The sequence below is a fragment of the Pseudomonas fluorescens genome, assembly GCF_001307275.1.
In the GTDB taxonomy this organism is placed as follows: domain Bacteria; phylum Pseudomonadota; class Gammaproteobacteria; order Pseudomonadales; family Pseudomonadaceae; genus Aquipseudomonas; species Aquipseudomonas fluorescens_AA.
Window position 1 is genome coordinate 230,686 of sequence record NZ_CP012831.1, and the last position, 115,021, is coordinate 345,706.

The 115,021-nt window shown below is 62.6% G+C and carries 101 protein-coding genes and 2 pseudogenes (2 of these 103 running past the window's edge); 61 read left to right on the forward strand and 42 right to left on the reverse strand.

The annotated features are described in order from the left end of the window. From AO356_RS01025 to AO356_RS01055, 7 genes are all read right to left on the reverse strand, one after another. Positions 1-979, reverse strand: the 5' portion of a protein-coding gene (locus tag AO356_RS01025) for a DHA2 family efflux MFS transporter permease subunit (RefSeq protein ID WP_060738194.1). The gene continues 551 nt to the left of window position 1, outside the view; the window shows 979 of its 1,530 coding nt (coding positions 1-979); it begins with the start codon at positions 977-979; its stop codon lies off the left edge, out of view. 193 nt (positions 980-1,172) lie between these two features. Further along, positions 1,173-2,372, reverse strand: a complete 1,200-nt coding sequence (locus AO356_RS01030) for an efflux RND transporter periplasmic adaptor subunit (protein ID WP_060738195.1) — start codon at positions 2,370-2,372, stop codon at positions 1,173-1,175. A gap of 15 nt (positions 2,373-2,387) precedes the next feature. After that, positions 2,388-3,857 (reverse strand): efflux transporter outer membrane subunit, encoded by a 1,470-nt coding sequence (locus AO356_RS01035; RefSeq protein ID WP_060738196.1) that lies wholly within the window; start codon positions 3,855-3,857, stop codon positions 2,388-2,390. Continuing rightward, positions 3,854-4,327 carry a MarR family winged helix-turn-helix transcriptional regulator gene (locus tag AO356_RS01040; protein WP_053183538.1) on the reverse strand — a complete coding sequence of 158 codons (474 nt, stop codon included), beginning with the start codon at positions 4,325-4,327 and terminating at the stop codon, positions 3,854-3,856. Before AO356_RS01040 ends, AO356_RS01035 begins: the two co-directional genes overlap by 4 nt. Before the next feature lie 226 nt (positions 4,328-4,553). Then, positions 4,554-8,240, reverse strand: coding sequence for a translocation/assembly module TamB domain-containing protein (locus AO356_RS01045; protein ID WP_060738197.1), 3,687 nt, complete (start codon positions 8,238-8,240; stop codon positions 4,554-4,556). Then, positions 8,237-9,964 (reverse strand): autotransporter assembly complex protein TamA, encoded by a 1,728-nt coding sequence (locus AO356_RS01050; protein WP_060738198.1) that lies wholly within the window; start codon positions 9,962-9,964, stop codon positions 8,237-8,239. The genes AO356_RS01045 and AO356_RS01050 overlap by 4 nt, the downstream gene beginning before the upstream one ends. Positions 9,965-10,029: 65 nt before the next feature. Further along, entirely contained in the window at positions 10,030-10,677 is a 648-nt protein-coding gene (locus tag AO356_RS01055; RefSeq protein WP_060738199.1) for a GNAT family N-acetyltransferase, read from the reverse strand. A 237-nt stretch (positions 10,678-10,914) separates the two neighbouring features. Between AO356_RS01055 and xthA the strand changes: the two genes are divergently transcribed. From xthA to AO356_RS33290, 3 genes and pseudogenes are all read left to right on the forward strand, one after another. Then, a complete protein-coding gene (gene xthA, locus AO356_RS01060) occupies positions 10,915-11,727 on the forward strand; it encodes an exodeoxyribonuclease III (RefSeq protein WP_060738200.1) in 813 nt (270 codons plus the stop codon). 194 nt (positions 11,728-11,921) lie between these two features. Beyond that, positions 11,922-13,256 carry a substrate-binding domain-containing protein gene (locus AO356_RS01065; protein ID WP_109791029.1) on the forward strand — a complete coding sequence of 445 codons (1,335 nt, stop codon included), beginning with the start codon at positions 11,922-11,924 and terminating at the stop codon, positions 13,254-13,256. 173 nt (positions 13,257-13,429) lie between these two features. After that, positions 13,430-13,540: pseudogene (locus tag AO356_RS33290) on the forward strand (DUF6124 family protein); the annotation flags it as partial. A gap of 134 nt (positions 13,541-13,674) precedes the next feature. Here the strand turns inward: AO356_RS33290 and AO356_RS01075 are convergent. Both AO356_RS01075 and AO356_RS01080 read right to left on the reverse strand, forming a co-directional pair. Next, positions 13,675-14,913 carry a M20/M25/M40 family metallo-hydrolase gene (locus tag AO356_RS01075; protein ID WP_060738202.1) on the reverse strand — a complete coding sequence of 413 codons (1,239 nt, stop codon included), beginning with the start codon at positions 14,911-14,913 and terminating at the stop codon, positions 13,675-13,677. 85 nt (positions 14,914-14,998) lie between these two features. Then, the gene (locus AO356_RS01080; protein WP_060738203.1) at positions 14,999-16,084 is read right to left on the reverse strand and encodes a diguanylate cyclase; all 1,086 of its coding nucleotides are present in this window, start codon (positions 16,082-16,084) and stop codon (positions 14,999-15,001) included. A gap of 266 nt (positions 16,085-16,350) precedes the next feature. On the opposite strand from AO356_RS01080, the gene AO356_RS01085 reads away from it, so the two are divergent. The 6 genes from AO356_RS01085 (at position 16,351) to AO356_RS01110 (ending at position 23,494) form a co-directional block, all read left to right on the forward strand. Then, positions 16,351-17,280, forward strand: coding sequence for an alpha/beta fold hydrolase (locus tag AO356_RS01085; RefSeq protein ID WP_060738204.1), 930 nt, complete (start codon positions 16,351-16,353; stop codon positions 17,278-17,280). 150 nt (positions 17,281-17,430) lie between these two features. After that, positions 17,431-18,930 carry a glycolate oxidase subunit GlcD gene (gene glcD, locus AO356_RS01090; RefSeq protein ID WP_060738205.1) on the forward strand — a complete coding sequence of 500 codons (1,500 nt, stop codon included), beginning with the start codon at positions 17,431-17,433 and terminating at the stop codon, positions 18,928-18,930. Continuing rightward, positions 18,930-19,988, forward strand: a complete 1,059-nt coding sequence (glcE, locus tag AO356_RS01095; RefSeq protein ID WP_060738206.1) for a glycolate oxidase subunit GlcE — start codon at positions 18,930-18,932, stop codon at positions 19,986-19,988. The genes glcD and glcE overlap by 1 nt, the downstream gene beginning before the upstream one ends. Before the next feature lies 1 nt (position 19,989). Next, entirely contained in the window at positions 19,990-21,210 is a 1,221-nt protein-coding gene (gene glcF, locus AO356_RS01100) for a glycolate oxidase subunit GlcF (RefSeq protein WP_060738207.1), read from the forward strand. A gap of 88 nt (positions 21,211-21,298) precedes the next feature. Beyond that, positions 21,299-22,675 (forward strand): VOC family protein, encoded by a 1,377-nt coding sequence (locus AO356_RS01105; protein ID WP_060738208.1) that lies wholly within the window; start codon positions 21,299-21,301, stop codon positions 22,673-22,675. 300 nt (positions 22,676-22,975) lie between these two features. Continuing rightward, positions 22,976-23,494, forward strand: a complete 519-nt coding sequence (locus AO356_RS01110; protein ID WP_060738209.1) for an Hcp family type VI secretion system effector — start codon at positions 22,976-22,978, stop codon at positions 23,492-23,494. A 410-nt stretch (positions 23,495-23,904) separates the two neighbouring features. Here AO356_RS01110 and AO356_RS32770 read toward each other — a convergent pair whose 3' ends face one another. The 6 genes from AO356_RS32770 to AO356_RS01135 all read right to left on the reverse strand — a co-directional run bounded on the left by AO356_RS32770 (position 23,905) and on the right by AO356_RS01135 (position 30,599). Beyond that, positions 23,905-24,078, reverse strand: a complete 174-nt coding sequence (locus AO356_RS32770; protein ID WP_177431725.1) for a hypothetical protein — start codon at positions 24,076-24,078, stop codon at positions 23,905-23,907. 26 nt (positions 24,079-24,104) lie between these two features. After that, on the reverse strand, positions 24,105-24,347 hold the full coding sequence (locus AO356_RS01115) for a hypothetical protein (protein ID WP_060738210.1): 243 nt from the start codon (positions 24,345-24,347) through the stop codon (positions 24,105-24,107). Between the two features lie 65 nt (positions 24,348-24,412). After that, a complete protein-coding gene (locus AO356_RS01120) occupies positions 24,413-25,483 on the reverse strand; it encodes a lipocalin-like domain-containing protein (RefSeq protein WP_060738211.1) in 1,071 nt (356 codons plus the stop codon). Next, positions 25,473-27,941 carry an ABC transporter permease gene (locus AO356_RS01125; RefSeq protein ID WP_081015303.1) on the reverse strand — a complete coding sequence of 823 codons (2,469 nt, stop codon included), beginning with the start codon at positions 27,939-27,941 and terminating at the stop codon, positions 25,473-25,475. Before AO356_RS01125 ends, AO356_RS01120 begins: the two co-directional genes overlap by 11 nt. Next, positions 27,941-28,609, reverse strand: coding sequence for an ABC transporter ATP-binding protein (locus AO356_RS01130; protein WP_060738213.1), 669 nt, complete (start codon positions 28,607-28,609; stop codon positions 27,941-27,943). Before AO356_RS01130 ends, AO356_RS01125 begins: the two co-directional genes overlap by 1 nt. 292 nt (positions 28,610-28,901) lie before the next feature. Continuing rightward, positions 28,902-30,599, reverse strand: coding sequence for a sulfatase-like hydrolase/transferase (locus AO356_RS01135; protein WP_060738214.1), 1,698 nt, complete (start codon positions 30,597-30,599; stop codon positions 28,902-28,904). Positions 30,600-30,975: 376 nt separating this feature from the next. Between AO356_RS01135 and AO356_RS01140 the strand changes: the two genes are divergently transcribed. The 18 genes from AO356_RS01140 to AO356_RS01225 all read left to right on the forward strand — a co-directional run bounded on the left by AO356_RS01140 (position 30,976) and on the right by AO356_RS01225 (position 51,039). Next, the gene (locus AO356_RS01140; RefSeq protein WP_060738215.1) at positions 30,976-32,340 is read left to right on the forward strand and encodes a UDP-glucose dehydrogenase family protein; all 1,365 of its coding nucleotides are present in this window, start codon (positions 30,976-30,978) and stop codon (positions 32,338-32,340) included. Next, positions 32,337-33,392, forward strand: a complete 1,056-nt coding sequence (locus AO356_RS01145; RefSeq protein WP_060738216.1) for an NAD-dependent epimerase — start codon at positions 32,337-32,339, stop codon at positions 33,390-33,392. Before AO356_RS01140 ends, AO356_RS01145 begins: the two co-directional genes overlap by 4 nt. Further along, a complete protein-coding gene (locus AO356_RS01150; protein WP_060738217.1) occupies positions 33,389-34,135 on the forward strand; it encodes a sugar transferase in 747 nt (248 codons plus the stop codon). Before AO356_RS01145 ends, AO356_RS01150 begins: the two co-directional genes overlap by 4 nt. Then, positions 34,136-34,780 (forward strand): CpsD/CapB family tyrosine-protein kinase, encoded by a 645-nt coding sequence (locus AO356_RS01155; protein ID WP_060738218.1) that lies wholly within the window; start codon positions 34,136-34,138, stop codon positions 34,778-34,780. A gap of 20 nt (positions 34,781-34,800) precedes the next feature. Further along, entirely contained in the window at positions 34,801-35,859 is a 1,059-nt protein-coding gene (locus AO356_RS01160) for a polysaccharide biosynthesis/export family protein (RefSeq protein ID WP_060738219.1), read from the forward strand. A 2-nt stretch (positions 35,860-35,861) separates the two neighbouring features. Next, entirely contained in the window at positions 35,862-37,454 is a 1,593-nt protein-coding gene (locus AO356_RS01165; protein ID WP_060738220.1) for a GumC family protein, read from the forward strand. Beyond that, complete coding sequence (locus AO356_RS01170; RefSeq protein WP_060738221.1) at positions 37,451-38,554, forward strand: glycosyltransferase family 4 protein; 1,104 nt, start codon at positions 37,451-37,453, stop codon at positions 38,552-38,554. The genes AO356_RS01165 and AO356_RS01170 overlap by 4 nt, the downstream gene beginning before the upstream one ends. After that, the gene (locus AO356_RS01175; protein WP_060738222.1) at positions 38,551-39,921 is read left to right on the forward strand and encodes an O-antigen ligase family protein; all 1,371 of its coding nucleotides are present in this window, start codon (positions 38,551-38,553) and stop codon (positions 39,919-39,921) included. The genes AO356_RS01170 and AO356_RS01175 overlap by 4 nt, the downstream gene beginning before the upstream one ends. Then, positions 39,918-40,877 carry a glycosyltransferase gene (locus tag AO356_RS01180; protein WP_060738223.1) on the forward strand — a complete coding sequence of 320 codons (960 nt, stop codon included), beginning with the start codon at positions 39,918-39,920 and terminating at the stop codon, positions 40,875-40,877. The genes AO356_RS01175 and AO356_RS01180 overlap by 4 nt, the downstream gene beginning before the upstream one ends. Next, a complete protein-coding gene (locus tag AO356_RS01185; RefSeq protein WP_060738224.1) occupies positions 40,870-42,006 on the forward strand; it encodes a glycosyltransferase family 2 protein in 1,137 nt (378 codons plus the stop codon). Before AO356_RS01180 ends, AO356_RS01185 begins: the two co-directional genes overlap by 8 nt. 12 nt (positions 42,007-42,018) lie before the next feature. Further along, on the forward strand, positions 42,019-43,023 hold the full coding sequence (locus AO356_RS01190; protein ID WP_060738225.1) for a polysaccharide deacetylase family protein: 1,005 nt from the start codon (positions 42,019-42,021) through the stop codon (positions 43,021-43,023). Further along, on the forward strand, positions 43,020-44,324 hold the full coding sequence (locus AO356_RS01195; protein WP_060738226.1) for a lipopolysaccharide biosynthesis protein: 1,305 nt from the start codon (positions 43,020-43,022) through the stop codon (positions 44,322-44,324). Before AO356_RS01190 ends, AO356_RS01195 begins: the two co-directional genes overlap by 4 nt. Before the next feature lie 230 nt (positions 44,325-44,554). Continuing rightward, positions 44,555-46,504 (forward strand): hypothetical protein, encoded by a 1,950-nt coding sequence (locus AO356_RS01200; protein WP_060738227.1) that lies wholly within the window; start codon positions 44,555-44,557, stop codon positions 46,502-46,504. Then, positions 46,501-47,190 (forward strand): GNAT family N-acetyltransferase, encoded by a 690-nt coding sequence (locus AO356_RS01205; protein WP_060738228.1) that lies wholly within the window; start codon positions 46,501-46,503, stop codon positions 47,188-47,190. The genes AO356_RS01200 and AO356_RS01205 overlap by 4 nt, the downstream gene beginning before the upstream one ends. A gap of 81 nt (positions 47,191-47,271) precedes the next feature. After that, the gene (locus tag AO356_RS01210; RefSeq protein ID WP_060738229.1) at positions 47,272-47,961 is read left to right on the forward strand and encodes a hypothetical protein; all 690 of its coding nucleotides are present in this window, start codon (positions 47,272-47,274) and stop codon (positions 47,959-47,961) included. Positions 47,962-47,966: 5 nt separating this feature from the next. Next, entirely contained in the window at positions 47,967-49,145 is a 1,179-nt protein-coding gene (locus tag AO356_RS01215; protein WP_060738230.1) for a GNAT family N-acetyltransferase, read from the forward strand. Beyond that, entirely contained in the window at positions 49,117-49,908 is a 792-nt protein-coding gene (locus tag AO356_RS01220; protein WP_060738231.1) for a carbohydrate deacetylase, read from the forward strand. The genes AO356_RS01215 and AO356_RS01220 overlap by 29 nt, the downstream gene beginning before the upstream one ends. 192 nt (positions 49,909-50,100) lie before the next feature. Further along, complete coding sequence (locus AO356_RS01225; RefSeq protein ID WP_060738232.1) at positions 50,101-51,039, forward strand: alpha/beta hydrolase; 939 nt, start codon at positions 50,101-50,103, stop codon at positions 51,037-51,039. Between the two features lie 169 nt (positions 51,040-51,208). On the opposite strand, the gene AO356_RS01230 is transcribed toward AO356_RS01225, so the two are convergent. Continuing rightward, positions 51,209-51,922, reverse strand: a complete 714-nt coding sequence (locus tag AO356_RS01230; protein ID WP_060738233.1) for a FadR/GntR family transcriptional regulator — start codon at positions 51,920-51,922, stop codon at positions 51,209-51,211. Between the two features lie 336 nt (positions 51,923-52,258). On the opposite strand from AO356_RS01230, the gene AO356_RS01235 reads away from it, so the two are divergent. After that, a complete protein-coding gene (locus AO356_RS01235; RefSeq protein WP_060738234.1) occupies positions 52,259-53,608 on the forward strand; it encodes an MFS transporter in 1,350 nt (449 codons plus the stop codon). Between the two features lie 27 nt (positions 53,609-53,635). Further along, positions 53,636-54,979: a glucarate dehydratase gene (gene gudD / locus AO356_RS01240; protein ID WP_060738235.1), complete on the forward strand. Its 1,344-nt coding sequence runs from the start codon at positions 53,636-53,638 to the stop codon at positions 54,977-54,979. Positions 54,980-55,136: 157 nt separating this feature from the next. On the opposite strand, the gene glgB is transcribed toward gudD, so the two are convergent. The 3 genes from glgB to AO356_RS01255 all read right to left on the reverse strand — a co-directional run bounded on the left by glgB (position 55,137) and on the right by AO356_RS01255 (position 62,918). Then, complete coding sequence (glgB, locus tag AO356_RS01245; protein WP_060738236.1) at positions 55,137-57,371, reverse strand: 1,4-alpha-glucan branching protein GlgB; 2,235 nt, start codon at positions 57,369-57,371, stop codon at positions 55,137-55,139. Positions 57,372-57,382: 11 nt separating this feature from the next. Continuing rightward, positions 57,383-60,727 carry a maltose alpha-D-glucosyltransferase gene (gene treS / locus AO356_RS01250; protein ID WP_060738237.1) on the reverse strand — a complete coding sequence of 1,115 codons (3,345 nt, stop codon included), beginning with the start codon at positions 60,725-60,727 and terminating at the stop codon, positions 57,383-57,385. A gap of 193 nt (positions 60,728-60,920) precedes the next feature. Then, positions 60,921-62,918 carry an alpha-1,4-glucan--maltose-1-phosphate maltosyltransferase gene (locus tag AO356_RS01255; protein WP_060738238.1) on the reverse strand — a complete coding sequence of 666 codons (1,998 nt, stop codon included), beginning with the start codon at positions 62,916-62,918 and terminating at the stop codon, positions 60,921-60,923. 210 nt (positions 62,919-63,128) lie between these two features. Between AO356_RS01255 and AO356_RS32775 the strand changes: the two genes are divergently transcribed. Beyond that, positions 63,129-63,293 carry a hypothetical protein gene (locus AO356_RS32775; RefSeq protein WP_177431735.1) on the forward strand — a complete coding sequence of 55 codons (165 nt, stop codon included), beginning with the start codon at positions 63,129-63,131 and terminating at the stop codon, positions 63,291-63,293. 127 nt (positions 63,294-63,420) lie between these two features. On the opposite strand, the gene AO356_RS01260 is transcribed toward AO356_RS32775, so the two are convergent. Further along, positions 63,421-63,927: an MgtC/SapB family protein gene (locus AO356_RS01260; RefSeq protein WP_060738239.1), complete on the reverse strand. Its 507-nt coding sequence runs from the start codon at positions 63,925-63,927 to the stop codon at positions 63,421-63,423. Between the two features lie 135 nt (positions 63,928-64,062). On the opposite strand from AO356_RS01260, the gene AO356_RS01265 reads away from it, so the two are divergent. The 4 genes from AO356_RS01265 (at position 64,063) to AO356_RS01280 (ending at position 68,156) form a co-directional block, all read left to right on the forward strand. Next, entirely contained in the window at positions 64,063-64,299 is a 237-nt protein-coding gene (locus AO356_RS01265; RefSeq protein ID WP_060738240.1) for a DUF3203 family protein, read from the forward strand. A 299-nt stretch (positions 64,300-64,598) separates the two neighbouring features. Continuing rightward, positions 64,599-66,011 (forward strand): cytochrome c oxidase accessory protein CcoG, encoded by a 1,413-nt coding sequence (gene ccoG, locus AO356_RS01270; RefSeq protein WP_060738241.1) that lies wholly within the window; start codon positions 64,599-64,601, stop codon positions 66,009-66,011. A gap of 182 nt (positions 66,012-66,193) precedes the next feature. Continuing rightward, the gene (mapR, locus tag AO356_RS01275; protein ID WP_060738242.1) at positions 66,194-67,621 is read left to right on the forward strand and encodes a GntR family transcriptional regulator MpaR; all 1,428 of its coding nucleotides are present in this window, start codon (positions 66,194-66,196) and stop codon (positions 67,619-67,621) included. Positions 67,622-67,733: 112 nt separating this feature from the next. Further along, positions 67,734-68,156 carry a hypothetical protein gene (locus tag AO356_RS01280; RefSeq protein ID WP_060738243.1) on the forward strand — a complete coding sequence of 141 codons (423 nt, stop codon included), beginning with the start codon at positions 67,734-67,736 and terminating at the stop codon, positions 68,154-68,156. Between the two features lie 135 nt (positions 68,157-68,291). On the opposite strand, the gene AO356_RS01285 is transcribed toward AO356_RS01280, so the two are convergent. Both AO356_RS01285 and AO356_RS01290 read right to left on the reverse strand, forming a co-directional pair. Next, the gene (locus AO356_RS01285; RefSeq protein ID WP_060738244.1) at positions 68,292-69,038 is read right to left on the reverse strand and encodes an SDR family oxidoreductase; all 747 of its coding nucleotides are present in this window, start codon (positions 69,036-69,038) and stop codon (positions 68,292-68,294) included. Positions 69,039-69,116: 78 nt separating this feature from the next. After that, the gene (locus AO356_RS01290) at positions 69,117-69,995 is read right to left on the reverse strand and encodes a Dyp-type peroxidase (RefSeq protein WP_060738245.1); all 879 of its coding nucleotides are present in this window, start codon (positions 69,993-69,995) and stop codon (positions 69,117-69,119) included. A gap of 228 nt (positions 69,996-70,223) precedes the next feature. On the opposite strand from AO356_RS01290, the gene ampC reads away from it, so the two are divergent. Continuing rightward, complete coding sequence (gene ampC, locus AO356_RS01295) at positions 70,224-71,372, forward strand: class C beta-lactamase (protein ID WP_060738246.1); 1,149 nt, start codon at positions 70,224-70,226, stop codon at positions 71,370-71,372. Between the two features lie 187 nt (positions 71,373-71,559). Here the strand turns inward: ampC and AO356_RS01300 are convergent, their stop codons facing one another. The 3 genes from AO356_RS01300 to AO356_RS01310 form a co-directional block, all read right to left on the reverse strand. Further along, complete coding sequence (locus AO356_RS01300; RefSeq protein ID WP_060738247.1) at positions 71,560-72,108, reverse strand: DUF4174 domain-containing protein; 549 nt, start codon at positions 72,106-72,108, stop codon at positions 71,560-71,562. Between the two features lie 270 nt (positions 72,109-72,378). Further along, positions 72,379-73,164, reverse strand: coding sequence for a sulfite exporter TauE/SafE family protein (locus AO356_RS01305; protein WP_053183477.1), 786 nt, complete (start codon positions 73,162-73,164; stop codon positions 72,379-72,381). A 107-nt stretch (positions 73,165-73,271) separates the two neighbouring features. Next, positions 73,272-73,976, reverse strand: coding sequence for a hypothetical protein (locus AO356_RS01310; protein ID WP_060743048.1), 705 nt, complete (start codon positions 73,974-73,976; stop codon positions 73,272-73,274). Positions 73,977-74,317: 341 nt separating this feature from the next. On the opposite strand from AO356_RS01310, the gene AO356_RS01315 reads away from it, so the two are divergent. Together AO356_RS01315 and AO356_RS01320 are read left to right on the forward strand one after the other, a co-directional pair. After that, complete coding sequence (locus AO356_RS01315; RefSeq protein WP_060738248.1) at positions 74,318-75,469, forward strand: aldose epimerase family protein; 1,152 nt, start codon at positions 74,318-74,320, stop codon at positions 75,467-75,469. Positions 75,470-75,700: 231 nt separating this feature from the next. Beyond that, a complete protein-coding gene (locus AO356_RS01320; RefSeq protein WP_060738249.1) occupies positions 75,701-76,522 on the forward strand; it encodes an aldo/keto reductase in 822 nt (273 codons plus the stop codon). Positions 76,523-76,666: 144 nt separating this feature from the next. On the opposite strand, the gene AO356_RS01325 is transcribed toward AO356_RS01320, so the two are convergent. After that, complete coding sequence (locus tag AO356_RS01325; protein ID WP_060738250.1) at positions 76,667-79,030, reverse strand: DNA polymerase II; 2,364 nt, start codon at positions 79,028-79,030, stop codon at positions 76,667-76,669. Between the two features lie 318 nt (positions 79,031-79,348). On the opposite strand from AO356_RS01325, the gene AO356_RS01330 reads away from it, so the two are divergent. The 5 genes from AO356_RS01330 (at position 79,349) to AO356_RS01350 (ending at position 83,304) form a co-directional block, all read left to right on the forward strand. After that, positions 79,349-79,789 carry a CBS domain-containing protein gene (locus tag AO356_RS01330; RefSeq protein WP_060738251.1) on the forward strand — a complete coding sequence of 147 codons (441 nt, stop codon included), beginning with the start codon at positions 79,349-79,351 and terminating at the stop codon, positions 79,787-79,789. A gap of 69 nt (positions 79,790-79,858) precedes the next feature. Further along, a complete protein-coding gene (locus AO356_RS01335; protein ID WP_060738252.1) occupies positions 79,859-80,455 on the forward strand; it encodes a paraquat-inducible protein A in 597 nt (198 codons plus the stop codon). After that, positions 80,452-81,111 (forward strand): paraquat-inducible protein A, encoded by a 660-nt coding sequence (locus tag AO356_RS01340; protein WP_060738253.1) that lies wholly within the window; start codon positions 80,452-80,454, stop codon positions 81,109-81,111. The genes AO356_RS01335 and AO356_RS01340 overlap by 4 nt, the downstream gene beginning before the upstream one ends. Next, a complete protein-coding gene (locus AO356_RS01345) occupies positions 81,092-82,750 on the forward strand; it encodes an intermembrane transport protein PqiB (RefSeq protein WP_060738254.1) in 1,659 nt (552 codons plus the stop codon). The genes AO356_RS01340 and AO356_RS01345 overlap by 20 nt, the downstream gene beginning before the upstream one ends. A 17-nt stretch (positions 82,751-82,767) precedes the next feature. Continuing rightward, a complete protein-coding gene (locus tag AO356_RS01350) occupies positions 82,768-83,304 on the forward strand; it encodes a PqiC family protein (RefSeq protein WP_060738255.1) in 537 nt (178 codons plus the stop codon). Positions 83,305-83,415: 111 nt separating this feature from the next. Here the strand turns inward: AO356_RS01350 and AO356_RS01355 are convergent, their stop codons facing one another. After that, complete coding sequence (locus AO356_RS01355; protein ID WP_060738256.1) at positions 83,416-84,054, reverse strand: glutathione S-transferase family protein; 639 nt, start codon at positions 84,052-84,054, stop codon at positions 83,416-83,418. A gap of 221 nt (positions 84,055-84,275) precedes the next feature. Between AO356_RS01355 and AO356_RS01360 the strand changes: the two genes are divergently transcribed. Further along, a complete protein-coding gene (locus tag AO356_RS01360; protein ID WP_060743049.1) occupies positions 84,276-84,827 on the forward strand; it encodes a hypothetical protein in 552 nt (183 codons plus the stop codon). Between the two features lie 216 nt (positions 84,828-85,043). Here the strand turns inward: AO356_RS01360 and AO356_RS01365 are convergent, their stop codons facing one another. The 4 genes from AO356_RS01365 to AO356_RS01380 all read right to left on the reverse strand — a co-directional run bounded on the left by AO356_RS01365 (position 85,044) and on the right by AO356_RS01380 (position 89,055). Continuing rightward, on the reverse strand, positions 85,044-86,138 hold the full coding sequence (locus AO356_RS01365) for a DUF1615 domain-containing protein (protein WP_060738257.1): 1,095 nt from the start codon (positions 86,136-86,138) through the stop codon (positions 85,044-85,046). Positions 86,139-86,410: 272 nt separating this feature from the next. Beyond that, positions 86,411-87,385: a porphobilinogen synthase gene (hemB, locus tag AO356_RS01370; RefSeq protein WP_060738258.1), complete on the reverse strand. Its 975-nt coding sequence runs from the start codon at positions 87,383-87,385 to the stop codon at positions 86,411-86,413. Between the two features lie 117 nt (positions 87,386-87,502). Then, complete coding sequence (locus AO356_RS01375) at positions 87,503-88,360, reverse strand: PhzF family phenazine biosynthesis protein (protein ID WP_060738259.1); 858 nt, start codon at positions 88,358-88,360, stop codon at positions 87,503-87,505. Next, positions 88,357-89,055, reverse strand: coding sequence for a glutathione S-transferase family protein (locus AO356_RS01380; protein ID WP_060738260.1), 699 nt, complete (start codon positions 89,053-89,055; stop codon positions 88,357-88,359). Before AO356_RS01380 ends, AO356_RS01375 begins: the two co-directional genes overlap by 4 nt. A 306-nt stretch (positions 89,056-89,361) precedes the next feature. On the opposite strand from AO356_RS01380, the gene AO356_RS01385 reads away from it, so the two are divergent. Then, a complete protein-coding gene (locus AO356_RS01385; RefSeq protein ID WP_060738261.1) occupies positions 89,362-90,036 on the forward strand; it encodes a hypothetical protein in 675 nt (224 codons plus the stop codon). Between the two features lie 99 nt (positions 90,037-90,135). On the opposite strand, the gene mnmH is transcribed toward AO356_RS01385, so the two are convergent. Next, the gene (gene mnmH / locus AO356_RS01390; protein ID WP_060738262.1) at positions 90,136-91,239 is read right to left on the reverse strand and encodes a tRNA 2-selenouridine(34) synthase MnmH; all 1,104 of its coding nucleotides are present in this window, start codon (positions 91,237-91,239) and stop codon (positions 90,136-90,138) included. Continuing rightward, a complete protein-coding gene (selD, locus tag AO356_RS01395) occupies positions 91,239-92,273 on the reverse strand; it encodes a selenide, water dikinase SelD (RefSeq protein WP_060738263.1) in 1,035 nt (344 codons plus the stop codon). The genes mnmH and selD overlap by 1 nt, the downstream gene beginning before the upstream one ends. Positions 92,274-92,571: 298 nt before the next feature. Here selD and AO356_RS01400 point away from each other — a divergent pair, with 298 nt between their 5' ends. From AO356_RS01400 to AO356_RS01410, 3 genes are all read left to right on the forward strand, one after another. Continuing rightward, positions 92,572-93,522 carry a nucleoside-specific channel-forming protein Tsx gene (locus AO356_RS01400; protein ID WP_060738264.1) on the forward strand — a complete coding sequence of 317 codons (951 nt, stop codon included), beginning with the start codon at positions 92,572-92,574 and terminating at the stop codon, positions 93,520-93,522. Between the two features lie 46 nt (positions 93,523-93,568). Then, entirely contained in the window at positions 93,569-94,594 is a 1,026-nt protein-coding gene (locus tag AO356_RS01405) for a purine-nucleoside phosphorylase (protein WP_060738265.1), read from the forward strand. A gap of 212 nt (positions 94,595-94,806) precedes the next feature. Further along, the gene (locus AO356_RS01410) at positions 94,807-95,091 is read left to right on the forward strand and encodes a hypothetical protein (RefSeq protein WP_060738266.1); all 285 of its coding nucleotides are present in this window, start codon (positions 94,807-94,809) and stop codon (positions 95,089-95,091) included. A gap of 5 nt (positions 95,092-95,096) precedes the next feature. On the opposite strand, the gene AO356_RS01415 is transcribed toward AO356_RS01410, so the two are convergent. Both AO356_RS01415 and AO356_RS01420 read right to left on the reverse strand, forming a co-directional pair. Then, positions 95,097-95,549, reverse strand: coding sequence for a DMT family transporter (locus AO356_RS01415; RefSeq protein WP_060738267.1), 453 nt, complete (start codon positions 95,547-95,549; stop codon positions 95,097-95,099). A 2-nt stretch (positions 95,550-95,551) separates the two neighbouring features. Continuing rightward, positions 95,552-96,049, reverse strand: coding sequence for a DMT family transporter (locus AO356_RS01420; protein WP_060738268.1), 498 nt, complete (start codon positions 96,047-96,049; stop codon positions 95,552-95,554). Positions 96,050-96,162: 113 nt separating this feature from the next. Between AO356_RS01420 and AO356_RS01425 the strand changes: the two genes are divergently transcribed. After that, positions 96,163-97,095, forward strand: a complete 933-nt coding sequence (locus AO356_RS01425) for a LysR family transcriptional regulator (RefSeq protein WP_060738269.1) — start codon at positions 96,163-96,165, stop codon at positions 97,093-97,095. Positions 97,096-97,108: 13 nt separating this feature from the next. Here the strand turns inward: AO356_RS01425 and AO356_RS01430 are convergent, their stop codons facing one another. Further along, entirely contained in the window at positions 97,109-97,711 is a 603-nt protein-coding gene (locus AO356_RS01430) for an NADPH-dependent F420 reductase (protein ID WP_060743050.1), read from the reverse strand. Between the two features lie 142 nt (positions 97,712-97,853). Here AO356_RS01430 and AO356_RS01435 point away from each other — a divergent pair, with 142 nt between their 5' ends. The 5 genes from AO356_RS01435 (at position 97,854) to AO356_RS01455 (ending at position 101,743) form a co-directional block, all read left to right on the forward strand. After that, entirely contained in the window at positions 97,854-98,783 is a 930-nt protein-coding gene (locus tag AO356_RS01435) for a LysR family transcriptional regulator (RefSeq protein ID WP_060738270.1), read from the forward strand. 98 nt (positions 98,784-98,881) lie between these two features. Then, positions 98,882-99,646, forward strand: a complete 765-nt coding sequence (locus tag AO356_RS01440) for a hypothetical protein (RefSeq protein ID WP_060738271.1) — start codon at positions 98,882-98,884, stop codon at positions 99,644-99,646. 76 nt (positions 99,647-99,722) lie between these two features. Next, positions 99,723-100,310, forward strand: coding sequence for a hypothetical protein (locus AO356_RS01445; RefSeq protein WP_060738272.1), 588 nt, complete (start codon positions 99,723-99,725; stop codon positions 100,308-100,310). 294 nt (positions 100,311-100,604) lie between these two features. Continuing rightward, a complete protein-coding gene (locus AO356_RS32920) occupies positions 100,605-100,910 on the forward strand; it encodes an IS3 family transposase (protein WP_060738273.1) in 306 nt (101 codons plus the stop codon). After that, positions 100,907-101,743 carry an IS3 family transposase gene (locus tag AO356_RS01455; protein ID WP_060738274.1) on the forward strand — a complete coding sequence of 279 codons (837 nt, stop codon included), beginning with the start codon at positions 100,907-100,909 and terminating at the stop codon, positions 101,741-101,743. Before AO356_RS32920 ends, AO356_RS01455 begins: the two co-directional genes overlap by 4 nt. 202 nt (positions 101,744-101,945) lie before the next feature. On the opposite strand, the gene AO356_RS01460 is transcribed toward AO356_RS01455, so the two are convergent. The 3 genes from AO356_RS01460 to AO356_RS01470 all read right to left on the reverse strand — a co-directional run bounded on the left by AO356_RS01460 (position 101,946) and on the right by AO356_RS01470 (position 104,723). Continuing rightward, on the reverse strand, positions 101,946-102,662 hold the full coding sequence (locus AO356_RS01460) for an alpha/beta hydrolase (RefSeq protein WP_060738275.1): 717 nt from the start codon (positions 102,660-102,662) through the stop codon (positions 101,946-101,948). Positions 102,663-102,727: 65 nt separating this feature from the next. Further along, positions 102,728-103,840 carry a M14 family metallopeptidase gene (locus AO356_RS01465; protein ID WP_060738276.1) on the reverse strand — a complete coding sequence of 371 codons (1,113 nt, stop codon included), beginning with the start codon at positions 103,838-103,840 and terminating at the stop codon, positions 102,728-102,730. Between the two features lie 103 nt (positions 103,841-103,943). Further along, positions 103,944-104,723: an ABC transporter substrate-binding protein gene (locus AO356_RS01470; protein WP_060738277.1), complete on the reverse strand. Its 780-nt coding sequence runs from the start codon at positions 104,721-104,723 to the stop codon at positions 103,944-103,946. Positions 104,724-105,328: 605 nt separating this feature from the next. Here AO356_RS01470 and AO356_RS01475 point away from each other — a divergent pair. Then, positions 105,329-105,473, forward strand: a pseudogene (locus tag AO356_RS01475) (fructose-bisphosphate aldolase); the annotation flags it as partial. A gap of 233 nt (positions 105,474-105,706) precedes the next feature. Here the strand turns inward: AO356_RS01475 and AO356_RS01480 are convergent. Next, the gene (locus AO356_RS01480; RefSeq protein WP_060738278.1) at positions 105,707-106,141 is read right to left on the reverse strand and encodes a rhodanese-like domain-containing protein; all 435 of its coding nucleotides are present in this window, start codon (positions 106,139-106,141) and stop codon (positions 105,707-105,709) included. A 103-nt stretch (positions 106,142-106,244) separates the two neighbouring features. On the opposite strand from AO356_RS01480, the gene ftrA reads away from it, so the two are divergent. After that, on the forward strand, positions 106,245-107,204 hold the full coding sequence (gene ftrA / locus AO356_RS01485) for a transcriptional regulator FtrA (RefSeq protein ID WP_060738279.1): 960 nt from the start codon (positions 106,245-106,247) through the stop codon (positions 107,202-107,204). Between the two features lie 166 nt (positions 107,205-107,370). Here ftrA and cobF read toward each other — a convergent pair whose 3' ends face one another. After that, positions 107,371-108,129 carry a precorrin-6A synthase (deacetylating) gene (gene cobF, locus AO356_RS01490; protein WP_060738280.1) on the reverse strand — a complete coding sequence of 253 codons (759 nt, stop codon included), beginning with the start codon at positions 108,127-108,129 and terminating at the stop codon, positions 107,371-107,373. After that, entirely contained in the window at positions 108,126-108,704 is a 579-nt protein-coding gene (locus AO356_RS01495; RefSeq protein WP_060738281.1) for a histidine phosphatase family protein, read from the reverse strand. Before AO356_RS01495 ends, cobF begins: the two co-directional genes overlap by 4 nt. Before the next feature lie 300 nt (positions 108,705-109,004). Here AO356_RS01495 and AO356_RS01500 point away from each other — a divergent pair, with 300 nt between their 5' ends. The 6 genes from AO356_RS01500 to AO356_RS01525 all read left to right on the forward strand — a co-directional run. Beyond that, positions 109,005-109,859 carry a MurR/RpiR family transcriptional regulator gene (locus tag AO356_RS01500; protein ID WP_060738282.1) on the forward strand — a complete coding sequence of 285 codons (855 nt, stop codon included), beginning with the start codon at positions 109,005-109,007 and terminating at the stop codon, positions 109,857-109,859. 2 nt (positions 109,860-109,861) lie between these two features. Further along, the gene (locus AO356_RS01505; RefSeq protein WP_060738283.1) at positions 109,862-110,506 is read left to right on the forward strand and encodes an isochorismatase family cysteine hydrolase; all 645 of its coding nucleotides are present in this window, start codon (positions 109,862-109,864) and stop codon (positions 110,504-110,506) included. Next, positions 110,503-111,855, forward strand: a complete 1,353-nt coding sequence (locus AO356_RS01510) for a glutamine synthetase family protein (protein WP_060738284.1) — start codon at positions 110,503-110,505, stop codon at positions 111,853-111,855. Before AO356_RS01505 ends, AO356_RS01510 begins: the two co-directional genes overlap by 4 nt. Further along, positions 111,839-112,591 (forward strand): N-formylglutamate amidohydrolase, encoded by a 753-nt coding sequence (locus tag AO356_RS01515; RefSeq protein WP_060738285.1) that lies wholly within the window; start codon positions 111,839-111,841, stop codon positions 112,589-112,591. Before AO356_RS01510 ends, AO356_RS01515 begins: the two co-directional genes overlap by 17 nt. Before the next feature lie 70 nt (positions 112,592-112,661). Further along, positions 112,662-114,011 carry an APC family permease gene (locus AO356_RS01520; protein ID WP_060738286.1) on the forward strand — a complete coding sequence of 450 codons (1,350 nt, stop codon included), beginning with the start codon at positions 112,662-112,664 and terminating at the stop codon, positions 114,009-114,011. 111 nt (positions 114,012-114,122) lie between these two features. After that, positions 114,123-115,021, forward strand: the 5' portion of a protein-coding gene (locus AO356_RS01525; protein ID WP_060738287.1) for an arginine N-succinyltransferase. The gene runs 118 nt beyond the window's last position; only the first 899 of its 1,017 coding nucleotides appear in the window; the start codon lies at positions 114,123-114,125; the stop codon falls past the right edge of the window.

Here is a 115,021-nt window from a genome sequence, read left to right on the forward strand (position 1 = left end):
ACTTGCCGACGAAGGGCGACATCAACACCGGCAGGATACCGATGGGTGCCACGGCCAATCCGGCCCAGGTCGCGGTGTAGCCCATCTGGGTCTGCAACCACTGCGGCAGGATCAGGTTGATGCCGAAGAACCCGGCGTAACCGCCCACCAACACAATGGTGCCGATGCGGAAGTTGCGATAGGCGAACAGACGGAGGTTGACCACCGGATGGCGGTCGGTCATTTCCCAGATCACGAAGACCGCCAGGGCAATGACTGAAATCAGCGCACCAATGACGATGAAGTTCGATTCGAACCAGTCCAGGTCGTTGCCCTTGTCGAGAATCACCTGGAGCGCGCCAACACCGATGATCAGCGTGATCAACCCCACGTAGTCCATCGGCTGATGGCTGGTGACCACCGGCCGCGCCTTGAGCTGCTGGCGCACCACCATCGCCGCGAAGACGCCGATGGGCACATTGATGAAGAAGATCCACGGCCAGCTATAGCTGTCGGTGATCCAGCCGCCGAGGATCGGTCCGGCAATCGGCGCCACCACCGTGACCATCGCCAGCAACGCCAGGGCCATGCCCCGCCTGGCCGGCGGGTAGACGGCGATCAGCAAGGTCTGGGTCATCGGGTACAACGGCCCGGCCACCAGCCCCTGGAGTACCCGAAAGCCAATCAGCTCCGGCATCGAGGTGGAAATGCCACACAAGAATGAAGCGAGCACGAACAGCATCGTCGCCCACAAAAACAACTTCACCTCGCCAAACCGACGGCTGAGCCAGCCAGTGAGCGGCAGGGCGATGGCGTTGCTCACCGCGAACGAGGTGATCACCCAGGTGCCCTGCTCCGAGCTGACGCCCAGGTTGCCGGAAATGGTCGGCAAGGCGACGTTGGCGATGGTGGTGTCGAGCACCTGCATGAACGTCGCCAGCGACAGCCCGATGGTGCTGAGCAACAGGCTGGGCGGCGTGAAGGACGCGTTATTGCTCATTGCGAAATCCTATGAAGCGAAGAGAGTCAATCGCGGGCAAGCCTTGCTCCCACTGGATCCAGGGTTGCCTGAACTCAGTGGGTAGGACACAAAACCTGTGGGAGCCGAGCTTGCTCGCGATGAGGCCCTTGCAGTCAATATCTCTGTAGCCGGTCATACCGCTATCGCGAGCAAGCTCGGCTGCCACAACTGATCAGCGCTGCGCGGTTTTGCTCGCCACGGAACTGTTGTCGTGGATCAGGCGGGTGATCATCGCGTCGGCCTCGGCCAATTGCCGGTCATAGACCTGGGTACTGAACGAGGCTTTCTGCGGTGGCTGTTGGGCCAACACCGGGCCGCTCTGGTCGTGCAGATTGACGCTGACCTGGGTCGACAGGCCGACTCGCAGCGGATGCTTGGCCAGCTCTTCGGCGTTGACATGAATGCGCACCGGCACCCGCTGGACGATCTTGATCCAGTTACCGGTGGCGTTCTGCGCCGGCAGCAAGGCAAACGCACTGCCGGTCCCGGCGCCCAGGCTGTCGATGGTGCCGCTGAACTTCACATCGCTGCCGTACAGGTCGGCTTCGATGTCCACCGGCTGGCCGATGCGCATGTCGCGCAGTTGGGTTTCCTTGAAGTTGGCGTCAATCCACAATTGGTCCAGCGGGATCACTGCCATCAACGCCGTGCCCGGCTGCACCCGTTGGCCCAGTTGCACGGTGCGCTTGGCCACATAGCCGGTGACCGGTGCGATCAAGGTGCTGCGAGCGTTGGTCAGGAAGGCCTGGCGCAATTGCGCGGCGGCCGCTTGCACGTCGGGATGGGACGACACCACGGTATCGTCCACCAAGGCGCTGGTGGTCTTGAGCTGTTGCCGGGCATTGGCGAGGGCATTCTGCGCCGAGGTCAGGTCATCCCGGGCGTGGGACAGTTCCTCCTGGGAAATCGCTCCGCCGGCCGCCAGGTTCTTGCGTCGGCTGTAGTTTTCCTGGGCCTTCTGCACTTCGGCCTCTTGGGCATTGACCTGCGCCCGCATGCCATCGACGTTGCTGTACAAGCCACGCACCTGGCGCACGGTCCGGGCCAGGTTGGCCTGGGCACTTTGCAGCCCGACTTCGGCGTCGTTCGGGTCGAACTGCACCAGCACCTGGCCTTCACGCACCAGGTCGCCGTCATCGGCACCGATGCTCACCACGGTGCCGGTCACCAACGGCGTGATCTCCACCACGTTGCCGTTCACATAGGCATCGTCGGTGCTTTCGCTCCAGCGGCCATACAGTTCATGCCAGCCCCACACACCCAGGCCCGCGAGAATGACGATCAGCGCCAGTGCCAGCAGCATGACCTTGCGCTTGCGTGGGTTGCCGCTGTCTTGTGTGTTTTCGGATTGAGTCGTTTCGGCAGTCGCCATGACAAGTACCTCGAATCAGTGGGTCGGCGTGGCAGGGGTCGGCGTGGCCGCCGCCAGGGTCTGGGCTTCGAAACCACCGCCCAGGGCCTGCATCAGTTGGATCGACAAATCGATCTGCTCGGCATTCAGGTTCGCCAGTTGGCGCTGGGCCTGGAGCAATTGCTGCTCGATGCTCAGCACGTCCAGGTAATTACCGATGCCCGAGCCGTAGCGCTGGACCACGGTGTCGTAAGAGTTCTGCGCGATGTCGGTGGCATGTTGCTGGGCACCGATCTGGCGAGCGATGTCGCGCAACTGGTTGATGGTGTCACTGACATCGCCAAGGGCCGTGACCAGGCTCTTGTTGTACTGCGCCACCGCCAGGTCGTAATCGGCGTCCCGGGCATCCAGGTCCGCCCGCAGGCGGCCACCGTCGAAGATCGGCAACGACACGGTGGGCGCCACGTTGAAGAAGCGGCTGGCCGAACCGAACATCGCATCGCCGAGCAATGACTGCACCCCCGCCGCCGCGCTCAGGTTGAGGTTGGGGTAGAAGTTGGTCTTGCCGGCCTCGATGTTCTTGCTGGCCGCCTCGACCCGCCAGCGCGCCGCGACCAGGTCCGGACGGCGGCCCAGCAACTCGGCCGGCAGGTTCGACGGCAAGGCGACCGCGCTGGCTTGCAGCACGTTGGGCCGGGCGATTTCATTGCCGCGGTCCGGGCCCTTGCCCAGCAATACCGCCAGGGCGATCTTGGCGCTTTGCAGGCGTTTTTCTGCGTCGATCAAGGTCGCATCGGCGCTGGCTTCCAGGCTTTCGGTCTGCTGGAACTGGTACTCGCTGTCGATCCCGGCGCTGAGGCGGCGCTTGCCCAGGTCGAGCATCTGCCGGGTGCGCTTGAGGTCTTCGGCGGCCAGGTCATGAATGATGTGGGCCTGGCCCAGGTCGCTGTAGGCCCGGGCCACGTCGGCGGCCAGGGTCAGTTGCGCGGCCTGGCGATCGATCTCGGCGGCGCGGGCCTGGCCCAGGGCGGCTTCCCAGGCGGCACGCTGGCCACCCCAGAGGTCGAAATTGTAGTTGAAGTCCACACTCAGCGAACGCAGGGTGCTGTACGCCCCGCCCTGCCCTTGCGGATCCTGGTCACGGGCCAGACGCGAACGGCTGACGCTGCCACTGGCATCCAGGGTCGGCATGCGCGCCGCGTTGGCGGCATAGGCCGCGGCACTGGCCTGGTGGACCCGGGCGCTGGCGACCTGCATGTCCGGGCTGTCGCGCAGGGCTTCACGGATCAGACCGTCGAGCTGCGGATCACCGAGGCTTTTCCACCAGTCGTTTTTCGGCCACGCGGCCGGCGACAGCGTGACCCCGGTCAGGGACTGTCCAGCCTGGAGGCTCTTGGCCTCGAGGCTGACGCCTTCGGTCTTCAGGCCGCTGTAGCTGGCACAACCGGCGAGGCTCATGGCCAACAGCACCAGGCTCAAGCGGGTACGCAAGGTTTGACGTTTCATTTCTCCCCCAATCGCAACACGGTGATGGGATCACCGGCAGCGAGCAGTATTTTCTTGAGGATGTCTTCGAGGGTTTGCAGCTCCTCGCGGCTGATGGCGCTGGCCAACTGGTTCATGGCGTCGGCACCGATGAACGGCAGGCGATCAGCGAGGGCCTGGCCGGCTTCGGTCAGCACCAGTTGCACCTGGCGCCGGTCCTCTGCCGAGCGCTGGCGGACCAGGAAACCTTTCTGCTCCAGGCGATCGAGCATCCGCGTCATCGAGCCGCTGTCCAGGGACAGGTAGCGACACAGCTCGACCGGCGTGTCGATGCCGTGCTGGGCCATGATGATCAACACCTTGAACTGGGCGGCGGTAATGCCGACGGGCTCCATGTGGGTGTCGATGATCCGGTCCTTGAGCAGCGCGGCGCGGCCGAGCAGCATGCCGAGGTGGCAATTGTGAAATTCGTCTGGGGTGAAATGCTTCATCTGAGCACCGTTTGCTGCCTAGGCAGTGAATGTATGTCGAGATATTACTGCTTAGGCAGCAAATGTCAAACAAATAGTTAGCTTGCTATTCACCAACAGACAAAATGCAGACATCCCTGTGGGAGCGAGCTTGCTCGCGATAGCGGTATGACCTTCAACTTCTTCGTTGACTGACACGCCGCTATCGCGAGCAAGCTCGCTCCCACAAGGGTTTGGGGGAAGGGGTTTAGAAATCGCGCTTGTAGAAGATATCCAGCGAACTGGCGACGCCGCTGGCGGCTTCGAGGTACACCTTCTTGCTGAGCTTGTAGCGCAGGGCGATGGTGTTGGCCGGTTCGAACACGCCGACGCCGTAGCGCAGGCTGAGTTTTTCCGAGAGGTTGCCGCTGGCGACCACGCTGGTGGTGTTGCCGCTGCCTTGGGTGTCGAGCTGGAAGTCATCGATGCCCAGGTTATTGGCCAGGCTGCTGGTCACGCCCGAGCTGCCCATCAGCCCCAGGCCCAGCGCCGCCTGGGCGAGCATGTTGTTGTCCTCGCCCGTGGTGCTCAGCGGCCGGCCCAGTACCAGGTAGGACAACGCCTGCTCCTGGCTCATGGCCGGCTCCGAGAAGATTTGCGTGGTCGGTTGCTCGGCGCTGCCGCTCAAGCGGATGCCGGCGATCACGTCGTCGGTCTGGCGAATCGCTTCGATGTCCAGGTAGGGCTGGTCGATGGGCCCGGCGAACAGCAGCCGGGCCCGGCGCACCGTCAGTCGTTGCCCGTAGGCCCGATAGCGGCCGTCGTTGAGCCACAGTTCACCGCGGGTGTCCATGTTGTCGCCGATGTGCACCTGCCCCTGGACGTTGGCCGTCAGGCCGAACCCCGAGAACGCGAGTTTGTCCTGGCCGACGATCACGTCGATGTCCATCGCCATGGCTATCGGCGCCTTGCCCTCCTCGGTCTGGTGGCCGACGATCACCGTGTCATCCGACACCTTGACGGTGGACGGCGGCAGTTCGCGGACGGTGATCTCGCCTTTGGGCACCAGGACCTTGCCGGCAATGGAAAGCTGCTCGCCCTGCATCGTGATGTTCAGGTCCGGGGCGACATCGAGCACCGCGTACGGTTCGACGGTGACCGGCAGTTGCGAGCCCTTGAGAGCCAGGTTCAGGGTCAGGGCTTCGCCCCAGCCGATGTTCCCGGTCAGGCTGCCCTGCCCGCGCTTGCCGCTTTTCCAGGCACCGTCGAGCCGTACCGTTTCACCGGCAATCATCGCCCGCACCTGCAGGGCTTCGAGGCTGATCGGCAGTTCCGGGCCGGAGACTTCGCCGTCGCTGAGCACCAGGTTGCCGTTGACCTGGGGTGCGAGCAAACCACCCGACAACGTCCCGCTGCCGTTCAGGTGACCGGTGAGGGCTTCCACCATCGGCACGAACGGCCGGGCCACGGACAAGTCCAGGCCGGTCAGGCGAAACGAACCACTCAAGGGCTTGCTGGCCGGCAGCGGATTGATCTGCGCCTGGAGCACCAGCTCGCCGAGCTTGGCGCCGACGAAATTCAGGTCGGTGTCGATGCGCTTGGGGGTCAGGCGGCTATTGAGCGTCAAGGTCTGGTAGGGGAAGTCCAGCCATTGCGCCTTGTCCCCGGCCTTGTCACGGATGCGCAACGTACCGCCACTGGCGTCCACCAGGATCCGGCCATTCGGGCCGCTCGCCGGCAAGTCCAGTTGCAGGTCCGCATTGAGCCGGCCCTGCCAGGCAAAATCCTTGGGCATCCACTGGGCCAGGCTTTCGATGGGGAACTGTTTGAGGTGATAGCGCAGCTTCGGCTCCGGCATCAGCCGCTGGTCTTCACCGCACAGACTGGCCTCGCCGGAACGCCAGCAATGGGCGCCGACGTTAAGCGTGCCATCGGTCAGGCGCTCCAGTTTCGCCGGGGCTTGCAGGCGCCAGGCTTGCCCGCCGGCCTGCACCTCGCCGCTGGCCAGGCGTCCGCGCCAATTGCCTTGGTCGAGGGCGCCGTCGAGCGCCAGGGTCGTATCGAGTTGCGGCCCTTGCAAGTCCAGGTTGAGTGTTTGCCGTTTGATGTCGCCCTGTCCGCTGACGGTCAGCGCGCCCAGGGACGTTTCGCCGGCGCGGATGCCGCTGGCCTTGAGGTCGAGCTTGCCGCGCTGGGCTCTGTCGAGGGTCGCGTCCAGGTTCAGGCTTTGCAGGCGATTGTCCTGCAGCGCCAATTGCGTGCCTTGCAGACCGAGCTTGCCTTGGGGCGCCTTGAGCGTGCCGGCGACATCGACCCGGCCAACGACCTGGCCGCGCAATTGCGGCCAGAGCTGGGCAAGACGGGCGAGCTTGATGTCGATCTGGCCGGTGAGTTTCTGTTGCAGGCTGCCGGTGCCATTGATGCGGTTATCTCCCAGGCGGATGTCCAGCGCGCTGAGGTTCCACTGCTCGCCGGCACCACTGGCCTTGGCCTGGAACAGCGCCGGTTGGCCCCGCAGCTTACCCTTGAGATCCAGGTCCGCGTCGAGCTCGAGGCGGTCGTTCTTCATCGCGCCTTTGCTGCGCAACGGTCCGGCCAGGATCCCGGGCAACTCGCCGAGCCAATACGCCGGGTTGATGGCCGACAGTTGCAGCGCCGTGTCCCAAGCGATGCCGTCGGCAAATTGCAGGCTCAGGTGTCCTTCGGCCTTGCCCTGCCCCGCGGCGAGCTTGAGTTGCGGCAGATGGATTTGCGTCAGGTTGCCGCTGAACGGGCTGTCCAGGCTGAACGCCCCGGCGGGGCCGTCCAGCGCGGCCTGGAAATTGCCCAGGTAGTTGCCATCGGTGTACGAGACTTCGCCATTGAAGCTGCGCAATGTCACTTGCGGCTCGTCGATCAGCGGATACAGGCGATGCCAAGGGAAATCCAGCCAGGCGACTTTCGCCTCGGCGCTCAAGCCGTCGCGCCAGTCCACTTGCCCGCTGAGTTTCAGGCTCTGCTGATTGCCGGCGTCCAGATCCAGGCCGGCGATCCGTGCGCCATTGGCGTCCACGGTGCCTTGCAGCAGCAATGCCACTGGCCCTTTTTCGGCGGGCAACGTCGCCTTGCCAAGCAATTGATAGCCTTTTTTCAGATCGCCTTCGCCGGTCAATTCCAACTGATTGAGCAACAGCGTGTCTGGCAGATCGGCGCTGGCCTTGAAACCGTCGGCGGTAATGCGCACCTTGGCGGGCAGGTTGTCCGCCAGCGGTTGCAGCTCACCGGTCAACTGGCCTTGCAGGTAGCCGCTACTGTCGGCCTTGAGGTTGAGGGTCTTGAGCAGATTGCCGTCGACTTTCAGGTCCAGGGCCCAGGGCGTGGCCCCCGGCGCGGGCAAGGTCAATCGGCCTTCGGCATTCAACGGCCAGTCGCCGCCGGGCTTGAGCAAGCCGGACAGTTTCAGACCCAGCTCGTCGCGCTGCAACTGCACCGAGTCGATCTGCAGGCCCTCGGCGGTCCAATGGGCAGCCAATTGCAGGCCCTTGAGTTGCTCGCTGCCGTTGAACGACAGGCTGCCGACTTGCACATCGCCCAATTCGATCGCGAGCGGCAAGTCCAGGTCCGGCAAGCTGATCGGGCCGCTGCTCGGCGCATCGGTCGAAGCGGGCAACTGCAAGGCGACCTGGTCGGCCTTGAGCTGTTCGATGCACAGGGTCATGCGCGCCAGGCACAACGGCGACCAGGCGAATATCACTCGATCCAACGCCACCCGACTGTCGCCCTGCTGCCACAGCAGGTGATCGGCGCTCCACTGCCCGCCCAGCCGGCCCTGGAAATTCTCCACGGCCAGCCCCGGCACCAGGCCAAGGGCCCAGCGGCTGCCAAATGCCGTGCCCAGCACCGTGCTCAAGGCCAGCACGACCGCCAGCAGCCCCCCAACGAGGGCCAGTAGCGTTATTTTCACACCACGCTTCACAGCTCAGGCCCCATGGAAAAGTGCAACCGAATGCCGCCTTCATCGTCCATCGCATGGGCCAGGTCGAGGCGGATCGGCCCCACCGGCGACACCCAGCGCACGCCGACACCCACGCCGGTCTTCAGGCTCGGCAGCTCAAGGCTGTTGAAGGAGTTGCCCTGGTCGATGAACGTCGCCACTCGCCATTTTTCCGCGATGGAATACTGATACTCGAGGCTGCCGGCGACCATGTAGCGACCACCGATACGGTCGCCCTCGGAGTTTTCCGGCGACAGGCTCTGGTAGTCGTAACCCCGCACGCTCTGGTCGCCACCGGCAAAAAAGCGCAGGGACGGTGGAATGGATTTGTAGCCATTGGTGGCGCTGCCGCCGATTTGCGCCCGCGCCAGCAAGCGATGCTTGTCGAACACCGTGGTCAGGCCCTTGACCATGGCGGTGCCGTATACAAGGTTATTGTCCGAGCCCAGCCCTTCCTTGGCGACCTTGGTATCGAACTGCAAACGGTAGCCGTTGTGCGGGTCGATGCGGTTGTCGCTGCGCAGATAGGAATAGCTCACGCCCGGCATCAACAGCGTACTCAGGCCCGCATCGTCGCCGAGGCGGTACTCCTCGCGCTGCCACTTGAGCGACACCACCCGCTGCCAGCCGCTGGGCAACTTGCTGTGCCATTCCGGGCCCACGGTGAGCAGTTTGCTGAGGCTGTCGGTGCCGGCCAGTTCTTCATATTGATAACCGCCGGCGTAGCGCATCTTGTCGGTCAGCGGCGGGTCCAGCGGCACGTCGTACCACAGGCCGACATTCTGCCGAGGCGCCGACACTTCCGCTTCCCAGCCATAGCTGTGGCCCTGGGGGTTGACCCAGTGGCGCGTCCAGTTGGCTTTGGCCCGGGGGCCTACGTCGGTGGAAAAACCCAGGCCCAGGCCCATGGTGCGTGGCTTGCGCGTGTCGAGCTTGACCGCCACCGGAATGACATTGTTGGTGGCGGCGGTGGGGGCCGCATCCACCCGAACACCTTCGAAATAGCCGCTCGATTGCAAGGCCTGGTTGAGTTCGGCAATCAGCTCGGAGTCGTACGCCGTGCCCGCCTTGAACGGCACCATGCGTTGCAGCAGGTCTTCGTCGAACGGCGTGTCGCCCTCGAAACTCACCGGGCCCAAGGCATAGCGCGGGCCGCTGTCGTAGACCAGCTCGATATCGGCGATGCCCGCCTGGGGGTCCACCAGGAGTTTCTGCTGGGTGAAACGCCCGCTGAAATAACCGTAACGCGAGGCCTGGTTCTGGATCACCCGCTTGGCGTCTTCATAGCGACCATGGTTGAGTACCGCGCCGGGCTTCAGCGCGGCATTGCCGGGCACGCGAAAAGCCTTGAGCGAAGCCGCCGGCCCATCGATGCGCACGGTGACGTTGCGCAGGTGCACCGGCTCGCCGGGGTCGATGGTCAGCACCAGCCGTGGATCCTTGCCGCCCTTGACCTCGCTGTCGATCTGCGGCTGGTAGTAGCCCAGCGCCTGGGCGGCCTTGCGCGCCTGTTCCTCGGCGCCGCGACTGAAGCGCAGCAAGGCTTCCTCGTCACGGTCCCCCACGCCACCGATATAACCTTCGACGTTGGCCTTGAGTTCATCATTGGACGGCTGGACGCGTACTTCCAATTCACTGTTTGCCAGTGCCGCACAGCTGAGGGACAGCAAGAGCGCGCCACGGGTCATTCTTCCTGGGAAATTCATGGCGCGGATGCTATCACGAGCGTAGGTGCTTGATAGAGCCAGACATTTCCTAAAAGTTCGCCCGACTATGCCGTTGCGCTTTGCAGAATCTGCGGGTTGGCGTGGAAGAACACATGCTCGCGGATCGGTCCTACCGCGACTTCACCGATTTCCTCGTATCCCTGGCGTTTATAGAACTCAAGGTAGCGCGGGTTTCCGGTGTCCAGCACCACCCCTTGGGAATGCTCGTCCACCGCACACCAGTTATGGACCGCCTCGAGCAACTGCTCGCCGAAATGCTTGCCCTGGAACTGTGGGTGCACCCCCAGCAGCGGCAATACATGGACTGCGTCCGACGGCAGGCAGGCCAGCACCGCCGCGTGGTACTCCAGATAGCGCCGGGTGCAGCGAAAACCGGTGCTCAAGACCATGCGCAGGCGCCAGGCCCAGCTTTCGGTGATGCCCAGGCGCCGCTGCGGCGGGGCGATCAGGGCGATACCAATCAGGCGGTCGTTGACCAGCAGGCCGATGGCCGGCAGGTCCTGGAGAAAATGCTGCTTGACCAGCTCACGCACCGTGGCCCGGACCCGCTGTTCATAACCGGGACGCTCGGATTCGAACAGGTAGCTGAAGGTAGGCTCATGGCGATAGGCCTGGTACAGCAACGAACGGGCTTCGCGGGAATAACCACTGTCGAGCATATGGACGTCGGCGATGGCGGCGGTTTCAGGCATGATGGCAGATCTCCTGGGCGGGCTCGGTGAAGCCTGAGCAAAGACCTTGTGGGAGCAAGGCTTGCCCGCGATGAAAGCGATACGGTCTTTCAGGAATCGAGTTGTCTGTTTCGCGAGCAAGCTTTGCTCCCACAAAGCGTTCGCCAAAAGGACATTAGCAGCGCATTTGTCCTACTGCCACGCTGGCTCCCTTCCCACATGTCAGCTAGCATCGCAGTTTTGCCAGGACAGCCGACCATGAAGATCGTCTCCTTCAACATCAACGGGCTGCGCGCCCGCCCCCATCAGCTGGCGGCGCTGATCGAGAAGCACCAGCCGGATGTGATCGGGCTGCAGGAAACCAAGGTTCACGACGAACAATTCCCCCTGGCCGAGGTGCAGGCCCTGGGTTACCACGTGCATTACCACGGGCAAAAAGGCCACTACGGCGTCGCCCTGCTCTCCCGCCAGGCGCCGCTGAGCCTGTACAAAGGTTTCGAAAGTGACGACGAGGACGCCCAGCGGCGCTTCATCTGGGGCACCTTCGCCGATGCCAACGGCGCACCGGTGACCATCATGAACGGTTACTTCCCCCAGGGTGAAAGCCGTGACCATCCGACCAAATTCCCGGCCAAGGAGCGGTTCTACAGCGATTTGCAGCAACTGCTGGAAAGCCGCTTCAGCAACGACCAGCCGGTGGTGGTGATGGGCGACGTGAACATTTCCCCGGAAGACTGCGACATCGGCATCGGCCCGGACAACATGAAGCGCTGGTTGAAAACCGGCAAATGCAGCTTCTTGCCGGAAGAGCGCGAATGGATGGCCCGCCTGAAGAACTGGGGCCTGGTGGACAGCTTCCGCCACCTGAACCCGGACGTCACCGACCGTTTCAGTTGGTTCGACTACCGCAGCCGCGGTTTCGAGGACGAGCCCAAGCGCGGCCTGCGCATCGACCTGATCCTCACCTCCCACGGCCTGCTGCCGCGGGTCAAGGACGCTGGCGTGGACTATGAGCTGCGGGGCATGGAAAAACCGTCGGACCACGCGCCGATCTGGTTGCAATTGAGCTGATCGCGTCCCCCTGTGGGAGCGAGCTTGCTCGCGATAGCGATCCAGCTGTCACATTTGATCTTGAATGTGCCGCCGCCATCGCGAGCAAGCTCGCTCCCACATTGGATTTCGGTGCTCCGTCGCACCCCTGTCACCTTTCAGTAACCTGACTGACTTAATCTTCCGGCACTTCCTCGGGTTCAGAAGGTGCCGGCATGCGGCTGTGTGTTGTGGTTTTCATGGGCCTCTGGCTGCCGTTCGTAGCATGGGCCGGCAATTTGCCCATTCCCGAACAGGGCCCTGCCTTGCGCCTCCAGGGCTCCAATACCATCGGTGCGGCGCTGGGGCCGGCCCTGGTCAGAGGCTTGATGGAAGATCAGGGCCTGCTCAGGGTCAGCAGCGAAATCACCGGGCGCGACAACGAGCAGCGCATCGTTGGCCTGACCGCCGATGGCCGGCGGGTGGAAGTCGACATCGCGGCCCACGGCTCCAGCACCGGTTTCACCGCCCTCAAGCAAGCCAGCGCCGACCTGGCGGCCTCTTCCCGGCCGATCAAGGACAGTGAACTGAAGGAATTGTCGTCCCTGGGCGACCTGAAAAGTCCTGCCGCCGAGCAGGTCATCGCCATTGATGGCCTGGCGATCATCCTTCATTCCTCCAACCCGCTGCGCCAACTCGATACCGTGCAACTGGCGCGGATGTTCAGCGGCGAGGCAAAAACCTGGGAGTCCGTCGGCGGAACGGGCGGGCCGATTCATTTGTATGCCCGGGATGAACAGTCCGGCACCTACGACACCTTCAAGGAACTGGTCCTCAGCCGACAGGGAAAACGGCTGGATCCTACCGCGCGGCGCTTCGAGTCGAGCGAACAGTTGTCCGACGCTGTCAGCCAGGACCCGCAAGGCATCGGTTTCATCGGTTTGCCCTACGTGCGCCAGGCCAAGGCGCTGGCCATTGTCGACGGCGCTTCCCAACCCATGCTGCCGCTCAACCACTTGATCGCCACCGAAGACTACCCACTCTCCCGGCGCCTGTTCTTCTATTTGCCCCCCTGGGGCACCAACCCGTGGGCCGAGGCATTGGTGGCGTTTACCCAAAGCGATAAAGGCCAGGCCATCGTCGCGGCGAACGGGTTTATCGCCCAGACCGTCCAGGCCATGGCCGTCACGCCGAATGCACTGATGCCCGAGGGGTACCAGGCCCTGAGCCGCCACGCCCAACGCTTGACCGTGAATTTTCGCTTCGAAGAAGGCAGCGCCAGCCTGGACAACAAGGCCCACCAGGACCTGAGCCGCGTGCTCGACTATATACAGCAGCACGGCAAAGCCGACCGACGCGTGACCCTGGTAGGTTTTGGCGACGCCAAGGATGATCCGGCGCGGGCCGACCTGCTGTCCAAACTGCGAGCCATGGCGGTGCGCCGTGAACTGGTCAAATACGGCGTGGCGTTGCGGGAAGTACGAGGGTTCGGCGCCTTGATGCCGGTGGCGGCCAATAGCGGGGATGAAGGCAGGGTTCGGAATCGGCGGGTGGAGGTATGGGTGTACTAGAACGACGCCATCAAAAAGCGCCCCCGCTTTTGTGGCGAGGGAGCTTGCTCCCGCTCGGCTGCGCAGCAGTCGTAAAACCGGCTGGCGCGGTGTGGCTGGAAAACCGCGCCAACCGGTTTTGGGGTGGCTTCGCCACCCAGCGGGAGCAAGCTCCCTCGCCACAAAAGCCTGGCCTTCAAGGCTCGAGGCGCCATATTGCCCTGGGCATCCAGCAATTGATCGAATTGAGTGGGCAGCTGGCAAACCGCGCGCTGGACGACGTCGAAGCGCGTCCGTCGACATAGCGCATTTCCCTGTGGGAGCGAGCTTGCTCGCGAAGGCGGTTTGTCAGCCAACACTTGATCGACAGACAGATCGCTTTCGCGAGCAAGCTCGCTCCCACAAGGTTTCGAGGCGCTCGAGGTTATGGCATGGTGCGTTACCGCCCCGCCAACTCCATGATCATCCGCGACAGCAGATAAATCCTGGGCACCACGCTCTCGACTTCCGCGTACTCCTCCGGCGTATGGATATTCCCGCCAACGATGCCAAAACCATCCAGCGTCGGCGTGCCGACACCGGCCGAGAGGCTGGCATCCGCCGCGCCGCCGCTGCCTTCCTCGGTGAGCTTGCGCCCCAGTTCGCCATAGATGCCTTGGGCCATGGCCATCAACCGGTCCGACTCCGCCGTCTGAGGCATCGGTGGCAGGCCGCGCTTGAGGCTGGTGGTGACTTCGGTGTCGGCGATCAACTTGTCCTGCGAGACTCGGGCCAGGTCTTTTTCGATGCGGTCGAATTCTTCCGGCACCGCCGCCCGTACATCGGCCTTGGCGCTCGCCTGGTCGGGAATCACGTTGGTCCGGTCGCCGGCCTTGATCACCGTGAAATTGATGGTGGTTTTCTTTTCCGCGTCGCCGAGCTTGCCCAGTTGCAAGATCTGGTGCGCGGCTTCCATCGCCGCATTGCGCCCCAGTTCCGGCGCGACGCCGGCGTGGGACGCTTTGCCCTTGACCTCCACCAGCGCCGTCGCACTGCCCTTGCGCCAGACCACCAGGCCGTCGGCCGGGCGACCCGGTTCGAGGTTGAGGGTCACGTCATGAGCCTTGGCGGTTTTCTTGATCAGGTCGGTGGCGGCGTCCGAGCCGGTTTCTTCGCTGGCGTCGAGCAGGAAAGTAATCTGCGCGTAGTTCTTGAAATCCAGGTTCTTGAGCACCTTCAAGGCGTAGATCCCCGCGACGATACCGCCCTTGTCGTCCATCACTCCCGGCCCGTAGGCGCGGCCATCCTTGATATGGAACGGGCGTTCGGCGGCCGAGCCCTCCTTGAACACCGTGTCCATGTGGGCCATCAGCAGGATTTTCGCTTTACCGGTGCCCTTGAGGGTCGCCAGGATGTGCTGGGTACCGTCCGAGTTCGGCACCTTCTCAATGGTCGCGCCCAACTTTTTCAGTTCGTCGATGGCAATGTCGCCGACCTGGGTCAGCCCCGGCACATACCCGGAGCCGGAGTCGATATTCACCAGACGCTCCAGCAACTTCAGGGCCTCGCCCTTGTACTGCTGCGCATCGCTCAGGATTTGTTGATGGGGTTGGGCAAAGGCCATAGGGGTGAAGACGCCAAGGGCCAGGCTCAGGCCGAGGCTGACGGCCAGACGGGAGCGAACAGCGGTTATCGTCATGATTTCATCCTTGTTCCGTATCGAGAGAGTGCCATGGGCACCCTACCCGACAATGAACCAAGGCTCCAGGCAGCAAGAGGCCATCTCAGACAGAAACGGTCGACGCTTCCAACACCGGTCGATGGCGGTGGCAAGTGACCCGGTTGCGCCCGCTGGTCTTGGCTTCGTACAGCGCCTGGTCTGCATCGTTGAGCCAGAGGGTCGCGTCGGCATAAGCCGGGTTGAAGACCGCGACGCCAATACTCAGGCTCACTTTCAGCGCCGGGTCCCGCTCGTAGCTGAGGGTCGCGAAGCGCTCACGCAAACCGTCCATGGCCTGCACCGCGTTGTGTTGGGTCAGGTCCGGCAGAATCACGCCAAACTCGTCGCCCCCATAACGCCCGACAACGTCGGCGGTACGCAGGTTCTGCCTGAGCAGCTTGCCGAGCTGACGCAGCACGATGTCGCCGGCCCCGTGGCCGTAGGTGTCATTGACGACCTTGAAATGGTCGATGTCGATCAATGCAATCGCGCCACGGGGCGTCCCGTCCGCAGGTTGGCGCACGCAACGCTGGAATTCCTCGTTGAGACGATCTTTCCAGGCGCCATGGTTCAGCAACCCGGTCAGGCTGTCGGTACGACTCAGGGCCAGCAATTCCCGTTTTTGCCGGCCCAGGGTGTAGGCCTGGCGAAAGCAGATCCAGCCCAGTGCCATCGGATACAGGCACAGCAGTGGCAGACACGCGTAGATCTGCGCCGGGCTGGTCATGGGCACGCTGCTCAGCGGGAAGATGACCGTGCCCACGGCGATGCCTGCCACCTGCGCCATCACCCCGACGAGCAGGAAACGCAGGCCACCGATGGCGACGTTGTTCATCGCCATCATCGCCAGCGTGACGGCCGTGGGCAGAGGGTTGAATTGCATCGCCGCGACCCAGAAGCCGCCAAGAAAGGCATCGATCAGCAGATTGCGGTGTTCGGCGTGATACGGCACCGCGCTGCGACGGGCCCACCAATAAGACAGGTGCGGCCAGAGCAGGCCGTTGAACAGCATGAAGCTCCAGACCCAGGGTGCCGGGTCGAGGGGATAAAGCGCGGCGCTGACCAGCAACAACCCCAGCGTCAGGCCCAGGGCGCGCGATACATAGAGCCTCCTGGCCAACGTCAGTCCCTTTTTTCCCGGTTTTTGCATGGACGCCTCTGCACCGCGGGTTCCCGAGTCATCGGGATAGGGTTGTCTGGAGTCTATCAGGGCGGCATCAAATAGCCACCACTGATGCAGGGGTATTTATTCACATTCAAATGCGAGACTCTGATGGGATTTTGGCTATACATGACAAGGAAATCCGTAAGCCTTCGAAAGGAGGCCCCTGAGTAACGATGTCCCGGATTTAAGCTTCACTTATTACCGACTGATCCGTTTGATTACATTCTGTCGCAGCCCATGGAGGGCAAAACATGCTGGTGTTGTGGGTAGTTCTTGCTGTACTTATCGCCTGGAGCTGGTTGACGTATCCCGGCATCGGCCATGTGATCTACGACATGAGCATGGCCTTGGAGGCACGCCTTTACCGGTTGCGCAAAATCACCGTGCCCATCAGCGAGATGACCGTGTCGACCTGGCAGGGCGGGCCTTATGAAGCGTCCGCCAGCATCTTGATGCTGCACGGCTACAGCGGCGACAAGAACCTCTGGTTGCGTGTCGCCCGGCATTTTGTCGGTGATTACCGGGTGGTGATCCCTGACCTCCCCGGCCATGGCGAAACCGGCTTCAAGGCCGGCGGCGGCTACGACATCCCGACCCAGGCCCGGCGAATCATCGAGTTGCTCGACGCCTGCGGCCTGGACAAGGTCCATGTGATCGGCAATTCCATGGGGGGCCATCTCGCCGCGTGGCTGGCGGCCACTTCGCCTGACCGCGTGCTGACCCTGGCGCTGCTCAATCCGGCCGGCGTCACCTCCCCCCAGCCCAGCGACATGGACCGCCAACTGGCCGCCGGTCGTAACCCGTCCCTGGTGCATTCGCAGGAGGAGTTCATGCCGTTCTATGCAATGACCATGGCCTCGCCGCCCTGGGTACCGGGCATGGTGATGGCGGCCGTGGCCGAGCGTTATGTACAACACCGCGAAGAACTGGCGGAGATCTACGCCGACTTTCGCGCCAGCCCGTCGATGGAGCCCCACCTGACCGACATTCGCGCCCCTTCGCTGTTGCTCTGGGGCCGCCAGGACCGGGTGATCGATGTCAGCAGCGTGCCGGTGTGGAGCAAGGGCATCGCGGACTTGCGTGTGGAAATCTGGGACGGGATCGGCCACCTGCCCATGATCGAGCAACCGGGGAAAACCGCTGCGCTGTACCGTGGCTTTCTCAAGGGTTTGGGCCAGTGACAGCGATGCGTAAAACAACATGAACCCAATGTGGGAGCGAGCTTGCTCGCGATAGCGGCGGCACATGCAACACTGATGCAAGCTGACCCACCGCCATCGCGAGCAAACTCGTTCCACAAGGATTCGTGGCGACTGAGGGGTATCGACTCCATGAACATCCTCTACGACGAACACCTCGACGGCCCTTTGCCGAAGGTGGACAAACAGACCCTGCTGCAAGCCTTCCAGGCACAGATTCCAGACCTGGACATCCTGCACCAGGAGCAAGACCTCAAGCCCTACGAGTGCGATGGCTTGTCGGCCTATCGCACCACGCCCCTGCTGGTGGTCTTGCCCAGGCGGGTCGAGCAGGTGCAGGCGCTGCTCAAGCTCTGCCATGAACAGAACGTCCCGGTGGTCGCCAGGGGCGCCGGGACCGGTCTGTCCGGCGGTGCCCTGCCCCTGGCCAGTGGCGTGTTGCTGGTGATGGCGCGGTTCAACCAGATCCTGCACATCGACCCCGACGCCCGTACCGCACGGCTTCAGCCGGGTGTGCGCAACCTGGCGATCTCCCAGGCAGCGGCGCCGTTCGGGCTGTATTACGCGCCGGACCCTTCGTCCCAGATCGCCTGTTCCATTGGTGGCAATGTCGCGGAAAATGCCGGCGGCGTGCACTGCCTCAAGTACGGTCTGACGGTGCACAACCTGTTGAAGCTGGAAATCCTCACCGTCGAAGGCGAACGCCTGACCCTGGGCAGCGAATCCCTGGATTCGCCGGGCCTGGACCTGCTGGCGCTGTTCACCGGCTCCGAAGGCTTGCTCGGGGTGATCACCGAAGTGACGGTCAAGCTGTTGCCCCGGCCCCAGGTCGCCAAGGTGCTGCTGGCCAGTTTCGATTCGGTGGACAAGGCCGGGCGGGCGGTGGCCGACATCATCGCCGCCGGCATCATTCCCGGCGGCCTGGAAATGATGGACAACCTGGCGATCCGCGCCGCCGAGGATTTCATCCACGCTGGCTATCCGGTGGACGCCGAAGCGATCCTGCTGTGCGAACTGGACGGGGTCGAGGCCGATGTCCATGACGACTGCGAACGGGTCCGTCAGGTGTTGGAGCAGGCCGGGGCCACCGAGGTGCGCCAGGCGCGGGACGAGGCCGAGCGGCTGCGGTTCTGGGCCGGGCGCAAGAACGCCTTCCCGGCGGTGGGGCGCCTGGCGCCGGATTATTACTGCATGGACGGCACCATCCCCCGACGCGCCCTGCCCGAGGTGCTGCAACGCATCGCCAGCCTGGGCGCCGAGTATGGCCTGCGGGTCGCCAATGTGTTTCATGCCGGCGACGGCAACATGCACCCACTGATCCTGTTCGATGCCAACCAGCCCGGCGAACTGGAGCGCGCCGAAACCCTGGGAGGGAAAATCCTCGAACTGTGTGTCCAGGTGGGCGGCAGCATCACCGGCGAGCACGGGGTTGGCCGGGAAAAGATCAATCAGATGTGCACGCAGTTCAACAGCGACGAACTGAACCTGTTCCACGCGGTAAAAGCGGCGTTCGATCCTCAGGGCCTGCTCAACCCCGGCAAGAACATCCCGACCCTGCAGCGCTGCGCCGAGTTCGGTGCCATGCACATCCATGGCGGGCAGTTGCCGTTTCCCGAACTGGAGCGTTTCTGATGAGCCGCGAAGCCGACCAGGACGCCAGCGACCTGTTGCTCGAACAGGTCAGTCGCGCACGGGCCAACGCCACGCCGTTGCGCATCCAGGGTTCGAACAGCAAGGCGTTCCTGGGGCGGGAAGTGGCCGGCGAAGTACTGGACACCCGCGTGCACCGTGGCATCGTCCATTACGACCCCACCGAGCTGGTCATCACGGCGCGGGCCGGCACCCCGCTGCGGGAACTGCTCGCTGCCCTGGAGGCCGCCGGGCAACGCCTGCCCTGCGAACCGCCGGCGTTCGGCGACGACGCCACGGTCGGCGGCATGGTCGCCGCCGGGCTGTCGGGACCGCGTCGCCCCTGGGCGGGTTCGGTGCGCGACTTCGTCCTGGGTACGCGCCTGATCAGCGGCCACGGCACCGTGCTGCGTTTCGGCGGCGAGGTGATGAAGAATGTCGCCGGCTATGATCTCTCGCGCCTGCTGGCCGGCAGTTTCGGTTGCCTGGGGGTGATCACCGAAGTGTCCTTGAAGGTCCTGCCCAAGCCCCGTCACAGCCTGAGCATCCGCCTGGAACTGGGCAGCGCCGAAGCCTTGGAGACACTCGCCGAATGGGGCCGCCAGCCCCTGCCCATCAGCGCCGCCAGCCATGACGGCGACTGCCTGCACCTGCGCCTGGAGGGGGGCGAAGGCTCGGTCAGCGCCGCTCATCAACGTTTTGGTGGCGAGGTGATCGACGATCGATACTGGACGGCACTGAATGAACATCGGTTGGCATTTTTCGACGAAGGCTTGCCGCTGTGGCGCCTGTCATTGCCCAACCACACCGGCCCCCTCACCCTGCCCGGCGCTCAACTGATCGATTGGGGTGGCGCGCAACGCTGGTTGAAAACCGAGACCGGCACGGTGCAAGCCCTGGCCCATGAAGTGGGCGGCCATGCCACCTGCTATCGCCAGGGTGCCAGCGACACACCGTTCCAGCCACTGGCCCCGGCGCTGCTACGTTATCACCGGCAACTCAAGGCCCAGCTCGACCCCCTGGGACTGTTCAACCCTGGTCGAATGTACCCGGAGCTCTAGCATGCAGACTCGGTTCAGTGAGGAAAGCAAAAACCTGCCCCGGGCCGAAGAAGCCGAACGGATCCTGCGCAGTTGCGTGCATTGCGGCTTCTGCAATGCCACCTGCCCCACCTACCAATTGCTCGGCGATGAACTGGACGGCCCACGAGGCCGGATCTACCTGATCAAGCAAGTGCTCGAAGGCCAGCCGGCGACAGCCAGCACCCAGTTGCACCTGGATCGCTGCCTGTCGTGTCGTAACTGCGAGACCACCTGCCCGTCCGGCGTGGACTACCACAACCTGCTGGATATCGGCCGGGCGGTGGTCGACCACGCCGTACCGCGCCCCGCCGGCCAACGCGCACTGCGCCTGGGGTTGCGCAGCCTGGCCGTCAGTCCCGAACGGTTCAAGGCCCTGCTGCGCCTTGGGGCGGTCTTCCGTCCGTTGCTGCCGACGAACCTGAGCGCCAAGTTGCCCCACCCCGCCCCCTCCCACAGCGATCGCCCACCACTGCGCCATGGGCGAAGGGTGTTGATGCTCGAAGGCTGCGTGCAACCGGGCCTGTCGCCCAACACCAACATCTCGGCAGCGCGAGTGCTGGATCGACTCGGCATCAGCGTGATCCCTTGTGCGCAGGCCGGCTGCTGCGGTGCGCTGGATTATCACCTCGATGCCCAGGCCACCGGACTGGACCGCGCCCGACAGAACATCGACGCCTGGTGGCCGCACCTGGAGCACGGCGCCGAAGCCATCGTCCAGACCGCCAGCGGTTGCGGCGCCTTCATCAAGGACTACGGGCACCTGCTGGAACATGACCCTGCCTATGCCGCCAAGGCCAAGCAGGTAAGCGAACGAGCGCTGGACCTGGTGCAAGTGCTCGGCAACGAGCCGCTGGAACAGATCTGCGCGGCCAGGAACCAGCGCATCGCCGTCCATTGCCCATGCACCTTGCAGCATGCGCAGAAACTCGGCGGCAGCATCGAAGCACTGTTGACGCGGCTGGGTTTCAACCTCACCGAGGTGCCCGACGGCCATTTGTGTTGCGGTTCGGCCGGCACCTATTCGCTGACCCAGCCGGCCTTGGCGCGGCAGTTGCGCGACAACCGCCTCAATGCCCTGGAAAGCGGTCAGCCGGAGATGATTGTCACGGCCAACGTCGGCTGCCAGAACCACCTCGACGGCGCCGGTCGCACGCCCGTGCGGCACTGGATCGAGCTGGTGGATCAGTCCCTGGCAGAATGAAGTCCTGAAGATTCTTCGTTTGCCGGGGCCGGCGAAGGCTGCGATCTTTCGTTCAACTTTCCCACAGCCCTCGCCAGGAATTCTCACGATGAGCTTCGTCAGCCCCGACCTGATCCGCCAACGCTTCTCCAGAGCGATGTCCGACATGTACCGCGACGAGGTGCCGTTGTATGGCGCCCTGATGAAGCTGGTGGAACACACCAACGCCCAGGTGCTGAGCGAACAGCCGCAACTGGCGGAACACCTGCGCAGCACCGGCGAACTCGAGCGCCTGGACTTGGAACGCCACGGCGCGATTCGCGTCGGCACCGCCGCCGAACTGGCGACCCTGGGGCGACTGTTCGCGGTCATGGGCATGCAGCCGGTGGGCTACTACGACCTCACGCCGGCCGGGGTGCCAGTGCATTCCACAGCGTTTCGCGCCGTGCATGAAAGCGCGTTGCAGGTGAGCCCGTTCCGAGTGTTTACCTCGCTGCTGCGATTGGAACTGATCGAGAATTCCGAGCTGCGGGCCTTTGCCGAGTCGGTGTTGGCCAAACGGCAGATCTTCACCCCAGGGGCCCTGGCGCTCATTGACCTGGCCGAGCGCCAGGGTGGCCTGACGCAAGCCCAGGCCGAGGACTTCGTCCTGCAGGCCCTGGAAACCTTCCGCTGGCACCACAGCGCCACCGTCACCGCCGAACAGTACCGGCAACTGAGCGCCCAGCATCGCCTGATCGCCGACGTGGTGGCGTTCAAGGGCCCGCACATCAATCACCTGACGCCGCGCACCCTGGACATCGACATCGTCCAGGCGCGGATGCCCGTGCATGGCATTACTCCCAAGGCCGTGATCGAAGGTCCACCCCGTCGCCAATGCCCGATCCTGCTGCGCCAGACCAGTTTCAAGGCACTCGACGAACCCGTCGCCTTCACCGACCAGCCACAGGCCCAAGGCAGCCACAGCGCCCGCTTCGGCGAAATCGAACAACGCGGCGCCGCGCTCACGCCCAAGGGCCGCGCGCTCTACGACCAATTGCTGAACGCCGCACGCGATGCGCTGGGGGCGTTTCCCAACGAAGCCAACGCCGAACGCTACAACGCGTTGATGACCGAACACTTTGTCGCATTCCCGGACAACCACGATGAGTTGCGCCAACAGGCATTGGCGTATTTCCGCTACTTCCCGACGCCCAAGGGCCTCGCCGCCAAGGGCACCCTCGAACCAGCAGCGTCCCTGGAACACTTGCTCGAACAGCAATACCTGCGCGCCGAGCCCTTGGTGTACGAAGACTTCCTGCCGGTCAGCGCCGCCGGCATCTTCCAGTCGAACCTCGGCGATGCCGCCCAGAGCCATTACGCCGGGCAGTCCAATCGCCAGGCTTTCGAAGCGGCGCTGGGGCGAGCGACCATCGATGAGCTGGGGCTGTACGCCCAGACGCAACAGCGCTCCATTGATGAGTGCAGGGCTGCGTTGGGCGTGTAGGAACAGGCCGAAGGATAAAACGGCAATAAGTTGCCTGACCGGCGCGCAACACGGCGCGCCGTCCTCGGTGATTCTGCCCGGCTAGAGCGCCGCCCGGATGGGTCGCGAATATCTGCAATGCACCGGGCAAGCGTTTGTACGCTTTGTTGCCCGACTGAAGGGAATAGCCGCCTTTACTCAGATCAAGCCATTGATATTTATAGTTTTTTATAATCTGGCATAGCGTTTGATAACCGTCAGGCCACCTAGGGGCGATTCCCGTCCCGGGACCTTATCGTTATCCAGGAAGGAGAGCATTCCTTGGCTATCCCCGCGTACATGTCCGTTACAGGCACCAAACAAGGTCTGATCACTGCCGGTGCGTTTACCGCCGACTCAGTGGGCAACACCTACCAAGAGGGTCACGAAGACCAGGTCATGGTGCAGGCTTTCGAGCACCAGGTGACCATCCCTCGCGATCCCCAGTCCGGTCAGCCAACCGGCCAGCGCATACACAAACCGCTGATCATCACCAAGGTATTCGACAAGGCTTCGCCGCTGATGCTGGCTGCCCTGACAAGCGGCGAACGCCTGACCGAAGTCAAGATCCAGTGGTACCGCACTTCGGCCGCCGGCACCCAGGAGCACTACTACACCACTACGTTGGAGGACGCGATCATCGTCGATATCAAGGACTACATGCCCAACTGCCAGGATCCGGAGAACACCCACTTCACCCATCTGGAAGACGTGTACTTCACGTATCGCAAGATCACTTGGACCCATGAAGTCAGCGGCACCTCGGGTTCCGATGACTGGCGTGTACCGGCCGCCGGTTGAAATCGCAGGCAGCCGTTCACCCATCGACCAACGCAGTGGGTCAATGTGCACTCTGATAATTGACAGTTATTGATTCAGGACGGTGTTCGCCCAGTGCGACGGCCTCGGCAATCCATGCACTGGTAAAGAGCCTGACACTGGGCGAACAGGCACAATAATAATGGAACTTTCAGAATAAGTCCGCGAGGCTGTTTAAATAATTGTTTATCTTTGTTGTAGCTGTGCACGACTGATCATGACTCATATGTTCGTACAGTTACATTCGTGGACCGGAACCCGGACCTGTGGTGAGGGAGGATTCCTTCGCTAGCGGTGCAAACAGTTATACAAAACATGGACAAGTACAGAAAGTTACCCAAACAAGAAAATTAAACAGTCATTAAAAAACTCTTTTTAATACCAGCCGGACTTCAGCCACGCCGTCCGGTTTTTTGCGCATCGGTGTCCCCTGTTTCAGGGTCACCCTGTTGCTGTTTGCGCTTGGCCGGATCATTGGGGCGCAAGGCATCGTTATCGCGTTCCACTTCGCCGGGCAATGCCGGTGCGTCCGGGTTGGATGGGGTTCGATCGGGGTTGTGCTTCATGGCGAACTCCTTGGATCTTTCGGGATTCAGGCATCGGGGTCGGCGACTTCTTCAGCGACATTGGCATCCGGCGAGCGCCGGTGCAGTTGCTCGGCCTGGGTCTTCAAATCCTGCCAGCGCGCCAGGTCGATGGTGCCCCGGCCGAACAGGTCATTGGCCACCCGCATCAGCTCGGTGAAGTGGGCATCGGGGGACTGCTGCCAATAGGCCTTGTCGTCGAACAACTGCTGCCAGTCGGCCAGCGACGGAAGTTTGAGGTCATCGCTCATGGCGGGCTCCTGCGAGACATTCATCAATTATGAGGGTCGACGTTCGCAGGGAGTTCCGACGATTCTCAGTAGCCGGTCATTTCCAGGTAACCCGTGCCGCCCTGGTTGCCACTGAGTCGTACCGGGCCTTCCCAATAGGGAATGCGCAGGTCCATCCAGGCCTTGGGGTTGAGTGCCTGAAGGGTCACGTCGAGTTGTTTGCCGGGGATCTTGATGGCCCAGCGTACCGGCATCGAGCGTCCCGCAACCTGGGTGGTGTCCAGAGGCACGAGACTGATATCTGCGGCATGCAGGGTTTGCTTCCGGCCCTGGGCATCGATCCAGGTGCCTGTGAGGTAAGGCGCGCCGTCCTTGTGGCGCATGCGATAGAGCATCAGGTGCTCGCCATTGTCCAGGTGCAGGGAGAACCAGTCCCAGCCGGTCTGGTTGGCGGTCAGGGGCTGGCTGCTCCATTCGCGGTCGAGCCAGGCCGGGCCGCTGACCGTGTAACGCTGACCGTCGATTTCCAATTCACCGCTGGCCTGGAAAAACGGCTGGCTGTAGTAGTACGACGCCTGCCCCTGTGCGGATTTCTGGCTGAAACCTTGATCGCCCTGCAACACCAACGGGCGGCTCGACGTCAGCCGCAACGCATAGCTGAAGCGTCGGTCGCGCGCCTTCAATTGCATGTCCGCCAACGGCTCGGCCGCAGCAGCCTGGCTGGTGAATTGCCAGTCGTCGATCCAGGCCTCGAAAGGCACCGCCTGCACCCCGGCCTGCCCCACTCCGCCTCGGGCATAACGCTCGGCGGCATGGTGCACGGTGGCGGAAGTGACCGCCGCGTGGCCGAGCCAGATCGTCTGGTTGCGCCAGCCGCTGGCCTGGGGCGCGGCATCCAAGGCGCTGCGAAACAGCGTCCATTGCACGCCGAATTCCCGGCCCTGGGCGTCCTTGAGATTGGCGGTGACGTACCACCACTCGATACGGAAACCGTCATGAATGCCGTGGTCGGCCGGAAAACTGAACGCCCGCCCAGGCACGACAGGCGTGAACGCGACAGCCTGGTCGCCGAGGCCGGCAAAGCCCTTTTGTGGCGGCGCTGAATCATCACAACCGCTGAGCAACGCCAGCAGCAACACGCCAATTTTAATCTTCATGGGCAAAGGTCCTCAGCAAATCCGCCGGCTGCGTGCGGTACAACGCATACAGCGGCCAGGCCGATGCCAGGAGCGTGGCGAGCATCGCCAGGGCCAGCAACTGCACCAATTGCAACGGGAACACCCGCAACGGCAGGCGCCAGCCGAAGGCCTGCACATTGATCACCGCGTCCAGGCACCAGGCCAGGGCAATGCCCAGCGGCAAGGCCAGGACCAGGGTCAGCAGCGCCAGCAACCAGGTCTGGCCGAGGTTGAGCAACATCAATTGCCGACGCGTCACCCCCAGCGCCCACAGCGGCGCCAACTGGCCGAGACGACTCTGGCTCTGGGTCAGCAGGCTGATGAACAACGCCACCCCCGCCACCGCCAGGGTCAGGCTGTTAAGGGCGGCGGTGGCGGCGAAAGTGCGCTCGAACACCTGGCTCGACCAGCCCTTGAGCCGGGCCTGGTCGACGATGCGGCTGTCGTCCAGGCTGAACCGGCCCTGCAACGCGGTCAGTAGCGCCGGGATCGCGGGCGGTTCGATGCGCAGGTTGAAACGGTTCGGCGTCAGCTGCGGCCAGTGCGCCAGCAAGTGATCGGCATTGACCAGCACGTGGCCCTTGGGATTGCCGTAGTCGGCGTAGATACCGACGATGCGCAGTGCCCAGGGTCCCTGTGGCGTCGGCAGGGTCAACTGATCGCCGATCCTCACCTTGAGGCGCCGGGCCAGTTGTTCGCTGAGCATCAGGGTGTCGGCGGCGGCCAGTTGCTCCCACGGCTTGTCGCCGGCCGATTCCAGTAGCGGCCAATGCTGGCGATAGTGCGGGTGATCGATGATGCCATGGATGTCCGTCGGCCAGCCCTGCAACGGGATCGAGACTTGCCAGAGGGGAACAACAGCCGTGATCGCCGGTTGCTGCTTGAGCCAGGCGTGCAACTCCACCGCCTGGGCCGGGGTTTGCGGGTTGATGTACAACTCGGCGGTCAGCCGTTGTTCGAGCCAGTTACTGAAGGTCTGGCGGAAACCGGCGGTCATGCTGCCGGCACCGATATTCGCCGCCAAGGCCAACAGCAAAGCCATCAGCGCCAGGCTCAGCGTCGGCAATTGCTGGCGGCAATCGGCGAGAAACCATTGCCCGAGCACCGAGCGGATGCGGCGCAATAGCTGCTTCAGCGCACTGCTGAGCAACACCGGCAAGGCCAGCGCCGCACCCAGCAACAAGGCAGTCATCAGGACAAAACCGCTGGCCAGGCTGTCGCCCCAGACCAACGCCGAGGCGGCAATCAACCCCGCCCCTGTCGCCACCCAACCCTGGCGTCGCAGCCAGCGCCCATGGGCCTGATGCCAGGCCTGGGGATTGGCCAGCGCCAGCAAGGGCAAACGCGCCGCCCGCAACAGGCTGTCGGCCCCGGCCAGCAACGCACCGAGCAAGCTCAGGCCGACACCGCTGAGCCACCACCCCAGGCTGAGGTTCAAATGCCCGGCCACTTCGGCGCCGTACAAACCCCGCAGGCTCGCCGCGACATCCGGCAACAACAGGCCTGCCAGCCAGTAGCCGCTGAGTACCCCGGCGATCCCGCCCAGCAAGGCCAGCACACCCAGCTCAATCGCCAGGCTGGTGAGCAGCACCCGCACACTGACGCCACAGGCCCGCAGCGTTCGCAGCAGGCTGCGACGCTGTTCGAGGGCCAGGCCGATGGCGGCGTGAACGATGAACAGCCCCACCACGAACGATAAAAACCCCAAGGCGTCGAGGTTCAGGTGAAAACTTTCGGTCAGGCGCGACAGGTTGTTTTCTTCATCGGCACGCGTCAATTGCAGCCGATCACGGAAGGCCTCCGGCAACGCGGCGTTGAATGTGGCGGGCAACAACAGCCGAGACAGCTGGTCCGGCAACCCGAGTACGGCTTGGGCAAAACCGATGTCCATCAACAGCACGCCCGGCGCCATGTCCACTTGGACATGCAGCGGCGGCAGCGGTTGCCCATCGACGGTACGAGGCCGGTCGCCCTCGCCCAGCCCCAAGGCCTGCAAGGTTTGCGGGGCGACCCAAGTGCGACCGGGGTCGGTAAAAAACTCGACCACCTCGCTCATGTCCCGCGCCTGCCCCGCCAGGGCCGCGCCGGGTGGCAGCGACACCGGGTCGATGCCCATCAGTTGCAGGCGCTGATCCTCGTGCCTCTCGAGCAGCACCCGGGCCTGCAACACCGGCGACACCGGCCAGCCCTGGCGCCGCAAATCGATAAACCATTGCTGAGGGAACGTGCCGCCACCGGGGGCATTGAGGCTGGCCTGGGGTTCGCCGCCGATCAATTGGCTGGCCCGGGCGTAGCTGTCCCGGGCCTGACTGTTCAGCGCTTGCACGCCGGTGAGCAGGCTGGTGGCGAGCCAAAGGCCGGTCAGCACGCTGAAGAATTGCACCGGGTGTTGGCGCCAATGGCTGAGCAGGGCCTTGAGGGTCTGGCGAAAAATCATCACCCCTGGGCCACCTGCGCCAACCGTCCGCCGTGCAACACCACGCGTTGGGCCAGGCGAGCCGCCACCCGTGGACTGTGGGTCACCATGAGCAGACTGGTGGGGCTGCCCTCCAGCAGTTCCAGCAACAGTTGCAGCACTTCGTCGCTGGTGGCTTCGTCGAGGCTGCCGGTGGGTTCGTCGGCCAGCAACAGGGGCGGCCGCGAGGCCAGCGCCCGCCCCAGCGCCACCCGTTGCTGCTGGCCGCCGGAAAGCTGTTCAGGGTAACGCCGCAGCAACGCTGCAAGCCCGAGCCGCTGCACCAGATGGGCTTGCCAGGCCGCGTCATGGCGGCCGCACAGGCGCGCCTGGAACGCCAGGTTGTCTTCCACCGACAAGCTGCTGATGAGGTTGAACTGCTGGAACACCAGGCCGATTTCCGTGCGTCGCCAGTTCGCCAACTGGCTTTCGCTCATGCCGTCGAGCCGATATTCACCACTGCGGATACTGCCGCGATCCACCTTGTCCAGCCCGGCGACCAGGTGCAGCAAGGTGCTCTTGCCACTGCCGGACTCCCCCATCAGTGCCAGGCTGCTGCCGGGCATCAGGGTCAGGTCGACGCCCTGCAGCACCGGCAACGGGCCTTGGGGCGTGGGGTAGCTTTTATAGACATCGCGGACTTCAAGCATGAACAGGCTCGATGAATGAACGTGAGGCTCAGGATAGCGGAATTAGCCGCAATGCCGGCCCAGGCGAGAGCTCGCGAAGGCGGTGTATCAGCTGGCGGTGATGTGGATGGGCAGGCCTCATCGCGAGCGAGCTCGCTCCCACAGGGCTCTGCGGCGTATGTGCATTTTGTGGCTGCCGAAAATCCATGTGGGAGCGAGCTTGCTCGCGAAGGCGGCGTCATAGTCGATGAAGATGTTGGATGTGCCGGCCTCATACGAGCAAGCCCACTCCCAAAGAGCTCAGCGTATAGAGTCAATGCCCCACTGCCATTTCAACCTGGCCGGAATGCGGTGTCACGATGTTGTCCAGGTCGATATGTTTCCACGCCGGTTTCGCCCCCAGCCGCGCGTTGAAGCGGTAGTTGAAGGTGAAGTCGTCATCGGTCGGCTGGTTCAGGGATTTTCCATAGGCCGACTCAACCCCGACCGGGTCGTAACCCATCAACTGCAACAACGTCGGGAAGATGTTGTAGTGGCTGGAGCGGTCCTTGTTCCGGGCCCAGGTATTGCGCCAATCGAGGGTCTGCAATGAGCTGCCCTGGATCACCACCAACGGCACCAAGCCTTCTTCGGCCACCGGGTCGCCGCCGCAATGGGTGTTAAGCCCGGGATTGCCGCGCTCGTGCAGATCCTGGCCGTGGTCGGAGGTGTAGATCAACACCGCATGGCTCAAATCGGCCTGCTGGAAGATTCGCTTGAAGAACTCGCCGACATTCCACAACAAGGTGTTCTGGTAGGCGTTGCGGTACAGCAGCCAGTCATCTTGCTGGCCATTGAAACCGTCGCGCCTGCCGGTGTCGGCCACTTCCTGGAACTGCCCGCGCGGCAAGGCCGGACGGTAGTTCATGAAGTCGTCGGGGTATTTGTCGTGCACTGGAAAATGCGCCCCCACCTTGTTGATCACCACCAGTTCGGCCTGGTGGTCGCCCAACAGCTCGATCAACTTCGCCGCCGCCGCCATGTCGCGGTCACGCACGCTGGCCTGGTCGAACTGGACGAATTCGTCGATGTCCTGTTTTTCCAGGTCGGTCATCAGGTTCTGCAGATTGCCGCCAGTGCGCTGGGCGTCGATGTAGACGGTGCGCAAGCCGGCCTTCTTGGCGTACTGCCAGATCGACGGCCGGGTGCTGTTGATGCGCATGTAGTCAGCGCGAGTACCGCCGTAGCGCAAGGTGACATTGGTGTCGGCGCTGCAATTGGCGATGGAAGCCGCGTAGCCGAAATTGAAAATATCCACGCCCTCGGGCGGTGTCTTCAGGCCGCTGTGCACGCCAGACGGCGTGTTGATATCAAGGTAATTGCCGCCAATGCTTTCATCGATGATCAGCACGATGTCCTGCTCGATCAAAGACGATCGCCGCGCCAGGATGACCGGTTCCCGGGGGCCGATGGTGTTGTGCAAGGACTCGTAGGCGAAGAGATTCAAATAGGCCAACGGCGTGTACATCACCGGCAGGCCGCGCGCGCCCTCGCCCGCCCGAACGAACAGCACGCCACTGAGCAACACCACGCCCAGTACGGGCGCGAGTACCGGCAGATAACCGGGCACTCGCAGCGCCCGACGCGGCTTGAGAGCGATGCCGAACAACAGCAACAAGCCGCCGATCGCCGCGTTGATGATCACCTGGCGATACTGATAGGCCGCTTCCTGGATGAACCCTCCCGAGTACACCAGCGAGACGAACTGGCTGTAGGTCAGGTAACTGTCCGTGACCTGGGTGTACACCTCGAAAAAAACCGCTGAAACGAACAACGCCAAGGCAAACACATGCCTGACCATCGTCTGGCGTATGTAGGCGCACATCCACAGCGCCACCACCAACAGCACGAACATGGCGCCGAACAGCAAGGTGGCCAAGCCCAGGCCCAACGCATCGAGACGGTCGAGGTAATAGGCGTACCCCTTGAGCAGGTACAAAAACAGCAGCAATTCCTTGAGGTAGCGGGCCATGTTTTCCTCGACCGGATCGCGGTGTCGAAAGCACTTCGTTCCTGCACGTTAGCAGCCGATTTTCAAAGCGCAAGAAACGCCCCACCCCAACCACGCGTCAAAAAAAAGTTACCCCAAAAACGACACGAAAATAGGTAACAAAATATAAAAATCTATGGATAACGACCGTTTATCGCTTTGTTAAATGCCAACCATCCCCAGTAAAACAGCCACTTTGCTAGATCAGTCAATGACTTGATATCAAAAGGCCCGATTTCACTTGAATTGCCAACACTGACAACTGTCATTTTGCTGACACGCTTTTCTGAAGCTGCGCTATACCCCTCTAAACAGTTTCATCCGAGTTACATCATTCGGTCTGCGAGGCGCGCCAAAAATGGACGTGAGCGTATTTGGTACGGGGTATGTCGGGTTGATCCAGGCGGCTGCAATGGCCGACGTCGGACACCGTGTTTTGTGCATCGACATCGACCCGAACAAGATCCGGCAACTGCAACAGGCCGTACCGACCATCAGCGAACCGGGGTTGTCCAATCTGCTCGAAGACAACATCAAGGCCGGACGCCTGTCGTTCAGTTCCCAGGCCAGCGACGCGGTCAATCACGGCGAGCTGATTTTCATCGCCGTCGGCACCCCCGCCGATGAAGACGGCTCGGCCGACCTGAGCCATGTGCTGGCCGTCACCCGGCAGATCGCCGACTTCATGGACAGCGACCGCACCCTGGTCATCAAGTCCACGGTGCCGGTGGGCACCGCCGACAAGGTGGCCGAATGCGCCCGCCAGGCGTTGGCCCGGCGCGGCCTGAAACAGCTGAACGTGCGCGTGGTGTCCAACCCCGAATTTCTCAAGGAAGGCAGCGCCCTGGCCGATTGCATGCGGCCGGACCGGATCATCGTCGGCACCGCCGACCCGGTGGCCCGTGACCAGATGACGGAGCTCTACGCGCCCTTTTGCCGCAACCACGAAAAACTGATGTTCATGGACAACCGCAGCGCCGAACTGACCAAGTACGCCGCCAATGCCATGCTCGCCACCCGCATCAGCTTCATGAACGAACTGGCCAATCTCACCGAACGGCTGGGCGCCGACATAGAAGCGGTGCGCAAGGGCATCGGCTCGGACCCGCGCATCGGTTATCACTTCATCTACCCCGGCTGCGGTTTCGGCGGCTCGTGCTTTCCCAAGGACCTGCGGGCCCTGCTGCACACCGCCGAACAAAGCGGCATGCCGCTGCGCCTGCTGCGCAGCGTCACCGACGTCAACGACAGCCAGCGGCACATCCTCTTCGAGAAACTGGCGAAGCAATTCCCGGATGGCCTGGCCGGCAAATCGATTGCCATCTGGGGCCTGGCGTTCAAGCCCAACACCGATGACATGCGCGAAGCTCCCAGCCGCTACCTGATGGAAGCGCTGTGGCGCGAAGGCGCCCGGGTCCAGGCCTATGACCCGGAAGCCATGTCCGAATGCCGCCGCCTCTACGGCTATCGCAAGGACCTGAACCTCTGTGCGACCCGCGATGACACCCTGGAAGACGCCGACGCCCTGGTGATCTGCACCGAGTGGAAGAACTTTCGCGTGGTGGATTTCGACCTGCTGGCCAACAAGTTGCGCGCTCGGGTGATCATCGACGGCCGCAACCTGTACAACCCCGAACACCTGGCCGCCGCCGGGCTGCTGTATCGCGGTATCGGGCTGCGCCACACCGTGCCCGGCACCCCGGCACCAGGGCCACAGGCGTGAACATCCTGGTCACCGGCGCAGCCGGTTTCATCGGCGCCCATGTCGTGTTGCGGCTGCTGCGCGACGGCCATCGGGTGTGCGGGCTGGACAATTTCAACGACTACTACGACCCGCAGCTCAAGCACGACCGCGTGGCCTGGGTGAACGACCAGGTCGGCACCTTCCCCTTGGCGCGGCTCGACCTGGCCGACGCACCGGCCATCGACGAATTGTTCCAGGCCCGGCGCCCGGACGTGGTGATTCACCTCGCAGCCCAAGCCGGCGTGCGCTACTCCCTGGAAAACCCGCAGGCCTATGTCGACAGCAACATCACCGGTTTCCTGAACATCCTGGAAAGCTGCCGCCGGTATCCGGTCAAGCACCTGATCTACGCCTCCTCAAGCTCGGTATACGGCGCCAACCCGCGCACGCCTTATTCGGTGCAGGACAATGTCGATCATCCACTGTCGCTGTACGCGGCCAGCAAAAAATCCAACGAACTGATGGCCCACAGCTACAGCCACCTGTTCGGTATTCCCTGCACCGGCTTGCGGTTCTTTACGGTGTACGGCCCTTGGGGCCGGCCGGACATGTCGCCGATCCAGTTTGCCCGCGCCATCACCGAAGACCGTGTGCTGCAGCTGTTCAACCACGGCGAGCACCAGCGCGATTTCACCTACATCGACGACATCGTCGAAAGCATTGCCCGCCTGATCGAACAGGCGCCCCAGGTCACGCCCTTGCTGGATCACGAACAACCGGGCCCGGCCACCAGCCGCGCGCCCTGGCGGATCTACAACATCGGCGGGCAGCACCCGGTGGTGCTGCGCACCTATGTCGCGCTGCTGGAAAAACACCTGGGCCGCACCGCCCGCATCGAACTGCTGCCCCTGCAAGCGGGCGATGTGCTCAACACCTGCGCCGACGCCAGCGACCTGGCGCGGGCCACCGGCTTCAAGCCGGGCATCGAACTGGACGACGGCCTGGGCCGCTTCATCCAGTGGTTCCTCGAGTATTACCTAGTGCCTGCCCACGCGCCGCTTGCGGCCCAATCTCAGCGGAGGAGTCTATGACCCGACATGAACAAATCATTGCGATCAATGCCCCCGGACGCGATAAGCGTGTCGATCCCGACCACCGCAGGCGCCTGGACGCGGCCATCCACCGCCAGGGTCGTGGTTGGTTGACCGGTCGCGACGGCGGCCGGCCCTGGACAGTCTCGCGTACCAATCGGGTGGTGGCCGGCCTCGGCGCACTGGCGATCCTGGTGGTCTTCTGCCCGCTGTTGCTGGGCCTGGCACTGCTGGTCAAGTTTTCCAGCCCGGGCCCGGTGCTGTTCATACAGAAACGCACCGGCTATCGCGGTCGGGTGTTCGGCATGTACAAGTTCCGCACCATGGTCGCCGACGCCGAAGCCCTCAAGGAGTCGCTGCGCCACCTCAACAAACACGGCGCCGATGCCATCGACTTCAAGATCGACAACGACCCGCGCATCACGCCCATCGGCCGGTTCCTGCGTCGCAGCAGCCTCGACGAACTGCCGAACCTGATCAACGTAGTGACCGGCGACATGCGCCTGGTGGGCCCGCGGCCGACCTCGTTCAACGCCTATCGCTACAAGGACAACCATCTTGTGCGCCTGAGCATCTACCCCGGCATGACCGGCCTGTGGCAGATCTCCGGACGCAGCAATATCGACTTCGACCAGCGCGTGGAATTGGACCTCAGCTATATCGCTGAACAAAGCCTGTGGCTGGACTTGAAGATCCTGATGCTTACCCCCTTCAAAGTTTTCAGCGGCCACGGAGCGAGTTAAATGGACGGTTCAACGAATATCCTGACCATAGCCAGCCCGAGCGAGACCAACCTGACCTCGACCGTGCTCGACCCTTCCCTGCGGACCCTGCTCTTGACGTCCGCCAACACCGGTACCGGCACCAGCACCAGCGCCATGGCACTGGCCGCTCAGCTGGCGCAGATGAGCAACGGTCGCGTCCTGCTGGTGGATGCCAGCCAGTCACCGCGCAACCTCAGCCAGCAACTGGCGTTGCACAAGGAACGCGGTTTCACCGACCTGCTGTTCAACAGCCTCGCCCCACCCCTGTTGCAGGACTGCGTGGTGCAGGCGTCCAGCCTGCCCTTCGACGTGCTGCCCCACGGTCGCCTGGGTCGCAATGCCGAGCGCCTGAGCCCCGAGCGCCTGCGCCCGCTGTTCAAGCAACTGGCGGCGCAGTACCGCTTTGTGGTGATCGACGCCGACGCGGTGTATTCGGCCAGCGACACGCTGGTGCTCAGCACCCAGGTCGATGGCGTGGTGCTGGTGGTGCGCGGTGAAGACACCCGCTGGGAAGTGGCCCAGGCCGCCCGCCAGCGCCTGTCCCAAGCGGGCGCGAAAGTGGTCGGCAGCGTGTTCAACCGCCGCAAGTACTACATGCCCAAGTGGCTCTACAACAACCTGTAAGCCTGCAAAAGGATGACGAGATGAACGCCAGAATGCTTGTCCTGCTGTTGCTGCCGCTTGCCGGTTGCTCCAGTACCAGCGATACCCGCTCGATGCCGGTGCAGATCCTCACGGCTGCACCGGCCAACGCCCAGGCCACCGACATGCCCAAGGTCGAACAGACCCTGCGGCCCCAGGACGTGCTGGATGTGATCTTCCACATCAGCACCACCGGGCCCCAGGCCTATCGGGTGCAGGCGGGCGACCAGGTGGCGCTGAACTTCACCGCCGCCAGCCAGCTCAACGGCACGCAACAGGTGATGCCCGACGGCAGCATCGAACTGCCAGGGGCCAACACCTCGGTGAAGGTCGCCGGCCTGACCACCGACGAAGCCCGCCTGGCGGTCCAGCGCGCCTATGACCAGAAGATGCTGTTCCAGCCCAATCGCAACCAATTGACGGTAATGGTGACCAGCCCGCTGAGCAGCGAGACGAACCTGCGCAACACCCTGACCCACCCGGCCACAGGCATGAGCCGGGAGATCATCGTGGGCCGGGATGGTTACGCAAGCTTCCCGGAAATCGGTTCCGTGCCACTGCAAGGCATGACCGTGACCCAACTGGAAACCTTCCTCAACGAGCGCTACGCCCAGTTACCAGGCCACATGACCGTCGACGTGCTGCTCAAGTCCACCGCCGGCAACGAGATCTATGTCCTCGGTGAGGTGGCGCAGCCTGGTTCCTACCCGATCCGCCGGCCGATCTCGGTCCTCGAGGCCCTGACCCTGGCTCGTGGCACCAACGTCAAGGCCCGGCTCGATTCGGTGGTGATCATGCGGCGCAACGGCAACCAGGTCGAAGCCCGCCACTATGACGTGGAAAAAGCCCTGAGCGGTGACGCCTCGCAGATCGCCTACTTGCAGCCGGAAGACATGCTGTACGTGCCCAAGACCGGCCTGGCCAAAGCCGGTGAAATGGCTCGGCAATTGGCCGACGTGGTGCTGTTCCAGGGTGTTGGCGTCAGCTTGGGCTACCGCCTCGATAGCAAAGGCGACAACAGCAGCAGATCCAGTACCGACACTTCTGCAGCAGGTAATTGATCATGAATCCCAAGGAAAATTATTTGCATGAGTTCTTCAGGATCTTCTTCGCCAACAAGCAGTGGGTGAAGCGCGTCTTCCTGATCTTCGCCGTGATCGCCCTGGTGCTGCCGTTGATGCTCAAGCAGAGCTTCGACATCACCGCCCAGGTGATCGTCCAGTCGAAAAAACTCTCCCAGGGCGACGCCACCACGTCGCTGAACCAGGAAAACGCCACCTTCATCCCGCCATCCCTGGCGGACATGGAAACCGAGAGCAATATCCTGCGCTCACCGGCGTTGATCCGGCAGACCATCAGTGCCCTGCGCGACCAGGGCGACTACACCCCAAGCCCAGGTATTCTCAACAAGTGGGTGAGCGAGCCGCTCAAGAAATACGTCACCCAACCCCTGCGCGAATACGTCATCAACCCGCTGCGCGACGGCCTGGGGCTGGAGGTCGATCCGGTGCGCGACACCGTGCTCGATACGCTGACCGACGAGGCCATCGAAAACCTGAAGATCGAGACCCTGCCCGGCTCCAACGTCATCTCCATCGTCTACAGTTTCGGCGACCCGGCCCAGGGCACCCGCTTCGTGGCACAGCTGCTGCAAAACTACCTCAGCAGCCGCCAGGACCTGCAATCGATCGAACTGCCGCAGACCTTCTATGAGCAGAAGAAAGCCCAATACCAGACCCGCCTCGACGGCCTGGAAGGTACTCGGCTGGGGCTGTTGGAAAACATCGGCTCGTCCGATCCCAAGGAAGAAATCACCTTCCGCCTGAACGCCATCAACACCGAAGAACAGGCCCTGAACCTGTACCAGGATCGCCTGCTGCAAAGCCAACGCTGGCTCGATTACCTCAAGACCAGCCTGGCGGCGGCGAACAGCTCCCGGTTCAACGACTACACCTTCCCGTTCACCTTCACCACCACCGTGGACAACATCGCCTTCGAGGATCGGGAGATCAAACAACTGGGCGAGCAACTGACCAGCCAGGTCAGCCGCTACATGAATGACCTGGCGATCTTCCAGCCCAGCAGCGAACCGATGCTGCTGGCCCGGGAACAGATCGTCCGCACGCGCCAGCAGTTCCTGAAAGTGGTCAACAACCGGATCCAGGAACGCACCACAGATCTGGCGGTGGTCAGTTCGGTGATCAATCAGAAAGTCGAACGCATCGCCGCCTTCAAGGAGCGCATCCATCAGTTGCAGGAAACCCAAAGCAAGCTGCGGCAGATGGACACCGAGATCAACGCCTTGCATGCGGCCTTCTCCACCTACGCCCAGCGCTTCGCCGAAGCCAGCACCGCGCGCTCGCTGGACAACGACCTGTCCAACGCCCGGGTCCTGAGCCCGCCGTTCGAACCGACCGCGGCGGCCTTTCCCAAGCCGATGCTGATCATTGTCTTCGGCATGTTCAGCGGCCTGCTGCTGGCGATCGCCCTGGTCTATGTGCGTGAGTTCTTCGATCACCGCTTCAAGCACCCAGCGCAAATCACCCGGCAATTGGAAGTGCCGGTGCTGCTGGTGATCAACGAACAGTCCCCCGAGCAGGTCAACCCGCACCGCAACTGGAGCCTGCCCAGCCTTGTCCATTGGGTGCGAAATTGAACGCGCCGTTCGACCCGCCCCGCCACAGCGGCCCCCTGTCGATCATTCATCTGCTCGACAGCGGTGGCTTCTATGGGGCCGAGCGGATGCTGCTCGATCATTGCCTGGCAACGCCCGGACAGCACGAGGTGCTGTTCCTGGCGGCGCCACCGACTTTGATCACGCGTTTTCGCCAGGCTGGGGTCGATTGCCGTCACTGCGCCAGTTGGGCCGAGCTGTTGCAGCACCTGCGCCAGCGCCGGGACGAGCGACCGCTGATCAACACCCACAACTTCAAGGGGCTGTTGTTCGGCTGGTCGGCGGCCACGCTGCTGCGCCTGCCGCTGGTGATCACCCAGCATGGCTTCACGCCGCGCAGCCCCAAGCAGCGTTTCTACACCTGGCTGAGCCTGCAACTGTGCCGCACCGCCTCGGTCAAGCGAGTGGTCTGCGTGGCCGAAAGCATCGCCACGCTGCACCGCCGGGCCAGCGTGCGGGCGGAAAAACTCGATGTAATCCCCAACGGCCTGCCAGCGGCCAGCACACCACTGGCCCACCGCACCGACCAGCAACGCTGGCGGGTCGGCTACGTCGGCCGCTTGAGCAGCGAGAAAGGCCCGGACCTGTTCCTCGATGCCATGATCCCCCTGTGCCAGCGGCATTCGTCGCTGCACGCGGTGATGCTCGGCGACGGCCCGGAACGCCAGGCGCTGCTCAAGCGCATCACCGACGCCGGGCTGCCCACGCGCATCGAATTGCCCGGCTACCAGACCGACATGAATGCCTGGTGGAGTCGCCTCGACGCGCTGGTGATCAGCTCGCGCACCGAAGGCACCCCGATGATTCTGCTCGAAGCCATGCAGGCCGGCGTGCCAGTGGTGGCGTTCGGTGTCGGCGGCATTCCCGACGTGTTGCAGGACCGCCATAACGGCCTGCTCGCGGCACCGGCCGACAGTGCGGACCTGGCGGCGCAGATCGAAACGCTGTTCAGCGAACCGCCCCTGGCGCGGATCCTGGCCGACAACGCGCGCCGCACCCAACAGGATCGCTACGACCTGCGCACGCTGGCCGAACGCTGGTCGCAGCTTTACATCCGCACGGCGCGGGAGGCTCGCTCATGATAGTCCCACTCTCGATCGTCAGCCTGCTGGGCCTGGTGTGCCTGGCGTTGCTGGCCAGCCCTTATCCGTTCCTCGCCCCGGGCGCGGTGCTCGGCCTGGTCGGCGTCGCCGTGCTGTACCGCAAGCCCGGCTGGGGTTTGCTGGGTATTGCCGCGCTGGTGCCATTCGAAGGCCTGTTCAAGGACAACGCGTTTTCCGGCAGCAAGTTCTTTGGCCTGGCGCTGATCCTGATCCTGATGCTGCAACTGGCCCTGCACCAGATTCCCGCGACACGTTTGCGCAGCAACATCTGGAAGCCCCTGATCGGCTTCATGGTGCTGTATGGCCTGAGCCTGTTGCTCTCGGAAAACATGGACCTGTCCCTGACCCATCTGCGGGAGCTGACCGTGGGGATCGTCCTATTCGTGATCACCTTGCTGATCGGTCGCGAACTGAACCTGGACCTGTTCGCCCGCCTGATGACGGTGAGCGTCTCCACCACATGCGTACTCGCGATGTTCTCGGCCAAATATCAGGATCAGGGCCGTGCTTCGGGCCTGCTGGAAGACCCCAACGTCTTTGCGCTGTTGATTGCGTTCACCGTACCGCTGGCTTTGTGGCTGGTGCTGCGCAGTCCGAACCTGTTGCACCGATTGTTCTGGAGCGGGGGTTTCATCCTGTTGCTCGGTGGCATGACCAAGACCGAGTCGCGTTCCGGACTGGTGGTGCTGTTGCTCAGCCTGGTGATCGGCTTGTACCACTATCGTGCACAACTGCCGCGCATCCGTCCGCGGCACCTGGGCTTCGCCATGCTCGGGCTGGCATTGTTGATTCCCCTGGCGATCGCGGTGATGCCCGCCGGCTACGTGGCACGCATTCAGTCGTTGAGCATCCTCAGCGCCGGCGTCAATGCCCACAAGGACGAATCCCTGGGTCGCCGTGCCTCGTACATCCTGGTCGGCAGCCAGATGATCCGCGAGAACCCGATACTCGGGTCAGGGCCCGGAACCTTTCCCCTGCACTACGCGCCCACCGGCTATGCCAAGGCGTTCTCGGCCAACCGCAAGCTGGGGGACCTGTATCGCCGCGCCCATAACACCTACCTGGAAATCTTCAGCGAAATCGGCGTGCCGGGCGGGCTGATGTTCGTCGGCATGCTTGGCCTTGGCCTGTACAACCTGCTGCACGCCCGTCGGCTCTGGTTGCAGCGCCGCGACTGGGCGCAGGCGGACCTGCTGACGCACCTGGGCATGAGTTTCCTGTCGCTGGGGCTGTTCCTGATGTTTCTCAGTGCGCCGAACCACAAGTTGCTGTGGATCATGCTCGCCCTCACCAGCGTGTTGCGCTACGACGCCGAACAGGCCGCGCCACAGGAGGCTCGTCCATGAGTGGCGTCAGCATTGTGATCCCGATGTACAACGAGGCCCGACACATCGGCCGGACCCTGCAGGCGGCCCGGGAAGCGGCCCGCCAGGCAGGCTTGGCGTGCGAGTTGATCGTGGTGGACAACGGCTCCGACGACCACGGCCCGCGCATCGCCAACGAGCTGGGCGCCCGGGTGCTGATCGTCCCGGGCGTGCACATCGGCGCCCTGCGCAATCGCGGCGCCGCCCTCGCCAGCGGCGACTGGCTGGCGTTCATCGACGCCGACATCGAGATGCCGGCCGACTGGCTCAAGCTGTTGCTGGAGCTTGAAGGCCACCAGGGCGATGTACTGGGCCTGGACCTGGACACGCCCCGGCAGGCACCGTGGTTCGCCGAAGCCTGGCAGCGCCGCAGTCAACGTCCGGGGTCACGCCTCTTGCATCGGGTGCAGTGGCTGCCCAGCGCCAACCTGTTGATGCGCCGCAGTTGGTTCGAACGGGTCGGCGGCTTCGACGAAACCCTGCGTACCGGCGAAGACAAGGATTTTTCCCTGCGCCTGCGCCAGGCCGACGCGCAATTGCTGTTGGTCAACGAAAGCGTGGCCCTGCACTGGGGCTACGAAGGCAGTTGGCGCGAGTGGATGAGCAAGGAGTTGTGGCGCCAGGGCAGTCATCTGCAATTGCTGCGCAGCCATGGCCCGAGCCTGCGCCTGCTGCGCTTCCCGGCCCTGTCCGTCGGCGCTTGGTGCCTGGACCTGTTGGCCCTGCTCGCGGTGCTCCAGGGGCAGTTGCACCTGGCGCTGATGCTGTTGCTGGTCACTGCGCTGCCGCCTCTGCTGCTGAGCCTGCGCCAGAGCCGGCGCGACCCGCGCCTGACCCTGCAATTGTGGGCATTGCATGGGGTGCGCCTGCACCTGACCGGCGCCGCCCTGCTGCTCAACCTGTGTCATTGGAACGTCAGGAGACCTGCCCGTGGCTGAGTTCATTTATTGGTCGTGCCTGCTACTGCCGGTGTACGCCTACCTCGGTTATCCCTTGATGCTGAGCCTGCTGGCGCCGCTGTTTCCGCTGCGGCGCTATGGCAAGGCGTTGCCGATGGACGTGAGCATCGTCATTGCCGCCCACAACGAGGCCCGGCATATCGAGGAGAAGCTGCGCACCTTGCTCGCTCAGGATTACCAGGCGCACTCGCTGCAAATCATCCTCGCCAGCGACGGCTCCACCGACGATACGGTGGTGTGCGCACGCAAAGTGATCGACCCGCGCATCACCGTGCTCGACCTGCCGCGCCAGGGCAAGGCCGCCGCCCTCAATACCGGTGTCGTCCACAGCCGCGGCGAAATCCTGGTGTTCACCGACGCCGACAACCAATGGGCCGCCGATACCCTCGGCCACCTGCTGGCGCCCCTGGGCGATCCGGAAGTCGGCGCCTGCGCCGGGCATATGGAAATTCCGGTGCCGGGCAAGGGCCTGAGCCTGGGCGACAGCCTGTATCGCCATTACGAAGGCTGGTTGCGGCGGGTGGAGAGCCGCACCGGTTGCATGGTCTCGGCCGACGGTGCCCTGCTGGCTTTGCGTCGGGCGCTGTTCCAGCCGATCCCGGCCCAGGTCAACGATGACTTTTTCCTCAGCACCTGCGCACCGGCCGCCGGCAAGTCCATCGTCTACGTGCCACGGGCCCGGGTGACCGACCAGGGCGTGGACGAGGCCGACAAGCAGTTTCGCCGGCGCCAGCGAGTCACCGTTGGCGGGTTGCAGAGCCTGGCCCAACGCCGGGAGCTGCTCAACCCGCTGCGTCATGGCCTCTACGCCATCGGGCTGATCAGCCACAAATTGATCCGCCGCCTGGCGCCGGTGTTGCTGCTGCCCCTGTTGCTGAGCAATGCCTGGCTGTGGAACGACCATCCGTTCTACCGCCTGAGCCTGCTGGCGCAGTTGCTCGGCTACGCCATGGCGCTGATCGGCTTGATGGATGCCGGCCACCGTTTGCCCCGGCCCTTTCGCCTGGCGGCGTTCGTGCTGGTGACGCTGGCGGGCATGAGCATCGGGCTCTGGCAGTTCCTGCGGGGTCATCGCTACAGCCAATGGAACCCCGAGCAGAATCGCTAAGGAGAAGAGCCGATGTCGATCAAACAAGTCTTCAAGCGCACCGGCGGCTGGCTGTACCTGAACACGTCCCTGGGCCGCCACCCCCTGCGCGGTGCCGGCGTGATCCTGATGCTGCATCGCGTACTGAACAACGACCGCGCCGCCGAATTGCCCCACCGCAACGAGCTGTGCGTGGGGCCCGACGCGTTTGAACACTTGCTGATCTGGCTGCTACGGCATTTCGAGTGTGTGCCGCTGATGAGTTTGTTGCTGGCTGATCCTGAAAGCGTCCCGAACCGTCCGCGGGTGGCCCTGACCTTCGACGACGGCTGGCGCGACAACGCCATGAATGCCTTTCCGCTGCTGCGCCAATACCAGGTACCGGCGAGTATTTTCCTGTCCACCGATTTCATCGGCAGCCGCCAGCACTTCTGGTGGGAAAGCATTGGCGAGACCCTGTGGGGCAGCCATGGCCAGGTGGCCCGGCATTCGTTGATCGAGCACTTGCAGCACGCCGGCCGTCCGTTGCCGGTGCTGCTCGATGACATCGACGACGAGCGTCGCAGCCTGGCGTTGCTGCATTACCTGCAAAGCCTCAAGAGCCTCGATCCCCGGACCTTGAGCGAACTCACCGACGCCTGCCCGCAGGGTTCCCAGCCCCAGGCCCTGGACTGGTCCCAGGTGCGCATGCTCGAAGATTCCGGCCTGATCCGCTTCGGCCCCCATGGTGCCAGCCACGCGATTCTGACCGGGCTGGACGACCAGCGCCTGCACGAAGAACTGACGCGCAGTTGGACGGCCCTGGAAAACGGCTGCGCGCAACCCTTGCCGGTGTATTGCTACCCCAACGGCGATCACGATGCCCGCGTGCGCCAACAGGTGGCGGCCCACGGCTTTAGCTTTGCCCTGGGCACCGAGGCGGGGCTGTATCGCAACGACGGCGACCCCTTGAACCTGCCACGCTTCGGCGTCAGCCAGCGCAATGCCCATCATCCCGAATTACTGGCCTGGCGAATTCGCCGAGGGACACGTCCATGAGCCGTGCTCATTACCTCAAGCACCTGGCTCTGAGCATGGGCACGCGCCTGGCGATGATCGGCCTGCGCCTGCTGCGCAATGTGCTGCTGGCGCGGATTCTCGGGCCCAGCGAACGGGGGCTGTTTGCCTTGCTCAGCACCCTGCCGGACCTGATCAGCGCCGCCACCAGCGGCGGCCTGAATTCCGCCGTGGGTTATCAGGCGGCGCAGCAGCGTTCAATGGGTTTGTTACTCAGCCAGGTGCTGGTATTCGGTTGCCTGCTGGCCGGGCTGCTGACCTTGCTGGTGGTGGCGCTGGTGCGCGAGTTCGGCGGTGAACTGGACATCACCACGCAACTGGGATTGCTCGCCTGGCTACTGTTGCTGGCCGTGCCGCTGACCGTGCTCAAGAGTGGCCTGCTGACGCTGCACAACGCTTCCGGTGGCGTGGGCGCCTTCAATGCCTTGCGCCTGCTGGAATCCCTGGCGCCCCTGCTGTTGTTTATCGCGTTGTTCTGGATGTGGAAAGACACGGCGCTGGAAGCGGCGCTGATCAGTTGGCTGGCGGGCCTGAGCCTGGTGGTGCTGGCCGGTTGGGTGTGGTTGCGCCGCGATCATGTGGTCACCCTGCGCTGGGATCGCAGCCGTCAGAACGAACTGTTGCGCTACGGCGCCCGCAGCCATCCGGACCTGCTGTTCCAGCAAGTGCTGCTGCGCTCGGACTTCCTGTTCATCGGTGCCCTGCTGGGCAGCACGGCCCTGGGGCACTACGCCATGGCCAGCGCCGCCGCCGAGCTGCTGCTGATCGTGCCGGAAGCCGTCACCACACCACTGATGAAACGCCTGCTGCAACAGGACAGCGACATGCAGCGCCTGACCCCCTTGGCCTTGCGCCTGACCGCGACGGTGATGCTTGGCGCCTGCCTGACCATGGCGCTGATCGGCGAGTGGCTGATCGTCACCTTGTTCGGCATCGCCTATCAACCGGCCTATCCGGCCTTGCTGGCGTTGCTGCCGGGACTGTTCGGGCTGTGCTACGCGAGCATCCTGCGCCTGGATCTGCTGGGCAAGGACCGACCCGGCACGGTGTCGCTGATGATGGGCGTAGGCGCGCTGTTGAACCTGGCGCTGAACCTGATCCTGATTCCCCTCTACGGCATCGTCGGCGCTGCCGCCGCGTCGTCAATCGCCTACCTGGGCGTGACCCTGGCGCTGCTGGCGATGTACTGCCGCCTCAGCGGCGTGGCGCCGTGGCAGACACTGATCATCCTGCCCAGCGACTTGCTGCCGATGCGCCAGATGCTGCTGGGGAAATCGGCATGAGCAGGGTTGCCCGCCAAGCTGCCATCGCGAGCAAGCTCGCTCCCACAGGGTGCGGGGTTGTTCTTGTGGAAGCGGTGGGTCAGCTTGCACCAATGGTGGATGTGCCGCCCTCTTCGCGAGCAAGCTCGCTCCCACAAAAGGCTGGTGCCGAACACACTATCCGCGACCACCACAAATCAACTGTGGGAGCGAGCTTGCTCGCGATGGGGCCAGTACGGCATGGATGGAAAATGGCCGCAGGCGTGTGCCTTTGGAGCCTGGCCTTGTTGGCCCATGGCGCGGCCATGCAATGGACCGGCATCCGCGACGGCAGCCTGTACCTGCAGACCGACCGCCCGGATCAAGTGACCGTGCGCTGGGTGCCCGCCTGGCAGGCCAATGCCAACACAGAACACCTGTACCTGCTCGACGGCCAAGGGCGCCTGGTGGGTGAACGCCTGATCAAGGCCGCCGAGGAACGTGGCGAGCAGCAGTGGCCTTTGCTGCCGGGGGCCGCCAGCTATCGCCTGGAAATTCCCGGCTACAGTTTCCGCCGCTACACCGTCGAACACGACGCCCATACCCGGGCGCTGTTCGCCCCGGCCAAGGTGCATTTCAATGCCGAAACCCACGACGGCGATGAGTTGTATTTCAAGGTCGCCCCCGGCGAACAAGCCGTGCTGGCGGGCAAGTTCCACGGTGGTGTGCGCAGCCTGCGAGCCCGGCGCGTCGCCGATGGCAAACAGGTGCAGTTGAACCTCAAGCCGTATCCGGCCTATGGGCAGTTCGATCAAGTGGCATTGCCCGTCGCCAATGTGGAGCAAACCTGGCGCCTGCAATTGCAGGGCAACGGCAAGGCGGCATTCTGGCTGGATGGCACGGCCAACCTGTTCGCCCAAGACCCAGGGCATCTGCAACCGCTGCGCCAGGACCCGGGACAGGCGCGTCTGAAACTCTATGGCGATGTCCTGGGAACAACCCCGAAACTGGGGGTCTACCTGCCCTACGTCATGCCTCCGCCATCGGCCTACCCGGTGATCGAAGCCCTCAAGCCCCAGGCCGCCAGCTACTACAGCCTGGTCGACATCACCGCAGACAGGCCGGACCATGAAAATCAGTTTCGGCGCCTGTACCAGGACCGCTTCGGCATCATCCGGGACATCACCCTGCTGGCCGGTAGCGCGCGCAAGGCCGACCTGCGGGCTGACCGCGTCAGCAACAACGGTTTGCAAGCCTGGCTCATGGCGACCCGCGCCTTGGGCGGCAAAGGCATCCACTACCTCAGTTTCGCCGATGAGCCGAACCTCAACTACCCGGATTTCGCCAGCTACCAGCAGGTGTTCGAAAGCATGGCCAATCAGGTTCGCGCCATCCCCGCCAATGCCCGTGCCGGGGTACGCATTGCCATACCGGCCAGCTCCCGGTTCACCAATGGTCCTTTGGCGGAAAACGCCGCCGAGCGGCGCGGGATCGATTGGGCGCGGCGCTTGCTGGCCAAATACGGTGACCAGATCGACGCCCTGGCCTGGCATGAATGGATGATCCGCGACCTGCTGGCGACCCGGGTCTATCGCAACAGCGTGCGCCGCGCAGCCGGCCTGGTGGGCCTGGACAGCAAGGGCCGGCCGAACAAGGCCTTGCTGCTGGACCAGACCAACATGTCCAGCGGCTCGAGCCTGAGCCCCTACGACCAGGAAACCCACTACGCCGCCCTGTGGTGGACGTCCGTGGTCATCAACGCCTCGGCCGACGGCTGGCTGGACATGCTCAACTGGTTCATGCTCGCCGACGAACCTGAGTACCCCAAAGGCATGGTGCGGGTGCTGGACAGCCAGCGTTTCGAACTCAAGCCGGTGGGTCTGGCCCAACAGTTCATCCAACAACATTGGCTCAACCAGGTGCTACGCCTGGATAACGACGCCTTCGAAGTCGACGTGCTGGCCATGGCCACCGACACGAGACGCAGCTTGCTGGGTGTGAACAAAAGCACGCGCCCGCAACAGGTCAGCCTGGACGGCGCGTCCTGCCCCCAGGCGCAAGCAGAGCTGGTGTATTTCGGCCCCGACAGTCAAAGCCGCAGCGCCCCGTTCAACTGCGAGGCCGGGCAGATCGGTTTTCTCCTGCCAGGAGAAACCGTGTTCGCCCTCGGCTGGACCGCCCTCTCTTTCCCCCCACCCGCCACCCGTCAGGAGGCACCATGAGCGTTCTGCAAGCATTACGTGATGGCATTCAGAAAAAAGGCCTGCGCGCCGTTCTCAAACAGCTGTTCAGGCGCTACGTGTTTTTCCACACCCGACTGGTGTGGCTGGAGCACGATGTGCGAACCCCACTCCCCCCGCATAACCTCAAGCCCTATCCACCGATGCGCCTGGAGTTCATCACGGTCAGCAATGCCGATGCTTTTGCCCGGCACTTCGGCGACCGCGTCGAAACCATGCGCGAGCTGGCAGCCGAAGGCTACACAGGTTTGATGTACCTGGATGCGCAGGGCGACACCGTGGGTTTCGCCTGGGCCAGCACACGAGACTATTTCGACCGCCATTTCTATCGCTGCAACTTCCCGATCAAGCCGGGTGAGTACTTTCAGTTCGGTGGGGAGATGATCCGCGCCTACTGGGGTTCCAGTATGTCGGCGGACATGCAGTTGGAAATGTGGAAAATCATGGTGGACAGCGGCTGCAACACAATGGTCGATGTCTGCGATTTGCAAAACACCCCGGCGATCAAGATGCACCTGCGCATGGGCTTCCAGGAACGCGGCAAGATCACCCACGTGTATCGCCTGTTCGGTCGCTGGCGGTTTTTCCGCGACACGTTCTACCGCGGCTCGGCACTGGACGCCTTTCGTAAACCGGCCCCGCCGCTTGCATCGACTGCACCGGCCTGATGTCCATGGCGCTCTAACCCCCCATCGCGAGCAAGCTCGCGATGGGGTCTTTCCCCAAACCGCCCCTCGCCAGGAGGCACCATGAACGTTCTGCAAAAATTGCGTGATCGCATTCGGAAAAAAGGGCTGCGCACTGTTCTAAATCAGCTGTGCAGACACTACGTGTACTTCCACGAACAACTGGTGTGGATGGAGCGCGATCTGGTCAGCCCGATACCGCCCAATAACCTCAGGCCCTATACGCCGTTGCGCCGGGAACGCATCACCACCAGCAATGCCGATGCCTTCGCCACGTACTTTGGCGACCGCATCGAGACCATGCGCGAACTGGCTGCCGAAGGCCACACCGGGCTCATGTACCTGAACGACAAGGGCGACACTGTCGCTTTCATCTGGGGCAGTACACGGGACTATTTCGACCGCCATTTCTTTCGCTGCTGGTTCCCGGTCAAACCGGGCGAGTTCTTCGAGTTCGGCGGTGAGTTGTACCGCACTTACTGGGGGACCCAGCTATCGGTGGATATGCAGCTGGATCTGTGGAAAGCCATGGCCGAGCAAGGTTGCAACAGAGTGGTCGACGTCTTCGAGCTGAGCAACATTCCAGCCGTCAAGTTGCACCTGCGCATGGACTATCAGGAGCGCGGCCAGATCACCCATATGCATTGCTTGTTCGGCCGCTGGCGGTTCTTCCGTGACACGTTCTACACCGGCTCGGTCCTGGACTCTTTTCGTAAACCGGCCAAGCCGGTTCCATCCACTGCGGCGGCCTGACGTACATGACCATCCGGTTCCAATGGTGTCGCTCCCTGGGCGCGGAGGACTTTCCTGTATCAGCTTATGAACAGCTGCGAACCCAGGTGGCCGACGCAACACCGTTCAACACCCTGGCCTGGCTGCAAGCGGCGGAATTTGCCCTGTTGCCTGATCAGCAATTGCATGTGTTACTGGGCTGGCAGGACCAGAATCTGTCGCTATGCCTGCCCCTGGTTTCGGGACGTGAGCGTATCGGCGGACTGCGGTTCCGGGTGTTGCATCACTTGGGTTACCCCTTGGCCGACCGCATCGCCCTGCTGGTGCGCCTGGATGCCGAAGGCATGGGCCAGGCGCTGATGCAGATCCGTCAGCAGGTGCCCCACGCGATGTTGCAACTCAATGAAGTGGTGGAGCCGGTCGGCGAGCAAAGCGTCTTGAGCGCCTGGATGGCACTGAGTTCCACCGGGGAGCGGCGGCTCAGTTGCCGGGTTCCGGTGCACTTGATCAGCGACAGTGATCATCGGGAAGTCTCTGGCGATCCACGCTACAAGCTGCGGCGGGCGCGCAAACGGATCGCCGCTTGCGGTGCCGAAATCCGCCGAGTGACGCCGGACGCCATCAGCATCGGACAGCTGTTGCGAGCCCTGGCCGACGTCGAGGCCGCCAGTTGGAAGGGTGAGGAAGGTGTCGGCATTTTCGCCGACCCCAGGCGCCGGCAATGGATGAACCATGCCTTCACCGCCCTCGCCGCCCAAGGCCAGGTGCGGGTGGTGATGCTGGAGCTGAACGGTGAATGCATCAGTTATCGCCTCGGCCTGCTGGACCAAGGCCGATTGTATGACTACAACCTGGCGTTCCTGCCGCAGCACGCCGACCTGGGCAGCGGCCGGGTATTGCTCGAAGAGTGGATTCGCTGGGGGCTGGACGAAAACTGGCGATGGATCGATGCGTCACGGGTCAGTCTCGATAATTCCAGCCATCAATTGCACGAACGCATGACCGGACAACTGGAGCACTGGCGTTGGAGTTTTTATTCCTGGCAACCCGATGGCCTGCTCCTCGGACTCGCCTTGCGACTCTGGAAAAGTCTTAAACCCTGGCTTCCCAAACACCCGCCCCAAAAAACCACGGCGACAGATTCACCCTCTATCCCCAAGGAACAGGAGATCTCACATGCCCCGCCAAGTGATCATCAACGCTGACGACTTCGGGTTGTGCTTCAGCGAAAACGCGACAATCGTTCGAGCCTTCGAAGCAGGGCTGATCAGTTCCGCCACCATCATGGCCAATACGCCGGGCTTCGAACAGGCGTGTGTACTGGCCCGACTGCCCCGGCTCAAAGGGCGCATCGGGCTGCATTTCAATCTCAGCCATGGGCAGCCGCTGAGCCAGGCCATAAAGTCGCGCCCGGCGTTTTGCGATGCGGACGGCCAGTTCAGCTTCAGCCTGTCACGCTATTGCCTGCATCTGGGCTCGAAGGACCTCGCCGCAATACAGGACGAACTGCAGGCGCAATGGCAACGTTGCCTGGACCACGGAGTGCGCCCAAGCCACCTCGACTCCCATCAGCACGTACATAACATCTGGCCCATCGGAGCATTGGTGGCGCGCTTCGCCGCGCGGCAAGATGTGCCCATTCGCCTGGCGCGCAACCTGGGAGCCAACCTGAATATACCCAAACGCATCTTCAAGACCTTACTCAACCGCCGCCTGCGTCGTTTATCCGGCGCCACGGCCGACTATGTCTGCACGCCAACCGACTTGCAGCACGCCACAGCACCGGACCATGGTTTGCTGGAAGTAATTGTTCATCCAGTGCAACTGGATGGGGATTTCGGCGACACCTACCTGGCTCCTGGCTGCTCGTTGACCCAGGTGCTGCATCAGCGCCTGGCGGGGGTGCCGAAGGTGGGGTATGGCACCATTGAGCGGACGTTCGAGCTGGTTCAGCTCGAGGATGCGTAATGCCCCCTCTGCCATGGAGGCTTGATTGTGGGGAGGGTGTCCTCCCCTGAAGGCATAGGGAACAAGGCTCAGGGTTTGGGGATTTTCCAGCGCCGAAAAGCGCGCTTCAGACGAATGACCGTCACAAATCCCTGCGCCGTTTTCGGAGAATCTGCTACAAGGCATCTTTGGTTTCAGTAGCGAATGGCATCGATGTCTTCACTCTTACTTTCTGGCCTGAAACGCCGCTGGTTGGCCTGGCTGTGCATGGGCGCATTGATGGTCGGCCTGCCGGTGGGCTGTGCTGTGTTGCAGCATAAGGAGCGGGAACTGGTCTTTCGCATCGAGCCGGGGACGGCGAGCTGGTTCAGTGGGCTGCCCAGCAGCGTGCAGGAGTTCGACCTCAAGCCAAAAAGCTTCAAGGCCGGGGAAAACATCCACGGCTGGTGGTGGCCGGCCGAACGCAAGAACGCGCCGGCCATCCTGTATTTGCATGGTGTGCGCTGGAATTTGACCGGCCAGTTGTTTCGTATCCAGCAGTTGCGGGCGCTGGGCTATTCGGTGCTGGCCATCGACTACCGGGGCTTTGGCAAAAGCCAGGGAGATCTGCCATCGGAAGCAAGTGTCTATGAAGATGCGCGCATCGCCTGGGAACGTCTCGAAGTGCTGCAACCGGACCCAAGCCTGCGGCTGATCTATGGTCATTCCCTGGGCGGCGCCGTCGCGGTGGATCTCGCTGCGCAGCTCGGTCAGCAGGCAGCGAAAGATGGCAAAGCCCAGGTCCGCGGCCTGGTGATCGAATCCACGTTCACCTCCCTGGGCGATGTCGCCACCTCGATGGCGAATACATCCCTGCCGGTGCGCTGGTTGCTGTCGCAGAAGTTCGACTCCATCGACAAGATCGGCGAGATCAACATGCCGCTGCTGATTGTCCATGGCGCCGCCGACCGCTACGTGCCGCCACGCTTCAGTGAGCAATTGTTCAACGCCGCCCGGGAACCCAAGCGCCTGCTGCTGGTGCCCGGGGCGACACATAACAACAGCATGAGCCTGGCGGGCAAAAACTACCGGCAGGCGTTGGACGCCCTGATGAAAAGCGCCCCCACCCCCGTGGCTGGAAACGCCCCCACCGGCCCGGCCAAAGCGGGCTGAGCCACGGAAATATCCATGTCCCTCTTGTGGGAAGCGGTGGGTCAGTCATGGAAATGTTGGGTGTGCCGCCGCCATCGCGAGCAAGCTCGCTCCCACAGTTTTTCGAGGTGCTCTCAACTGTGGGAGCGAGCTTGCTCGCGATGGCGGTGAATCAGGCGACCATGAACCGTCAGGATCCCGCGCCAAACCGATCACGGCTGTTGGTCAGGTGCAACCACATGGCGGCACGGGCGGCGTCCGGGTCCTGGCGCTTGATCGCGTTGAAGATCGCCTCGTGCTCAAGGTTGGCCAACTGCGCCAGCTTGCTTAGATCGGCCTGGCCGCGCTCGGCCACGTTCACGCGGGTCCTGGGGATCATCGCACTGCCCAGGTGCTGCATGATTTCGACAAAACAGGCGTTGTCCGTGGCTTCGGCGATGAGCAGATGGAAACGCCGATCGGCTTCGACACAGCTGTCGTTGTTGTTGGACAACCGCTGATAGTCATCCAGCGCCTGGCGCATCTGCTGCAACTGGTGTTCGCTGCGGCGCTGGGCCGCCAAGGCGACGGCCTGGGTCTCCAGGCCCAGGCGCAGCTCCAGGATCGCTCGCACTCCCGCGGCGGTGTCGACATTCAGGCGCAACCCTGGCTCGCCGGTTTGCGCCAGCACGAAGGTGCCGATGCCGTGGCGGGTCTCCACCAGCCCCGAAGCCTGCAACTTGGAGATCGCCTCGCGCACCACCGTCCGGCTGACGCCATGGGCCTGCACGATGGCGCCTTCCGATGGCAGCTTCTCACCCGGTTTCAACTGCCCCAGCAAGATGCTCTGGCTCAGCTTCGTCACCAGGTCATGGGCCAGGTTGTGGGTACGCTTGCGCAGGGGCGCGTCGGTGTCTTGCGGCATCGCCGGGGTTCCTTGAAAACAGGCTGACTGATCGTATCACCAGCGGGCGCCGGAAATCTCATCGTCAAGCCATCAACTTGTATGACAACACTCAAGATCAGCCCATCCCTGCAAAAATCACCCCTTCAAAAAACGGCTTCACGCAAGCCAGACAGACGCTGGATAAAATCACAACAGCCGGAAAACCCCAACAAATACGGCATAAAAACGCCATTCACCTAATCCAATGATGCTGAAAAACTGCTTGTCATCCAAAAAAATCAAGTTGTATGATGTCTATCAACATCGGCACATGCACGATGCCCCGCATAAAAATAACGAGTGGGAGAAAAACCAGTGAACACATCCAGCCTCAAGGCGAATGCCGGCGCGGATCCGGTGCTGCTGTCGGCCATCGCCAAGGTCAAGCGCCACATCCTGCCGCTGTTCGTCATCATGTTTATCGTCAACTACATCGACCGCGTGAACATCGGCTTCGTGCGTGCCCACATGGAGCACGACCTGGGTATCGGTGCCGCGGCCTATGGCTTTGGTGCCGGGCTGTTCTTCATCGGCTACGCGCTGTTCGAAGTCCCGTCCAACATCCTCCTGCAACGCATCGGCGCCCGCATCTGGCTGACCCGCATCATGCTCACCTGGGGCCTGGTGGCAGCGGCCATGGCCTTCATCCAGAACGAAACCCACTTCTACATCCTGCGCTTTTTGCTGGGCGTGGCCGAAGCCGGGTTCTTCCCTGGGGTGATCTACTATTTCACCCGCTGGCTGCCCGGCGTCGAGCGTGGCAAAGCCATCGCCATCTTCCTCAGCGGTTCGGCCATTGCGTCGCTGATCTCCGGCCCGCTGTCGGGGCTGCTGCTGCAAATCAACGGCCTGGGCATGCACGGCTGGCAGTGGATGTACTTCATCGAAGGGATGTTTTCCGTCTGCCTGTGCGTCTTCGTCTGGTTCTGGCTGGACTCCAAGCCCCATGACGCCAAATGGCTGAGCCGTGAAGAACAGGATGTGCTGGTCAAGGCCATCGACGATGAACAGCGGGCACGGGAAGCCGCCTCGCCGATCAAACTGTCCATCGGCCAGTTGCTCAAGGACCGCCAGATCATTCTGTTTTGCCTGATCTACTTCTTCATTCAATTGACGATCTATGCCGCCACGTTCTGGCTGCCGAGCATCATCAAGAAAATGGGCGAACTGAGCGACATTCAGGTCGGGCTGTTCAATTCGATCCCGTGGTTGCTGTCGATCGTCGGCATGTACGCCTTCGCCTCTCTGTCGGCCAAGTGGAAATTCCAGCAGGCCTGGGTCGCCACCGCCCTGTTGATCGCGGCAGCCGGGATGTTCATGTCCACCACCGGCGGACCGATTTTCGCCTTCGTCGCCATCTGCTTCGCGGCCCTGGGTTTCAAATCGGCGTCGTCGTTGTTCTGGCCGATTCCCCAGGCTTACCTGGACGCCCGGATCGCCGCCGGGGTGATTGCCCTGATCAACTCGGTGGGCAACCTCGGCGGGTTCGTCGCCCCGACCACGTTCGGCCTGCTGGAAGAGCACACCGGCTCGATCCAGGGCGGCCTCTACGGCTTGGCGGCCACCTCGATCATTGCCGCGATCATCGTGTTTGCCGCACGCAACACGCCCAAGCCCAAAGCCGTGACAACAACACCGGTCGATCCGGCCGCCAGCCACGTCTGATCATTCGATTGCCAAGGATAAGTACAGATGAGCATTCCAGAAACCAGCAAAGCCCCGATCATCACCAGCATGCAGGTCGTGCCCGTGGCCGGCCATGACGGCATGCTGCTGAACCTCAGCGGCGCCCATGGCCCGTTCTTCACCCGCAACATCGTCATTCTCAAGGACAACGCCGGCCACACCGGCGTGGGCGAAGTGCCCGGCGGCGAGCGCATTCGCCAGACCCTCGAAGACGCCCGCTCGCTGGTGGTCGGCAGCCCCATCGGCACGTACCAGAAGATCCTCAACACGGTACGCAACGCCTTTGCCGACCGCGATGCCGGCGGCCGTGGCCTGCAGACCTTCGACCTGCGCATCACCATCCACGCGGTCACTGGCCTGGAAGCGGCGTTGCTGGATCTACTCGGCCAACACCTGGACGTACCGGTCGCCGCCCTGCTCGGCGAAGGCCAGCAGCGTGACGAAGTGAAGATGCTCGGCTACCTGTTTTACGTCGGTGATCGCCAGCAGACCGACCTGGCCTATCGCAGCGAACCGGACGCCGACAACGACTGGTTCCGCGTGCGCCACGAAAAGGCCCTGGACGCCGACGCCGTGGTCCGCCTGGCCGAAGCGGCCCAGGCCCGCTATGGCTTCCAGGACTTCAAGCTCAAGGGCGGCGTGCTCCAGGGCGACGCAGAAATCGAAGCGGTCACCGCATTGGCCGAACGTTTTCCCCAGGCACGCATCACCCTGGACCCGAATGGCGCCTGGTCACTCAAGGAAGCGATCCGTTTGTGCCGCGACCAACACAAAGTGCTGGCCTATGCCGAAGACCCTTGCGGTGCCGAGAACGGCTATTCGGGGCGCGAGGTCATGGCCGAGTTCCGCCGCGCCACGGGCCTCAAGACGGCGACCAACATGATCGCCACCGACTGGCGCGAGATGGGTCACGCCATCACCTTGCAGTCGGTGGACATTCCCCTGGCCGACCCGCACTTCTGGACCATGCAGGGTTCGGTGCGGGTGGCGCAGATGTGCAATGAGTGGGGCCTGACCTGGGGCTCGCACTCCAACAACCACTTCGACATTTCCCTGGCGATGTTCACCCACGTGGCCGCCGCGGCACCGGGCGACATCACCGCCATCGACACCCACTGGATCTGGCAGGACGGCCAGCGACTGACCAAAGCGCCCTTGCAGATTCAGGGCGGCTGCGTACAGGTGCCGAAAAAACCGGGGTTGGGGATCGAGCTGGACACCGACCAACTGGCCAAGGCCCATGAGTTGTACAAAGGCATGGGCCTGGGGGCGCGGGACGATGCGGTGGCGATGCAGTTCCTGATTCCGGGCTGGACGTTCAACAACAAGCGGCCGTGCCTGGTTCGTTAAAGCGACCGATATCCCTTGTGGGAGCGAGCTTGCTCGCGATGGCGGTGGGTCAGCCACATTGCTGTCGACTGACACTCCGCTATCGCGAGCAAGCTCGCTCCCACATCTGGATTCATGAGCGCCACAGTCATCATTCGCCTTCAGGTTTTTGTAGAACCTAACCCTCCGGCCGCATGATCAACACCGCCAACGGCGGCAGGTTCAGTTCCAGCGACAGGGCCTGGCCATGGCTGGGCACTGCTTCAGTGAAGGCGCCACCGCCGTTGCCGTAGTTGGAACCGGCGTAGGTGTCGGCGTCGCTGTTGAGCAACTCCACCCAACGCCCGGCGAACGGCACGCCGACCCGGTAGGCCTCGCGCGGCACCGGGGTGAAGTTGGCGACCACCAGCACCGGCTTACCCTCCTTGCTCCAGCGCAGCCAGGCGTAGACGCTGTTGAGCGCATCGTCGCCAATCAGCCACTGGAAGCCCTGCGGCGCGTCATCCTGGTCATGCAGCGCCGGCTCTTCTCGGTACAGCCGGTTCAGATCGCTCACCAGCTTCTGCACACCCCGGTGCTCAGGGTATTGCAGCAGGTACCAATCCAACTGCTGGTCGTGGTTCCACTCGCGCCACTGGCCGAACTCACACCCCATGAACAACAGCTTCTTGCCGGGATGGCCCCACATGAAACTGAGGTAGGCCCTCAGGTTGGCGAATTTCTGCCAGCGGTCACCGGGCATCTTGTCGATCAGCGAGCGCTTGCCATGAACCACTTCGTCGTGGGAAATCGGCAGGACGAAGCGCTCGGACCAGGCATACACCAGGCCGAAGCTCAGTTCGTTGTGGTGATGGGCGCGGTACACCGGGTCTTGCTGGATGTAGTGCAGCGAATCGTGCATCCAGCCCATGTTCCACTTGTAGGCAAAACCCAGGCCGCCCTGCTGGGTACTCTGGCTGACCCCCGGCCACGCGGTGGACTCTTCGGCGATGACCAGCGCACCGGGGGTTTCCAGCGCCACCACATCGTTGAGGTGCCGGAGGAAATCGATGGCTTCGAGGTTTTCCCGACCGCCGTGGCGGTTGGGCACCCACTCGCCGGCCTTGCGCGAATAGTCGCGGTACAACATCGAGGCCACGGCATCCACCCGCAGGCCGTCGACGTGGAAATGCTTGAGCCAGTGCAACGCCGAAGCCAGCATGAAGCCGTGCACTTCGGTGCGGCCCAGGTTGTAGATCAGCGTGTCCCAATCCTGGTGGAAACCCTCCAGCGGGTTGCCGTATTCGTACAGCGCGGTGCCATCGAACTGGGCCAGGCCGTGGGTGTCGGTGGGGAAATGCGCCGGCACCCAGTCGAGGATGACACCGATGTCGGCCTGGTGGCAGGCGTTGACGAACGCGGCGAAATCGTCGGGCGATCCGAAGCGTGCCGTTGGCGCGAATTGCGACAGCGGCTGATAGCCCCAGGAGCCGCCGAACGGGTGCTCCATGATCGGCATCAGCTCGATGTGAGTGAAGCCCAGATCCTTGACATACGGAATCAGCCGCTCGGCCATTTCATGCCAGTTGTATTGCCGGGCCACCTCGCCCGCTTCGTCGATTTCGCACTGCCAGGAGCCGGCATGCAACTCATAGATCGACAATGGCGCGCCCGGTAGCTGGCGTTCGCGACGACTCTGCATCCACTCGTCGTCCTGCCACTCGATCTTCAAGGGCGAGGCGACTTTCGACGCCGTGTCCGGCGGCATTTGCGTGGCCAGCGCCACCGGGTCGGCCTTGAGGGGCAGGATGCCGTGGGCGCCGAGGATTTCATATTTGTAGGCCTCCCCCGCCCCCAGCCGCGGGATGAACAACTCCCACACGCCGGATGGATAACGGATGCGCATCGGATGCCGACGCCCGTCCCAGACGTTGAAGTCCCCCACCACCGAGACGCGTCGTGCATTCGGTGCCCACACGGCGAAGCGCACGCCCTCGACACCGTCGACGGTGGTCAGCTGTGCACCGAGGCAGGCACTGAGGTCGCGGTGATTGCCCTCGGCGAACAGGTAGAGGTCCATCTCCCCCAGCAGTGGGCCGAAGCTGTACGGGTCTTCGGCAATCTGCTCGCCGCCGGCCCAACGGGTGCGCAGCAAGTACGCTTGGGCGCGATCGAAATGGCCGACGAACAATCCCGGGGTTTCGGTGGGTTGCAGTTCCCCCAGTTCTTCGCCGCCCTCCCGGGCCAGCACATGCACGCTCAAGGCGCCCGGCAGGTAGGCGCGGATGAACTGGCCACCGGCGCCGTCGCCATGGGGACCCAGGATGGAAAACGGATCGTGATGTTCGGCGCGCACCAGCGCGTCGATGTCTTGGGGGGCCGGCAGCAAGGACTCCTTGGCCTGCCCCTGGGGTTCTTTGTTCGAGACGCTCATGATTCTCTCCACTAAATCGGTCCGGCTAAGTCGGAAAAGGGTTGCAGCCCACTCAACAACCCGACCAGACCGTGCAACGGCACGGGCAGCCAGGTGGGGCGATTCTCGGCTTCATAGGCCACTTCATAGGCCGCCTTCTCCAGGCCGAACAACGCCAGCGCGGCGTCTTCGCCTTCAGCATCCTTCCACTCATGGGCAAGACTAGCTGCCGCCAGCCGATATGCCTCGACAAATGCCTGGCGGGCCTCTTTCAAATAACGCTCGGCGACCCGTTGCCGCGCCGCATCGGCATCGGCCGTGCTGTCGACGGTATTCAAGTGGATCGCCATGGCCGCCGCATAATCGAAGGAACGCAACACGCCGCTGACGTCCTTGTACGGGCTGTGCTTGCCCCGTCGTTCATGCAATGGCCGCGCCGGCTCACCTTCGAAGTCGATCAGGTAGGCGTCGCCCTTGATCACCAACACTTGGCCCAGATGCAGGTCGCCATGGACGCGGATACGCAAGCCTCCGACGGCCTTGCCGGCCAACGCCTGGACATGGGCCAGGACGGTTTTCTTGTGCTCCAACAAGCGTGCGACCATGGCCTGGTCCGCGGGGTTCAATTGGCCCTGGCTCTGCTTGAGCAGACGCAAGGCGTTTTCCACCTGGCCGGCCACGTCCTTGCCGATGGCCTGGGCTTCCTTGGCGTTGGTGGCCTGCGGCGCGAAGTCCGGATCGTCGGTGGCCTGGGCCAGTACCTGGTGCATTTCTCCCAGGCGCTGGCCGAGCATGCCGGCGAAATCCTTCAGTTCGCCCAAGGCGTTGTAATGCTGCTCCTGCTCGGACACGGCGTCCGCCAGCTCATCGCGCAAGGCGCGTTCAAGGTTGTTCTGGGTCCATTCCCAGGCGTCGCCCTGATTGCTCAGGTAGCCCTGGGCGATCATCAGCAACGCATCTTCGCCGTCGGCATCGCGGCGAACCACCGAACCCAGCAGCGGTGAAATATTGCTGAAACCCGCGGCGGTCAGGTAGGCACTCATTTCCAGTTCCGGGTGCACGCCCGAGGCCACCTTGCGGATCAGCTTGAGTACCAGACTCGCCCCCACCACCACCGAACTGTTGGACTGTTCAGCGGACAGGTAGCGTACCTCTGGCTCGTCTCCCAGGTTCAACGCAGCCAGGCCTTCGGTCGGTTCGAAGCGCAACTCACCTTCGGCAAGTGGCAGCACCGTGGCGGTCTGCATGCTGTGCAGCACGGCGCGCACGAAGCTTTCCAGGCTGAATGCATCGGTGATCAAGCCCACCTGACGCCCCCGACGTACCCGCGACAAGGCCAGTTGCTGCGGCAATGCCGCACCGACCTGGTCTTCGGCGAGCAAGCCGAACGGCAACTGATAGCGCAGGGTCTGGCCGCCACTGGTGACATCGATTTCACTGAGGAGCACGGGGCGCTGCGGATCGCCGAAGCGCACACCATAGACAATGTCGACCTTCTCGATCGCACTGTCCTTGCCGGCGAACCAGCGCCGGTTCTGCAACCAGTTCGGCAGGATGGTTTGCTCCAGCGTGGTGCGCGACGGCGCTTCGAGCAATTCTTCCAGGCGTTTCTTCAGCACCAGGGTGGTGAAGTCCGGCAGGCTCTGGGCCGGTTCCACGTGCCAGCTCGGCATCTGGTTTTCCGCCGCCAGGACGAACCAATAGAAACCGTACGGCGCCAGGGTCAGCAGGAAGTTCAACTGGCCAATGGGTGGGAACGCGTTGCCACCGAGCATCTCCACCGGAACCATGCCGGCGTAGACCGACAGGTCCAGTTCGGCGGCCTGGGCGCTGCGGGACACGTTGGCCACGCACAGGATGATTTCGTGCTTGCCGTCGGGGCCGGTGTATTCGCGGGTGTAGGCCAGGATCCGGCGGTTGCTGGGCGAGAGCATCTTCAGCGTGCCCCGACCAAAGGCCTTGGACTGCTTGCGCACCGCCAGCATCCGTCGGGTCCAGTTGAGCAGTGAGTGTGGGTCGCCGGCCTGGGTCTCGACGTTCACCGACTGGTAACCGTATTGCGGGTCCATGATCGGCGGCAGCACCAGGCTGGCCGGATCGGCGCGGGAGAAGCCGCCGTTACGGTCGATGGACCATTGCATCGGCGTACGCACGCCATCGCGGTCGCCCAGGTAGATGTTGTCGCCCATGCCGATTTCATCACCGTAGTACAACGTCGGCGTGCCGGGCATCGACAACAACAGGCTGTTGAGCAACTCCACGCGCCGACGGTCGCGCTCCATCAACGGCGCCAGGCGCCGGCGAATCCCCAAGTTGATGCGCGCCCGACGGTCGGCCGCGTAGTAGTTCCACAGGTAGTCGCGCTCCTTGTCGGTGACCATCTCCAGGGTCAACTCATCGTGGTTGCGCAGGAAAATCGCCCACTGGCAATTGGCGGGAATCTCCGGGGTCTGGCGCAGGATGTCGGTGATCGGGAAACGGTCTTCCTGGGCCAGTGCCATGTACATGCGCGGCATCAGCGGGAAGTGGAACGCCATGTGGCATTCGTCACCGTTCATCCCTTGGGCGTCGACATCACCGAAGTACAACTGGGTGTCTTCCGGCCACTGGTTGGCTTCGGCCAGTAGCATGCGGTCAGGATAGTTGGCGTCGATTTCGGCACGGATCAGTTTCAGGACGTCATGGGTCTCGGGCAGGTTTTCGTTGTTGGTGCCGTCACGCTCGATCAGGTACGGGATGGCGTCCAGGCGCAGGCCGTCGATGCCCATGTCCAGCCAGTAGCGCATCACCGACAACACGGCCTTGATGACCTGCGGGTTGTCGAAGTTGAGGTCGGGCTGGTGGGAGTAGAACCGGTGCCAGAAGTACTGGCCCGCCACCGGGTCCCAGGTCCAGTTGGACTTTTCGGTGTCGAGGAAGATGATCCGCGTGCCGTCGTACTTATGGTCGTCATCGGACCAGACATAGAAGTCCCGCGCCTTCGAACCCGGCTTGGCCTTGCGCGCGCGCTGGAACCAGGGGTGCTGGTCCGACGTGTGGTTGATGACCAGCTCGGTGATCACCCGCAGGTTGCGCTTGTGGGCTTCGGCAATGAACCGCCGCGCATCGGCCATGGTGCCGTAGTCGGGGCTGATGCCACGGTATTCGGCGATGTCATAACCGTCGTCGCGCCGGGGGGAAGGATAGAACGGCAGCAGCCAGATGGTGTTGACGCCCAGGTCGGCGATGTAGTCGAGTTTCTCGATCAGGCCGGGGAAATCGCCGATCCCGTCGTTATTGGAGTCGAAATAGGATTTAACGTGGACCTGGTAGATCACCGCATCCTTGTACCAGAGCGGATCCTTGATGAAGGTGGCAGACCGGGGTTTCTTCGCCATTTGCAACTCCTGATAATTCATTAAAGCCGCGGGACACAGGCTTGAAAGGTCTTTTTATGGGGTGAGGTCTTTTTGTGGCGAGGGAGCTTGCTCCCGCTGGGCGCCAAGCGCCCCCCTGAAATCACGGCCGCTTCGCAGCCGAGCGGGAGCAAGCTCCCTCGCCACAACAGCTCTCACTCAACATTGCACCGCGTTACGCCACGCTGATCCGCCAAATCCCGAACGGCTGGTACGCCGGATCAATGCGCATGAACTGGTACTTGCCGTACCAGGTCCAGCGATGCCCGTTCATCAGGTCCTCGCCCTGGGTCTGGGCGTCGTCGGGCAGGCCCATTTCCCACAGCGGCAATTCGAAACTGGCTTCCTGCGGGTTGTGCGGATCAAGGCTCACCGCCACCAGGATGAAATTGCTGCCGTCGGCGGTGCGCTTGCCGAAATAGAGAATGTTGTCGTTCCACGCGTTGTAGATTTTCAGGCCCAAGTGGGTATGCAGCGCCGGGTTCTGGCGGCGGATACGGTTGAGCTGGGCGATCTCGGCAATGATGTTGCCCGGCGCGGTGAAGTCGCGAGGACGGATCTCGTATTTCTCCGAATCGAGGTATTCCTCTTTGCCCGGTACCGGGGCCGATTCGCACAGTTCGAAGCCCGAATACATGCCCCACAGACCCGAGCCCATGGTTGCCAGGGCCGCGCGGATCAAGAAGCCCGGGCGCCCCGACTCATGGAGAAAGGCCGGGTTGATGTCTGGCGTGTTGACGAAAAAATTCGGCCGGTAGCACTCACGCCAAGGCGACTCGTTGAGCTCGCTGAAGTAGGTCGCCAGCTCGGCCTTGGTGTTGCGCCAGGTGAAATAGGTATAGCTCTGGGAATAACCGACCTTGCCCAGTCGCGCCATCATGGCCGGGGTGGTGAACGCTTCTGCCAGGAAGATCACTTCGGGATACTGGGCGCGGACATCGGCGATCAGCCATTGCCAGAACGGCAGTGGCTTGGTGTGAGGGTTGTCGACGCGGAATATCTTCACGCCTTCCTCGACCCAGCCCACCACGATGTCCCGCAGTTCCACCCACAGGCTGGGAATCGCATCGGCCGCGTAGAAATCGACGTTGACGATGTCCTGGTATTTCTTCGGCGGGTTTTCCGCGTATTTGATCGTGCCGTCCGGTCGCCAGCTGAACCAGCCCGGGTGCTGCTTGAGCCAGGGGTGGTCCTGGGAACACTGGATCGCGAAGTCGAGGGCAATCTCCAGGCCGTGCTGCGCGGCCGCCGCCACCAGGCGCCGGAAATCCTCGCGGCTGCCCAACTGCGGGTGAATGGCCTCGTGCCCGCCCTCCTCGCTGCCGATGGCATAGGGGCTGCCCGGGTCGTCGGGACCGGCAGTGAGGGAATTGTTCGGGCCTTTGCGGAAACTGCGACCGATGGGGTGGATCGGCGGGAAGTACAGCACGTCGAACCCCATGTCCTGGATCACCGCCAGGCGCGAATGCACGTCATTGAACGTGCCATGGCGTTGGGGATCGTCGGTGATCGAGCGGGGAAACAGCTCATACCAACTGGCAAACTCGGACAGCTTGCGCTCCACATCCAACGGGTATTCGGGGCTGATGCTCAAGTAAGGTCGATGATCGGCCAGGAACATCAGGTCGGCACTGCGCGGTGCCAGGAACAGCGCCACCTGCTCCGTCGGCAACAGGCCGGAAAGCTCGTGGTGCAAGGCCGCCAGTTGCTCGCTCAGCTCCCCTGTGCTGCGCTCGACGGCCATTTGCACTTGGTTGCGTCCTTCCTGCAACTCCAGGCTGATCGGCACTCCGGCACCGAATTTCTTCTCCAGTTCGTAGCGGAAACTGGCGAACTGATCGATCCAGGCCTCGATGCAGAAGACATAGCGACCTTGCTCCGGCACGTTGAACTGGCCGCGCCAGCCGTTATTGCCCAGGTCGCGCATGACCTCGCTGTTCCACACTTCATCCTGCAGCGAACGCCAGCGAATGCGCACCGCCAGCTTGTCGTGACCGTCGGCGAACACTTTACTGGTCACCGTCACGTCCTGCCCGGCCACGGCCTTGGCGGCAAATTGCCCGCCGTCGATCACCGGCATGGTGTTTTCAATCGCGATACGCGGTAACAACAAGGCTTGAGACAACGGCAAATGCGGGTTGTAGACCAGGTCAGACGGGTGTTCAGCAGTCATCGAGCATCGCTCCTTTTACGCCCCATGGACGCGCTTGTGGCGGTAAAGGCCCAACGGGTCCCTGAAAAAACTCACTTAAACTCCGAACCGGGACGACGGCTAAAAGTTCAGCGGGATTTGCCCTCGATGTATCCGGGATCAAACCCGGTACAGGATGGTCAACAACCATAAGCACGACTCAAGCCATGTGCGTTACGGAGATCCGTCCCGATGAATATTCCCATCCCGGCCGAAACACCCGATCCGAACATCGACGACCCCACCTTGCCCCCACCCGGTCCTGATCCGGAACCGATTCCGGAGCAAGACCCGCCGCTGACCCCACAACCGCCCAAGGGTGACCCGCCCAGCGAAGCGCCGCCGGAGCGAGTTTGATTCAACGACTCCCTGTGGGAGCGAGCTTGCTCGCGATAGCGGAGTGTCAATCAGCATAGTGGCTGGCTGATCCTCCGCCATCATCGGAACGCCGCTCGGAGCGAGCGTGCTCCCACAGGTCTTATGTTCAGGCTGATGGCTTGTCGCCCTTCTCCAGCGCCCGAACAATGACCGGCATTACACTGAAGATCACCAGGGCCAACACTGTACTGAGTAACGCAGTCGCTTCCCGGCCCAGCCCGGCGGCGACGCCAATGGCCGCGGTCATCCACAGGCCGGCGGCGGTGGTCAGGCCTTTGACATGAGCTTCATCGCCGTCGTGGTTTTTCAGGATGGTGCCAGCACCCAGAAAACCGATGCCGGCGACTACCCCTTGTATCACCCGGCTCATGGCGTCGGCCTGGGACCCGGACATCTGCGGCACCAATACGAACAATGCCGCCCCCAGTGCCACGAGCATGTGGGTTCGCACGCCGGCAGCCTTGCCCTTGTGTTCACGCTCGAAACCCAGGATGCCCCCCAACAGCGCAGCCATGACCAGCCGCACCGTAACCCGGGTCATCTGCTGGGCATCGGTGATGTCGGCGAATTCCGCCTGCAGGGTTATCCAGACTTCATGCCACCAGGCTTCCATGGAGCATCCTCTTTCTCATTGGATAAACGATGGACCGCAAGCGAAGCCAGAGGTGCACCCGACCGCTGATCAGTCACAACGAACCCTGGCTTGGCCGCGCGACCTAACGTTCATGACCCCTGAAGGAGGAACACCATGACTGTCCGTATCGATGAGAACCAGACCTGCCATTTCGAAACCCCCGACGGCACCGAACAGCGCCCCGCCAGCGAGCTGACCATCATCACCGACCCGGACAAGGCCATGTCAGTCGTGGAGCTCAATGGCGACCGGTTCTATATCACCGAGGCCGAGGCCGATGCGCTGACCGTGGCCGGCGCAGTCGACGGGCGCAAGCACCTGAAGGCCAGCGACAGCGGCTCGGCGATCTGACGCCACCCACTGCGACCTGTACGAACTGCGTAGGAGCTGTCGAGCGAAGCGAGGCTGCGATCTTTCCTCATTGAGTCCAAAGCGAAAGATCAAGATCAAAAGATCGCAGGCTTCGCCAGCTCCTACAGAGCCCAACGGGAGCAAGGTGTTGTTCGCTCGCCCCTCGATGCATCAAAGTGTCGCAGCGCCTGGGCTTCGCGGCATCTGATCCGGTTTTTATCGAAACACCTGAGTCTGTTATGCAAACAGTTCCATGGTCATAGTGCGCCGGCCAGATAGAGGCTGATGAGCGACCGACCATGAGCGATAGAATCCCCGTCCAGTTGATACAGACGTTCGAACCTGCGCCAACGAAGATCAAGGCCAGGACCACCGACAACCTGATCCACACCCGCAGCTTCACCGGTTTGTTCCGCACCTTGCGCATCAGCGGTGCGGGGGTTCTGTTCCTGCTGTTCTTTGGCACGGTGTGGTTGAACTGGGGTGGCCGCCAGGCGGTGCTCTGGGACCTTTCCGAAAGCAAATTCCATATTTTTGGCGCGACCTTCTGGCCCCAGGATTTCATCCTGCTGTCGGCCCTGTTGATCATCGCCGCCTTCGGCCTGTTTGCGATCACCGTGTTTGCCGGTCGCGTGTGGTGCGGCTACACCTGCCCACAGAGCTCCTGGACATGGCTGTTCATGTGGTGCGAGAAAATCACCGAAGGCGAACGCAACCAGCGGATCAAGCTGCAAGCGGCCCCCTGGGGCCTGAACAAACTGTTGCGCCGCACAGCCAAGCACACCTTGTGGCTGGCCATCAGCCTGCTCACCGGCCTGACGTTCGTGGGCTACTTCACGCCGATCCGCCCCTTGGCCGAAGAGCTGCTGACCCTGCAGATCGGCGGCGTCAGCCTGTTCTGGGTACTGTTTTTCACCGCTGCCACCTACCTCAACGCCGGCTGGCTGCGGGAAGCGGTGTGCATGCACATGTGCCCCTATGCACGCTTTCAGAGCGTGATGTTCGACAAGGACACGTTGACCATCTCCTACGACACGGCCCGTGGCGAAATCCGCGGCCCGCGTAAACGCGAGGTGAAGCCGGCCAATATTGGCCTGGGGGACTGCATCGACTGCCAGATGTGCGTGCAGGTCTGCCCCACCGGCATCGATATCCGCGACGGCTTGCAGATGGAATGCATCGGCTGCGCGGCGTGCATCGACGCCTGCGACTCGATCATGGACAAGATGGGCTACGCCCGCGGGTTGATCAAATACACCTCGGAACATCAATTGCAGGGGGGCAAGACTCACCTGCTCAGACCTCGGCTGATCGGCTATACCGCCGTGCTCCTGGTGATGATCGGCGCGCTGGCCCTGGCCCTGGTGCAACGGCCCATGGTGTCGCTGGATGTCAGCAAGGACCGCGGCCTGTTCCGCGAAAACAGCGCAGGCCAGATCGAGAACATCTACAGCCTGAAAATCATCAACAAGACCCAGCAACGCCAGGACTATCACCTGTCCCTGGTGGATGGCGACGGCTTCGTCCTCCAGGGCAAGACCCAACTGAGCCTGGCGCCCGGGGAAATCGTCGATGTGCCGGTGTCGGTGGCGATGCTCAGCGAGCGGCCTCGCAGCGGCTCCCAGGAAATGACCTTCAAGGTGGCCGACAGCGATGAACCCGGCATCTACAGCCTGGCCAAGAGCCGTTTTGTCGCGCCGATGAATCGTTGAAGCTTTAAGATGCCGGGCGCCCTGTGGGAGCGAGCTTGTGGGAGCAAAGCTTGCTCGCGAAGAACGATGACGCGACCTTACTGTTGATCCGTGTCGCCTGCGTCGCGAGCAAGCTTTGCTCCCACGGGCTCCCTCACAGTTTAAAAAGCGCAAACCATGTGTCACTCAAGACTGGGCCCGCCATGAAACGCTATGAAAAATTCGCCGACGACATCGCTGAACTGATCCGCTCCGGCATGCTGGGGCCCGGCCAGCGCGTGCCCTCGGTGCGTTATGCCAGCCAGACCTACGGCGTCAGCCCGTCCACCGTGTTCCAGGCCTATTACCTGCTGGAGCGACGCGGCCTGATCCGCGCCCGGCCGCGCTCGGGCTATTTCGTCAACACCCATGCGCCGAGCCCGTTTTCCGAACCGGCCATCAGCACCCAGGTGCACGAGTCCACCGAAGTGGACGTCAGCGAACTGGTGTTTTCGGTGCTGGACTCGATCAAGGACCCGGCCACCGTACCGTTCGGCTCGGCGTTCCCCAGCCCGCTGCTGTTTCCGTTGCAGCGCTTGTCGCGCTCGCTGTCCAGCGCCACACGGGACATGGACCCTCGGGTCGTCGTCACCGACATGTCGCCGGGCAACCCGCACCTGCGCCGGCAAATTGCCCTGCGCTACATGGTGGGCGGGTTGATGCTGCCCATGGAGGAACTGCTGGTCACCAACGGCGCCCTCGAAGCCTTGAACCTGTGCCTGCAAGCCGTGACCGAGCCCGGCGACCTGGTGGCGATCGAGGCACCGGCGTTCTACGCCTGCCTGCAAGTGCTGGAACGACTCAAGCTCAAGGCCGTGGAAATCCCCGTCCACCCCCGCGAAGGTATCGACCTGGAGGTATTGGCGCAGACCCTGGAGCGCCATCCGATCAAGGCCTGCTGGTGCATGACCAGTTTCCAGAACCCCATGGGGGCGACCATGCCCGAGGAAAGGAAGCAGGCACTGGTGGAGTTGTTGCGCCGCCACCAGGTGCCGTTGATCGAAGACGACGTGTACGCCGAGCTCTATTACGGCCAACAGGCCCCCAAGCCCGCCAAGGCGTTCGACACCGAAGGATTGGTGATGCATTGCGGTTCGTTCGCCAAGAGCCTGGCGCCGGGCTATCGCATCGGCTGGGTCGCCGCCGGGCGCTATGCGCAGAAGATCGAACGGCTCAAGCTCATGACCTCGCTATGCGCCTCGATGCCGGCCCAGGCCGCCATTGCCGACTACCTGCAACACGGCGGCTACGACCGCCACCTGCGCAAACTGCGCTACGCCCTGGAAGAACAGCAAAGCGCGATGCTGAGCGCCATCGCCCGTTACTTCCCGGCCCAGACCCGGGTCAGTCAGCCAGCGGGCGGTTACTTCCTGTGGCTGGAGCTGCCGGAGCAGATGGACTCGCTGAAACTGTTCCAGATGGCCCTGGCCCAGGGCATCAGCATCGCGCCAGGACCGATCTTCTCAGCGACCCGTCGCTTTCGAAATTGCATCCGCTTGAACTATGGCAGCCCGTGGACGGATGTATCGGAAAAGGCCATGGAGACGCTGGGACGGATCATTCGCTCACTGATAACCAGCCAAGACAATTGAGAAAGACCTGTCAGCTCTGACAGTAGTAGGCTTGTCAGGAAAGACTTAGCGTAGAGATCGCCAACCGAATGAGGGCCACGGGTTGGCAACAATCTACCCTAAGGAGAAGATCATGAAATATTTTCACGATTTCGAGGGCGGTCCAGACGGCTGGAGATTTACCCAAAGTGAAGGAGAAATAGTAAGGGAACCGCGCGGCAATCATTACATCACAGGTAACGAGTATGTGACTGATTACAGCTTGGCCAAGATATTCAAATTGCCATTCGCGGACAATCTTCCAGTCATCGTAAAGTTCGACATCAAAGTCCCCGATGGGGTGACGCTGAAAGAGTTGGCTTGTACAGTCAATAATAATGTTCAGCTACTGGACGTCCCCGCAGGCGATGACCAATGGCATTCTTGCAAGGTGACATTTCCCGCTCCTCCACCTCAAACGTCCGGATTTCCTACCGTTCGTATTACAGCATTCCGAGAAGTTGAAAAGCCTCCACACGGCGTAGGGTTCGATAACATCTACGTCATCCAGGAATAACCCCTGTCCGGCCATTTCAATGCAGGCGTTCTGCATACCGATAACATCCAAGGCAACCCCGCTCCCATAGGCGGTCTGTATTCAGATGTGGGAGCGAGCTTGCTCGCGATGGGGCCAGACCAGACAACCCAGGGCTCAGCGCCCGCCCCCCAGGTCCACAAACGTCCCGGTCGCATACGAAGCCTTGTCCGACAGCAGCCAGATAATCGCCTCGGCGACTTCATCCGGACGCCCGCCCCGGGCCATGGGAATCGCCGATTCCAGTTTGCTGACCCGATCCGGGTCGCCGCTCAGGGCATGGAAGTCGGTGTAGATGTAACCCGGGCGAACCGCGTTGACGCGAATGCCTTCGCCGGCGACTTCCTTGGACAGGCCGACGGTGAACGTGTCCAGGGCGCCCTTGGAGGCCGCGTAGTCGATGTACTCGTTGGGGGAGCCCAGGCGAGCGGCCACGGACGAAACGTTGACGATGCTGCCGCCCTGCCCGCCATGCCGGGGCGACATGCGCAGCACCGCGTGCTTGGCGCAGAGAATCGGACCCAGCACGTTAGTCTTCATAATCTTGAGAATGCGGAATTCGGACATTTCATCGAGCCGGGCTTTCTGGGCAACCGTCCCGGCATTATTCACCAACGCCGTGACACGCCCCAGCTCGGCATCCACCCGGTTGAACAGGCCGATCACTTCGTCCTCGATGCTCACGTCGGCGCGCACGGCAATCGCCTGCGCGCCCTTGGCCCGGACCTGTTCGAGCACCTCCTGCGCGGCGCTTTCATCGGACTGGTAGTTGATGCAGATCCGATAGCCCAACTCGGCACCCAACAGCGCCGTGGCCGCCCCGATTCCGCGGCCGCCACCGGTGATGACGATGACTTTATCCACGCTTGCTTCTCCCATTCCACGGATAGACGTCCGGCCCAAGGATAGCGTTCACGTCACGCTTTGCACAAACCGCTGCGCTTACCGGGCCAAGGCGCGCAGATCCAGGCGTCCGTCCAACAATGGCGGGCACCAGTAGTAGCCGCCGGTGATCGGTCGACTCATGCGGTACAGGCCGTCGGTGATGCCGTCTTCCAGGCCGCTCATGCGCCGCAATTGGGCCTCGAAGGCATCGAGGGAGAAACCGAACGCCAGGAACATCAGCCCTGCACGGTCGCCTTCGATCCAGGGCATGGACCGACGGACCACGAATGCCTCCGGGGCAAAGCTTTCCTGGGCGGTGCGCTTGACGTGGGCCGATTCCGGCGCGTCGTCGATTTCTTCGTTGTCGCTCAGGCGCCGGCCCATGATGTTGTCGCGCTCATGGGGCTGCATCGCCGCGAAACCGTCCAGGTCGTGTTGCCACTGCTGGATCGCGGCGAAACTGCCACCGCGCACCCCGTCGGCGCCCTGGGCCAGGGCGGCGGCGATGGCCGCTTCGTCGTGGGGGTTCTCGGTGCCATCTTCATAACCGGTCAGGTCATGGCCGGTCATGTGGCGGAAAGTCTCGTTCATCTGCACCAGGCGCAGCGCCGGGGCCAGTGCCGCTTCGATGGCGCGGCTGCGGTGCATCAGCTCGCCGCGGTCTTCACCGTGCAGCCAGCACCACAGGGCATGTTGGGTCGAGGGGTTGTCCACACCTACGCCGGCCAACGCCGGAAAAGCCCGCAGGCCAGCGACCTGGGCGCCCAGCGCGTGGACCAGCGATTCGCCAAAGCCGATCACGGCCCGGCCATCGAGCAACAACAGGAGTTTGTCTAGCGCAGCCGGCAATGCCTCGACCGATTCCAGGGCAAAAAACAAATGACGGGCCTGAGGCGGAACAGGGGTGGCGAGAATGCCGGGCTGGTAGTAACTCATGTGAACTCCTTTAGAAAGAGCCGCGAGTTTACCCGGCGGCTGCCGCTTTGTGTGGTTTGGCTTGAGGTCCGGCCGCGTCGGGCAACCCGAGCGTTTTGTGGGAAGGTTCCCATAGCCCCGTCAGACGACTCAGAAACATCCCCCCGGACCGATAGACTCGGATTGCCGGGCCGCCAAAAACGCCCTAGATTGAGCCCCCTCCAGGAAGGCCAACGAGAACGCTGCACCATGCCAATTGCCAGATCGATACTCGCCGGGATTTTTTTCCTGGTCTGCGGGACGTCCGTAAGCTTTGCCCAGGAGCGCATTGAAGACACGGTCAATGCCGTCATCCAGCCCTTGATGAAACAACAGGACATCGCCGGCATGGCCGTGGCGATCACGTATAACGGTCAACGCCATTATTTCAACTACGGCGTGGCCTCCAAGGACACGAAAAAGCCGGTCACCGACCAGACCCTTTTCGAAATCGGCTCGGTCAGCAAGACCTTCACCGCCACCCTCGGCGCCTATGCCCAGGCCCAGGGCAAACTGTCCCTGGCGGATCCGGCCAGTCGCTTTGCGCCCGAACTGCGCGGCAGCGCCATGGAGGGCACCCGCCTGCTCGACCTTGCCACCTACACCGCCGGCGGCCTGCCCTTGCAGTTTCCCGACGAGGCGGATCATCCGGACCGGATGTTCAGTTACTACAAGAACTGGAAACCGCTCTACCCGGCCGGCACCCAGCGGCTCTATTCAAACCCGAGCATTGGCCTGTTCGGCTACCTGGCGGCCCGCAGCCTGGGACAGCCATTTGACGAGGTGATGGAGCGCACGCTGATGCCAGGGCTGGGCCTCAAGCACAGCTATGTGCGGGTGCCGCAGGATCAGATGGGGCGATACGCCCAAGGCTATGCAAAGGACGGCAAGCCCGTGCGAGTCGGCACCGGCGCACTGGATTCCGAAGCCTACGGGGTCAAGACCAGTTCAACGGACCTGATTCGTTTCGTCGAGGCCAACCTGCGACCTGAAAAACTGGACGCGGACCTGAAGCAAGCCATCGCCACGACGCATACGGGTTTCTACAAGGTTGGCGGAATGAATCAGGGGCTCGGCTGGGAGTTCTACCTCGCCCCGTTCACCTTGGACGACCTGCTCGCTGGCAACACACCGCAGATGGCCCTGGCCCCACAAAAAGTCGAATCTCTCGACCCGCCCCGCCCGGCGCCGGACGGCGCCTGGATCAACAAGACCGGCTCCACCAACGGTTTCGGCGCGTACGCAGCGTTCGTGCCCGGGAAGGACATGGGGATCGTCCTGCTTGCCAACAGGAACTACCCGATCGAGGAACGGGTGAAGGCGGCGCACCGGATCCTGATGGCGCTGGATGGCCAATAAAACGGCCATGAGTCCTAATGCCAGTCAGTCAGAGCCCTGATGCCAGTCAGTCAACCTGTGGGAGCAAAGCTTGCTCGCGATGGCGGCAGACCCGTCAATGGCGTTGTCGACTGGCTCACCCCAATCGCGAGCAAGCTTTGCTCCCACGGGTTTGAGGCTTAACTGACTGGCATTGGCCACACGGGCATCAGTCATCCAGCGGCTTCGGCGGCGCTGTCGGCTTGGTTGTCTTGCCAGGCTTGGTGCCTTTCGCATCCTTGGCCGGTGCGGGCTCCGGCGCGGGAGGTGGCGCCGGGGGCGTCGCTTCTTTTTCCGCGGCGGGGAGTTTATCGACGGTGTCGAAGAGGTCTTTCAATTCGATCGCCCCGGAATGCTCAAGCTTCTTTTCCCCGTCCTTGCCCACCAGGATGATCTTGGTCTGGGCCCCGGCGCCCAGCTTGAGGGAGCGGATCAGCGCCATGGTGCTTTGCGGGTCCAGGTCCTTGCCATCGCGCTGCCCAATGGTATTGAGCACGGTGTAGAGCACCATGTTGCGCTCGGAAAAACCCTGCTTGCCCGCCGGTTCATCCAAGGCCTTTTTCAGGCTGACCCAGGCCGGGTCGACTGTACTGGGCGCGATGACGATCAGGGCGCGCGCCCTGCCTGCATCCGCCACGAGGGGTGAGTCGCCATCGGCTGCGAACAGGGGGCCGGCGATGGCCAGCAAGGTAGCGAAGGTCAACGACCGAATGAGCATGCGCCTCTCCTTTTGATATTTACGCTGTACTGATTGCACAGGGCGGCGATTGTTCCGCGAGAGTCGCTCAATACTGCGCCTGCCTGCCTTGAAGCTTAGGCCAGGGGGATCATTGCGCAACCGTAGGGAGAGTGTGGCGCGAGAGTTGGAACGGGGATCACTGTGGGAGCGAGCTTGCTCGCGATAGCGGTGTTTCAGCTTGCATCGATGCTGAATGTGCCTGCGTCATCGCGAGCAAGCTCGCTCCCACACCGGATCGGGGTGATCGTTCTAGAACGCCAGCTTGAACCCGATCATCGCCAGCATCACCGCCAGGCAGGGGCGCAGCAGCTCGTCGGAGATACGGCCCGACAAATGACTGCCCAGGTAGATCCCCGGCAACGAACCGATCAGCAGGAAACCCAGGATGTGCCAGTCCATGTTGCCCATGCTCGCATGGCCCAGGCCAGCGACGAGGGTCAGCGGCACGGCGTGGGCGATCTCGGTGCCCACCAGGCGCTTGGTGACCAGGAACGGGTAGAGGATGAACAGCGCGACAGTGCCCAGGGCGCCGGCGCCAATGGACGTCAACGCGACCATCGTCCCCAGTACGAGACCGGTGATGACCGTCAGCACATTGAGACGCGCACCAGAGGGGTTGTAGTGCCCCCCGGCACGGTCGTGGGCGAATTGCAGCAAACGCTTCTTGAACAGGATTGCCAGGGCGGTGGCGAACAACACGAAGCCCAAGGCTTGCTTGATCACCGCGTTCATGGCGTCGGGCGAGCTGTGCAAGCTGCTGAGGAACCACAAGGTCAAGCCGACCGCCGGCACGCTGCCCAACGTCAACCAGCCGGTGATGGCCCAGTCGATGTTGCGGTTCTTGGCATGAACCAATACGCCGCCAGACTTGGTAATGGCCGCATACAGCAGGTCCGTACCCACCGCCGTCGCCGGGTTGATACCAAACCACAACAGGATCGGGGTCATCAGCGAACCACCGCCGACGCCGGTCATTCCAACGATGAAGCCGACCACCAGGCCCGCAACGACTAAACCGACATTACCGAAATCCATTAAACCCGTCTCAGCACGACCGCGTGAAAAATCTGGCCGCGAGCATAGCGATTTTTCTTATAACTCCCTATATCGATATGATCTATCTTTATTCCTTTCTCCTCTAATCACTGAACCGGGAGGAAATTGAGGAACAGCAGGCTCTGGGCGTAATTCAAACCGATACGCCGGTAACGCTCGTCGAGCATCTGGGTCAGCAGGTCCAATCGGGCGACAATTTTCCCGAACTCGACGGCAAAACTCAGGTTGCTGCCCTCCTCCGAAATCTCATTGGAAAACAGCAGCGGCTTGCCGTCCTTGTTCTGCCGCTGGCTAAGCAGCCAAGTGGCTTTTTCGATGTTGCGCGCCGCATTGCTGACAAAACGCGGGTCGATGGTGTCGGTCATGTAGAACTCGAGGCGATTGCCATGAGCGGTGACCAGCATGCTGCCGATGGCATAGATGAACGCCCCGACCCGATCACCGAGAAACTCCGGGCTCATGGCGTAGCTCAGGGCGGCCAGGTCCTTCTTGCCACCCAGGGTCGGCAAGGGTTGTTGCTGCTCGATGGCCATGCGCACCTGTTTTTCCGCGGTGCGGGCGTCAAGAAAGCCGGATTTGCGCAGTTCCTCGGGGTTGCGCAGGTAAAGCTTGCTCATCAGCAGGTAGAGGCTTTGCAGGTTGTCGTGCATGGCCAGCGTTGCCATGCGGTCGACACTGGTCTGCAAGAACTCCTGGGGCTTGGCATTGCTGAACTGCGTGACCATGTCCTGCCCCTGTTGATGGCTGCAGCCGCCGCTGAACAGCATCGACACAGCGACCCACCCTGCCATGCAGGCACGGCGCAACCTCGTCACAGAAGAAAAAACACCGACCATCGAGTCTCAATCTGGGCAGGGGGAAGCGATGGGGGTCGCCGCTTCCAGGCCATGGATAGAGCGGCAAAAATCGCAAAAGTGCAGTGCCCAGAGAAAATCCTCGACCTTTGGCAAAGTCTTTTTTGCCTAATTAGTCTTACTTTTTAATTGATAAATCTTAATTTATGGCTATAAATCCCTTTTCACCCATCAAATAGAAAGACTACTAGACGAAAAAGCCTTCATCGCTGTCCGACCAGTAACGGACTCGACCCGCGTTAAAACAACAACAAAACAACAGGAAGGAAGGTCATACCATGCTTGAATCCAGACAACTGCTCACGGCCCTCGGAGTGTCTCTGATGATCGCCACCTCGGCTTCCCAGGCTGCCGGCCTGACCAATGAACGCGCTGCGTTCGGCAAGACCGACGACGGCACGGCGGTGGAGAAATTCGTACTGCGCAACAGTCATGGCATGGAGGCCACGGTCATCACCTATGGCGGCATCCTCCAGTCATTGAGCGTGCCGGACAAAAACGGCAAGGTCGCCGACATCGTGCTCGGTTTCGACGATGTGCAGGGTTACCAGAAGAATGGCAGCGTGTATTTCGGCGCGACCATCGGCCGTTTCGGCAATCGCCTGGCCGACGGTGCCTTCGAGCTGGACGGCAAGCGTTACCAAGTGCCGCAGAACGACCATGGCAACTCCTTGCACGGCGGGCCGCAAGGGTTCGACAAACGTGTCTGGAAGGCCCAGCCCCACAATGCCAAGGACTCGGTGGGCGTCACCCTGACCTACCTGTCACCCGACGGTGAGATGGGCTTTCCCGGTGCACTGAAAACCGACGTCACCTACAGCCTCAACGAACAGAACGAGTTGCGCATCGAGTACCAGGCCACCACCGACAAACCCACGGTGCTGAACCTGACCAACCACAGCTATTTCAACCTGGCCGGCGCAGGCAACGGCGACATACTCGAGCAGGTCGCAACCCTGCACGCGGCCCACTACACACCGGTCACCGGCAAACTCATTCCCACCGGCGAACTGGCCCCGGTGGCCGGCACACCGATGGATTTCACCCAACCCACCGCCATTGGCACCCATATCAAGGCTGATCACCCACAACTCAAATTCGCCGAACCGAAACAGGGCGGCTTCGACTTCAACTGGGCACTGGACGCCAAGGGCGATGTGAAAAAACTGGCCGCCGAGGTGTATGACACGGAGTCCGGACGACGCCTGCAGCTGTACACCACCGAGCCTGGCGTGCAGTTCTACACCAGCAACTTCCTCGATGGCACCGTCAAGGGCAAGCAAGGCAAGGTCTATCCGCATTGGGGCGCGTTCACCCTGGAAACCCAGCACTACCCCGACTCGCCAAACCAGCCGAACTTCCCTTCGACGCGGCTTGATCCGGGCCAGACCTACACCCAGACCATGGTGTTGAAGTTCTCCGCGAAGTAACACCCCCGCCGAATCGTTCCCATGCTCTTGTGGGAGCGAGCTTGCTCGCGATAGCGGTGTGTCTGCATGTGATGATGCTGGATAGGCCGACGCCTTCGCGAGCAAGCTCGCTCCCACGGGTTGGTGTTGAGTTCGGATGCTGCGGGCTCGCGCAGAGCATGGGAACGATCCATGCGGGAACACTTGGTCTATCCTGCTGCCACACGTCAAAGCAAAAAACAGGAGATAGGCATGAGGACGCTGGAATTGGCGGGTGTGTCCGTACCGGTAATCGGCCAGGGCACCTGGCGCATGGGTGAAGAACCGTCCCATCACAAGAAAGAAGTCGCAGCCCTGCGGTTGGGGATCGAACTGGGCATGACCTTGATCGACACGGCGGAGATGTATGCCGAAGGCGGTGCCGAGACCGTCGTTGGCGAAGCGATCACCGGCCTGCGCGACCAGGTGTTCCTGGTGAGCAAGGTCTATCCCCACAACGCCAGTCGCAAAGGCATTCCCCTGGCCTGCGAACGCAGCTTGCGCCGGCTCGACACCGATTACATCGACCTATATCTGTTGCACTGGCGCGGGCAGTACCCTTTGGCAGAAACCGTCGAAGCGTTCGAACGCCTGCGCGAAGAAGGCAAGATCGGTCGTTGGGGTGTGTCGAACCTTGACGTCGATGACCTCGAGGAGCTGGCCTCGCCGGCCTGCGCCACCAATCAAGTGCTGTACAACCTGCAGGAACGCGGCATCGAATTCGACCTGCTGCCCTGGTGCCAGCAACGGCGCATGCCGATCATGGCTTACTGCCCGGTCGGCCAGGGCGGGCACCTGCTCAAGGATCACACCCTGGCACAAATCGCCGAACGCCATCGGGCAACACCCGCGCAGATCGCATTGGCCTGGTTGCTGCGCCAAGACAATGTGATTGCCATACCCAAGGCTGTGAAACCTGAACATGTGCGCCTGAATGCCGAAGCGGCGAATCTCAGGCTCGAGCCTCAGGACCTGGCCGCCCTGGACCTGATATTTCCCCAGCCCCAGGGCAAGCAGCGGTTGGCGATGGTTTAATCCTCGCGCAAAACGCTTGTTGTGGCGAGGGAGCTCGCTCCCGCTCGATCGCGAAGCGATCGCAAAAAGAGGCTGCTGCGCAGCCCAGCGGGAGCAAGCTCCCTCGCCACAAAGGCATCCTGCCAATAACCGGGCCTCCTCCCGTCAGAACAACCCCATCTGCCCCCCCACCAACGTCGAAAAGTCATCATCCACAAACGGCAGGATCGCATCCGCCACCGGCTGCAGTTGTTTGGTCACGTAGTGGTCGTAATCGATTGGCGCACTGCGAATTTCCATCGGCTCGGGGCCGGCGACAGTGATGACGTAGCTGATCCAGCCGCCATTCTGGTACTGCCGCGGACGGCCCTGGCGCTGGTTGAACTCATCGGCCAGCCGCGCGGCCCGCACGTGGGGTGGGACGTTGCGCTCGTAATCCTCCAGCGGCCGCCGCAGGCGCTTGCGATAGACCAACCGATCATCGAACGCACCGGCCAGGGTCTGCTGCACATAATCACGCACATACTCCTGGTAGGGCTTGCGGTGGAAGATCCGCCCGTACAATTCCTGCTGGAACTGCCGGGCCAGCGGCGACCAGTCGGTACGCACGGTTTCCAGGCCTTTGTAGACGATTTCATCACTGCCGTCGGCGCGGGTCACCAGCCCGGCATAGCGTTTCTTGCTGCCCTCCTCGGCGCCCCGGATGGTCGGCATCAGGAAGCGCTTGAAGTGCGTTTCGAACTGCAGTTCCAGCGCGCTTTCCAACCCGAACTCGGCACGCACTTGCTCACGCCACCATTGGTTGACGTGTGCCACCAACTCGCGACCGATCCTGGCCGCTTCCTCCTGACCATGGGCACGACGCAACCAGACGAACGTGGAGTCGGTATCGCCATAGATCACCACATGGCCCTGGGCTTCGATCAACTGGCGGGTGCGCTGCATGATCTGGTGGCCACGCAGGGTGATGGACGAGGCCAGGCGCGGATCGAAGAAGCGACAACCGCTGGAGCCGAGCACGCCATAAAAGGCGTTCATGATGATTTTCAACGCTTGGGACAGCGGCGCATTGTGTTCGCGCTTGGCGGTCTCCCGGCCTTCGGAGACCCGCGCGACGATGGCCGGCAGGCAATGTCGGCTTCGGGAGAAGCGCGCCCCGCGAAAGCCCGGCACCGACTCGCGGTCATCCGGGTGACGCAGCCCTTCGATCAAGCCCACCGGGTCGATCAGGAAGGTACGGATGATCGACGGATACAGGCTCTTGTAGTCCAGCACCAGCACCGACTCGTAGAGCCCCGGCTGGGAATCCATGACAAAACCACCCGGGCTGGCCTCGGGCGGACGCTGGCCGAGATTGGGGGCAACAAAACCCTGGCGGTGCATCAGCGGCATGTACAGGTGCGTGAAGGCCGCCACCGAACCGCCGCTGCGGTCCGCTGGCAGGCCGGTGACGCTGGCCCGTTCCAGCAGGAACTTGAGCAGCTCGGTCTTGGCGAAGATCCGCGTCACCAGCTCGCAGCCCTTGAGGTTGTAGCGGGCCAGGGCCGGCTTGTCCTCGGCGAACATGCGATTGATCTCGTCCATGCGCTGGTACGGGTTGTCGATGGACTTGCCCTCCCCCAGCAGCGTCTGGGCGACGTTTTCCAGGCTGAACGACGGGAAGCTCCAGGTCGCCGAGCGCAGGGACTCGATCCCGTCGATGATCAGTCGACCAGCCGCCGAGGCGAAAAAGTGGTTGTTGCGCGCGCCGTGCTCGCGCCATTGCATTTCTTCGCCAGCGCGGCCCAGGCGCAACGGCACCGCCAGCCGCCGGGCATGTTCATGCAGCACCCGCAGGTCGAATTGCACCAGGTTCCAGCCAATGATCGCATCGGGGTCGAAACGGGCGAACCAGTCGTTGAGTTTCTTCAGCAGCAGCGTGCGCGAATCGCAGTATTCCAGCTGGAAATCCACACCGCTATCGTCGCCATTAGGCGGCCCGAGCATATAGACCTGGCGCTCGCCGCAGCCTTCCAGGGCAATGGAATACAAATCGCCCTGGGCGGTGGTTTCGATGTCCAGGGACACCAGGCGCAACGGTGGACGGTAGTCGGGCGCCGGTTTCATCTGGGCATCCACCAGCAGGCCATCGGCGGCCGGCGTACCGCCGAACCACACCGGGGCGGTGATGAAGCGCTCCATCAGGTAGCGCTCCGGCGGCCGGATGTCCGCTTCGAACACCTCCACACCGGCGCGGCGCAAGGTGCCGTCCAGGCGCATCAGTTGGGCGTGTTGCTGGCAATACAGGCCCAGCACCGGGCGATGCTCGAAATCCAGCAGGTCCAGGGGGCGTAGCTCTACCTCCTTTTCCCCTTGCAGCAAGGCTTCGAGCTGGCCGCGCTGGATCTGCGGCACAAAGGCCACCGACGTCTGCACCGGCAGGCGCACGCGCCGGGGACCGGCGTCGGTCGCCAGCCAGAACTCGACTTCGGTGCCGGCCGGGGTGTCGCGCCAATGCCGGGTCAGGACGAAGCCCTGCTGTAAATCCACCGCTGAAACCTCGAATTTTGCGTAGACGACGATTCTACCTGTGGCGAGGGGATTTATCCCCGCTGGGCTGCGAAGCAGTCCTAAAACCTGCCAACGCTGTGTGTCAGGTCGATGTCATCAGCTTATTGGGGCTGCTGCGCAGCCCTACGGGGATAAATCCCCTCGCCACAACAGCGCCCGACCACGGGATGGGTGGTAATTTCCCGGGCAATGACGCTTTTGGACGATTGGCCGCCGCTTTACCGCTTGCTCTGCGCCGTTGGGTCTACGATGCTTTAACAACCAGCAAAAACAACACCCCCGACCCGAGGCTTCCCCATGAAAACCGTCGCGCAGTTGCTCCGGCTAAAAGACGATAAGAACCAGCAAGTGCACACCATCTCACCGGACGACATGGTATTGCAGGCCCTGATGCGCATGGCCGAGAAGAACGTCGGCGCCTTGCTGGTGGTGAAGGACGAAAAAGTGCTGGGGATCATCAGCGAGCGCGACTATGCACGCAAAATGGTCCTGCACGGTCGCTCATCCGTGGGCACGAAAGTGAGCGACATCATGGTATCCCCCGTGATCACCATCGACCCGCACCAGAATGTCGAGACGTGCCTGAGCATCATGACCGACAAGCACTTGCGACATTTGCCGGTGGTAGAAGACGGCAAGCTCGTCGGGCTGCTGTCCATTGGCGACCTGGTCAAGGAAGCCATCGCCGAACAGGCCGACCTGATCCGACAACTGGAGCAATACATTCGCGGCGAATGATCCTTTCCATCGGGTTGCTCATTCCCAACACACTTCTATATTGAAGGGGTTGTTCCTGCGAGCATCCCGATGGCCGCCACCGACCGACTGATCATTTGTGAACATTGCGATGCGGTGTACGAGCCGGTTGTGCTCGCCCCGCATCAAAAGGCCACGTGCGTGCGCTGCCACGCGGTGATCCAGCGCTACAACGGCCTGACCATCGAACAGCGCCTGGCCTTGAGCGTGACGGCCGCGGTGCTGTGGGCTTTCGCCAACCTCTACCCGGTGATGAGTATCCGTCTCCAGGGCCTGAGCAACAGCGCGACGTTGTGGGATTCCATCGTGGCGCTGAGCCTGGGACCCATTACCTTCATCGCCCTGGTGACAGCGGTGGCGATCATCATTGCACCGGCCTTCCAACTGGCGCTGCTGCTCTGGGTACTGGGCCATGCCTACCTCCAGCAGCGGGCGCCAGGGTTCAGCCTGTGCATGCGCAGCCTGGAAACCCTGCGGCCCTGGAGCATGCTGGAGGTGTGCCTGCTGGGCGCGCTGGTGGCGGTGATCAAGCTCGCCGGCCTGCTGGACGTGCTCCCGGGTATCGGCCTGTTCGCCCTGGCGGCCTTGAGCCTGCTGATGATCCGTATCGCCGGGCGCGATGTCCGCGACCTGTGGGACACCCCATGAACGGCCAGCCGCAGGACACCCCGCCAGAGGCCCGCGACCTGGACCTGTGCCTGTGCCACAGTTGTGGCCTGGCCTGCGACATGGCCGGCGGCCCCCAGACCTGCCCGCGTTGCGACGCCGCCCTGCACCGCCGCAAACCCGACGCCATCACCCGCACCTGGGCCTACATGCTCGCGGCGCTGGTGTTCTACATCCCGGCCAACCTGCTGCCAGTCATGAACACCCAGATGCTCGGCGAAGGTGCCGACAGCACCATCATCAGCGGTGTCATCGAGTTCTGGCAAAGCGGCGCCTGGGACATCGCGCTGATTATCTTCATCGCCAGCATCGCGGTGCCCGGCATCAAGTTCGTGGTACTGACCCTGCTGCTGGTGACCGTACAACGACGCAGTACCTGGGCCCAGGTCCAGCGGGCGAAGCTGTACCGGCTGGTGGAAGTCATCGGCTACTGGTCGATGCTCGATGTGCTGGTGGTGGCCCTGGTGGCCGCCCTGGTCAAGTTCCAGGCACTGAGCGATATCGAGCCACGACCGGGTATCCTGTTCTTCGGCCTGGTGGTGCTGTTCACCATGCTCTCGGCCATGAGTTTCGACCCCCGCCTGATCTGGGACACTCAACCATCCGAGGAGGTCATGGATGAAGTCGCAAGCCACTGACGGGCAACAACCCGCCCCCGGCCGGGCCCACGTCACCACCCGCCGCTGGACGGTGTCGCTGGTGTGGATCGTGCCGATCATCGCGGTGCTGGTGGGTGTTTCCCTGGTGGTCCACAACTGGCTGCAGGAAGGCCCGACCATCACCATCACCTTCAAGACCGGCCAGGGCCTGACCGCCAACAAGACCCAGGTGAAATACCGCAACGTGGTCATCGGCCAGGTCACCGACGTGCAACTGAGCAACGACCAGAAGAACGTCACCGCCACGGTCAAGCTCGCCAAGACCGCCGACACCTTCACCCACGAAGACTCGGTGTTCTGGGTCGTACGGCCGCGCATCGGGGCCGGTGGGATCTCGGGGATCGACACGCTGCTGTCCGGTGATTTCATCGGTGCCGACGCCGGCCAGTCGAAAGTGCGCGCCAAATCCTTCACGGGGCTGGAGAACCCGCCGCCGATCACTTATGGCGAACCGGGCAAGCGCTTCACCCTGCACGCCCAGGACCTCGGCTCGCTGGACATCGGCTCGCCGGTGTACCTGCGCAAGATCCCCGTGGGCCAGGTGGTGTCCTACGCCTTGGACGCCGACGGCAAAGGCGTCAACATCGACGTGTTCGTCAACGCGCCCAACGATGTGTATGTCACCGAAAACACCCGGTTCTGGAATGTCAGCGGCGTGGACGTGAACGTCGGCGCCAACGGTTTCGCCGTCAAGACCGAATCGCTCTCGGCCTTGCTGCTGGGCGGTATTGCGTTCCGGGCACCGGAGTACAGCCCCAACGATACCGCCGCCAGCGAAGACAAGACCTTCGAACTGTTTGCCGACCAGCAGAGTGCCCTCGCCCCGCCCGATGGCAAGGGCCAATACCTGGCCCTGCGTTTCGACCAGGCCCTGCGCGGGTTGCGCGTCGGTGCGCCGGTAGAGTTCCTCGGCGTGGAAGTCGGCAGGGTGGTGGCCATCAACCTTGATTTCGATGAGAAGCAACGCAGCTTTCCGGTCAACGTCGGCGTAGTGATCTACCCTCAGCGCCTGGGCAAGGCCCATGAAAAACTGCTCAAGTCGCTCAACCACGACCCCGAAGACGAAGCCGCCGGTGCCCGCCTGATCGGCAGCTTCGTCGAGCGCGGCCTGCGCGCCCAGGCCCGTAGCGGCAACCTGCTGACCGGGCAGTTGTACATCTCGCTGGACTTCTACCCCAAGGCCGAAAAAGTGGTCTTCGACCCCAGCGCCCGCCCCGTGCGTATCCCGACCCTCCCGGGCAGCCTCCAGCAATTGCAGGAACAACTGCAGACGATGGTCGAGCGAATCAACAAGCTGCCACTGGAGAGTATCGCCGGCAACCTGGATGGCAATCTGGTGGAGCTGCGCAAAGGCCTGGCCCAGTTCAACAGCAAGACCTTGCCAGGGGTGCAAAACACCTTGCAGGACGTCAGCAAGACCCTGCAATCGGCCAACTCGACCCTGGCCGAAGATTCACCCCAGCGTGAACAACTGACCCAGACCCTGGACGACCTGGGGCGCATGTCGCGTTCGCTGCGCGAGCTGTCGGACTACCTGAGCCGCCATCCCGAATCGCTGCTTCGCGGCCGGCCCAAGGACGCACCGGCACAGAACCTCACATTGCCGGTGAAAGAATGAGTACAGGAGCCCGTCCCATGCCACTGACGCTGAAATTCACCCTGCTCGCCATGGCACTGCTGCTCGGCGCCTGTCGCAGCGATCCGATTCATTACCACACCCTGAGCCCGGCTCAGCCGACAGGCCAGGCACGCGCCGGCGTGGACATCCAGATCGAACAGGTGAGCGTCCCACCCCAGGTGGATCGCACCCAAATGGTCATTCGCCAGGGCAACAGCGGGTTGGCGATCCTGGAAACCGAATGGTGGGGTGCCAGCCTGGCAGATGAACTGCACAGCAGCCTGGACGAACAACTGAGCAACCCTGGCGCGCCGAAATCATCGCTGCGGGTAGACGTGCAGCGCTTTGACTCGATTCCCGGCCGCTATGCCCGCATGGACGTGCAATGGCGCCTGCGCAACCTGGGTGGCGATACCCGCCCCCTCACCTGTCGCAGCAGCCTGCAAACGCCGGCGGGGGCCAGTATCGACGAACTGGTGACGGCGCATCAGCAGAACGTCCAGCAGTTTGTCGACTTGGTTGAGCAGGCGGCTGTACGCAAGGCTTGTCCTTGACCCGTAGGAGCTGCCGAAGGCTGCGATCTTTTGATCTTTTGATCTTTTGATCTTTCGCTTGAGATTCCAGCGTTAGCGCAAAGATCGCAGCCTCGCTTCGCTCGGCAGCGCCTACGAAGGCCAATGCAACGACAGCATCGGTGCAACGCGCGGATGGTGGTCGATACGCTCCAACAATCCGTAGAACGCCGGACGGGCGTTGAGCATTGCCTCCCGCGTGTTTCTCCACTTCGTGATCACGGCCGCCAGGATATCCATCGCCCCCGGCTCGGCACCGCCAAGGAAAGGCTGGGCCGGGAACTGATCGGCAAACAGCGCCCAGTTGCGGTACAGCCGCTGCTGGGTGCCCGCTACCAAGCGCTGCCGAGTCGCTTCGTCCGCATCGTCCGCATCGTCCAACCAGCGTTCCGGAAAATCGATGATGCCGATGGGCGTGTAGCAATTGGCTGCGATATAGACCAGCCCCCGTATGGCTTGGGCACGCTGGGTTGCGTCATCAGGGAGCAGCTTCGAGGCCGGAAAGGTCAGCCCGAGGTGAATCAGGATCGCCGCCGCTTCGGTCAGCACCGAGCCGTCCGGCAACTGCAAGGTCGGGACCTGCTTCTGAGGGTTGAGTGCCTCGAGCGCTTTCGCGGCGTCGTTGTCCTGGGTCGAATAGGCATCGACCCGCCGATACGCCACATCACAAAGGTCCAGGGCAATCTCCACCGCCGCAGAACCGGATTGCCTGTAACCGAATAACTGGTACATGAACTTGCCTCCTGCCTGTGGTTTACCCGGTAGAGCCCACAAACCTGGCTGTGTTCCACCCGGAGGACGACGCGCACGTTGCGGCTCAGCTTCGACATCGATGGGACTGACGAGCTATCACTGCCGTCGATGTTCACCATCATGCCAATGAAGTTCTCTTGATGATCGCCCGGGACAACAATGGCCCCACACAAACCACTGCACCCCCGGAGCACACCATCATGAAACGCCAAGTCATCCTCAGCCTCGCTTTCTCCGTACTGGCCGCCAACGTATTTGCCGCCTCCTCGCAACCCGTCGTCGCCGAAGGCGGTTCTGATCGCCTGATCGAAAACCGCGTCGCTGAAGGTGGTGCCGATCGCCTGCTGGAACGTCGCGTCGCTGAAGGTGGCTCTGATCGCCTGATCGAAAACCGCGTCGCCGAAGGTGGTGCCGATCGCCTGCTGGAACGCCGTGTCGCTGAAGGTGGCTCCGACCGCCTGCTGGAACGCCGTGTCGCTGAAGGTGGCTCTGATCGCCTGCTGGAACGCCGTGTCGCTGAAGGTGGCTCTGATCGCCTGCTGGAACGCCGTGTCGCTGAAGGTGGCTCTGATCGCCTGATCGAAAACCGTGTCGCTGAAGGTGGCTCCGATCGCCTGCTGGAACGCCGTGTCGCCGAAGGTGGCTCTGACCGCCTGATCGAGAACCGTGTCGCTGAAGGCGGTTCCGATCGCCTGCTGGAACGCCGCGTCGCCGAAGGTGGCTCCGATCGTCTGATCGAAAACCGCGCATGAGTTGCTTGACTGCAATGCCTGAAAATATCGCAAATCATGTGCAACACACCCCGTGGCGAGGGAGCTTGCTCCCGCTCGGGCGCGCAGCGGCCGCAACGTTCAAGCCAGCCGCCGCGCAGCTCACCCGACACACCGCTCCAGAACACCTCCAAACCCAACCCATCACAGTAAAAGCCCGGCCTCATCCGCCGGGCTTTTTCATGTTTCAACGCCTGGCTAGCGCCCCGCCGCCCGCGCCATGCAGCGCTGATAACGCTCATCCACCCGCTTGGCAAACCACGCTGTGGTCAGCTTGCGCGTGATTTTCGGGCTCTTGAGCACGATCCCCGGCAATACCGCCCGCGGCAACGGCTTGCCCTCGGCCCGCTCAGCCAGTTCGAACACACGCTTGTAGAGCTTGCTGTCCTCGAACGCCAGGCTGTCGCCCTGCTCCAATTGATCGCGAATGGTCGGGTTGCGCATTCCCAACGACTTGCCCAGCGTGCGTACCGCCAGCTCCGTGCTGCCCGGCATGATTGAATCATGGGCAACCAGATCGCCATCCAGCGCCAGGGAAATGCCCGACGCTACACTCACCCCATGCTGGAAAGCCGCGTTGCGACTGGCGTACCACCCGGCATTGAAATCGGCGAAACGATACAACGGCTCGGTATAGTTCACCGGATAGCCCAGCAAATGCGCGATACCGAAATACATCCCACCACGGCGACTGAACACTTCGCGACGAATCGAGCCATCCACCGTGTAGGGATAATCCCGCGCATGGGCCTGGGCAAACGCGATACTGACCTGCATCGGCCCACCCGTGTGCACCGGATTGAAACCGCCGAACAGGGTCTTGCCCAGCGGCACCATGCCGATGAAATCATCGAAAATCCCGCTCAGCTCTTTCTCGCTACGGGCCGCGTCGAGCCGATCGCTGTAGTTTTTGCCATTGGGCGAACGCACCTGGAGCGCGCCGCTGACCAACAGCTCCGGAATGTGCACCTTCGCCGCACGGCGGTTGATCTCCTGACGAGCGATCTTGCCCAGCCCCGGCACCGGCGGGTCGGCCTGGAACGTCGACTCCTGCTCGGTCACCGCCAGGACCGCACAGATATTCTGCGTCGTGGACGGGATCTGCTGGGCCGCAAAGGCCACGTAAATATCAGTCGCCCAGCCTTCACGATCCACCGTCTTGGCCGGCAACAACTGCACGATCTGCTTCTTGACCTCAGCGGGCTGGCGCTCGGGCTCCTGCAACTGACGGCTGCCGCAACCGGCCAGGGCCAGCAACGCCGCGAGGCTGATCATCAATGGGTTGAATTGCATGGTGCTCCATCGCGTTCGTTATTCCGGAGCAACCATACGATCAAAAGTGGATGCGGGCTATGCCCAATGTGGGAGCGAGCCTGCTAGCGATAGCGGCGACACAGGCACCCTCGATGCAAGCTGACACACCGCTATCGCGAGCAAGCTCGCTCCCACAGGAGAATGGCGGTGTACCCGGATCTTCCGTCCAACACAAAAACCCATGTGGGAGCGAGCTTGCTCGCGATGACGGCGGTACAGTCACCACTGAGGCAAGTAGAAGGAACGCAGGATCAGATCCCACTCAGCGCCAGGTCCATGGCGAAGTAGGTGAAGATCAGGTCTGCCCCCGCCCGCTTGATTGCGCCAAGGCTCTCGCGGACCACACGGGCTTCGTCGATGGCGCCGGCCTGGGCGGCGAATTTGATCATCGCGTATTCGCCACTGACCTGGTAAGCCGACAACGGCAGATTCGAAGCCTGGCGAATATCGCGGATGATGTCGAGGTAGGCACCGGCCGGCTTGACCATCAGCGCATCGGCACCCTCTTGCTCATCGAGCAGGGATTCACGCAAGGCTTCGCGGCGGTTCATCGGGTTCATCTGGTAGCTCTTGCGGTCACCTTTCAGTGCGCTGCCGCCGGCTTCGCGGAACGGCCCATACAGCGCCGAGGCGAATTTGGTGGAATAGGCCATGATCGCCGTCTGGCTGAAACCGGCTTCATCCAAAGCCTTGCGAATCGCCTGGACCTGGCCGTCCATGGCCGCCGACGGCGCGATCACATCGGCACCGGCGCGGGCCGCCGCCACGGCTTGCTTGCCCAGGTTGATCAAGGTCCGGTCGTTGTCCACTTCATCGCCGTGGAGCACGCCGCAGTGACCATGGTCGGTGTATTCACAGAAGCAGGTGTCGGACATCACGATCATTTCCGGCACCGCGTCCTTGCAGATCCCGGCCATGCGTGACACCAGACCGCGCTCGCGCCAGGTGTCGCTGCCCTCGTTGTCCAGGTGATGGGACACGCCAAAGGTCATCACCGACTTGATGCCAGCACGGGCATAGCGTTCGATCTCACCGGCCAGCTTCGACTCCGGGATGCGCACCACGCCGGGCATGCTCTTGATCGGTACAAAATCATCGATTTCTTCTTCGACGAAAATCGGCAGCACCAGATCGTTCAAGGTGAACTCGGTTTCCTGGAACAGGCTGCGCAGGCTTGCATTGCGACGCAGGCGGCGTGGACGTGCTTCGGGGAACTGGCTGGACATGGGACTCCTGGGCAAAAAAATGGTATTCGATCACAGGGAGCGAAGCTTATGCCCAGGCCAGCCAGGGCACAAACGCCAGCTGGAAAACAGAGTGTTACCAGCCGGGTAATAATCGCCTCACACGGTCAGCGAGCCATTGATGCACGTCACGACGGCACCACCAATCCAAACCTCTTCTCCCAACTGCTCGACATGAATTCGCCCGGCCCGGCCCATCGTCAGCCCCTGGCTGACCACGTAGGACGCAGGCGCCAGCCCTTTGCCCAGCATCCATTGGGCAAGCCCGGCGTTCAGGCTACCGGTGGCCGGATCCTCGGGCATGCCATCCCCGGCGATAAAGCCGCGCACTTCGAAGTGGGCCTCATCGCCATCCACGGCCCGATCCCAGGGTGCAACCACGCCCACGGCCAGATCCAGCAACTGCGGGTAATCCGGCTCAAGCGTCAGGACTTGCTGGCGATCCTTGAGCATCACCGCCAGCCAGCCGGCACCATTATCGACCCATTGCGCCTCGACAATCGCCTGCGCTGCGAGCCCCAGCCCCTTGCGCACCCGCTCCAGCAGCTCGGCCTCCAGCGGGCCGGACTTGAGCAAGGGCGGCGCAAGGAACGCCAACCCATGATCGCTGCGGCGCACCCTGACCAGGCCGACACCGCACTCCTGCACGATCTCCTGCCCTTTGGGCACGCCTCCGGCTTCCAGCCAGGCGTGACAACTGCCCAGGGTCGGATGCCCGGCAAACGGCAACTCGGTGGACGTGGTGAAAATACGCACCCGGTAATCGGCTTCCGGGTGCTGCGGCGCCAGCAGGAACGTGGTTTCGCTGAGGTTGGTCCAGTTGGCAAAAGCGGCCATGCGCGAGTCACTGAGCCCATCGGCCCCCAGCACCACCGCCAGCGGATTACCCTTGAGCGGTACGTCGCTGAATACATCCAGTTGCTTGTAATCGAATCGGCGGGTCGTCGGTTTGCTCATTCCGGAATCTTCAACCCACGGGCCACGGCCGGTCGCGCCAGGAAGCGCTCCAATACCCGCGTCACATTGGGGAAGTTCTGGATACCCACCAAATCACCGGCTTCATAAAAACCGATCAAGTTGCGCACCCAGGGAAACGTGGCGATATCGGCAATGGTGTAGCGCTCGCCCATGATCCAGTCCCGCCCTTGCAGACGGCCATCGAGCACCTTGAGCAGGCGCCTGCTTTCCTCGACATAACGATCCCGTGGCCGCTTGTCCTCGTAGTCCTTGCCAGCGAACTTGTTGAAGAACCCCAACTGCCCGAACATGGGCCCGATCCCACCCATCTGGAACATCAGCCACTGGATCGTCTCGTAGCGCGCCGCCGACTCCTGGGCCAGCAACTGTCCGCTCTTGTCCGCCAGATAAATCAGGATCGCCCCCGACTCGAACAACGCCAACGGCTGGTCCCCCGGCCCATGGGGATCGAGAATCGCCGGGATCTTGTTGTTGGGGTTCAGGGACAGGAACTCGGGCGACAGCTGGTCGTTGCTGGCGAAGTCCACTTTGTGGGGCTCGTACGGCAGGCCGATCTCTTCCAGCATGATCGAAACCTTCACGCCGTTGGGGGTTGGCAGGGAGTAGAGCTGGATCCACTCCGGGTATTGGGCGGGCCATTTCTGGGTGATGAGGTGTGGCGTCAAGTCGGGCATGGGGTCGGCTCGGAAATGAAGAAAACCCCGAGGATAATCCAAGATGTTGGGGACGACACCACTGCCCGTCACAGAATTCACGTCGTCCCTTCTTAATTCAGCAACATCCTGTCGTTAACGTTCGTCCCATCTCCTGACGGAGATCGCTACAGTGCACCGGAATCGAACCAAAGCGCTCGAAGGGACTCTGAGCAATGCCTCCGAAGAACCGACGAGGCGTAACGACAGGGAAAACACCCGAGGCCAAGCGCTTCGCGGTGCCAGGGTTTGTCAGCCTGACTCAAGCGTGCTGAAGACTATTATTCGATGATGAACCCACTGAATTTCGCCAGACGCTTCAAACACCGTTCGTGGCTGATGCTGCCAACGCTGCTTGTGGTCTGTGGCCTGGTGCTGTCGCTGGAATCCAGCGTCAGCCGCGCCCAGCCAGCCGACGGCGTCCAGACCCTGGTGTTCCTGCGCCACGCCGAGAAACCCGCCGGTGGCCTGGGCCAGCTCAACTGCCAGGGCCTCAACCGCGCCATCGACCTGGCCACCCTGCTGCCGGAAAAATTCGGCAAGGCCGACTACGTGTTCGCGGCCAACCCGACCCGCAATGTCGAAGAGGGTGAGCTGGACAACTCCTACAGCTATATTCGCCCGCTGATGACCATCAGCCCCAGCGCCATCAAGCTCGGGCTGCCGGTAAACATCAATTTTTCAGCCAACGACACCAGCGACCTGGCTGACGAGTTGCTGCACGACAAGTACCACAACTCCACCATCTATACCGCCTGGTCCCATGGCTACCTGCCGGAGCTGATCAACAAGGTCGCCGGTGAGGCGGTGGGCAAGGAGCAGACCATTACCGAAGACTGGGCCTCCGGGGACTTCGATTCGCTGTATGTGCTGACCCTGACCTGGCACAACGGCAAGGCCAGCCTCACCAGCCAGAGCTACAAGCAAGGTTTGGACAATGGCCAGCAAACCTGTCCGACCTGATCATCCGTGTGGGAGCGAGCTTGCTCGCGATAGCGGTGGGTCAGCTTGCCTCAAGGGTGCCTGTGTCGCCGCCATCGCGAGCAAGCTCGCTCCCACAGGTCACCGTACCGAGGCCGCCCGCTCGCGCAAATACTCCAGCACCGCCGCCTGCTCTCCCGAGAACTCGATCCGCAAGCCCTTCTTTTCCCGCTGGAACACGTACATCGGGTCGTAATACTCACGCAGCAAACCCTCGATCCAACCGCGATGCACGTCGACGGCGCCGCTGCGGGCCTGCTCGGCCAGGGCTGTTTCCAGGATGTCCTTCAAGCGCCGATGACGGTCGCCACCCAGGCGTTTGTGGATGTTGTCCAGGCTTGCCAGCAATCGCTCGGAAAACAGCGAAAAACCTTCGTCGCCATGTACCGCGACAAATTCTCCACACAGGTCGATGACGTAATCCTGCAGGATCCGTTCGACCCGGCGCTCCAGGCTGTCTTCCAGCCAGACCATCGGAACCTGCTGCATGCGCTGGTACAAGGACAGTGGCAAGGCGCAGCTGCCGACCGCGCGGCTCTCATCTTCCAGCACAAACTGCTCGATGCCGGCGGCGCGTTTTTTCAGCACATCCACCGCCAGGCGATTTTCAAAATCGATGTTGGAAGGCTGGCCGGTGGCGCGTTTGCCGAAGCTCGAACCGCGATGGTTGGCATACCCTTCCAGGTCCAGGCTGTTGCCCAGTTGGCCCAGCGCTTCGGTCTTGCCGGTACCGGTCATGCCGCCCAGCAGCACCAGGTCGCACTCGGCGACCGCCTGTTCGACGGTGTCCAGCAAGAACGTGCGCATGGCCTTGTAGCCACCACCGACCCGAGGATAGTCGATGCCCGCTTCGTCCTTGAGCCATTGCTGGACGATCTGCGAACGCAAGCCGCCGCGAAAGCAATACAGCAGACCGTCGGGATGGGCCTTGGCGAACGCCGCCCAAGCCTGGATGCGCTGGGCCTTGGTCTCACCGGACACCAATTGATGCCCCAGGACGATGGCGGCCTGTTGCCCCTGTTGTTTGTAGCAGGTCCCGACACGTTGCCGTTCGTTGTCGGTCATCAACGGCAAATTGACCACGCCGGGGAAAGCGCCCTTGATGAATTCGACGGGCGCGCGCGTGTCCATCATCGGTCGGTCATGGAGGAAGATGTCGCGGTAATCGGTGATGTCATGGCTCATCAAGACACCTCGACCGCGTAACGCTGTCGCTCGACCAACTCGCCGATGGGCTCCAGTGCAAGGCCGAGTTCAGTGGCCACCCGCAGGAACTCGTCCTCGCCTTCGGGGGTGACGGCAATCAACAGGCCGCCGCTGGTCTGCGGGTCGCACAGCACTCGCTTGTGCAGTTCCTGGACCCGACCGACCTTGCTGGCGTAGCTGTCGTAGTTGCGCAGCGTACCGCCCGGCACACAGCCCAGGTCGAGGTAGTATTCGACGCCCGGCAGACGCGGCACCGCGTCATAGCGGATATGCGCGGTCAACTGGCTGCCGTCGGCCATTTCCACCAGGTGCCCGAGCAGGCCGAAACCGGTGACGTCAGTCATCGCCGTCACGCCATCGAGCTTGCCGAAGCGGCTGCCGGGTTTATTGAGGGTGCACATCCAGTCACGGGCCAGGCCAACATCGGCGGCGCGCAGCTTGCCTTTCTTTTCCGCCGTGGTGAGGATGCCGATGCCCAGGGGCTTGGTCAGGTACAGGCGGCAACCGACGGTGGCCGTGTCGTTGCGTTTCATATGACGCTTTTGCACCAGGCCCGTGACCGCCAGGCCGAAGATCGGCTCGGGCGCGTCGATCGAATGCCCGCCCGCCAGGGGAATACCGGCCTCGTCACACACGGAACGACCGCCGCGAATCACTTCCCGGGCAATTTCCGGGGCCAATACGTTGACCGGCCAGCCAAGAATCGCGATGGCCATCAGCGGATCGCCGCCCATGGCGTAGATGTCGCTGATGGCATTGGTGGCGGCGATGCGACCGAAATCGAAGGGATCATCGACAATCGGCATGAAAAAATCGGTGGTCGAGACCACCCCACGCTCTTCGTCGATGGCATACACCGCGGCGTCGTCGCGAGAAGCATTGCCGACCCACAGCTTGGGATCGAGGTTCTGCGCACCGCTGCCGGCCAGGATCACTTCCAGGACCTGGGGCGAAATCTTGCAGCCGCAACCGGCGCCGTGGCTGTACTGGGTCAGGCGAATCGGCTCGCTCATGGGCATCTCTCCGGTCAATCAAGGGGATCGATTCTAACAGCAACGCCGCCGACTCAGTGCCGTGCCGAGCATTCGCCCGTGCAACACTTTGGTGCTGCTTCAAGCGAGCGTAAAGCATTCGGCGCACCAGGCCTGACCAAAAGGACAGGAAAACCGCCTTAAACCCAAGATTTTCAAGCCACTGCGAAAAACTGGTATGGGATGTGCAAACGTTTGCGCATTCGATCATCGCCAGCGGATCGACGATTTTTTTCAATCACGGAACCCGGGCTTCGGCCCGCACGAACAAGGACTTTCCATGCACTTCACTTCCCGGTGTCGCGCCACGCCCGGCGTATGGGCAACCACCCTGCTACTGACCGCCGTTACCGGACTACTCAGCACCACGACCCATGCCCAACCCACCGAGGCGTCCGCCCAAGGCGAAGCCCTCAGTCCAGAAGCCACCCCATCGAAAAAAGGCGCCTACCTGTCGGACTGGTACAACCAGGACCTGACGCTCATCGGCAGCAAGGACATCAGCTTCGGCCCGCAACCGGTCGACGATATCTATCTGGAATATGAATACTTCGGACGCAAGGGGCCCTTCGAGCTCTATGGCTACGTCGACATCCCGAAGATTTTCAACATTGGCAACAGCCACGACAAAGGTGCGTGGGACCACGGCTCACCCGTGTTCATGGAACACGAACCGCGGGTTTCCATCGACTACCTGGCCGGCCGCAGCCTGGCCATCGGGCCGTTCAAGGAATGGTATGTGGCGTTCGACTGGATCTACGATCACGGCAGCAACAGCGCCAATCGCGCGAACACCTTGTACAGCGGCCTGGGCACCGACATTGACACGCACTCGAGGGTCAACTTGTCGGCCAACCTCTATGGCCGTTATCAATGGGAAAACTATGGCGCCAGCAATGAATATTCCTGGGACGGCTACCGCGCTCAACTCAAGTACATCGTGCCGATCAGCCAGTTCAGCAATGGTGCCTCGCTGACGTACATTGGCTTCACCAACTTCGACTTCGGTTCGGACCTGCACAAGGACAACCCGGCCCGCACCGCCAACGCCACGGTCGCCACCAATGTCTTGCTGTACGCGTTCACCCACGTGCGCTTCACTCTGGTGGGCCGCTACTTCCACAACGGCGGCAACTGGCAGGATGGCAGCGAACTCAACTTTGGCGAGGGCAACTTCCGCGCCCGCTCCGATGGGTGGGGGTATTACGCCGGGGTCGGCTATCAATTCTGAGCACATCGTCGCAGCACCCTTTCGAATCCATGGAGGTCACGAACACATGATCAATCGCCTGTTTGCTTCAATCGGCCTGGCAAGTACTGCACTCTTCGCGGCAAGCGCCGGGGCCGCACCGCCACTTCAACCCAAAGTGATGCTGATCACCATGTTCGCCCCCGAAGCGCAGAACTGGATCGAACGTTTGCAGCTCAAGGATGAAATCCGTGTACCGGGGCTGTCCGCCGAGTACCCGACGATCCGCTGCAATGCCGAACGGGTCTGTCTGTTGATCACCGGCATGGGCCAGACCAACGCGGCGGCCTCGACCCTGGCCCTGGCGCTCTCCCCGACCGTCGACCTGCGCAAGAGCTATTTCCTGGTGGCCGGGATCGCCGGCATCAACCCGCACCACGGCACGCTCGGCACAACCGCCTGGGCCCATTACCTGGTGGAGTTCGGTACTCAATGGGAGCTGGATTCGCGGGATGCGCCCAAGGACTGGCCCACCGGCTACCTGGGCATCAACACCAAGGGGCCGAACGAAAAGCCGCCGCTGGACTACAAGACAGAAGTCTTCGAACTCAACCCGGCCCTGCAAGCCAAGGCCTTTGCCCTCAGCCAGCAGGTGACCCTGGCCGAAAGCAAGGAGTCGGCAGCCTGGCGCTTGAAGTATCCGTATGCCCCGGCCAACCAGCCGCCGGTGGTGACCCGCTGTGACACCCTGGCCGGCAACACTTGGTTCTCCGGCACGCGCCTGAGCGAGCGTGCCGAAGTCTGGACCCGCCTGCTCACCGACAACAAAGGCGTCTACTGCACGACCCAACAGGAAGACAACTCGACTTACGAGGCCTTGCTACGGGCCAGCCGTGAAGGTCGGGTGGACATCAACCGGCTGGCAGTGCTGCGGGCCGGGTCCGACTTCGACCGCCCCGAGCCCGGTGGCAATGAAGTGGATAACCTGCTCAAGTACGCCGACCAGGGCGCGTTCGTCCCTGCGTTGGAAAACCTGTTCCGCACCGGCAACCCGCTGGTGCAGGACATTGTGAAGAACTGGTCGGCGTGGAAGAACGGCGTGCCTGGCCTCTGATTTCTCCTCCGTGGCGAGGGAGCTTGCTCCCGCTGGGCTGCGCAGCGGCCCCTGGCTCTTTGCGGCTGCTGCGCACCCGAGCGGGAGCAAGCTCCCTCGCCACGGGGCTATCGAGCTGAGCACCAGGGCTGTTCCCAACGGCTCAGCCAATGGAATTTTCCCTCCCGGGCAGGATCATTTGAACATCAACCGCGCGCCCCAGGAGACCGCCGATGCCTCTCACACCCTCCGCCGCCGACAGCACTCACCTGGACTACGGTCTCGACACCCTGTTCGGCCGCCAGACCAAAAGTATCGACTGCCAATACGCCGTCCAGCGCCTCGACGAGGACAAGCCGGTATGGTTCGCGCTGCACGTTCAACCGCCGATGCCGGACGACCTGGACAAGGCCGAGATCGTGGTGTTCAGCGCCGAGGGCCGGCGCCTGAGCGGCATCGTGCGCAGTACTGAACGCCTGGCCGATGGCAGTCTGCAACTCAACGTGGAACCCGACTGAACCGTTCAGGCCTGACGGGCATTGCTGCGATACATGAACACCAGCGCCAATGCCAGGCAGGCCATGGCGAAGACTCGGCTGCCGGACAATTCGATGGCCGGGTTGCCCAGCCAGCCGAAGTTGTCGATCAGCATGCCCATGCCCAGTTGCCCGACGATGACCGCCACGGTGGCCACGGCCGTGCCGACCCTGGGCACCGCGCCCACCATCACCATCATGTACACGACACCGAACAAGGCCCCGCTGAGTTGCCATTTCGGCATGTCCAACAGCGTCAACCCGTGGGCCGGTTCGAAAAACACGATCAGCAGCCCGGTGGTCACCGTGCCCACCGTGAACGTCAGCAAGCTGCTGCGCAACACACCGACCGTCTGGCCCAGGCGCCCGTTGATCGCCGCCTGCACACTCAACACCGCACCGGCCGCGACCACCAGCAGCAACAAAACAAACCGGTTCATGTTCAACCTCGGGCAATCAGGACAAGGGCAACGACAATCAAGGCCAACGCCAGCCAGCGTTCGCCATTGACCCGCTTGCGGGCCGTGCCGAACCAGCCGAAATGATCGATCAGGACACTTTTACCCACCTGGCCGGAGAGAATCGCGACCATGGTCATGGCGATGCCGATGTGCGGCGTGGCGAGTGTCAGCACGACCACATAGATCGGACCGAGGAAACCGCCGATCAATTGCCAGCGTGGCAACTCATGCAAGGCTGGGCCTCGCTGCCGGCCACTGAGCAACAACAGCAGGAAAAGAATCGCCGAACCGACGCCGAAGATGCTCAGCGTGGCCCACAGATGCCCGACCTGGGCCCCGAGCGGCCCGAGCAGGCCGGCTTCCACCGACAAGCCCATGCCGGCCAGGATCACCAGGGGCAGTAATAGCCAGCGCAGCAATGCCCGGGGTCTGGCGGGCGTCGATACCGGCGCGGCCTCGCTGAGTGAAGATGTTTGCATGATCAGAACCTGTTCACTTGAAAGAGGGCCGGCATTATCGGCTGGTGTCGCTGTGCAATAAATGTGAGTATCCCGACAACACTTTTGCGCAATACGCACAGGAAGCCCACCCCATGCACGGCCTCAATGAACTGGGTTTCAAGGCATTGCGATTGTTCGTCGCGGTGCTCGATCACGGCAGTTTTTCGGAAGTCGCACGGCGCGAAGGCCTGGCGCCGTCTTCGATTTCCCGGCAGATCCAGTTGATGGAACAGGCCCTGAACCAACAGTTGCTCTATCGCCACACCCGCGCCGTTTCACCCACCGAGGCTGGCCGCCTGTTGGGGCATCATGCACGGCTGCTGCTGGTGCAACTGGAGGAAGCCGAACAGGCGCTGCAGGAGCAACACAGCGAGCCGTCCGGACTGGTGCGGATCAATGCGCCGGTGGTGTTTGGCCAGCGCCACCTGACACCGTGGTTGGGGCAGCTATGCGAGCGTTATCCGAAGCTGCAACTGGAGATCCAGCAGACCGACAGCTACGTCGACCCACTGCAGGAAGGCGCCGACCTGCTGTTCCGTATCGGTCCGCTGCACGATTCGAGCATGCAGGCGCGCATCCTCGCGCCCCATCGCTTCCAGATCGCCGCCAGCCCGACCTACCTGGCCCGCCACGGCGCACCACTCAAGCCCCAGGACCTGGTTCACCACCGGTGCCTGGCCTACAAGGGCGTAACCGGTCAGCAGCGCTGGTTCTTCCGCCGCCCGGGCCAGGCCTGGACACCCTACAGCGTCAGCGGCCCGATCACCGGCAACCACGCCGACACCTTGACCCAGGCCGCCGAACAAGGCCTGGGGCTGGTGATGTTCCCGTCGTGGCTGATCGGCGAAGCCGTGCGTCATGGCACGCTGGTCCCGGTGCTGCAGGATTACCAGGCCTCCAACAGCCTTGAACCGCAACAGATCGCCATCCTCTGGCCGGGCAGTCGACGCCTGTCGGTGAAGGTCCGCACGGTCATCGATTTCTTCCTCGAGTGTTTTGGCGAAGTGCCCTACTGGGATCGCTGAACACGGCGCGGCCTCAGTCGAACTTGACCAGGTTCAGCACCGGCAGCGGGCCGCCTGGGAACTGGGTCAAGCGTGCGCCGACACTCAAGGGGCCCAGGTCTACGCCGAAAAAGCCCAGGCGCTCGATCAACTGCGCGACTTCACTCCGTGCCTGCGCGTCGTCACCGGTCAGGAACAGCACCCGCTTGCCGCCTTCGGACGTTGGGTCTGCCTCCAGCAGGCGCGCCAGCAGATGATTGAAGGCCTTGACCACCCGTGCGCCCGGCACCCACTCGCTGAACACCTCGGTCGAGGCCCGGCCCTGGAGATCCACGGCCTTGAACCCCGGCACTTCGATCGCGTTGTTGGCGTCGATCACGATGCGTCCGGCAAAATCCGGCAGACCGCCCAGCGCCTGGGCCAACTTCGACCAGTTGACCGCCACCAGCACCATCGGCTGGGCGGCGGCCTCCTCCACGGTGCCGGCGCGCACGCTTGGACCGAGGTCAGCCACAAGTTCGGCCAGGCTTTGCGGGCCACGGCTGTTGGCAATCACTACGTTGATGTTCTGGCGGGCCAGGGCGCGGGCGAAAGCACTGCCGATGGCGCCAGCGCCAATGATGCCGATGGTGTCGATGCTGCTCATGTCTTGTGTCCTCAAGGTTGGATAAGCCTGGCGGTGATGTCCGCCGTTGAGGTGCATGGTGCCCTTGCCATTACCTTCTGATTAGCCGGTAATACGGCGAATCATTTTCAAGCATTACTATCAGGTTCATGCCATGGAAAGCCTCGCCAACCTCGAATGCTTTGTCCGCAGCGCCGAAACTGGCAGTTTCTCGGCGGCCGCGCGGCTGCTTGCCCTCACTCCCGCTGCCGTGAGCCGCAACGTGGCGATGCTGGAGCGCAACCTGGGGGTGCGGCTGTTCCAGCGCTCGACCCGTAAGCTGTCCCTGACCGAAACGGGGGAACATTTCCTGGCCAGCATCGGTGGCAACCTGCACGCCCTGCAGTCGGCCATTGGTGCGGTGACCACGGAGCGCGGCGAACCGGCCGGCGTCTTGCGCGTCAGCCTCTCGCCAAGTTTCGGCATCGGCCAGGTACTGCCGTTGATGCCGCAATGGCTGGCCCGCTACCCGCTGATCCGTCCGGACTGGCATTTCGAAAACCGTCCGGTGGACCTGATCGCCGAAGGTTTCGACGCGGCCATCGGAGGCGGTTTCGCACTGACGCCCGGGGTGGTATCGCGCACCCTGGCGCCCGCGCACCTGATTGCCGTCGCCAGCCCCGCCTACCTGGCCGAACGCGCCCTGCCCCGACAGCCCGAGGACCTGGCCGGCCTGGACAACATCGTGCTGCGGGCCAGCCGCACCGGCCGGGTGCGCCAGACCGTGCTGCGCAACGCCGCCGGGGACGAATGCGCCGTGCAACTGGCCGAATCCATGATCTTCAATGATCCCGTCGCCATGCGAGAGGCCGCCTTGCTCGGCCTGGGCGTGACCCTGCTGGTGGTGCCCGACGCCCTGCCCTGGCTGGAACGTGGCGAACTGGTGCGGCTGTTACCGGATTGGTACGTCGATCTGGGGGTGATTTCCCTCTACTACCCCAGTCGCACGCTGATGCCGGCCAAGACCCGGGCCTTTATCGACTTCATCACCGAGCACTTCGAGCGCGAGGCGTTGGCTCGGCGCTTCAGGGCCGGGCCGGATTGAATATCGGCGACGCGGCATTGAAGGCGCGTCGGCTGTCGGTGGATGACCTGGGCGAGGCGGTGCTAACGTGACGGCCCACCTCCGACAAGGATGATCGCGTGCTGCTGCTCAAACTGCTGGTGATTCCCGCTTTCCTGCTGCTGATTTCCCGGGCGGGCAGGCGTTGGGGACCGAGCGTGGCCGGCTGGCTCTCGGGGTTGCCGGTGGTGGTGGGGCCGATTCTGTTGTTCCTGGCCGTGGAGCAAGGCGAGGTGTTCGCCGCGCAGTCGGCGACCGCGGCACTGGCGGCCATGTTTGCAATGATCGCTTTCTGCGTGGTGTACGCCCAGGTTGCCCAGCGTCGTGCCTGGCCCTGGGCGTTGGGCATCGCGCTAGGCGTCTGGGCCTTGGTGGCGTTGATCTTGTCCTGGCTACCGGCTTCGCTGCCGTTGTCGAGCCTGATCGCCCTGGTCGCGCTGCTGGGGGCGCCGTATCTGTTCCCGACGGTCCGGCCGGTGATGAGCGGGCCGGCGGCCAAATCCGACAAACTGCTGCTACGCATGATCGCCGGCGCGCTATTGACCCTGGCGGTGACACTGCTGGCCAGCACCGTAGGCGAACGCTGGAGCGGGTTGCTGGCGGTATTCCCGGTGCTGGGCAGTGTGATGGCGGTGTTCTCCCAACAAACCCGCGGGCCGGCCTTCACCGCTGCGCTGCTGCGGGCGACGGCCACCGGCATGTATTGTTTCGCCGCCTTCTGCCTGACCCTGGCTCTTGCCCTGCCGGTGCTGGGCATGCCGGCCTTTGCCTTGGGCGTCGCGGTGTCGGTGGCCATGTTGCTGGTGACCCGCCGCCTGCTGGTGCGAGCGGCATCGCCAAAATGACGGTCTCTTGCTGGAGTCCGGTACGACGCCCATGGGATGATCGGTCTTCAAGCGCGACCATCCGTGGAGATTTTCAATGTCATTGCTGAGTAAACAAGCCGCCGTCCTGTTGCTGGGAGCCATCGCCAGCCTGGTCGTGGCATCCGCCCAGGCGGCCCCGGCCAAACCTGCCAGCGATGCACCGGCGCAGAAGGTGTCGATGCTGGGCGGCAAGTTCACCTTCACCTTGCCCAAGGGTTTTACGGCGACGCCATTGCCCGCCGGTGAAGCCGCCCAGGGCACCGCCGGGGCGACGGGGACGATGTACAGCAATGCCACCAGCAAGACCGTGGTGATCGCAGCGGAAAACATCATCATCGACGGTGCGAATGTGAAGGATGACGATGGCACGTTCCTCGACACCACCATGGCCGACTTCGCCGCCCAGCGCCTCAAGTCGCTGCCGGATGCCAAGATCCTCAGCGAAAAAAGCCTGAAGCAAAAAGGCACCGGCCTGGGCCTGCGCCAGCTCGACACCCGCGCGACCCAGGGCGGCGGACCGACCCTCGACACCACCTTGCTGGGTGCCTCCGGCACGCGCATGGCGGTGGTGCAGATCATCTCCCGGGCCAGCGACAAGACCGGCCATGAAGCGTTGGTGAAACAGATCGCCAGCGGTCAATAAGCCCCCCGGAACATGTGGGAACCGAGCTTGCTCGCGATGGCGTCGGCACACCCAACCTTGAGGCAAGCTGACCCACCGCCATCGCGAGCAAGCTCGCTCCCACAGGGATCTGTCTTCGCCGAAGAATCGAGGACAATCACCATCAAAAATGTGGGAGCGAGCTTGCTCGCGATGACGCCGGCACACCCAACCTTGAGGCAAGCTGACCCACCGCCATCGCGAGCAAGCTTGAACTGGCCTAATAATTCCGGACACCTCTTAAGGGCGATATGATTTCGCCAACTTGGAGGTTCCATGAACGAAAGAAAGGTCTATACCCGCGAGTTCAAGCTGCATGCTGCCAGCATGGTGCTTGATGATAACTGCCCGGTACCAGAAGTTTGTGCATCTCTGGACATCGGACCCACCGCTTTACGGCGCTGGGTTGATCAGGTTCGTAAGGAACGCGAGGGCCAGCCAGTTAAAGGCACCAAGGCGATTACTGACGATCAGCGCCAGATCCAGGAGCTAAAAGCCAAGATCAAGCGCATGGAGATGGAAGCTGAAATCCTAAAAAAGGCTACCGCTCTCTTGATGTCGGATCCCGATCGTTTCCGATGATCGCAGAGCTAAGAGAGTCATTTCCGACGGCCGTGGTGTGTCGTGTGTTCGGCGTGAAGCGCAGCAGCTTTTATGAGTGGATTCAGCGGCGATCCAAGCCGCGGATCAGACGTGAAGAACTCAGGCTGAAAGTCGTTGAACTGCACAGTGAAAGTCGCGAAGCCATGGGCTCCAGGATGATCAGCAAGGGCCTGAAATCGCAAAATATTGCAGCGGGAAGAAGCCTGGTCAGAGCGCTGATGAGGGAAGCCAACATTGTCAGTAAACAACGCCAGCCGCATCCATTTAGATCCAAAGGCGTGGAGGCATTTGTCGCGCCTAATCGGCTCAAACGCAACTTCAAACCGACTGCAATCGATCAGGTTTGGTGTGGCGACGTTACCAGCCTGATGGTGGGTAAACGCTGGATTCATCTGGCCATCGTGATCGATTTGTTTGCTCGCAGGGTTATTGGTTGGGCTTTTTCTCTGGTTAATGAGGCCAACCTAGTCAGCAAAGCGCTACGCATGGCGACAGCTGTACGAACGTGTCCTCCAGGGCTGATGTTTCACTCAGACCAAGGATGTCAGTACACCAGTCGCAAGTTTCAAGAAGAACTGACCCGCCACGGCATTGTGCAAAGCATGAGTCATCGGGGACAGTGCTGGGACAACGCTCCAATAGAGCGTTTTTTCGGCACACTGAAGTCAGAGTGGGTACCTCGCAACGGCTACAGCCTGATCGAGGAGGCAAAAACGGACATGGTGCGTTTCTTCATGTACTACAACCGCACCAGGCTCCACAGCTACAACAACTACCTGTCGCCAATAGCCATGGAGCAAAAAGCGGCATAAACACCGTAATCGGTGTCCGGGATTACTTGACCAGTTCAGCTCAGCTCCCACAGGGTTCTGTATTCGCCGAAGAATCGAGGACAATCACCATCAAAAATGTGGGAGCGAGCTTGCTCGCGATGGCGTCGGCACACCCAACCTTGAGGCAAGCTGACCCACCGCTATCGCGAGCAAGCTCAGCTCCCACAGGGTTCTATTTTGGTCAGGGGTTGAGCCGCTCCAGCCAGGCCCGCAGGTCCTGCACCTCCAGGGCGCTGATGCTGTGGCCAACGCCGGGGTAGGCATGGAATTCCGGTTCCAGCGCCAGGGTCTTGAGGAAGGTGTTGGCCTCGGTGCCATCGTGGTAGGGAATGATCGGGTCTGCCGTGCCATGGCCGATGAACACCGCCAGCGTCCGTCGTGATTCGTCGGGGGTCAGTTCCGCCCGCAGTACCGACAGGACCCGCCCGCCCATCGCGGCAATACCCCCGACGGCTTCGGGGTGTCGCAGGGCCACTTCGTAGCTCATCATCGCGCCCTGGCTGAACCCCACCAGGTAGACCTTGCTCGCGTCGTTCGAATACTTGGCCCGGGCCTTGTCGATGAACTCCAGCAGCATCTGGCCACTGGCCTTCAGGTCGGAGGTGTCACCGTCGTAGGCGCCCTCGCCCTTTTTGGCGAACCACTGGTAACGGTCCTGCTCCATGCTCTTCGGCGCCCGCACCGAGAGGTAGTTGTAATCGCGCGGCAACTCGTCCTTGAGTGCGAACAGGTCCTGCTCGTTACTGCCGGAACCGTGCAGGAAGATCACCAGCGGTCGGTTCCGAGCCTGCTCATCGACTTGGGCCAGGTAGTTGAGCGGCAAGTCCGTGTGCAGCGAAGGTTGGGCCTGCAACCCGGACGAGACCAGCAACAGGAACAGGGCGAGCGCTTTGAACATCGATCTTCCTCCATCGTTTCGATAGCCGCACGGCAAGGCCCGTGCGGTGAGGTAGACAGCAGTTATCAGTCGTTGATCAATTTCCCCGTACGAATCGGTTCACGCCCGGCGACTTTTGCCTGCCAGATCCCCGGCTGCGTGTAGCGCCCGCGGTCCAGGGCAAACAGCACGCCACTGGTGCCGGCCCGCACGGTGGTGACCCGATCATTCAGCGGGTCGACCACTTCGAACAGCGGATCGCCCCGCTCCACCCATTCGCCAGCCTCCCGCAGGAAACTCACCACGCCATGGTGCGGCGCGAACAGGTATTGCGTGCCTTCGAACGGAAAGCCTTCGCAGCACTCGCTGGGTGCGGGCGGCCAGTCCCCAGCGATAAGTCCCTGCTCGGCGAGAAACCCGAGGATGGCTTCACAATTGGCCTGGGCCTGCTCCACCCGGGTATCGCCCATGCTGCCCAATTCCAGCGTCGTCGCCAGGTTCGCCGGTGGGATCGCCGCCCCAGGAAAGGCCTTGGCCAGGCGCAACCAGGGCGAGGAGCAGGATTCATCGAACGAACTGCCGCCCGAATCCTCGCACAGCAAGGCCACACCGGCTTTCAAGCGTGCGGCCAAAGAACGCCACTGCGGCCACTGCTGTGGCAAGGCATACAAATGGATCGCTGCCTCGAAATCGCAATGCAAGTCCAGGGTGATGTCGGCATCGCAGGCATGGCGCAGCAGCAGGCGATGCAGCGCTTCGAGTTGCGAAGGGGGTGGCGGCAAGTCATCGAGGACCTCGGCCATGGTCTGGCGGATCAAGGTGATATTGGCGGCCGGGTCGTCCCCCAGGCGATCACCGATGCGTTGCGCCACCGGCGCACTGAGCTCCACGAAGGAACGGTTGAAATTCTTGCCGCTGCCCAGTTCGAAACGCCCCATGTGGGCGCTTTGCAGGTGTTGATCCAGGCCGATGGGGTTGGCCACCGGCACCAGTTCGATGACCCCCTTGAGCAAGCCTTGGGCCTCAAGGTCGTTGAGCCGCTGCTTCAGTTCCCAGGCGGTGCGCATGCCCGGCAATTCATCGGCGTGCAGGCTGGCCTGGATGTAGGCCTTGCGCGGCCCATGGCCGTAGCGAAACACACTGAGCCGGCGCTCGGTGCCCAGGTGGCTCCATGGCAGGGTATGGTCGATGCGTTGCATGAGGAACTCCGGATGGCGGCATTACGATAGGCGCAGGGTAAACAATCGCCCATGAAAAAGGTGGCCGGCCGGGTCAACGACGGGCCACCTCGGGGGTCAGCGATTAATTCCCGTAGACGTCAAAGGCGAAGTATTTGTCCTGCACTTTCTTGTACGTGCCGTTGGCGCGGATTTCGGTGATGGCTGCGTTGAATTGATCGGCCAGGGCCTTATCGCCCTTGCGCACCGCAATGCCGGCACCGCCGCCGAAGTATTTCGCATCTTCATAGGTCGGGCCGACGAAGGCGAAACCTTTGCCGGCGTCGGTTTTCAGGAAACCTTCGTCGAGGTTCACCGAGTCGGCCAGCATGGCGTCGAGGCGGCCGGCGACCATGTCCAGGTTGGCTTCCTGCTGGGAGCCGTAGCGCACCAGGTCGATGCCGGCGGGCACCAGCACTTCAGTGGCGAAACGGTCATGGGTGCTGGCGCGCAGCACACCGACTTTCTTGCCCTTGAGTTCGGTCAGTGGGTCCTTGATGTTGGAGCCTTCCTTCATCACGAAGCGCGCTGGGGTGTGGTAGTACTTGATGGTGAAATCGACGTTTTTCTTGCGATCGTCGGTGATGGTCATGGACGACAGGATCGCGTCGATTTTCTTCACTTTCAGCGCAGGGATCAGGCCATCGAACTCCTGCTCGACCCAGACGCACTTGACCTTCATCTGTTCACACAGCGCATCGCCGATATCGACATCGAAGCCGGCCAGCTTGCCGTCGGGGGTTTTCATCGAAAAAGGCGGGTAACCGGCTTCGATCCCGAGGCGGATCGGCTTGGCGTCTTCGGCCACGGCCGACAGGGACAACACGGACAGTGCCAGGGCACCGAACATGGCTAGCTTCTTCATTTTCGCTCCTGAGTGTGCAGGGGTTTTTATTGGCAATTATTGGCAGATTCGTAGGCAGGTTCGGTCAACGAGGAACCGAAGTGGCCGGGAGTCTAGAGGGGTGCTCAGGAGGGGAATTGTGTAGAAGCGACAATTAGTTATAAAAATAGCTTGATTTGTAACAGGCCAAAGCGAGGCAGCCTTATAGCCGGCCTGTCTCTTTGTCGTACTCCGCCCCAACTGTGGGAGCGAGCTTGCTCGCGAAAGCGGAGGATCAGTTTGCGGTGATGTCGATTGTGACGACGTCATCGCGAGCAAGCTCGCTCCCACAAGTTTTTGACGCTCCGCGTTCCGCTTCTGAAATCAATTGCTCCTCTGGCCTTCTGAAAATCTCGTAGGAATTCACTCACCGTGGCGAGGGAGCTTGCTCCCGCTGGGCTGCGAAGCAGCCCCCTCTTTTCGTCAGACCAACCCCATGCCCAGGGTTTACGGCAGCTGCGCCACCGAGCGGGAGCAAGCTCCCTCGCCACTGGGTTTGTGGGCGTCCTACAGGTCGGTTGTTGCCTCACCCCCCCTTCTATAGTCTGGTTCACCTGCTGGCTTTGGTCAGTGGGGAGGGTTTCGCACTCATGGCCTGTACTACCCTGCGCGATTCAGCCGAGGCCGACATCAACACCATCACCAACATCGCCAACATCGCCCGGATCATGGTCCAGGATGTGGCGGATGTTTTTTGGGGTGATTGAACAGCGCGGGCTCGAAGAGCAATAAAGCTTCCCTGAGAAGCGAGCTTGCTCAGCATCCTCATCGACAGTTACATCGCCTTCGCGAGCAAGCTCGCTCCCACAGGGTGAACGCGTTCACTCTGAACCAGGCCGGCTATATGGCCGCCTCGCGTTTGATTTTGATCTGGGGCGCCCCGTTAAACCACGCTGGCCGATCACAGGCATTTGCGCAGCGGGCATCCCGGCATGAATGCCGGGATAGCCACGCAGGGCAAAAAGTCAGCAGTCGCAGCGGATCGCCTCGTCCGCCACGCGCTCCACCAAGCCGGTCAGGCGAAAGCCTTCATCGAGCCACCCCATGACGCCACCGATCATTTCCTTGACCGGATACCCCAAGGTCGCCAGACGCACCGCCGCCTTGTTCGCACCATTGCAGTGGGGGCCGGCGCAATACACCACGAACAGGCTGGTCTTGGCATAGGCGGCCAATGCCTGGGCGGTGAGCGTGCGGGTCGGCAGGTTGATCGCCCCGGGGACGTGGCCGCGTTCGTAGGCCAGCGGCCCGCGTACATCCACCAGCACAAAATCGACATTGCCGGCCTGTTGACTGGCGTGAACGTCGGAACAATCCGTTTCGAATGACAGACGACGGCTGAAATGCTGTAGGGCGATATCGGAAGGGGCGGCAGGCACTTCGCGAACCAGGCTAGTCATGGGGGTGTACTCCAAGGGTAGATAAAGGCGTGAAGAGACTTTATCCCCCCGAAGCTTACGGCTACAGTGGCGTACAAGACACTCTGTGGGAATTTTCCGACAAATGCAGCCTCTCCCAGGTCTGGTCGCGATCCTTGCCTACGACGGCCTATGCACCTTTGAATTCGGCGTTGCCGTCGAAATCTTCGGATTGGAGCGGCCGGAATTCGATTTCCCCTGGTACGAGCATCGGATCGTCGCGGTCGATGACGGTCCGATGCGCGCCATGGGTGGCTTCCAGGTATTGGCCGATGGCGGCATGGAACTGCTCGAAACCGCCCGGACCATTGTCGTGCCAGGCTGGCGCAGCCGCAGCGAGCCACCTTCCGAGGCGTTGCTCGATGCACTACGCCGGGCCCACGCCCGTGGGGCGCGCCTGCTGTCGATCTGCTCCGGGGCCTTCGTACTCGCCGCCGCCGGGCTGCTCGATGGCCTGGGCGCCACGACTCACTGGCGCTACACCGACGAACTGGCCAAGAGTTTTCCCGCCGTCCGGGTCGACCCGGATGTGCTGTACGTGGACTCAGGACAGGTCATCACTTCGGCAGGCAGCGCTGCCGGCATCGATGCCTGCCTGCACCTGGTGGCACGGGATTATGGCGTCCAGGTCGCCAACACCGTAGCGCGCCGTTTGGTCATGTCACCACAACGTACGGGTGGCCAGGCGCAGTTCATTCCTTCGCCGGTCAGCCGTACGCCACGCAGCGACCTGTCGAGCGTCATGCAATGGGCCCGTGAGCGCCTGCACGAACCCCTCGGTGTGCGCGAACTGGCCAGCCAGGCGGCCATGAGCGAACGCACCTTCCTGCGCCACTTCACCCAGGCCTGCGGCGTGTCGCCCAAGGCCTGGCTGCAACACGAACGCCTGGCCCGGGCTCGCGAACTGCTGGAAAGCACCGGCGACAACACCGACAACATCGCGCAACTGTGTGGCTACCGCTCGGTGGAAAGCTTTCGCGTGGCGTTTCGCAGCGTCGTGGGGTTGGCGCCGTCGGTGTATCGGGAGCGGTTTGGGCGGGGGTAAATAGCCTACTGGCGATGAAGCTGTCGAACGCTGTCAGGGCGAGGGAATAAGGTGGGAGCAAAGCTTGCTCGCGATATGAGCGCCTCGATTTCTGGAAGACCTACATCGCCTGTATCGCGGGCAAGCCTTGCTCCCACCTACCTCTCGCCACAGGTTGATGGCGGCATCATTGAGGCTTACGCAACAAATACGTATCCATGATCCACCCATTGGCTGTTCGCGCGGCCTTGCGGGTGCGTTCGATGTCATCGGCCACGTCCCCCAGCCGGCCGGCGATCAGGATTTCATCCGGCGTCCCCACATAGGCGCCCCAGTAAATCTGCGTATCGGGATCACTCACCTGGCGGTAGGCATCCTCGGCATCGAGCATCACCACCACGCTCGCCGCGTCGCCCACCTGCCCTGCCGACAAGCGGCGTCCGGTGGTGATTTCCAGCGCACCACCAATGCTGTTCAACGGCACTTTATGCCGGGCGGCCAGGGCCTGGACACTGGTGATGCCGGGGATCACCTCGAATTCGAAGGCGCAACGGCCCCCGTCGAGAATAGCCTGCAGGATGCGCACGGTACTGTCGTACAACGCTGGATCGCCCCACACCAGAAAACCGCCATGCTCCCCGTCGGACAGTTCTTCATCGATCAAGCGTTCGAAGGTGGCCTGTTTCGCACGGTTCAGCGCTTCGACGCTGTCCTTGTAGTCCAGGTCGCCGCGTTGGCGTTCCGGGCTGTAGGTTTCGACGAAACGGTAGGTGCGATCAACGATGTAGCGTCGACAAATTTCGCGCCGCAGGTCCAACAGTTTGTCCTTGGCCGGGCCCTTGTCCATGAGGAAGACCACGTCCAAACGGTTCAAGGCTTTCACAGCCTGCATCGTCAGGTGATCCGGATCGCCGGCCCCAATGCCAATGACTGACAGCATTTTCATCGCGGCGACTCCTGGCCAGGTTCCTGGGTGCGAAATCGCCATACGCCGTTGAAACGCAACTCCAGGGTGGACAACGGTTCAATGTCGATTCGATTGAAGGTGGCGGCCGGGCAGCCCAAGACGGTCATCAAGGCTGCGCGGATCACGAAGGGGTGGGTGACGGCCAGCAGATGACCCGGTCGGGTTTCCAGGCTGACCAGCCAATCCCCGACCCGGCGACACAACCGGGCGACGGATTCACCGCCATGGGGGGCCGCCTCGGCATCGTCGAGCCAGGTTTGCAGGGCCTGCGGTTCCACCTTGAGCAATTCATCGATGGACAACCCGCGCCAGCGTCCCAGATCGCAATCTGCCAGGGCCGGGTCCACCTCAAACTCGTCGCCGAACAGCGCGGCCGTCTGGCGAGTGCGCAGTTCCGGCCCGCACAGCAGTTGCCGGACGTTTCGATAGCCATGCCCGACCTGCCCGCTTCGCCTCAGCCAGTCGGCGTCCAGCGCTTCGTCCACGCTGAAGCGCGCCTGTTTCTGGGCAACGGTGCGGGCGTGGCAGATCAACGTCAGGCGAGTGGCTTGCACACTGGATTCTCGGGTAATCGAACGGGTCGCATGGACGGGATATTCACGGGTTTAGTTGTACAGCACCTTATACGAAATCAAATAACTGAGACAAAAAGGCGCTATGTCCGACATGTCCAAGACACAACGCCTGACATACTCATTCCACCTGGCCGAGACCAACTCCTACAGGGTTTTCGCACAACTTTGGAGCATTTTAAACGGAACGTAAAAACCACTGGACATGTAGCACCAGCTACATAAATACTGTTTTCAGGAGTTATGAAAGAAATTCAACATTCATCCAGGCAAGGAGCACGGATGCCGCCCCTCAGAGACCTGATCACCGATCCCGGCCTGGTGTTGACGCCGTCGGAACGCAAGGTCGTACGTGCCCTGCTCGATCACTACCCACGCAACGGCCTCGGTCCGATGTCACGCCTGGCAGACCATGCCGGCGTCAGCGACCCGACCATCGTGCGGCTGGTGAAAAAACTCGGGTTTGGCGGTTATGCCGAATTCCAGGATGCGCTGCTCAGTGACATGGACCATCGCCTGCGCTCCCCTCGCACGCTGCTGCAACCGCGGGCCAAACTGCAGCAAGGCGATACCTGGAGCCAGTACCTGGCCGCCAGCCAACGCAATCTCGTCGACACCCAGGCCCTGACCCAACCCGAAGACGTGCGCATTCTCGTGCAGTGGTTGCTCGACAGCCGCCACCAGGTGCATTGCTTCGGCGGGCGCTTCAGCAGCTTCCTGGCCCATTACCTGCTCAACCATTTGCGATTGCTGCGCGCCGGCTGTTTTGCCCTGGAAGACAATGCCCAACTGCCTGACCGGCTGTTCGACGTGCAGCGCCAGGACGTGGTGCTGATTTTCGATTACCGCCGCTACCAGGCCCAGGCCCTGCGCGTGGCCAGCGCGGCCAAGGCGCGGCACGCCCGGGTCGTCCTGTTCAGCGACGTCTATGCTTCGCCGTTGCGCGAGCTGGCCGACCTGATCATCAGCGCCCCGGTGGAATCGGCGTCGGCCTTCGACAGCCTGGTACCGGCGCTGGCCCAGGTCGAGGCCCTGATCGCCTGCCTGACCCTGCAATGCCCCGAGCTGGCCGAACGCCTGGAAGGCATCGACGCCCTGCGCACGGAATTCAACACGCACCTGCTGGAGGAAAAGTAAGGATGTTCTCGCTCCCCCACCACTCGCCCCGGGATTTGCCGTTCACCCGCCAGCACACGGCCCTGCTGTTGGTAGACATGCAACGCGCCTGGCTGGAACCGCAATTCGATGCCCACCTGCACAGCCCCGAGGCCGAGTATTTCCTCCAGCGGGCTCGCCAGCAGGTCATTCCCAACCAGCAGCGCTTGCTCGAGGCGATGCGCGCGGCGCAGCACAACGTGTTGCACACCCACATCGAAAGCCTCACCGCCGATGGCCGCGACCGCTCCCTGGATCACAAGCTGTCGGACATGCACCTGCCCAAGGGCAGCCCCGAGGCGCAGATCATTGCCGAACTGGCGCCGCAGGAAAACGAAATCGTGCTGCCCAAGACCTCCTCCGGGGTGTTCAATTCCACCAACATCGATTACGTGCTGCGCAACCTGCAGACCCGGCACCTGATCGTCGCCGGAATCGTCACCGACCAGTGCGTCGACATGGCCGTGCGTGACGCCGCCGACCGCGGCTACCTGGTCACGCTGGTGGAAGACGCCTGTGCGACCCACACCGAACAACGGCACCTGGCGTGCCTGAACGCGATCAAGGGCTACTGCTGGATCACCGACACCGACACCGTACTCGCTCGTTTGCAGGAGATGCAGCCATGAGCCGTCTCGATGCCGCTGCCCTCCTCGCACCGCTGCCGGTCACGACCCTGGTGACCACCGACCTGATCGGCGTGACCCGCGGGCGCTCGTTTCCCAGCGATGAGTTGCCCCACTACGTCACCGCCGGTTGCGGCTGGGTGCCGGCCAACAGCGCGTTGACGCCCCAGGATGTCATCGCCTCGACCAACCCCTGGGGCGCCTATGGCGACCTGCGGCTGGTACCGGACCTGTCCAGCCGGGTGACCGTCAACAATGGCCCCGATGCCCAGGCGCCGGCCCTGGACTTCATCCATTGCGATATCCGGGAGACCGACGGCCGCCCCTGGAGCGCCTGCCCGCGCACGCTGCTGCAGGACGAAGTGGAGCGTTATCGCAGCGAACTGGGCCTGCAGGTTTTCGCCGCGTTCGAACATGAATTCAACCTGGCTGCCGCGCCTGCGCAGCCTGATCGCCTGGCCTTCAGCCTCCAGGCCCAGCGCCAGCAGGCCGGGTTCGCCGGGTGGCTGCTCAGTGCCCTGCGGGCCGGCGGCGTCGAACCGGAAATGTTCCTGCCGGAATACGGCAAGCAGCAATACGAGATCACCTGCCGCCCGACCCTGGGCGTGGCCGCTGCCGATCGGGCAGTGAACGTACGGGAAATCACCCGCGAGATCGCCCGGCAGATGGGCCTGGACGTGAGTTTTGCCCCCAAGACCTCGGAAAATGCCGTGTGCAACGGCGTGCATCTGCATCTGAGCCTGCAAGACCTGAGCGCAGACCCGGTGCTGCATGACGCTGCCAGCAGCAATGGCTTGTCCAGCCTCGGCCAGCATTGGGCCGCGGGTGTGCTGCACTATCTGCCGGCGCTGTGCGCGCTGACCGCGCCGACGCCGTTGTCCTACGAGCGCCTGCAACCTCATCATTGGAGCGCATCCTATGCGTGCCTGGGACAGCGCAACCGCGAAGCGGCGCTGCGCATCTGCCCGACCGTGAGCCTGGGTGGCAAGCCGCTGGCGAACCAGTACAACCTGGAGTTTCGCGCCATGGACGCCACCGCCTCACCGCACCTGGCGATGGCCGCGCTGTTGATTGCCGGGCGGCTGGGCATCCAGCACCGATGGGCATTGAACGCTGTCACCGATGAAATACCCGATGAGCTGGATGAAACACAACGTCGCGCCCGTGGCATTATCGCCCTGCCGACAACCCTGGCCCAGGCACTGGACTGCCTGCGCCACAGCGGGGCGCTGCTCGAGGCCCTGCCCGGCCCGCTGGTCGAAACCTATTTCGCCTTGAAGGCCCAGGAGCAGGCCTTGACCCAGGCGCTCTCACCTGCCGAGCGTTGCGAGCACTATGCACGAATCTATTGAGTGTGCTGAATCGGGCCTCTACACCAGGCCAGCCTATCGACTGACCCGGGAGGAGTCCGACCACCCGGTGCTGCTGGTGTGCGAACACGCCAGCCGTTTCATTCCCGCGGCGCTGAACGACCTGGGCCTGGATGAAACCGCGTCCCAGGAACACATCGCCTGGGACATCGGCGCGCTGCTGCTGGCCGAACGCCTGTCCGAAACCCTCGGCGCGACCTTGCTGTCGGCCAATTATTCACGGCTGTTGATCGACCTCAACCGCCCGCTGCACGTGCCGGACAGCATTCCGCCCCAGAGCGAGATCTACCAGGTCCCGGGCAACCACGACCTGGACGAGGCCACGCGCGAGTATCGCCAGCAGTGCCTGTTCCATCCCTTTCATGATCGCTTGCGGGCGCTGATCGACCGACGCCTGGCCGCCAACCGGCCAGTACGCGTGGTGGGCATCCACAGTTTCACCCCGGTGTTCTATGGCCAGCCGCGCGCCCTGGAAGCCGGTGTGCTGTTCGGCGAAGCCAAGGAATACGCCCAGCGCATCGTCGACGGACTGAGCCGGCATTCGCTGCGGGCAGCGGGCAACCAGCCCTACAAGATCAACCCCCTGACCGACATGACGGTCCCGGTGCACGGCGATGGCCGCGGCCTGGATTCGGTGCTGATCGAAGTGCGCAACGACCAACTGCGCAGCCCCGACGGGGTACGGACCTGGAGCGCATACCTGGCGCCCCTGCTGTAGCGGCAGCGGAAGTGACCAACGACAGACAGCAAGCAAGCGCAACCTATACAGCTGAAAAGGAAAACGGCTCATGAGCATCGAGGCATTTGGCTACAAGCAGGAATTGAAACGCGGCCTGTCGCTGACAGACCTGGTGGTATACGGGATGATTTTCATGATCCCCATCGCACCGTTCGGCGTGTATGGCTACGTCAACGCCGAGGCTCCGGGAATGGTGCCGCTGGCGTACATCATCGGCATGGTGGCGATGCTGTTTACCGCCTTGAGCTACGGCAGCATGGCCCGGGCCTTTCCGGTGGCCGGCTCGGTCTATTCCTACGCGCAACGAGGCCTTAACCCACACGTCGGGTTCATCGCTGGCTGGCTGATGCTGCTGGACTACCTGCTGATCCCGCCGCTGCTCTATGTCTACGCCGCCATGGCGCTGAACCATTTGTACCCGGACATTCCCAAGGTCGGTTTCATCCTGGCATTCCTGGTGAGCGCGACCTTCGTCAACCTGCGGGGCATCACGTTCACCGCACGGATGAACATCATTTTCCTGCTGGCACAGCTGGTGGTGCTGGGGATTTTCCTGTTCTACGCCTGGAATGCCCTGCACGGCGGGGCCGGCCACGGCCAACTGACCCTGGCGCCGCTGTACAGCCCGGAACACTTCAACTTCGCCCTGCTGATGCAAGCCGTGTCCATCGCGGTCCTGTCGTTCCTGGGCTTCGACGCCATTTCCACCCTGGCCGAAGAAATCAAGGGCGACCCGGGCCGCAGCGTCGGCAAGGCTGCGTTGGTGACCTTGCTGGTGATGGGGGCGATTTTCGTGGTGCAGACCTGGATCGCCACCGACCTGGCAGCCGGCATGGGCTTCAAGTCCGCCGATACCGCCTTCTATGAAATCGCCGAATTGGCGGCCGGCAGTTGGCTGGCCACCTTGACCGCGGTGGCCACAGCCCTGGCCTGGGGCGTAGCGGTAGCGATCACCTCCCAGGCAGCGGTGTCGCGCCTGTTGTTCGGCATGGCCCGGGACGGCCAGTTGCCCAAGGTGCTGGCCAAGGTCCATCCGAAACACAACACCCCCTACATGAGCATCTACCTGGTGGCGGTGCTGTCGTTGCTGATCTGCTACCTGTTCATCAACGCCGTGGACACCCTGACCTCCCTGGTCAACTTCGGCGCCCTGAGCGGCTTCATGTTGCTGCACATCACGGTCATCAACCATTACTGGCGCCGCCAGCGGTCCGGCCAACTGATTCGTCACGTGATCTGCCCGCTGGTCGGCTTCGTGATCGTCGCGGCCATCATGTACAACATGGGCGTGGCCGCGCAGAAACTCGGCCTGATCTGGATCGCCGCGGGTGTGGTCTATCTGTGCCTGCTCAACAAATTCGGCAGTCGTACCGCCCTGCCCGATCCGGCGGGTCAATGAGAAACGGCGGTCGAAGGGTTCGGCCAGCCATGGTTGTAACGCGTGGACATCGACAGTGATCGTCAAGCCCGGTGCCGGTCACCGGGTTCTCTGGGAACAGGAGTGCAATCCATGCTGGCCTTACGTCCAGTTCAATTAGCCGATCTGCCGCAACTGCAACGACTGGCCCGTGACAGCCTGGTGGGCGTCACGTCGCTGCCGGACGATACCCGGCGGCTGGAGGAAAAAATCCTCGACTCGTGCGCCTCGTTCGCCGCCGATGCGCAGGGGCCGGGAGCCGAGAATTACTTTTTCGTCTTGCAGGACCTGGAATCCGGACGCCTGGTCGGTTGTTCGGAAATCCTCTCCAGCACCGGTTGCAACGAACCGTTCTACAGCCTGCGCAACCGGCCGTTTTCCAGCGAATCCCGGGAGTTGAACATCCAGCACGGCGTACCCGCGTTGTCACTGTGCCAGGACCTCAACGGGCAAACACTGCTGCGTGGCTTCCACATCGACGCCGGACGGGTGCGCACGCCGGAATCAGAGCTGCTGTCCCGGGCCCGGCTGATGTTCATCGCCGCCCACCCCCAGCGTTTTGCCGAATCGGTCATCACCGAAATCGTCGGTTTCAGCAGCGAAGACGGCCAGTCGCCCTTCTGGGACGCCATCGGCCAGCACTTCTTCGACCTGCCCTACGTCGAAGCCGAACGGTTGTGTGGCTTGCAAAGCCGGACCTTTCTCGCCGAGCTGATGCCGCAGTACCCGATCTACGTGCCCATGCTGCCACCCGCAGCCCAGGCTTGCATCGGCCGGGTGCATCCCGACGGCCAGGAAGCCTTCGACATCCTCGAGCGCGAGGGTTTCGAGACCAACAGCTACGTCGATATCTTCGACGGCGGGCCGACCTTGCATGCCCGTATCGCCAATATCCGTTCCATCACGCAAAGTCGCACCACTACGGCCAGGCAGAGCCCGCAGATTGACGCACGGGGCCTGTACCTGGTGAGCAACGAGCACCTTGCCAGCTA

What these genes read in the sequence shown, in the direction of transcription:
- AO356_RS01335 (WP_060738252.1), top strand. Translation starts at nt 79,859, where the DNA reads ATGGCCGCCACCGACCGACTGATCATTTGTGAACATTGCGATGCGGTG.
- AO356_RS01190 (WP_060738225.1), top strand. Translation starts at nt 42,019, where the DNA reads ATGTCGATCAAACAAGTCTTCAAGCGCACCGGCGGCTGGCTGTACCTG.
- AO356_RS01320 (WP_060738249.1), top strand. Translation starts at nt 75,701, where the DNA reads ATGAGGACGCTGGAATTGGCGGGTGTGTCCGTACCGGTAATCGGCCAG.
- AO356_RS01400 (WP_060738264.1), top strand. Translation starts at nt 92,572, where the DNA reads ATGCACTTCACTTCCCGGTGTCGCGCCACGCCCGGCGTATGGGCAACC.
- AO356_RS01165 (WP_060738220.1), top strand. Translation starts at nt 35,862, where the DNA reads ATGAATCCCAAGGAAAATTATTTGCATGAGTTCTTCAGGATCTTCTTC.
- AO356_RS32920 (WP_060738273.1), top strand. Translation starts at nt 100,605, where the DNA reads ATGAACGAAAGAAAGGTCTATACCCGCGAGTTCAAGCTGCATGCTGCC.
- AO356_RS01155 (WP_060738218.1), top strand. Translation starts at nt 34,136, where the DNA reads ATGGACGGTTCAACGAATATCCTGACCATAGCCAGCCCGAGCGAGACC.
- AO356_RS01225 (WP_060738232.1), top strand. Translation starts at nt 50,101, where the DNA reads ATGTCTTCACTCTTACTTTCTGGCCTGAAACGCCGCTGGTTGGCCTGG.
- AO356_RS01260 (WP_060738239.1), bottom strand. Translation starts at nt 63,927, where the DNA reads ATGGAAGCCTGGTGGCATGAAGTCTGGATAACCCTGCAGGCGGAATTC.
- AO356_RS01360 (WP_060743049.1), top strand. Translation starts at nt 84,276, where the DNA reads ATGAAACGCCAAGTCATCCTCAGCCTCGCTTTCTCCGTACTGGCCGCC.
- AO356_RS01195 (WP_060738226.1), top strand. Translation starts at nt 43,020, where the DNA reads ATGAGCCGTGCTCATTACCTCAAGCACCTGGCTCTGAGCATGGGCACG.
- AO356_RS01085 (WP_060738204.1), top strand. Translation starts at nt 16,351, where the DNA reads ATGCTGGTGTTGTGGGTAGTTCTTGCTGTACTTATCGCCTGGAGCTGG.
- AO356_RS01405 (WP_060738265.1), top strand. Translation starts at nt 93,569, where the DNA reads ATGATCAATCGCCTGTTTGCTTCAATCGGCCTGGCAAGTACTGCACTC.
- AO356_RS01180 (WP_060738223.1), top strand. Translation starts at nt 39,918, where the DNA reads ATGAGTGGCGTCAGCATTGTGATCCCGATGTACAACGAGGCCCGACAC.
- AO356_RS01065 (WP_109791029.1), top strand. Translation starts at nt 11,922, where the DNA reads ATGCGGCTGTGTGTTGTGGTTTTCATGGGCCTCTGGCTGCCGTTCGTA.
- AO356_RS01315 (WP_060738248.1), top strand. Translation starts at nt 74,318, where the DNA reads ATGCTTGAATCCAGACAACTGCTCACGGCCCTCGGAGTGTCTCTGATG.
- AO356_RS01445 (WP_060738272.1), top strand. Translation starts at nt 99,723, where the DNA reads ATGTCATTGCTGAGTAAACAAGCCGCCGTCCTGTTGCTGGGAGCCATC.
- AO356_RS01520 (WP_060738286.1), top strand. Translation starts at nt 112,662, where the DNA reads ATGAGCATCGAGGCATTTGGCTACAAGCAGGAATTGAAACGCGGCCTG.
- AO356_RS01425 (WP_060738269.1), top strand. Translation starts at nt 96,163, where the DNA reads ATGCACGGCCTCAATGAACTGGGTTTCAAGGCATTGCGATTGTTCGTC.
- AO356_RS01035 (WP_060738196.1), bottom strand. Translation starts at nt 3,857, where the DNA reads ATGAAACGTCAAACCTTGCGTACCCGCTTGAGCCTGGTGCTGTTGGCC.
- AO356_RS01385 (WP_060738261.1), top strand. Translation starts at nt 89,362, where the DNA reads ATGATGAACCCACTGAATTTCGCCAGACGCTTCAAACACCGTTCGTGG.
- AO356_RS01160 (WP_060738219.1), top strand. Translation starts at nt 34,801, where the DNA reads ATGAACGCCAGAATGCTTGTCCTGCTGTTGCTGCCGCTTGCCGGTTGC.
- ccoG (WP_060738241.1), top strand. Translation starts at nt 64,599, where the DNA reads ATGAGCGATAGAATCCCCGTCCAGTTGATACAGACGTTCGAACCTGCG.
- mapR (WP_060738242.1), top strand. Translation starts at nt 66,194, where the DNA reads ATGAAACGCTATGAAAAATTCGCCGACGACATCGCTGAACTGATCCGC.
- AO356_RS01120 (WP_060738211.1), bottom strand. Translation starts at nt 25,483, where the DNA reads ATGAAGATTAAAATTGGCGTGTTGCTGCTGGCGTTGCTCAGCGGTTGT.
- AO356_RS01310 (WP_060743048.1), bottom strand. Translation starts at nt 73,976, where the DNA reads ATGGCAGGGTGGGTCGCTGTGTCGATGCTGTTCAGCGGCGGCTGCAGC.
- AO356_RS01175 (WP_060738222.1), top strand. Translation starts at nt 38,551, where the DNA reads ATGATAGTCCCACTCTCGATCGTCAGCCTGCTGGGCCTGGTGTGCCTG.
- glcF (WP_060738207.1), top strand. Translation starts at nt 19,990, where the DNA reads ATGCAGACTCGGTTCAGTGAGGAAAGCAAAAACCTGCCCCGGGCCGAA.
- AO356_RS01365 (WP_060738257.1), bottom strand. Translation starts at nt 86,138, where the DNA reads ATGCAATTCAACCCATTGATGATCAGCCTCGCGGCGTTGCTGGCCCTG.
- AO356_RS01505 (WP_060738283.1), top strand. Translation starts at nt 109,862, where the DNA reads ATGTTCTCGCTCCCCCACCACTCGCCCCGGGATTTGCCGTTCACCCGC.
- AO356_RS01305 (WP_053183477.1), bottom strand. Translation starts at nt 73,164, where the DNA reads ATGGATTTCGGTAATGTCGGTTTAGTCGTTGCGGGCCTGGTGGTCGGC.
- AO356_RS01220 (WP_060738231.1), top strand. Translation starts at nt 49,117, where the DNA reads ATGCCCCGCCAAGTGATCATCAACGCTGACGACTTCGGGTTGTGCTTC.
- AO356_RS01470 (WP_060738277.1), bottom strand. Translation starts at nt 104,723, where the DNA reads ATGAAGAAGCTAGCCATGTTCGGTGCCCTGGCACTGTCCGTGTTGTCC.
- AO356_RS01200 (WP_060738227.1), top strand. Translation starts at nt 44,555, where the DNA reads ATGGCCGCAGGCGTGTGCCTTTGGAGCCTGGCCTTGTTGGCCCATGGC.
- ftrA (WP_060738279.1), top strand. Translation starts at nt 106,245, where the DNA reads ATGCAGCCTCTCCCAGGTCTGGTCGCGATCCTTGCCTACGACGGCCTA.
- AO356_RS01345 (WP_060738254.1), top strand. Translation starts at nt 81,092, where the DNA reads ATGAAGTCGCAAGCCACTGACGGGCAACAACCCGCCCCCGGCCGGGCC.
- treS (WP_060738237.1), bottom strand. Translation starts at nt 60,727, where the DNA reads ATGGCGAAGAAACCCCGGTCTGCCACCTTCATCAAGGATCCGCTCTGG.
- AO356_RS01115 (WP_060738210.1), bottom strand. Translation starts at nt 24,347, where the DNA reads ATGAGCGATGACCTCAAACTTCCGTCGCTGGCCGACTGGCAGCAGTTG.
- AO356_RS01460 (WP_060738275.1), bottom strand. Translation starts at nt 102,662, where the DNA reads ATGTTCAAAGCGCTCGCCCTGTTCCTGTTGCTGGTCTCGTCCGGGTTG.
- AO356_RS01465 (WP_060738276.1), bottom strand. Translation starts at nt 103,840, where the DNA reads ATGCAACGCATCGACCATACCCTGCCATGGAGCCACCTGGGCACCGAG.
- AO356_RS01300 (WP_060738247.1), bottom strand. Translation starts at nt 72,108, where the DNA reads ATGCTCATTCGGTCGTTGACCTTCGCTACCTTGCTGGCCATCGCCGGC.
- AO356_RS32770 (WP_177431725.1), bottom strand. Translation starts at nt 24,078, where the DNA reads ATGAAGCACAACCCCGATCGAACCCCATCCAACCCGGACGCACCGGCA.
- AO356_RS01350 (WP_060738255.1), top strand. Translation starts at nt 82,768, where the DNA reads ATGCCACTGACGCTGAAATTCACCCTGCTCGCCATGGCACTGCTGCTC.
- AO356_RS01230 (WP_060738233.1), bottom strand. Translation starts at nt 51,922, where the DNA reads ATGCCGCAAGACACCGACGCGCCCCTGCGCAAGCGTACCCACAACCTG.
- AO356_RS01410 (WP_060738266.1), top strand. Translation starts at nt 94,807, where the DNA reads ATGCCTCTCACACCCTCCGCCGCCGACAGCACTCACCTGGACTACGGT.
- AO356_RS01340 (WP_060738253.1), top strand. Translation starts at nt 80,452, where the DNA reads ATGAACGGCCAGCCGCAGGACACCCCGCCAGAGGCCCGCGACCTGGAC.
- ampC (WP_060738246.1), top strand. Translation starts at nt 70,224, where the DNA reads ATGCCAATTGCCAGATCGATACTCGCCGGGATTTTTTTCCTGGTCTGC.
- glgB (WP_060738236.1), bottom strand. Translation starts at nt 57,371, where the DNA reads ATGAGCGTCTCGAACAAAGAACCCCAGGGGCAGGCCAAGGAGTCCTTG.
- AO356_RS01210 (WP_060738229.1), top strand. Translation starts at nt 47,272, where the DNA reads ATGAACGTTCTGCAAAAATTGCGTGATCGCATTCGGAAAAAAGGGCTG.
- AO356_RS01500 (WP_060738282.1), top strand. Translation starts at nt 109,005, where the DNA reads ATGCCGCCCCTCAGAGACCTGATCACCGATCCCGGCCTGGTGTTGACG.
- AO356_RS01355 (WP_060738256.1), bottom strand. Translation starts at nt 84,054, where the DNA reads ATGTACCAGTTATTCGGTTACAGGCAATCCGGTTCTGCGGCGGTGGAG.
- cobF (WP_060738280.1), bottom strand. Translation starts at nt 108,129, where the DNA reads ATGAAAATGCTGTCAGTCATTGGCATTGGGGCCGGCGATCCGGATCAC.
- glcE (WP_060738206.1), top strand. Translation starts at nt 18,930, where the DNA reads ATGAGCCGCGAAGCCGACCAGGACGCCAGCGACCTGTTGCTCGAACAG.
- mnmH (WP_060738262.1), bottom strand. Translation starts at nt 91,239, where the DNA reads ATGAGCCATGACATCACCGATTACCGCGACATCTTCCTCCATGACCGA.
- AO356_RS01380 (WP_060738260.1), bottom strand. Translation starts at nt 89,055, where the DNA reads ATGCCCGACTTGACGCCACACCTCATCACCCAGAAATGGCCCGCCCAA.
- AO356_RS01510 (WP_060738284.1), top strand. Translation starts at nt 110,503, where the DNA reads ATGAGCCGTCTCGATGCCGCTGCCCTCCTCGCACCGCTGCCGGTCACG.
- AO356_RS01255 (WP_060738238.1), bottom strand. Translation starts at nt 62,918, where the DNA reads ATGACTGCTGAACACCCGTCTGACCTGGTCTACAACCCGCATTTGCCG.
- AO356_RS01515 (WP_060738285.1), top strand. Translation starts at nt 111,839, where the DNA reads ATGCACGAATCTATTGAGTGTGCTGAATCGGGCCTCTACACCAGGCCA.
- AO356_RS01290 (WP_060738245.1), bottom strand. Translation starts at nt 69,995, where the DNA reads ATGAGTTACTACCAGCCCGGCATTCTCGCCACCCCTGTTCCGCCTCAG.
- AO356_RS01150 (WP_060738217.1), top strand. Translation starts at nt 33,389, where the DNA reads ATGACCCGACATGAACAAATCATTGCGATCAATGCCCCCGGACGCGAT.
- AO356_RS01215 (WP_060738230.1), top strand. Translation starts at nt 47,967, where the DNA reads ATGACCATCCGGTTCCAATGGTGTCGCTCCCTGGGCGCGGAGGACTTT.
- AO356_RS01075 (WP_060738202.1), bottom strand. Translation starts at nt 14,913, where the DNA reads ATGACGATAACCGCTGTTCGCTCCCGTCTGGCCGTCAGCCTCGGCCTG.
- AO356_RS01205 (WP_060738228.1), top strand. Translation starts at nt 46,501, where the DNA reads ATGAGCGTTCTGCAAGCATTACGTGATGGCATTCAGAAAAAAGGCCTG.
- AO356_RS32775 (WP_177431735.1), top strand. Translation starts at nt 63,129, where the DNA reads ATGAATATTCCCATCCCGGCCGAAACACCCGATCCGAACATCGACGAC.
- AO356_RS01420 (WP_060738268.1), bottom strand. Translation starts at nt 96,049, where the DNA reads ATGCAAACATCTTCACTCAGCGAGGCCGCGCCGGTATCGACGCCCGCC.
- AO356_RS01435 (WP_060738270.1), top strand. Translation starts at nt 97,854, where the DNA reads ATGGAAAGCCTCGCCAACCTCGAATGCTTTGTCCGCAGCGCCGAAACT.
- AO356_RS01480 (WP_060738278.1), bottom strand. Translation starts at nt 106,141, where the DNA reads ATGACTAGCCTGGTTCGCGAAGTGCCTGCCGCCCCTTCCGATATCGCC.
- glcD (WP_060738205.1), top strand. Translation starts at nt 17,431, where the DNA reads ATGAACATCCTCTACGACGAACACCTCGACGGCCCTTTGCCGAAGGTG.
- AO356_RS01135 (WP_060738214.1), bottom strand. Translation starts at nt 30,599, where the DNA reads ATGGCCCGCTACCTCAAGGAATTGCTGCTGTTTTTGTACCTGCTCAAG.
- AO356_RS01265 (WP_060738240.1), top strand. Translation starts at nt 64,063, where the DNA reads ATGACTGTCCGTATCGATGAGAACCAGACCTGCCATTTCGAAACCCCC.
- AO356_RS01080 (WP_060738203.1), bottom strand. Translation starts at nt 16,084, where the DNA reads ATGCAAAAACCGGGAAAAAAGGGACTGACGTTGGCCAGGAGGCTCTAT.
- AO356_RS01030 (WP_060738195.1), bottom strand. Translation starts at nt 2,372, where the DNA reads ATGGCGACTGCCGAAACGACTCAATCCGAAAACACACAAGACAGCGGC.
- AO356_RS01330 (WP_060738251.1), top strand. Translation starts at nt 79,349, where the DNA reads ATGAAAACCGTCGCGCAGTTGCTCCGGCTAAAAGACGATAAGAACCAG.
- AO356_RS01050 (WP_060738198.1), bottom strand. Translation starts at nt 9,964, where the DNA reads ATGAATTTCCCAGGAAGAATGACCCGTGGCGCGCTCTTGCTGTCCCTC.
- selD (WP_060738263.1), bottom strand. Translation starts at nt 92,273, where the DNA reads ATGAGCGAGCCGATTCGCCTGACCCAGTACAGCCACGGCGCCGGTTGC.
- AO356_RS01140 (WP_060738215.1), top strand. Translation starts at nt 30,976, where the DNA reads ATGGACGTGAGCGTATTTGGTACGGGGTATGTCGGGTTGATCCAGGCG.
- AO356_RS01055 (WP_060738199.1), bottom strand. Translation starts at nt 10,677, where the DNA reads ATGCCTGAAACCGCCGCCATCGCCGACGTCCATATGCTCGACAGTGGT.
- AO356_RS01040 (WP_053183538.1), bottom strand. Translation starts at nt 4,327, where the DNA reads ATGAAGCATTTCACCCCAGACGAATTTCACAATTGCCACCTCGGCATG.
- AO356_RS01125 (WP_081015303.1), bottom strand. Translation starts at nt 27,941, where the DNA reads ATGATTTTTCGCCAGACCCTCAAGGCCCTGCTCAGCCATTGGCGCCAA.
- AO356_RS01415 (WP_060738267.1), bottom strand. Translation starts at nt 95,549, where the DNA reads ATGAACCGGTTTGTTTTGTTGCTGCTGGTGGTCGCGGCCGGTGCGGTG.
- AO356_RS01375 (WP_060738259.1), bottom strand. Translation starts at nt 88,360, where the DNA reads ATGAGCAAACCGACGACCCGCCGATTCGATTACAAGCAACTGGATGTA.
- AO356_RS01130 (WP_060738213.1), bottom strand. Translation starts at nt 28,609, where the DNA reads ATGCTTGAAGTCCGCGATGTCTATAAAAGCTACCCCACGCCCCAAGGC.
- AO356_RS01105 (WP_060738208.1), top strand. Translation starts at nt 21,299, where the DNA reads ATGAGCTTCGTCAGCCCCGACCTGATCCGCCAACGCTTCTCCAGAGCG.
- gudD (WP_060738235.1), top strand. Translation starts at nt 53,636, where the DNA reads ATGAGCATTCCAGAAACCAGCAAAGCCCCGATCATCACCAGCATGCAG.
- AO356_RS01280 (WP_060738243.1), top strand. Translation starts at nt 67,734, where the DNA reads ATGAAATATTTTCACGATTTCGAGGGCGGTCCAGACGGCTGGAGATTT.
- hemB (WP_060738258.1), bottom strand. Translation starts at nt 87,385, where the DNA reads ATGTCCAGCCAGTTCCCCGAAGCACGTCCACGCCGCCTGCGTCGCAAT.
- AO356_RS01455 (WP_060738274.1), top strand. Translation starts at nt 100,907, where the DNA reads ATGATCGCAGAGCTAAGAGAGTCATTTCCGACGGCCGTGGTGTGTCGT.
- xthA (WP_060738200.1), top strand. Translation starts at nt 10,915, where the DNA reads ATGAAGATCGTCTCCTTCAACATCAACGGGCTGCGCGCCCGCCCCCAT.